General features: G+C 41.5%; 105 protein-coding genes, 1 tRNA gene and 1 other RNA gene (2 of these 107 running past the window's edge). 38 read left to right on the top strand and 69 right to left on the bottom strand.

The genetic code is table 11. From position 1 onward, the window contains the following. The 3 genes in view from HOP08_06040 to ygiD are tightly spaced (at most 27 nt apart) and all read right to left on the bottom strand, a layout consistent with a single transcriptional unit that may run on beyond the window. A protein-coding gene (locus tag HOP08_06040) for a DUF3445 domain-containing protein (GenBank protein ID NOT74471.1) crosses the window boundary here: on the bottom strand, window positions 1-913 show its 5' portion. Its footprint begins 8 nt before the window's first position; only the first 913 of its 921 coding nucleotides appear in the window; its start codon is at window positions 911-913; the stop codon falls past the left edge of the window. Window positions 914-915: 2 nt separating this feature from the next. Further along, window positions 916-1,146 (bottom strand): hypothetical protein, encoded by a 231-nt coding sequence (locus HOP08_06035; GenBank protein ID NOT74470.1) that lies wholly within the window; start codon window positions 1,144-1,146, stop codon window positions 916-918. Window positions 1,147-1,173: 27 nt separating this feature from the next. Continuing rightward, window positions 1,174-1,998, bottom strand: a complete 825-nt coding sequence (ygiD, locus tag HOP08_06030) for a 4,5-DOPA dioxygenase extradiol (protein ID NOT74469.1) — start codon at window positions 1,996-1,998, stop codon at window positions 1,174-1,176. 178 nt (window positions 1,999-2,176) lie between these two features. On the opposite strand from ygiD, the gene HOP08_06025 reads away from it, so the two are divergent. The 6 genes from HOP08_06025 (at window position 2,177) to HOP08_06000 (ending at window position 6,154) form a co-directional block, all read left to right on the top strand. Then, the gene (locus tag HOP08_06025) at window positions 2,177-2,689 is read left to right on the top strand and encodes an RNA polymerase sigma factor (GenBank protein ID NOT74468.1); all 513 of its coding nucleotides are present in this window, start codon (window positions 2,177-2,179) and stop codon (window positions 2,687-2,689) included. After that, window positions 2,679-3,191, top strand: a complete 513-nt coding sequence (locus tag HOP08_06020; protein NOT74467.1) for a hypothetical protein — start codon at window positions 2,679-2,681, stop codon at window positions 3,189-3,191. Before HOP08_06025 ends, HOP08_06020 begins: the two co-directional genes overlap by 11 nt. 29 nt (window positions 3,192-3,220) lie before the next feature. After that, window positions 3,221-3,784 carry a DUF4252 domain-containing protein gene (locus tag HOP08_06015; protein ID NOT74466.1) on the top strand — a complete coding sequence of 188 codons (564 nt, stop codon included), beginning with the start codon at window positions 3,221-3,223 and terminating at the stop codon, window positions 3,782-3,784. A gap of 122 nt (window positions 3,785-3,906) precedes the next feature. Then, entirely contained in the window at window positions 3,907-4,452 is a 546-nt protein-coding gene (locus tag HOP08_06010; protein ID NOT74465.1) for a DUF4252 domain-containing protein, read from the top strand. 6 nt (window positions 4,453-4,458) lie between these two features. Continuing rightward, on the top strand, window positions 4,459-5,373 hold the full coding sequence (locus HOP08_06005; protein ID NOT74464.1) for an ABC transporter ATP-binding protein: 915 nt from the start codon (window positions 4,459-4,461) through the stop codon (window positions 5,371-5,373). Continuing rightward, window positions 5,351-6,154: an ABC transporter permease subunit gene (locus HOP08_06000; GenBank protein ID NOT74463.1), complete on the top strand. Its 804-nt coding sequence runs from the start codon at window positions 5,351-5,353 to the stop codon at window positions 6,152-6,154. Before HOP08_06005 ends, HOP08_06000 begins: the two co-directional genes overlap by 23 nt. Window positions 6,155-6,252: 98 nt before the next feature. On the opposite strand, the gene HOP08_05995 is transcribed toward HOP08_06000, so the two are convergent. Both HOP08_05995 and HOP08_05990 read right to left on the bottom strand, forming a co-directional pair. Continuing rightward, window positions 6,253-7,164 (bottom strand): cation transporter, encoded by a 912-nt coding sequence (locus HOP08_05995; GenBank protein ID NOT74462.1) that lies wholly within the window; start codon window positions 7,162-7,164, stop codon window positions 6,253-6,255. Between the two features lie 105 nt (window positions 7,165-7,269). Beyond that, complete coding sequence (locus HOP08_05990; GenBank protein ID NOT74461.1) at window positions 7,270-7,749, bottom strand: DUF4269 domain-containing protein; 480 nt, start codon at window positions 7,747-7,749, stop codon at window positions 7,270-7,272. A gap of 214 nt (window positions 7,750-7,963) precedes the next feature. Between HOP08_05990 and HOP08_05985 the strand changes: the two genes are divergently transcribed. Then, window positions 7,964-8,299 (top strand): hypothetical protein, encoded by a 336-nt coding sequence (locus HOP08_05985; protein NOT74460.1) that lies wholly within the window; start codon window positions 7,964-7,966, stop codon window positions 8,297-8,299. 1 nt (window position 8,300) lies between these two features. On the opposite strand, the gene HOP08_05980 is transcribed toward HOP08_05985, so the two are convergent. Continuing rightward, window positions 8,301-9,557 (bottom strand): beta-lactamase family protein, encoded by a 1,257-nt coding sequence (locus HOP08_05980; GenBank protein NOT74459.1) that lies wholly within the window; start codon window positions 9,555-9,557, stop codon window positions 8,301-8,303. A gap of 62 nt (window positions 9,558-9,619) precedes the next feature. On the opposite strand from HOP08_05980, the gene HOP08_05975 reads away from it, so the two are divergent. Continuing rightward, window positions 9,620-10,999, top strand: coding sequence for a hypothetical protein (locus tag HOP08_05975; protein ID NOT74458.1), 1,380 nt, complete (start codon window positions 9,620-9,622; stop codon window positions 10,997-10,999). Here HOP08_05975 and HOP08_05970 read toward each other — a convergent pair. The 8 genes from HOP08_05970 to HOP08_05935 form a co-directional block, all read right to left on the bottom strand. Beyond that, the gene (locus HOP08_05970; protein ID NOT74457.1) at window positions 10,974-12,005 is read right to left on the bottom strand and encodes an amidohydrolase family protein; all 1,032 of its coding nucleotides are present in this window, start codon (window positions 12,003-12,005) and stop codon (window positions 10,974-10,976) included. The two genes, HOP08_05975 and HOP08_05970, sit on opposite strands and share 26 nt — an antisense overlap. Before the next feature lie 115 nt (window positions 12,006-12,120). Beyond that, window positions 12,121-12,669 (bottom strand): DUF2911 domain-containing protein, encoded by a 549-nt coding sequence (locus HOP08_05965; GenBank protein NOT74456.1) that lies wholly within the window; start codon window positions 12,667-12,669, stop codon window positions 12,121-12,123. 79 nt (window positions 12,670-12,748) lie between these two features. Further along, a complete protein-coding gene (locus HOP08_05960; GenBank protein NOT74455.1) occupies window positions 12,749-13,072 on the bottom strand; it encodes a hypothetical protein in 324 nt (107 codons plus the stop codon). A 209-nt stretch (window positions 13,073-13,281) separates the two neighbouring features. Beyond that, window positions 13,282-15,837 carry a peptidase M1 gene (locus HOP08_05955; GenBank protein ID NOT74454.1) on the bottom strand — a complete coding sequence of 852 codons (2,556 nt, stop codon included), beginning with the start codon at window positions 15,835-15,837 and terminating at the stop codon, window positions 13,282-13,284. A gap of 41 nt (window positions 15,838-15,878) precedes the next feature. Next, window positions 15,879-16,625 (bottom strand): SDR family oxidoreductase, encoded by a 747-nt coding sequence (locus HOP08_05950; GenBank protein NOT74453.1) that lies wholly within the window; start codon window positions 16,623-16,625, stop codon window positions 15,879-15,881. 35 nt (window positions 16,626-16,660) lie between these two features. After that, entirely contained in the window at window positions 16,661-18,325 is a 1,665-nt protein-coding gene (locus HOP08_05945; protein NOT74452.1) for a hypothetical protein, read from the bottom strand. Beyond that, on the bottom strand, window positions 18,322-19,101 hold the full coding sequence (locus HOP08_05940; GenBank protein NOT74451.1) for an ABC transporter ATP-binding protein: 780 nt from the start codon (window positions 19,099-19,101) through the stop codon (window positions 18,322-18,324). The genes HOP08_05945 and HOP08_05940 overlap by 4 nt, the downstream gene beginning before the upstream one ends. A 215-nt stretch (window positions 19,102-19,316) precedes the next feature. Further along, window positions 19,317-19,679 carry a hypothetical protein gene (locus tag HOP08_05935; protein NOT74450.1) on the bottom strand — a complete coding sequence of 121 codons (363 nt, stop codon included), beginning with the start codon at window positions 19,677-19,679 and terminating at the stop codon, window positions 19,317-19,319. A gap of 183 nt (window positions 19,680-19,862) precedes the next feature. Here HOP08_05935 and ssb point away from each other — a divergent pair, with 183 nt between their 5' ends. Continuing rightward, complete coding sequence (gene ssb, locus HOP08_05930) at window positions 19,863-20,204, top strand: single-stranded DNA-binding protein (protein NOT74449.1); 342 nt, start codon at window positions 19,863-19,865, stop codon at window positions 20,202-20,204. Window positions 20,205-20,244: 40 nt separating this feature from the next. Here ssb and HOP08_05925 read toward each other — a convergent pair whose 3' ends face one another. From HOP08_05925 to HOP08_05915, 3 genes are read right to left on the bottom strand one after another with little or no spacing between them, the layout of a single operon-like run. Beyond that, window positions 20,245-21,306, bottom strand: a complete 1,062-nt coding sequence (locus tag HOP08_05925; protein NOT74448.1) for a hypothetical protein — start codon at window positions 21,304-21,306, stop codon at window positions 20,245-20,247. Window positions 21,307-21,322: 16 nt separating this feature from the next. Continuing rightward, window positions 21,323-21,982, bottom strand: a complete 660-nt coding sequence (locus HOP08_05920; protein ID NOT74447.1) for a hypothetical protein — start codon at window positions 21,980-21,982, stop codon at window positions 21,323-21,325. Continuing rightward, window positions 21,972-22,514 (bottom strand): sigma-70 family RNA polymerase sigma factor, encoded by a 543-nt coding sequence (locus tag HOP08_05915; protein ID NOT74446.1) that lies wholly within the window; start codon window positions 22,512-22,514, stop codon window positions 21,972-21,974. The genes HOP08_05920 and HOP08_05915 overlap by 11 nt, the downstream gene beginning before the upstream one ends. 166 nt (window positions 22,515-22,680) lie before the next feature. Here HOP08_05915 and HOP08_05910 point away from each other — a divergent pair, with 166 nt between their 5' ends. From HOP08_05910 to HOP08_05870, 9 genes are all read left to right on the top strand, one after another. After that, on the top strand, window positions 22,681-24,654 hold the full coding sequence (locus HOP08_05910) for a hypothetical protein (protein ID NOT74445.1): 1,974 nt from the start codon (window positions 22,681-22,683) through the stop codon (window positions 24,652-24,654). Between the two features lie 20 nt (window positions 24,655-24,674). Continuing rightward, complete coding sequence (gene pyrC / locus HOP08_05905; protein NOT74444.1) at window positions 24,675-25,940, top strand: dihydroorotase; 1,266 nt, start codon at window positions 24,675-24,677, stop codon at window positions 25,938-25,940. Continuing rightward, the gene (locus HOP08_05900; GenBank protein ID NOT74443.1) at window positions 25,930-26,472 is read left to right on the top strand and encodes a DUF4199 domain-containing protein; all 543 of its coding nucleotides are present in this window, start codon (window positions 25,930-25,932) and stop codon (window positions 26,470-26,472) included. Before pyrC ends, HOP08_05900 begins: the two co-directional genes overlap by 11 nt. 2 nt (window positions 26,473-26,474) lie before the next feature. Then, window positions 26,475-27,032 carry a DUF4199 domain-containing protein gene (locus HOP08_05895; GenBank protein NOT74442.1) on the top strand — a complete coding sequence of 186 codons (558 nt, stop codon included), beginning with the start codon at window positions 26,475-26,477 and terminating at the stop codon, window positions 27,030-27,032. 2 nt (window positions 27,033-27,034) lie between these two features. Further along, complete coding sequence (locus tag HOP08_05890; protein NOT74441.1) at window positions 27,035-27,553, top strand: DUF4199 domain-containing protein; 519 nt, start codon at window positions 27,035-27,037, stop codon at window positions 27,551-27,553. A gap of 4 nt (window positions 27,554-27,557) precedes the next feature. Continuing rightward, window positions 27,558-28,580, top strand: coding sequence for a glycosyltransferase family 2 protein (locus HOP08_05885; GenBank protein ID NOT74440.1), 1,023 nt, complete (start codon window positions 27,558-27,560; stop codon window positions 28,578-28,580). A gap of 39 nt (window positions 28,581-28,619) precedes the next feature. After that, the gene (locus tag HOP08_05880) at window positions 28,620-29,318 is read left to right on the top strand and encodes a response regulator transcription factor (protein ID NOT74439.1); all 699 of its coding nucleotides are present in this window, start codon (window positions 28,620-28,622) and stop codon (window positions 29,316-29,318) included. Between the two features lie 209 nt (window positions 29,319-29,527). Next, window positions 29,528-30,844, top strand: coding sequence for a hypothetical protein (locus HOP08_05875; GenBank protein ID NOT74438.1), 1,317 nt, complete (start codon window positions 29,528-29,530; stop codon window positions 30,842-30,844). Window positions 30,845-30,877: 33 nt separating this feature from the next. Then, window positions 30,878-31,312, top strand: a complete 435-nt coding sequence (locus HOP08_05870) for a response regulator (GenBank protein ID NOT74437.1) — start codon at window positions 30,878-30,880, stop codon at window positions 31,310-31,312. A gap of 7 nt (window positions 31,313-31,319) precedes the next feature. On the opposite strand, the gene HOP08_05865 is transcribed toward HOP08_05870, so the two are convergent. Next, window positions 31,320-34,529 (bottom strand): PAS domain S-box protein, encoded by a 3,210-nt coding sequence (locus tag HOP08_05865; GenBank protein ID NOT74436.1) that lies wholly within the window; start codon window positions 34,527-34,529, stop codon window positions 31,320-31,322. Window positions 34,530-34,734: 205 nt separating this feature from the next. Here HOP08_05865 and HOP08_05860 point away from each other — a divergent pair, with 205 nt between their 5' ends. Then, window positions 34,735-35,334 carry a hypothetical protein gene (locus HOP08_05860; GenBank protein NOT74435.1) on the top strand — a complete coding sequence of 200 codons (600 nt, stop codon included), beginning with the start codon at window positions 34,735-34,737 and terminating at the stop codon, window positions 35,332-35,334. Between the two features lie 192 nt (window positions 35,335-35,526). On the opposite strand, the gene HOP08_05855 is transcribed toward HOP08_05860, so the two are convergent. From HOP08_05855 to HOP08_05820, 8 genes are all read right to left on the bottom strand, one after another. Next, window positions 35,527-37,371, bottom strand: coding sequence for a DUF262 domain-containing protein (locus tag HOP08_05855; protein ID NOT74434.1), 1,845 nt, complete (start codon window positions 37,369-37,371; stop codon window positions 35,527-35,529). 1,100 nt (window positions 37,372-38,471) lie between these two features. Next, window positions 38,472-40,640, bottom strand: coding sequence for a peptidase domain-containing ABC transporter (locus HOP08_05850; protein ID NOT74433.1), 2,169 nt, complete (start codon window positions 40,638-40,640; stop codon window positions 38,472-38,474). Next, window positions 40,637-41,797, bottom strand: a complete 1,161-nt coding sequence (locus HOP08_05845) for an HlyD family efflux transporter periplasmic adaptor subunit (GenBank protein NOT74432.1) — start codon at window positions 41,795-41,797, stop codon at window positions 40,637-40,639. Before HOP08_05845 ends, HOP08_05850 begins: the two co-directional genes overlap by 4 nt. A 200-nt stretch (window positions 41,798-41,997) precedes the next feature. Next, window positions 41,998-42,507 carry a CPBP family intramembrane metalloprotease gene (locus HOP08_05840; GenBank protein ID NOT74431.1) on the bottom strand — a complete coding sequence of 170 codons (510 nt, stop codon included), beginning with the start codon at window positions 42,505-42,507 and terminating at the stop codon, window positions 41,998-42,000. A 204-nt stretch (window positions 42,508-42,711) separates the two neighbouring features. Then, on the bottom strand, window positions 42,712-42,933 hold the full coding sequence (locus HOP08_05835; protein NOT74430.1) for a hypothetical protein: 222 nt from the start codon (window positions 42,931-42,933) through the stop codon (window positions 42,712-42,714). A gap of 56 nt (window positions 42,934-42,989) precedes the next feature. Further along, window positions 42,990-43,190, bottom strand: a complete 201-nt coding sequence (locus tag HOP08_05830) for a hypothetical protein (GenBank protein NOT74429.1) — start codon at window positions 43,188-43,190, stop codon at window positions 42,990-42,992. Between the two features lie 391 nt (window positions 43,191-43,581). Then, the gene (locus HOP08_05825; protein ID NOT74428.1) at window positions 43,582-43,986 is read right to left on the bottom strand and encodes an SAM-dependent DNA methyltransferase; all 405 of its coding nucleotides are present in this window, start codon (window positions 43,984-43,986) and stop codon (window positions 43,582-43,584) included. 121 nt (window positions 43,987-44,107) lie between these two features. Continuing rightward, window positions 44,108-44,320: a helix-turn-helix transcriptional regulator gene (locus HOP08_05820; GenBank protein ID NOT74427.1), complete on the bottom strand. Its 213-nt coding sequence runs from the start codon at window positions 44,318-44,320 to the stop codon at window positions 44,108-44,110. 183 nt (window positions 44,321-44,503) lie between these two features. On the opposite strand from HOP08_05820, the gene HOP08_05815 reads away from it, so the two are divergent. From HOP08_05815 to HOP08_05805, 3 genes are read left to right on the top strand one after another with little or no spacing between them, the layout of a single operon-like run. Then, window positions 44,504-44,845, top strand: coding sequence for a hypothetical protein (locus HOP08_05815; GenBank protein ID NOT74426.1), 342 nt, complete (start codon window positions 44,504-44,506; stop codon window positions 44,843-44,845). Between the two features lie 8 nt (window positions 44,846-44,853). Beyond that, complete coding sequence (locus HOP08_05810) at window positions 44,854-46,320, top strand: HEPN domain-containing protein (GenBank protein ID NOT74425.1); 1,467 nt, start codon at window positions 44,854-44,856, stop codon at window positions 46,318-46,320. Window positions 46,321-46,353: 33 nt separating this feature from the next. Next, window positions 46,354-46,740, top strand: a complete 387-nt coding sequence (locus HOP08_05805; protein ID NOT74424.1) for a hypothetical protein — start codon at window positions 46,354-46,356, stop codon at window positions 46,738-46,740. A gap of 121 nt (window positions 46,741-46,861) precedes the next feature. On the opposite strand, the gene HOP08_05800 is transcribed toward HOP08_05805, so the two are convergent. From HOP08_05800 to ssrA, 17 genes are all read right to left on the bottom strand, one after another. Next, window positions 46,862-47,452: a hypothetical protein gene (locus HOP08_05800; protein NOT74423.1), complete on the bottom strand. Its 591-nt coding sequence runs from the start codon at window positions 47,450-47,452 to the stop codon at window positions 46,862-46,864. 92 nt (window positions 47,453-47,544) lie between these two features. Next, a complete protein-coding gene (locus HOP08_05795; GenBank protein ID NOT74422.1) occupies window positions 47,545-48,225 on the bottom strand; it encodes a hypothetical protein in 681 nt (226 codons plus the stop codon). 279 nt (window positions 48,226-48,504) lie between these two features. After that, window positions 48,505-48,975: a JAB domain-containing protein gene (locus HOP08_05790; GenBank protein NOT74421.1), complete on the bottom strand. Its 471-nt coding sequence runs from the start codon at window positions 48,973-48,975 to the stop codon at window positions 48,505-48,507. 242 nt (window positions 48,976-49,217) lie between these two features. Then, a complete protein-coding gene (locus HOP08_05785) occupies window positions 49,218-50,249 on the bottom strand; it encodes a relaxase/mobilization nuclease domain-containing protein (protein ID NOT74420.1) in 1,032 nt (343 codons plus the stop codon). Continuing rightward, a complete protein-coding gene (gene mobC / locus HOP08_05780) occupies window positions 50,224-50,580 on the bottom strand; it encodes a plasmid mobilization relaxosome protein MobC (GenBank protein ID NOT74419.1) in 357 nt (118 codons plus the stop codon). The genes HOP08_05785 and mobC overlap by 26 nt, the downstream gene beginning before the upstream one ends. A 162-nt stretch (window positions 50,581-50,742) precedes the next feature. Beyond that, on the bottom strand, window positions 50,743-51,051 hold the full coding sequence (locus HOP08_05775; GenBank protein NOT74418.1) for a hypothetical protein: 309 nt from the start codon (window positions 51,049-51,051) through the stop codon (window positions 50,743-50,745). A gap of 29 nt (window positions 51,052-51,080) precedes the next feature. Continuing rightward, complete coding sequence (locus tag HOP08_05770; GenBank protein NOT74417.1) at window positions 51,081-51,608, bottom strand: hypothetical protein; 528 nt, start codon at window positions 51,606-51,608, stop codon at window positions 51,081-51,083. 3 nt (window positions 51,609-51,611) lie between these two features. Continuing rightward, the gene (locus tag HOP08_05765) at window positions 51,612-52,298 is read right to left on the bottom strand and encodes a hypothetical protein (GenBank protein NOT74416.1); all 687 of its coding nucleotides are present in this window, start codon (window positions 52,296-52,298) and stop codon (window positions 51,612-51,614) included. Window positions 52,299-52,368: 70 nt separating this feature from the next. Then, on the bottom strand, window positions 52,369-52,698 hold the full coding sequence (locus HOP08_05760; protein NOT74415.1) for a hypothetical protein: 330 nt from the start codon (window positions 52,696-52,698) through the stop codon (window positions 52,369-52,371). Continuing rightward, window positions 52,691-53,026, bottom strand: coding sequence for a helix-turn-helix domain-containing protein (locus HOP08_05755; GenBank protein ID NOT74414.1), 336 nt, complete (start codon window positions 53,024-53,026; stop codon window positions 52,691-52,693). Before HOP08_05755 ends, HOP08_05760 begins: the two co-directional genes overlap by 8 nt. A gap of 256 nt (window positions 53,027-53,282) precedes the next feature. Then, window positions 53,283-54,731: a hypothetical protein gene (locus tag HOP08_05750; protein NOT74413.1), complete on the bottom strand. Its 1,449-nt coding sequence runs from the start codon at window positions 54,729-54,731 to the stop codon at window positions 53,283-53,285. Window positions 54,732-54,740: 9 nt separating this feature from the next. Then, window positions 54,741-56,258 carry a hypothetical protein gene (locus HOP08_05745; GenBank protein ID NOT74412.1) on the bottom strand — a complete coding sequence of 506 codons (1,518 nt, stop codon included), beginning with the start codon at window positions 56,256-56,258 and terminating at the stop codon, window positions 54,741-54,743. Further along, complete coding sequence (locus HOP08_05740) at window positions 56,258-57,319, bottom strand: ATP-binding domain-containing protein (protein NOT74411.1); 1,062 nt, start codon at window positions 57,317-57,319, stop codon at window positions 56,258-56,260. The genes HOP08_05745 and HOP08_05740 overlap by 1 nt, the downstream gene beginning before the upstream one ends. Further along, a complete protein-coding gene (locus HOP08_05735) occupies window positions 57,319-57,942 on the bottom strand; it encodes an alpha-ketoglutarate-dependent dioxygenase AlkB (GenBank protein ID NOT74410.1) in 624 nt (207 codons plus the stop codon). The genes HOP08_05740 and HOP08_05735 overlap by 1 nt, the downstream gene beginning before the upstream one ends. Before the next feature lie 131 nt (window positions 57,943-58,073). Then, complete coding sequence (locus tag HOP08_05730) at window positions 58,074-58,379, bottom strand: hypothetical protein (protein NOT74409.1); 306 nt, start codon at window positions 58,377-58,379, stop codon at window positions 58,074-58,076. Between the two features lie 37 nt (window positions 58,380-58,416). Continuing rightward, on the bottom strand, window positions 58,417-59,661 hold the full coding sequence (locus HOP08_05725) for a site-specific integrase (protein ID NOT74408.1): 1,245 nt from the start codon (window positions 59,659-59,661) through the stop codon (window positions 58,417-58,419). A 245-nt stretch (window positions 59,662-59,906) separates the two neighbouring features. After that, window positions 59,907-60,302, bottom strand: a transfer-messenger RNA (tmRNA) gene (ssrA, locus tag HOP08_05720). Between the two features lie 195 nt (window positions 60,303-60,497). On the opposite strand from ssrA, the gene HOP08_05715 reads away from it, so the two are divergent. From HOP08_05715 to HOP08_05695, 5 genes are all read left to right on the top strand, one after another. Further along, entirely contained in the window at window positions 60,498-60,638 is a 141-nt protein-coding gene (locus tag HOP08_05715) for a hypothetical protein (protein ID NOT74407.1), read from the top strand. Window positions 60,639-60,657: 19 nt separating this feature from the next. Continuing rightward, window positions 60,658-61,281 (top strand): hypothetical protein, encoded by a 624-nt coding sequence (locus HOP08_05710; protein ID NOT74406.1) that lies wholly within the window; start codon window positions 60,658-60,660, stop codon window positions 61,279-61,281. 74 nt (window positions 61,282-61,355) lie between these two features. Beyond that, the gene (locus HOP08_05705; GenBank protein NOT74405.1) at window positions 61,356-63,332 is read left to right on the top strand and encodes a hypothetical protein; all 1,977 of its coding nucleotides are present in this window, start codon (window positions 61,356-61,358) and stop codon (window positions 63,330-63,332) included. Between the two features lie 10 nt (window positions 63,333-63,342). Then, window positions 63,343-64,233, top strand: coding sequence for a type IX secretion system membrane protein PorP/SprF (locus HOP08_05700; GenBank protein NOT74404.1), 891 nt, complete (start codon window positions 63,343-63,345; stop codon window positions 64,231-64,233). 325 nt (window positions 64,234-64,558) lie between these two features. Next, the gene (locus HOP08_05695; GenBank protein NOT74403.1) at window positions 64,559-65,659 is read left to right on the top strand and encodes a hypothetical protein; all 1,101 of its coding nucleotides are present in this window, start codon (window positions 64,559-64,561) and stop codon (window positions 65,657-65,659) included. A gap of 10 nt (window positions 65,660-65,669) precedes the next feature. On the opposite strand, the gene HOP08_05690 is transcribed toward HOP08_05695, so the two are convergent. The 5 genes from HOP08_05690 to HOP08_05670 form a co-directional block, all read right to left on the bottom strand. Beyond that, a complete protein-coding gene (locus HOP08_05690; GenBank protein ID NOT74402.1) occupies window positions 65,670-66,077 on the bottom strand; it encodes a hypothetical protein in 408 nt (135 codons plus the stop codon). A gap of 41 nt (window positions 66,078-66,118) precedes the next feature. Next, complete coding sequence (locus HOP08_05685; protein ID NOT74401.1) at window positions 66,119-67,237, bottom strand: hypothetical protein; 1,119 nt, start codon at window positions 67,235-67,237, stop codon at window positions 66,119-66,121. Window positions 67,238-67,455: 218 nt separating this feature from the next. Further along, window positions 67,456-69,192, bottom strand: a complete 1,737-nt coding sequence (locus tag HOP08_05680) for a hypothetical protein (GenBank protein ID NOT74400.1) — start codon at window positions 69,190-69,192, stop codon at window positions 67,456-67,458. Between the two features lie 462 nt (window positions 69,193-69,654). Beyond that, a complete protein-coding gene (locus tag HOP08_05675) occupies window positions 69,655-72,426 on the bottom strand; it encodes a response regulator (protein NOT74399.1) in 2,772 nt (923 codons plus the stop codon). Between the two features lie 251 nt (window positions 72,427-72,677). Continuing rightward, window positions 72,678-73,574, bottom strand: a complete 897-nt coding sequence (locus HOP08_05670) for an alpha/beta fold hydrolase (protein NOT74398.1) — start codon at window positions 73,572-73,574, stop codon at window positions 72,678-72,680. A gap of 125 nt (window positions 73,575-73,699) precedes the next feature. On the opposite strand from HOP08_05670, the gene HOP08_05665 reads away from it, so the two are divergent. From HOP08_05665 to HOP08_05655, 3 genes are read left to right on the top strand one after another with little or no spacing between them, the layout of a single operon-like run. Continuing rightward, window positions 73,700-74,548, top strand: coding sequence for a hypothetical protein (locus tag HOP08_05665; protein ID NOT74397.1), 849 nt, complete (start codon window positions 73,700-73,702; stop codon window positions 74,546-74,548). Continuing rightward, complete coding sequence (locus tag HOP08_05660; protein NOT74396.1) at window positions 74,545-78,540, top strand: hypothetical protein; 3,996 nt, start codon at window positions 74,545-74,547, stop codon at window positions 78,538-78,540. Before HOP08_05665 ends, HOP08_05660 begins: the two co-directional genes overlap by 4 nt. 27 nt (window positions 78,541-78,567) lie before the next feature. After that, window positions 78,568-79,740, top strand: a complete 1,173-nt coding sequence (locus HOP08_05655; GenBank protein ID NOT74395.1) for a caspase family protein — start codon at window positions 78,568-78,570, stop codon at window positions 79,738-79,740. A gap of 138 nt (window positions 79,741-79,878) precedes the next feature. On the opposite strand, the gene HOP08_05650 is transcribed toward HOP08_05655, so the two are convergent. Continuing rightward, entirely contained in the window at window positions 79,879-82,497 is a 2,619-nt protein-coding gene (locus tag HOP08_05650) for an FtsX-like permease family protein (GenBank protein ID NOT74394.1), read from the bottom strand. Continuing rightward, a complete protein-coding gene (locus tag HOP08_05645; GenBank protein NOT74393.1) occupies window positions 82,494-82,832 on the bottom strand; it encodes a PadR family transcriptional regulator in 339 nt (112 codons plus the stop codon). Before HOP08_05645 ends, HOP08_05650 begins: the two co-directional genes overlap by 4 nt. A 200-nt stretch (window positions 82,833-83,032) precedes the next feature. Between HOP08_05645 and HOP08_05640 the strand changes: the two genes are divergently transcribed. Continuing rightward, window positions 83,033-86,230 carry a hypothetical protein gene (locus tag HOP08_05640; GenBank protein NOT74392.1) on the top strand — a complete coding sequence of 1,066 codons (3,198 nt, stop codon included), beginning with the start codon at window positions 83,033-83,035 and terminating at the stop codon, window positions 86,228-86,230. A 117-nt stretch (window positions 86,231-86,347) separates the two neighbouring features. Continuing rightward, window positions 86,348-88,735, top strand: a complete 2,388-nt coding sequence (locus tag HOP08_05635; protein NOT74391.1) for an FtsX-like permease family protein — start codon at window positions 86,348-86,350, stop codon at window positions 88,733-88,735. Between the two features lie 42 nt (window positions 88,736-88,777). Here the strand turns inward: HOP08_05635 and HOP08_05630 are convergent, their stop codons facing one another. From HOP08_05630 to HOP08_05605, 6 genes are all read right to left on the bottom strand, one after another. Continuing rightward, window positions 88,778-89,983 carry an exo-alpha-sialidase gene (locus HOP08_05630; protein NOT74390.1) on the bottom strand — a complete coding sequence of 402 codons (1,206 nt, stop codon included), beginning with the start codon at window positions 89,981-89,983 and terminating at the stop codon, window positions 88,778-88,780. Window positions 89,984-90,064: 81 nt separating this feature from the next. Then, on the bottom strand, window positions 90,065-92,362 hold the full coding sequence (locus HOP08_05625) for a hypothetical protein (protein ID NOT74389.1): 2,298 nt from the start codon (window positions 92,360-92,362) through the stop codon (window positions 90,065-90,067). After that, entirely contained in the window at window positions 92,322-93,347 is a 1,026-nt protein-coding gene (locus HOP08_05620; protein NOT74388.1) for a hypothetical protein, read from the bottom strand. The genes HOP08_05625 and HOP08_05620 overlap by 41 nt, the downstream gene beginning before the upstream one ends. A 134-nt stretch (window positions 93,348-93,481) precedes the next feature. Next, window positions 93,482-94,138 carry a hypothetical protein gene (locus HOP08_05615; GenBank protein ID NOT74387.1) on the bottom strand — a complete coding sequence of 219 codons (657 nt, stop codon included), beginning with the start codon at window positions 94,136-94,138 and terminating at the stop codon, window positions 93,482-93,484. Between the two features lie 20 nt (window positions 94,139-94,158). Continuing rightward, window positions 94,159-96,480, bottom strand: a complete 2,322-nt coding sequence (locus HOP08_05610) for a TonB-dependent receptor (GenBank protein ID NOT74386.1) — start codon at window positions 96,478-96,480, stop codon at window positions 94,159-94,161. A gap of 505 nt (window positions 96,481-96,985) precedes the next feature. Continuing rightward, a complete protein-coding gene (locus HOP08_05605) occupies window positions 96,986-97,525 on the bottom strand; it encodes a pyridoxamine 5'-phosphate oxidase family protein (protein NOT74385.1) in 540 nt (179 codons plus the stop codon). Between the two features lie 322 nt (window positions 97,526-97,847). On the opposite strand from HOP08_05605, the gene HOP08_05600 reads away from it, so the two are divergent. Beyond that, on the top strand, window positions 97,848-98,417 hold the full coding sequence (locus tag HOP08_05600; GenBank protein ID NOT74384.1) for a DUF4142 domain-containing protein: 570 nt from the start codon (window positions 97,848-97,850) through the stop codon (window positions 98,415-98,417). 79 nt (window positions 98,418-98,496) lie between these two features. Here the strand turns inward: HOP08_05600 and HOP08_05595 are convergent, their stop codons facing one another. Together HOP08_05595 and HOP08_05590 are read right to left on the bottom strand one after the other, a co-directional pair. Next, window positions 98,497-99,030, bottom strand: coding sequence for a hypothetical protein (locus HOP08_05595; GenBank protein NOT74383.1), 534 nt, complete (start codon window positions 99,028-99,030; stop codon window positions 98,497-98,499). A gap of 64 nt (window positions 99,031-99,094) precedes the next feature. Then, a complete protein-coding gene (locus tag HOP08_05590) occupies window positions 99,095-99,826 on the bottom strand; it encodes a DNA alkylation repair protein (protein NOT74382.1) in 732 nt (243 codons plus the stop codon). Window positions 99,827-99,995: 169 nt separating this feature from the next. Between HOP08_05590 and HOP08_05585 the strand changes: the two genes are divergently transcribed. Together HOP08_05585 and HOP08_05580 are read left to right on the top strand one after the other, a co-directional pair. Next, entirely contained in the window at window positions 99,996-101,132 is a 1,137-nt protein-coding gene (locus tag HOP08_05585) for a hypothetical protein (GenBank protein NOT74381.1), read from the top strand. After that, window positions 101,122-101,586, top strand: coding sequence for a RidA family protein (locus HOP08_05580; GenBank protein NOT74380.1), 465 nt, complete (start codon window positions 101,122-101,124; stop codon window positions 101,584-101,586). Before HOP08_05585 ends, HOP08_05580 begins: the two co-directional genes overlap by 11 nt. On the opposite strand, the gene HOP08_05575 is transcribed toward HOP08_05580, so the two are convergent. Then, window positions 101,587-102,621: a hypothetical protein gene (locus HOP08_05575; GenBank protein ID NOT74379.1), complete on the bottom strand. Its 1,035-nt coding sequence runs from the start codon at window positions 102,619-102,621 to the stop codon at window positions 101,587-101,589. Window positions 102,622-103,040: 419 nt separating this feature from the next. Between HOP08_05575 and HOP08_05570 the strand changes: the two genes are divergently transcribed. Then, window positions 103,041-104,192, top strand: coding sequence for a DUF1624 domain-containing protein (locus HOP08_05570; protein NOT74378.1), 1,152 nt, complete (start codon window positions 103,041-103,043; stop codon window positions 104,190-104,192). 4 nt (window positions 104,193-104,196) lie between these two features. Here HOP08_05570 and HOP08_05565 read toward each other — a convergent pair whose 3' ends face one another. From HOP08_05565 to HOP08_05535, 7 genes are all read right to left on the bottom strand, one after another. Then, a complete protein-coding gene (locus tag HOP08_05565) occupies window positions 104,197-104,496 on the bottom strand; it encodes a hypothetical protein (protein ID NOT74377.1) in 300 nt (99 codons plus the stop codon). Window positions 104,497-105,074: 578 nt separating this feature from the next. Further along, window positions 105,075-105,440 carry a DUF4406 domain-containing protein gene (locus HOP08_05560; GenBank protein ID NOT74376.1) on the bottom strand — a complete coding sequence of 122 codons (366 nt, stop codon included), beginning with the start codon at window positions 105,438-105,440 and terminating at the stop codon, window positions 105,075-105,077. A 95-nt stretch (window positions 105,441-105,535) separates the two neighbouring features. After that, window positions 105,536-106,117 carry a Crp/Fnr family transcriptional regulator gene (locus tag HOP08_05555; GenBank protein ID NOT74375.1) on the bottom strand — a complete coding sequence of 194 codons (582 nt, stop codon included), beginning with the start codon at window positions 106,115-106,117 and terminating at the stop codon, window positions 105,536-105,538. Window positions 106,118-106,198: 81 nt separating this feature from the next. Continuing rightward, window positions 106,199-106,588 (bottom strand): DoxX family protein, encoded by a 390-nt coding sequence (locus HOP08_05550; GenBank protein ID NOT74374.1) that lies wholly within the window; start codon window positions 106,586-106,588, stop codon window positions 106,199-106,201. Window positions 106,589-107,046: 458 nt separating this feature from the next. Beyond that, the gene (locus tag HOP08_05545; protein NOT74373.1) at window positions 107,047-108,531 is read right to left on the bottom strand and encodes a M28 family peptidase; all 1,485 of its coding nucleotides are present in this window, start codon (window positions 108,529-108,531) and stop codon (window positions 107,047-107,049) included. A 113-nt stretch (window positions 108,532-108,644) separates the two neighbouring features. Then, window positions 108,645-109,139: a hypothetical protein gene (locus HOP08_05540; GenBank protein ID NOT74372.1), complete on the bottom strand. Its 495-nt coding sequence runs from the start codon at window positions 109,137-109,139 to the stop codon at window positions 108,645-108,647. A 71-nt stretch (window positions 109,140-109,210) separates the two neighbouring features. Then, a complete protein-coding gene (locus tag HOP08_05535) occupies window positions 109,211-110,023 on the bottom strand; it encodes an AraC family transcriptional regulator (GenBank protein NOT74371.1) in 813 nt (270 codons plus the stop codon). 76 nt (window positions 110,024-110,099) lie between these two features. Between HOP08_05535 and HOP08_05530 the strand changes: the two genes are divergently transcribed. Both HOP08_05530 and HOP08_05525 read left to right on the top strand, forming a co-directional pair. Then, on the top strand, window positions 110,100-110,297 hold the full coding sequence (locus tag HOP08_05530) for a hypothetical protein (protein ID NOT74370.1): 198 nt from the start codon (window positions 110,100-110,102) through the stop codon (window positions 110,295-110,297). Between the two features lie 341 nt (window positions 110,298-110,638). After that, window positions 110,639-113,080, top strand: coding sequence for a T9SS type A sorting domain-containing protein (locus HOP08_05525; protein NOT74369.1), 2,442 nt, complete (start codon window positions 110,639-110,641; stop codon window positions 113,078-113,080). 60 nt (window positions 113,081-113,140) lie between these two features. Here the strand turns inward: HOP08_05525 and HOP08_05520 are convergent, their stop codons facing one another. The 3 genes from HOP08_05520 to HOP08_05510 form a co-directional block, all read right to left on the bottom strand. Continuing rightward, entirely contained in the window at window positions 113,141-114,127 is a 987-nt protein-coding gene (locus tag HOP08_05520) for a hypothetical protein (GenBank protein NOT74368.1), read from the bottom strand. 234 nt (window positions 114,128-114,361) lie between these two features. Then, window positions 114,362-114,433, bottom strand: a tRNA-Arg gene (locus HOP08_05515). A gap of 119 nt (window positions 114,434-114,552) precedes the next feature. Further along, a protein-coding gene (locus tag HOP08_05510) for an acyl-CoA desaturase (protein NOT74367.1) crosses the window boundary here: on the bottom strand, window positions 114,553-115,343 show its 3' portion. It continues 304 nt past the right edge of the window; 791 of the gene's 1,095 nt are visible here — the last part of the coding sequence; its start codon lies beyond the right edge, outside the window; its stop codon occupies window positions 114,553-114,555.

The following is a 115,343-nucleotide window of genomic DNA, read 5'->3' as shown; positions in this document are numbered from 1 at the left end:
TCGCATGCTTTAAATAACTCATCAGGATATCCAGGAAAGGTGTCATCACCTTGTACTCAATAAGTTCAGGAGGTGCGCCTTGAAGGAATGTGAGCATCGCTTTCGCGCGATGGATATCCTGCGTTTCTTCCATTACTTTACTATTATAGGTATGAATTGTAAAGAGCACAAATCCTGATTCTGACAGACGTGATAGCGTCTGACGTTCACTTCGCACGAAAATCTTATCGCCCGTATTTTCAATAGTTAGTTTAGGTACCAGAATTTGCATCAATCTTGAATAAGATTCCTTACGTCGTGTTGAAAGATCCAATTGATCTGTTATTCTGAATCCCCAGTTCGTTCTTGCGATTGGTTTTCCAAAAGGAATTCGTTCTATTAATTTATCAGCCGCTTGCAACATTGGTTCCATCAATTTTGGCAGGGGAGCATGAAGTTCCAGAAAATGCTTTTCGAATTTAGATTGGATATCCCAACCGCTGGGGAAACACAATTGACCACTCCGAAGTATGGAAGCTGTGTCCAGCAGCAAAAGATCTTCCTGAATTTGCCTTCCTACCCAATCCATTGGCTCCATATCCAAAGTGGAGGTGTCCCCGTATGCAAAGTCAACTTTCTCTTTTAATAACTTATTTTCAAATTGAGATTTAGCAGATGACTTTGTATAGGTGAACTTATCCGGATAGCTATTGGAAAGATTGAAAAGAATTTTATCAACTACTTCCCATTGTGCTTTCTCAGTAACAGTACTCGATTGATAGTAATAGGAATGATCTGTGGATAGAAGCTTGCGTTTTAGTTTGATTTCCTTTAGATAATTCTCGTCTATCTCCACTATGGAATGATTTACCGGCAGAGCACTGGTGCCCATCTTCAAATCAAATGTTGATGAAAATGGAAAGTAGCGGAGCATGGTCAGGGATTTTCTTCTGTCAGAACTTCTCTGACACGATCTCTGTCGTTTTCAAAAATAAAAAGTCGAACGCCTGGAAAGAGGTCATTCCTGAATGGATAAAGATTGTTAAGATTCTCTTCCGTCAGAAAGCAGGGAATTCCATAAGCATCCAGTTTGGTTTTGGCAATGTTGGCCTCCATTACTGTATCGTATGCCTGATAAATGACAATCTTATCTTCAGGAATTTCCATCCGATTAAAATACAATTTTTTTTGCTCTCAGGCTATTTTCACTGAAGTCATGGAGATCGAACCCATCATTGTCTTATCGTTGAAGAAGCTAACCGAATCATTCTCTTCTTTTAATCCAAGTGTGTAGATCAATGGAAGATAATGCTCAGGTGTAGGAATAGAGAGTTTGGCTGCCTGACCAAGTGTTTCATATTTGATTAATGGAGTATGATCTCCATTGGCAATCAATTTTTTGAACGTACTATTCATTTCAATAGCCCAGTCATATCCGGAATTTGTAAGGCTCCAGTCAAGGATGCCCAGATTGTGAACCATATTTCCGCTTCCAATGATCAAAACTCCTTTTCTTCTTAATGATGAAAGTTCTTTGGCTAATTCATAATGAAATTGAGGTCCTTTGGTATAATCAATGCTCAACTGCAAGACAGGAATATTTGCCGCAGGAAACATTCTTCTCACAACAGTCCAGGTTCCATGATCAAGTCCCCATTCATGATCAAGCCCTACAGTTGCTTTATGAATCATAGCAGCCGCTTCTTTCGCAAGAGCGGGACTTCCCGGGGACGGATATTGCACATCGAAAAGTTGTCTCGGGAAACCTCCAAAGTCGTGAATGGTCCTTGGATGATCCATGGCTGTAATGAATGTTCCGCGGGTGAACCAATGTGCTGAAATACAAATCACTGCTTTGGGAGGTGTCATTTCCTGTCCAAGCTTAGTCCATGACTCGCTGAATTCATTGTCTTCAATTCCATTCATGGGAGATCCATGGCCAATAAAAAGTACAGGCGTTCTGCTTTCCTCTGTAGAAAGAGTGTCGCTTAGTTTCTTGAGATCTTGTAAGGAATTCATAGATAATAATCCGATCGTGCTGGTGAGAAATTGACTGCGGTCCATAGCTCTTGGATCAACAATATACCTTCTTAAAAAGTTGCGACTGAGGAATCAAAACATCCTATTTAAGCCGTTTGACTAATTTAGTGCCTCTTTGTAACAAACCGGCTGCTTCGGCGTCTTCCCCTTGTAATCAATGAACTTGGAAACTTTCCAGAATCAGGTATTTCCCGTCAAAAACAAGCTTTTCAGGTTTGCTTTCCGCCTTTTGGGAAGCAGTGCAGAGGCTCAGGATGTTGTTCAGGAGGTATTTATTAAAGTATGGAATGGTCGCGATCAACTTTCGGAGATCCAGAATATAGAGGCTTGGTGTATGAGAATAACCAAGAATCTATCGCTGGACAGACTTCGTCAGCAAAATCGCCGGCCGACTGATTCACTTGAAAAGGGACTTCATATTGCGAATGAAACACTTTCGCCATATGAAAAGACTGAAATGACTGAAAGTATGAAACGAATAGGGGAAATGATGGCGGATCTTCCTGAGAAGCAACGCCAGGTAATGCACCTTCGTGATATTGAAGGTTATAGTTATAGTGAGATTGGTGAAATCATGGAGATTGACATGAGTCAGGTGAAAGTGAATTTGTTCCGCGCACGGAATGCGGTGCGTGAGAAATTACAAAAAATTAATAGTTATGGACTCTAACATAGAGCAATTGCTAGAAAAATACTGGATGTGTGAAACGTCCCTTGAAGAGGAGCAGCAACTGCGTGCTTTCTTCCTGGGTAAGAATGTTCCGGAATCTATGAAGGCTACTGCTGAGATGTTTCTTTTTTTTGAAGGCGAGAAAAATAAATCATTGAATGAAAATTTTGAGCCGACTGTAACAAAAGAACTTCGTCAGCGTCGAGGAGGAAAGGTCGTAAGTATGGTAAGTTTTACAAACATCTCAAGAATAGCAGCAGGCATAGTGGTGATGGTAGCAGCGACTTACTTTATCAGACAGGAAGTAAGAAAATCGTATCCTCAGGAGCTTCAGGATACGTATTCAGATCCTCAACTGGCATTGGAAGAAACAAAGAAGGCGCTGATGATGATCTCCAATAGTTTCAATTCAGCTCAAAAGGATGCGGGAAAGATCAAGGCTTTTTCTGAAGCTGAGGAAAAGATCCAGGATAAAGCCCCAAAAGAAAAAAGTACTATCTAAAAAGATTTAAAATTTAAAAATTGTTCAATATGAAAAAGTTAATGGTTGGTGTAGTAATGATGTTGATGTCAGTGGGCGCCTTTGCTCAGAATGATGCGATTGCAAAATTCTTCACAAAGTACCAGGAAGATGAAAACTTTAGTGTCGTCAACATTAGTGGAAAGATGTTTAGCATGATGGCAAACATCACTGGAGATACTCCTGATGAAAAGGCTATCATTGCAGCGATCAGCAAGATCAAAGGATTGAAGATCCTGAAGAAAGATGAGGCGCGTAATTCACGTGAACTGTATAAAGAGGCGATGGCAATGATCCCTTCCGGTGACTTTGAAGAATTGATGACTGTCCGTGATAAGGACAAGGATATGAAATTCTACACCAAGGAATCGGGTGGTAAGATCAGCGAGCTGGTGATGGTCATGGGTGGCAACAATGAGTTCATGGTGATGACTTTATTTGGTGAGATTGATCTGAAAGAGATGGGTAAGATTGGAAAAGCAATCAATATTGATGGGTTCAATCACCTTAATAAGATGGACAAAGGTGAAAAAGTGAAGGATAACAGCAATAGCAAGGACAATAAGAAAAATTAATTATAGTTTTTAATCGATTTGATACCATGACTTAACGGTCATGGTATTATTTTTATAACCCAGGCCTCCATTCAACGTTTGATAACTAACAGGTCAACAACATATACAGGAGATTATCTCATATGAAAAAAAGCATACTGGCCATTATTGCAATGTTTGTTTTTACAGGAGCATTTGCTCAATCGAAGACAACCGAAGCTTTGCAAACCAAATTCGATAATCCTTTTACCCTTTTCTTTTATAAGAACACATTGAGGATGTTGAATCAATCCGATAACAAGGAATTTGATGAAATGATCAAGAATATTGAGAAGATGAAGTTTCTCATGCTTGATAAATCGAAGTCAAGCTTTGGTTCCGATGATTATAAAAAACTTACAAAAGACTATCAGTCTGAATCCTATGAGTCTATTATGACGGGACGCTTTGATGGAAAGAATCTCGATGTTTATTTTAAAGATAAGGAAGGATCGACTCCTGGTACCGTCATCTTAATTAATGATTCTACCAGCCTCTATGTACTGGATATGCTCGGTACGATTGATATTTCCAAAGCTGGCTCACTTTTCAACTCCATTGACAACAGCACGGATATCGGAAACCGGATCAAGAATTTTATGGGACGTGACAAGGATAAAGCTAAGGGTAAAAGTAAGGGAGAAAATTAATCTGCTTTGGAAAACGTACTCAAAATAGAAGGACTCACAAAGAATTTCGGCAGACTATGCGCTGTCAATAATCTTTCGCTTGAAGTTAAGCGTGGTCAGGTATTTGGAATGCTGGGCCCCAATGGTAGCGGTAAGACTACTACTCTTGGGATGCTGATGGGTGTAACGAATCCTACTTCCGGAAGTTTTTCGTGGTTTGGTCAACCGCCAACACATGAATTGAGAAGAAAGATTGGTGCAGTATTGGAGCATCCTATTTTTTATCCTTACCTCACCGGCCAGCAAAATCTGGAATTGATGTCAATGATCAAGCAATCGGCGGAATCCAATATTGCAAAAGTGCTTGAGACGGTTGAATTGACTTCCCGTAGAAATGATAAGTATAAAACGTATTCCCTTGGAATGAAGCAACGCCTGGCAATTGCCTCAGCGCTGTTGAACGATCCTATTGTTCTTATTCTGGATGAACCTACCAATGGACTTGATCCGCAGGGGATTGCTGAAATACGCGAGATCATCAAGAAGATCGCTAACGACGGAAAGACAATCATCCTTGCAAGTCACTTGCTTGATGAAGTGCAAAAGGTATGTTCACATTTTGCGATTTTGAGGAAGGGATCTCTGGTTCACTACGGACCAGTCGTTGATGTTGGAAAGGGAGAAGAGCTTGTGGAGGTAACAGCCCATCGTGATGACCTCATATCATTACTGGAAAGTTTCGAAGGAACAATGTCTGTAAAACGTGAGGATGAGCATTTTTTGGTGCGGATGAAGGGAGGGTTTCATAGCGAAAACCTGAACCAATATCTTTTTGATAAAGGAATTGTTGCCACCCACCTGGTAACACAGAAGAAGAGTCTTGAAAAACAATTTTTGGAAATTTTAGCGGAAGCCGACCATGCTGCACTTATTAAAAATTGATCTTAAAAAACTTTTAGACTACCGCACTTTTTGGATCATTTGCGGTCTGTACTTCTTTACCCTCATAGTAGGGGCGGCGAGTGGTATGGAATTCTTAAAGTGGCTGAGCAATCTCATTGAGGGTTTTGGTGAGTCGATCAATATCAATCGCATTCCTCTTTATCACTTCCCGGATATCTGGCAAAATCTTTTGTGGAGCTCTGGTCTTTTGAAGTTGGGAATTGGAATCATGGTGGTAATATCTATTTCCAATGAATTCACATACAGGACCATTCGTCAGAATATTATTGACGGACTGAGCCGCAAGGAGTTTCTGTATTCCAAGATGCTGACAAACTTTGTTTTGAGTTTTTCCAGCATGCTCATCGTTTTTTTGATTGCTTCCATAACAGGTCTTATATACTCTCCGTCACTTGATTTTCCATACGGCTTTACAGGAATGGATTTCTGCATTGCATATTTTCTTGAAGTCTTTGCATTCCTTTCATTTTCATTAATGCTGGGAATCATGATCCAGCGCTCGGGGCTGACGATCATCCTATTGCTGTTTGCTTTCCTTATCGAGTTTATTATCAAGGCAAACCTGGATGATTATATTCCTGACTTCATTCAGTTTTTCCCATTAGAGTCAATCTCAAACCTGGTTCCTTTTCCCTTCAAGCGATACTGGTTTTCTGAAATCCGGGATCATGTTTCACTAATCTCTTTGGCAGTAGCATCCTTCTGGACGTTCCTTTTCAACTATTTCTCTTATCTGAAGCTGAAGAATTCTGATATCTGATTACTGATCGATGATCTGCCTGTTATCGCTGCCAATGCAGTAACACTGGTTTTGTAGGCGATTCTTATAGGCTTTAGGTTTTTATTTAAGGATTAATCTCAGCAGACCTTTGTGGTGCATTTTTCATTCTCAAGCTCCGTCTCGAGTGTGATATGACGAATATTCTTGTGCTCCAACTCGTGCTTTAGATTTTTTTTGAGCTTTACTTCGTCCTCATGATTAATATCAGATCTCAGGACAAGGTGAGCAGTCATGGCATTCTCTGTTGAACTGATAGCCCACACATGGATGTGATGTATATCGACGACGCCTTCAAATTTCAAAACAGAATCTCTTATCTCATTCAAATGAATGTCTTCCGGCACACCGTCAAGGGATAGACGAAGACTTTCTTTTAGTAATTGCCATGTGCTGATGAGAATTACTCCGGCGATGATAAGACTTAGAGCACTGTCGAGCCAGAACCACTGAGTGTAGTAAATGACAATTCCACCTACGACAATCCCTGCGGATACAATGGCATCACTCAATAAGTGAAGGTAGGCGCTCTTTACATTAATATCTTTATTCTTCTCTTTGAAGAAAAGCATGGCAGATGCTCCATTTATAATAATCCCCACACCAGCCACAATAGCGATCGTTGTTCCAGGCAACGGCTCGATCTGAGGTTGAAAGAATTTATGGATCGCCTCGAACGCGATTCCTCCGATAGAGATCAAAAGCACTACAGAATTGAAAAGAGAAACAAGTATGGAGGTCTTCCTATATCCGTATGTAAAATGTTCATTGGATTTAACTTTCAACAAACGGAATGCAAGCAACGAGAGAGCGAGTGTTCCGACATCCGCGAGGTTGTGTGCTGCATCGGATAGTAATGAAAGTGAATTGATATAAAACCCAACAGACGCCTCAACAATAACAAAGACAATATTGAGTGCGATCCCAACCTTAAAGGCTGTGTTCACCGATGATAATGTCGGTGCATGGTGATGATGGTGATCGTGTCCCATGCTTCAAAGGTACAGCCATGAATCTGGAATCAATCACTATTCCTGAATAATTCGGTGTTGTTGCAACACAGCTACGTGAAATTTATTCACTGCTGCAACGATGTTTCAAATCCGATAGGATAATAATGCTGTATAAGGATCACCCTGAAGACGCAGCAGCTGAGCAAAGGCAGGCTCAGTTTTTATTCCTTTCTTCTTTAGGTCCAGTATTTTCTCTCTGAACAATGATCCCTTCTGCTGAAGAATTTCATATTCCATTTTCAGATGAAGAAAAGAATTTTGTTTTTCTGTTGGTATGCCCTGGGCAAATAATTCAAATGGAAAATTTTCAAAAGTAAAGTTTACAATAACCCCAGGGATCTCGTTGATAATATTTCGCCGGATGTTGAAGTTGCTATAATGCCTGAACTCTCTCTCACAAAACTCTTCGAAAGAACTCAAATCGTGTGCAAAGCAGATAATGTCAAGATCACTTCCTTCTATAAATAAATCGAGAGGAAGGGTGCCCGCCAGTACGGGATTAAAATCCGACAACAGCGAAATGACGTTTGATTTCTGGATGGTTCTGAAGCCTTTTTGCTGTATTTCAGATCCTGAACTGAGGTATGACAAATTGAAGAAATCCTCTATCATATAATTGTCAAATGACGTCAATTTGGCTTTGAAAACCTCTCCAACCCTGCCGGAATGGCGTATTTAATTGTAGGTACAACAATTGAAGCAGGTGGCACTGGAGGAATAGAGTATGAAGAAGACAGCATTGAATTTGCCCCAGGAATTGATTTCAAGTATTGATATTATGAATACCCTCAATGGTGGAACTAGTGAGCCGTTAGTAAGATTGCAGAAGTTTCCAACCTATCATGAGGTCAAAATTCGGGTACCTGGTATTGACGTAGAGAATATAAAGGTTGAAATTGATAATAATCAGCTGATGATCTATTACCTGATTCCAATCAAATCGAAAGTGAAATCTATCAAGTTTCCAAGGATATTATACAACAAGGAAATTCCCTATTACGTGGATGTTCATAACATTGTCGCCAACGAAGAGGAAACTTCCCTGGTTGTCCATCTGCCTTTCAACGAACTTTCCAATGGGTATCACAGAGATATTTCCCTGACAGGAGAATGATCTAATCGGTAATTGCCTGGTAGGTGAATGTTTTAAATAATTCTCCCGTGTTAACCTGTGTCCCCAGCATGTTGGTGTATATAAGGCCTACAAGTTTTTCACGGGAATCGCCCCAGTATTGCGTGTTAAATGCACCGCCCCAGCGAAAGGATCCAATGGAGGAGATCGATTGATAATCGTTCTTCTCCGTTTCTAATCCAAAACCAAGTCCATATTGTTGTGTCATCGGAGGTTGGATCTGATTCGTCATCATTAATTCAACAGTTTTGCGACTCAGTAGTCTCACGCCATTAAATTCTCCTTTATTGATAAAAAGCTGGAGAAACTTTGCATAGTCTTCAATGGATCCGCTAAGACCTGCGCCACCTGAATAATACTTCCCTGCAAGAGTAGGGTAGTTTACGTTAACACCATCGAATGCAGGTCCAAGGATTTTCTCAACAACTCCGTTCTTTACCTGATAGAGTCCAACGAGACGGGAATGTTTTTCTTTCGGCATGTAGAAGTAAGTGTCATTCATTCCAAGAGGCTTGAAAATTCTTTCACGGAAGAATTGATCCAGTGACATCTTCGAAAGAACTTCTACTAAATACCCAAGTACATCGAGACTAAGGCTATAGGTATATTGTTCTCCGGGATTGCTTTTTAAGGGGAGACCTGCCAGAATTTTCATTTTGTCACCAAGCACCATGTTGTCATTTCCTATTCCACTTGGAACACCGGCCTTTGCATAGATAGCCTTGAACTCCTGACTTCCAATGCCTGCATAATCAATGCCGGAAGTATGTGTCAGAAGTTGACGGATAGTGATCTCGCTTTTTGCAGGAGTTGTGGTATACGTTGTGTCCTTCCAGTTAAGATTCACCAGTACTTTTGGATTCCTGAACTCGGGAATGTACCTGGAGACTGGTTCATCCAACATAAATTTCCCTTCTTCATACAGCATCATCACCGCAAGACTGGTGATGGCTTTGCTTTGGGATGCCATGCGGAATATGTCATCCTTTTTCATTAAAGTTTGTTTCTCAACATCACTGTAACCATATGCTTTGTAAAGAATCACTTTTCCATTTCGTAAAATTAAAACGACAGCACCCGGAATCTGCTTTTTAGCCACCAGTTCGTTGATCCATGGATCTATGCGATTGAGGCGTTCTGCCGACATTCCGTTTTCTGCAGGTTTACCAACGGGAATAGACTGCCCCAAAAGATGGGAGATTGCAAAAGCAAAAAAGATCAGAGTGAATAGATATCTCATGGCGTGGAATTTGGATTCTAATTTAGATTATTTTTATTACACAAATTGTAAACTCTTTCAACATGCATTTCGTGAAAATCTCTGCTATAGTTCTGTTTGCACTCACGAGCACAGGGATTTTTGGACAGCAATCTGTTCCGGTTTTTGCCAATAGGAGAGACTCTGCTGAATATTCATTGGTTGTGGAAGCGATCAATAAAATATTTATTGATCGTCAGGTAAATACCGAGTATGAAAAGTCAACAAAAAAGTTTGATAGCCTTATCCGTGTCGAGCGGGGATTCCGGGATAAGATCATTGGATACCGCATTGCTTATAAACCGCGAAAAGGATTTACTTCTTTAGATGACTTAAAAAACGGAAAAGTCAAACCAGATGAGGTTATACAGCTAAGCATTATGCAGTCTGGAGTTACAACAATCCCCCGGGAAATCTATTCCTGCTCAAACCTCAAGGCACTGGAATTGATTAATACTTCCGTGAAACGTTTGCCCCCCGATTTAAGCAGGCTTAAGCAACTGCAATCCGTTTATCTGTATAATAACAAGTTATCACGAAAGTTGAAGCTTGGCAAAAACCCAAACATCCATCGATTGGTCATTCAGGGTGTAGAGGCAAAAAGTTTACCAAAGAGTTATAAGAACTTTGCTTCCCTTGATTCATTGGAGCTTTCAAGAAATATTGGAATGACTGCCTTTCCCAACATCTCCAGAAATAAAAACCTGGTGAAGTTGAATCTGATTGAAAATAACCTCACTCTTCAGGATATTAAAAAGGGAAATTCATCTCTTCAGGATCTTAATCTTCAAAAGAATAAGATCACTTCTGTATCAGCGGGTATCAGCAAATTTCCTAACCTGAAGAAGCTTGGGCTAAATTATAATAAGATAACTGAGATGCATCCTGCAGTGGGGGAACTTACACGACTTGAATCTATTGGACTTTACCAGAATCAATTGGATCATATCCCAACTGGTATTTTCAAATTAAAGAATCTTCAGATCATTGATCTTTATTACAACTCCCTTACCAAAATTGATTCTCAGATATCAAAGCTTTCCAGCCTTAAAGTATTATACTTGTCCAACAACCAACTCACAGAATTACCTGAGTCAATCGGAAAGCTTTCAAACTTAAAAGAATTATATGCTCATGATAATAAACTGGCTAGTCTGCCTCAATCCCTGAAAAGCTTAAGGGAATTGCGGGTATTGAGAGTTAATAATAATTACCTCACTGCCTTGCCTCCCTCTATTTTTGAATTATCTGAACTGGAGAATCTGGATGTCTCAAGAAACTACATGTATAATTTCCCGTCGCAGCTTGATGGTCTATCTAAACTTCAGATCCTTGGTTTGATAGGAAACCCCTGGGAGAACACGGAGGATGTAAATCGGGTAGCGGAGAATATGCGTGCTAAGGGATTGGTGTGCCTGTATTGAAAATCTCCCTGACACCGGGAATCACATTGAGCGCATTCTCATAATACACCTTCTTCAAAACGGAGTCAGGCAATTCTAATCCATACATTTTCCAGTGCGCGTGGCGCTTGCGATAGTAATCAAAGTACTCGTCACCGCTTTCAAGAACCCTGAAATAAGTATAGTATTCTTCCTTCTTGTAAGTATCCTTTCCAAACAGAACTCTGTTCTGATACCGGATCATAAATTTTCTTGCAGATTTTGGCTGACGACCTAATTCCGCAAGGACGGCCCCAAGTTCCGTGTAGACATTAGGCATCTCGTCAAATAACTTTCCAAGCCGGTCAAGATCGTTACCAAACCATCCGAGGTGAGCATCGATAAATTTTGTTTCAGGATGCCTGCGGAACACGTTGTGCTGCTCGGCCATGATGGTTTCAAACGGAGGGAATTTATCAGCAGACCGATAGCGATCAGGTTCCTGCTTAAGTTCAAGCCACCGTTCATTGTATTTGTCTTTGGGTTTCCAGAAAGATGATGGTTCTCCAGAATGGATTAAGACTGGAATACCCAACGCTCCGCACTTTGCCCAGATCGGATCCAGCCGTGGATCATCAATGGCAATTCTGTTTCCGTTGTTGTCTTTATCTGTTAAGCCAAGTCCTTTGTAAACTTTCAATCCACGTGCACCGAGCTTTACAGCATCCTCCATCATTTGAAGCTGATCGTTTGGCCAGCCTTTGTCATCAAGGTCTTCAAAGTTGATATTCATGAAGACGATGAATCGATTGGGATAATTCTTGTGAACGTTATCAAGCGACCATTCCAGGATCTTTCCACGGAAGCCGCTTAGGTTGACCATCACACCCATGTTGAGAGAATCCATCTCTACAACAAGCTTGTCAAGATTCTGAACGGGCATGATCCATTGATGATTGTGAACATCAATGAATGGAAATTTGGAATGAGTCAATGGATGCTGAGGAACAACCAATGTTGAGATCGGTTCATAATCCTCAACATCCATTACATTATTGCGGTACTGAATTTTTCCAATGAGCCAGTAGGTAGCAACAAGGAATACAAGTATACCCAGTGGAAAAAGTATCCACTTCTTTTTGGAAAAACCAGCCACAATGAAATTATTGAGCGGTGATCGGTACGCTTAACTTCGTTGTATCCCAGAGAACATTCATCATCACACCGGTAGAATCGTTGGCGAAATTGATTGTCAGTTGCTCTGTCTCAGGAGCTGTCTCCACCGGTACATCAATTTTGAGTACGTCTTTTGAATAGTCTGGTTCGTTCACACCGAAGTAAACTCCTAATTCACTATTAAGTGCAATAACAAATGCAGAACTGCCTGGGACTGCATACATACGATATGTTCCTGCGTTAATAGGTTTGCCTCCAAAATTTACATTCTTGCTGAATGTTATTTCAGTAGCAGCGTTTGCACCAAGTCTCCAGTATTTTCCATAAGGCTGTAACGCACCTTGGGATTCTTCACCGAAGATCACACGACCTTTTTTATAAGGCTGGCAATAGACCACTTTGAGGTCAAGTCCATTGCTGCTGAATTCAGTTGTCTTGATTGGACTTTTCTTGGATACGACAAGAACTCCGTAAAGGACCACCCCGATAATGAGGGCCAGTATAACGGATAGACTGATGAGGATGATTTTTTTCATAGTTGGTTAAGTTAGATTGGGTCAGGAATACCAAGGTAATAATTTTCCCGATCCCAAGGGCTAACACAATCTCCAACTATCAGGCAACCTGCTGCATTTGAGCAATCATTTCCCGTTCGCGGGCAGAGAATTCAGTTTCCTTTTTTGCCTGCTGAGCGTTAAGAAATTCTTCCAATGTGTGATAGAAACGTAAGCGATGTTTCCAGATCAGCTTACCGCCAATGGCATGTTTGAAAGAACGTAAATCTGTTCTTCCGTCCAGCCAGTATAAATCGTGTATTGTCTCAATGGAACTGCTATCGATAAATCCAGGCATGACGCGCTGGCTTGAATGTTCTAGTTTCTTCTTGACTTCTTCTCTAAAATCTGACTTCCCTACAATATAAATTGTTTTCCAACTCATTTTCACAATAATCTAATGGCCTCTCTCCTCTGTTCATATTAAAAATTCTGTTCTCCCGGTGAATGGCCATTGATTGTTCTCTTTTAATTTTTCAGGAGGAACAGATATACCTATCAACAATTAATCAGATAGATGCGTTCCATAGTATTACGCATAGAAACGGAATAGGTTGTGATAACCTCAATGAATAAATATTTTCAATAAATGGGTTACCGCGGGGTATCAACCTGATTTTTTTTGAGAATGCTCTCAGCACGAAACAGCATATCCGTTGATTGCAGCAGCTTGTTTTTAAGATCCTGCCGAAGGTCTTTATGACGCATCAGATAATCTCTTACACTTTGAGCCGCTTCCTTAGTCTGATATTCCCCCAATGTAGCATCAAGCCATCCTTTTGGAAAAAAGATATCTCCGGTTTGCTGCATCTCTTCCAGTAGCTCCAGGCTTGGTGCAACATACTTTACAGAATAATTTCCTCTTAAAGGATGGTTGAGATATCGTTGAGCTTCCAGTACCCATGGTTCGTGTGTGCGATTCTCTTTGTGCTTCAGACTTTCAAAAAAATTATCACGAACAGAAGCATCTGCCGATAGTGATGGCATGATAAATTCCATTTCTTTCTTACGATCGGGATTTGAGATCTTCTCCAGTTGCTCGGTGAGTATTGCCTGATGATCTTTTTCCTCACGAACCGCCAGCTCATAGGCAAGAAGAATGTGGTCGCGTTCCGATAGTTCAAGGCCAAGCGTGATCTCATCTTTCCATAATTTTTTGAGATTGGCAACAGCTTCCGGAGAGGTAGCCACATTCCTGTAGCAGTTGAAAAAGATTCTCTTCAGGGAGTTATCTTTTTCAATTGCGATCTGCTCAAAAAGCGTTTCGTCCAGAGTGTGATTGATCATTTCCCTTTGAGGAGAAGTAAGAAGCTGCCAAAAGATAACGCCGATCTTATCCGTCAGATAATCCAGGAGAAGGGGATCTCTTTCGCTCTTCAATGCGATCAGCAATTTCTGAAGGGTCAGCTTTGGATCAAGTTCCCCGTTCAGAACATATTCCCAGACATTCATCCATATCCCTGCTCTTGCTTCAGGATCTTTCAGTGTCTCAACATAAGACAACATATATTGAATGTCTTTCTCGGGTGCACGAAAGTAGCCGTAACCTCTTCCAAGATAGTTGGGGATAACAGTGAAGTCATCTCCATCGGCATTGGCAATCCGCGTAATACTATCGCGCTTTATTTCTACTTCTTTTACAAATCTGATCTTACTGTCTTTGTATTCGACGTTAAAGAACTGCGGCCAGGTAATTCCTGATGAATCATTCACCACTTTCATTTCAACAGTTTTATTGTATGATGATAATGCGTAGGTTATTTCGGGCATGCCTTTCGTTTTTATCCATGCCTTATTCCACACTTCAAGATCTTTGCTGGTATGTTTTTTTAAAACGTTAACAAGATCGTCCCACGTTGCATTCTGATAGGAATAGGTTTTTAAATATTCCTGAAGTCCTTTCTTAAAATCTTCTTCACCCATCAGCGATTCAAGATTCCGCATCATGATAGGTGCCTTTTGATAGATGATTGCTCCATACACACTGCCGGCATTTTTGAGATTATCCAAAGGCTGCTGAATAGGATGCGACCCCTGACTTCTGTCAATCGCATAAGCTGCAGGATAATGTGCCATGAGAAAACGAAGCTCATGATCGATCTGATAAAAGGCAGGGTTAACAATTTTAGCAGCCATGAAATTGGCAAACACTTCCTTAAGCCAGACATCATTGAACCACTTCATGGTGACGAGATTGCCGAACCACATGTGTGCTGTTTCATGCGCTATGAGACTCGCTCTTCCCAATTGCTCATTGATGGAAGCAGAAGGTTCCAGAAATAAACTTCTCTCACGGTAAAAAATACTTCCCGGATGTTCCATGCCCCCAAATTGAAACGCTGGCATCAAAGCAAAATCGAATTTCTCATAGGGATAATCAATGCCCGTGTAATCTTTCAGCCATGCAATTGCTTCACGATGCATCTCGAAGATCTGGGGCAGATTGCGGGAAACTTTAGCCGTATCAGTTTCACGATAATAGATGGTCATGTTGGCTTCGGGATCATATGCCCTGAAGAATTTGCCTGCAGTAAAGGCAAACTGATAGGTGCTCGTAGCGAGTGTATTGCTAAAACTGTATCGTTTTTTATTTGTGGATGAATCGATAGAAAGGACACTGCCGTTGGAGAGTGCATGCCATGTCATCGGAATACTTAGCTCAAGATGATAGATGGCTTTTAAATCAGGCTGATCAAATACCGGGAAGCATGAAGCTGCACGACTTGGAACGAATAAGGTGTATAAGTAATCCGGATTTCTGTTGAGGGCCTTCTCACCTGCGATAAAATCAATATTGATAGCATTCGCATTGTCTTTCAGGAATTTCTTATCGATGAGGATATGCTCGTTTTCAATATTGATCTTTATATCCTGATCATTGACTCTTATTTTCTTAATATTTTCAGGTGATGCGTTAAAGTCAAGCTGAAGAACATCAGATAGTTTGTTTAAATCAAAGCGTATGGTAACCGTTGCAGGTATGCTGTCTTTTTGATTCTCAGGAATATCAAAAAATAATGCATACTGAAGATTGCTGATCGTATTCTTCCTTTCAATGGCAAGCTCAAGGGAAGTGCCAGGGATGATCTCTTTTTTAGGCGAACAGTTGACCAGCAGCAGTACACAGAAAATGATTGAAGATATTTTCATGGATCCCATTTTCATCAGTAATTATTTCAGGTTAACTAATTCTAAAGTCCTTTCACAGACATCCCGCCGTCTACCATTATGTTTTGTCCCGTGATGTAACTAGCCTTATCCATGGCGAGGAAGCTGACGATGCCCGCAACTTCCTGTGGTTGACCAACCCTTGCCATCGGAGTGCGGGCTACAATTTTCTCCAGCCTGTCTGGTTGCGATAAAACTGCTTTAGACAAAGGGGTTTCTATATACCACGGTGATACTGAGTTGACACGAATATTGAACGGTGCCCATTCAGCAGCAAGGTGACGGGACATCTGTACCATCGCCGCCTTGGTCATTCCATAAGGAGTTCCTGATTGCAGGTCGAAGGTTGCGGCAACAGAAGCAATGTTGATGACGCTTGCATTTCCCGACGACTTCAGCAATTCAAAAGCTCCCTGTGTTAAGGCAGTCATGCTGAATAGATTGATCTCGAATATCTTTCTGTATTCATCTTCAGTGTATTCGACAAACTTCTTGCGGATGTTGGTGCCGACATTATTAACAAGTATGTCCAGCGTGCCCCAGTTCTCTTTTACTTTATCAAGAATCTGTTTTCTGAATTCTCCGTCCGTAAGATCACCATCCAGTCTGAAGAGGCGTGCGCTTCCGCGAAGCTTGTTTTCAATATTGGAGGTGTCGCGTGCGATAACAAGTACTTCTGCCCCCAGGTCAAGAAATTCCTGAGCGATTGCCAGACCAATGCCTTTGGTGCCACCCGTAACAAGGGCTTTTTTACCATTGAGATTCCACATAGGATTTGAATGTAAGGAATAAAATTATTCGCTCCCTAGTATTTTACAGCAGTCCAGGGTGTGTTTTTGTATTCCTGGTAAAGAAAGTAAATGAGGCCGATCTGCATAGGGATTGCCACCAGAAAAGTCCATGGAACTTTACTTAAAAAGTAATGTCCAATACCGGGAATACTGGTGGCGAGCAACATGAGGATACTTTTTACAAAGTTGCCGGACTGTGCACGCATGTTGGGTGCCATGGAAAGTGGTAGACGGTGTGTGCTGAATGTGACCATCAGCAGAAGGATCAGAAAATTATTGATCAATCCAAAAGCAAGATCATCGATTGCTCCCGGCCCCCAGATAATCAGCACAGGAACTGTGACGACGACAAAAATTGGAATGAAGAGTTTTACAAAAATTGCCTTTATCATTCCAAGCAGTATCTCTCCCGGCCTTTCAATAGGAGAGGAGTAGTAGATCCAGCTTGATTTAAATTCATCGGTGAACGGTATTTCATTGAATGCCGTTTGAACGATCATGAAGGGAAGATAGATCAGCAGGATGTGATAAGATGTGTTGGGAAGATTGACCCATAAACTGTGCAGGCTTTGCTTTCCGTTAAAAATGAAGATAAACGCGAAAACGAAAATGTATCCAAAGGCAGGATAGATCTTTAGCTTGATCTTGTTGTCGCGACTCAGCATCTTCTGCGTAAGTGAAAAAGCTCCCTGCTCACGTGTACTAGTGCTTATCATGCTGCCAATGGTATCCCAGAAGTTCTTCTTTGATTTTCTTTCGTCTTCAACTTTTGCAACGGGTTGGCTGTTCCCCATCGCGACGATCTTCCTGTTAAAGAAAGGTGTCAGCCAGGTGTTGGTGATATAAATGGATGCAAAGGGAAAGAGCACTGCCAGTAAAAAAAGAGCGACGCGTGGAATATCCAGCATGCCGGTGTGTAACGTTTCCATCGCTGACGACATCCAGAGAGATGGAATCAGGTAGGTCCACCAGTGGATGTCAAAACTTGCATTTTCATAATTCAGGTTCGCGTTCGAGATCATTCTTGCGCCGATCTGGTATCCTCCCATAAAGACGACCGCCATGACGATCTGAAAATAGTTGATGATCGTCTTGAGCTTTTCTTCATTGGCAAACCGCATGATCATGAGATAGATCGCATTGGTAAGAAACACGGCAATTAAAACGGAGAAGACGGTAGCAATGAAAAACGGTATAACAAGCGCAAAGCTGTACTTCAGCGCAACGGCAACAAATGAGAAAAAGGAAAGCGCCAGAGTGAGCTGACCCAGGTATAAGAAAATGTGAGTGAATCGTGCCGCATAAAATGTCCGGCTATCGACGGGCCGGGGAAGGATGATGGTATTATCGCTCGTATCCAGCAGAACGGTTGAGAAATCAGTAATCAGAGTAATGATGATCATCATCATGATGTAAGAGAAGAAGATGATCATCCCCACGATGAATGGCATTGCAGCGATGGCCATGGCGATCATTATCCCAAACAGAAAATACATGATCAACGAAAACAGAAAAGCATTATTTCTTTCCTGTTTGTTCTTGGTCATCCGAATGGTCTGTCTCCTGCCGTCGAGCTTAATCTTGATGGCAATGATCGCACGAAGCTGAGTGTAATCAATTTTAAGAAGACGATATGCGAAAGCAAACCGGTCTAGCATCCAAAGTATGAACCCGTTCATTTGCTTTCCAGTATGTTGATAAACTCACCTGCGGCCGACTCATGTTCATGATTGCCGGTCAATTCTGTAAAGAGCTTCTCAAGCGACCCCTGATTCATTTGTGAATTTAGTTCCGAGTACGTGCCGTTGGCGATCATCTCACCTTTGTTGATGATCATGATCCGGTCAGAGATCTTTTCAACAACATCCATGATGTGCGAACTGTAGAAGATCGTCTTGCCACCTTTCTTCAGCTGACTGATGATCTCTTTTACAAGTATGACGGCATTGGCATCCAGGCCTGATAATGGTTCATCTAAAAAGAGAATAGTGGGGTTATGGATCATCCCTGCGATGAGCAATACCTTCTGACGCATTCCTTTGGAAAAGGTGGTCATGCGTGACTCTTCAAAATTGCTCAGGCCGAATACATGCAGCAGCTCTTTTGATTTTCGGTTGATCAGTTCCGTCTCCAATCCATAGAGCTGTCCCACGAAATCGAGGTACTCGATGGGTGAGAGCGCTTCATACAGGGAAGCATTCTCAGGGATGTATCCGATTCTTCTTTTTATTTCAATGGGCTCCTTTCGAACGTCAAATCCCAATACACTTGCCTCTCCATCGAATTCGGGAATGAGCCCGGCGAGTATTTTAATCGTTGTGCTTTTGCCTGCGCCGTTGGGTCCGATGTATCCGATGATCTCCCCGGATTGAATGGAAAGATTAATATTCTTCAAAACGGGAGAGTCGTACGTCTTGGAGAGGTTGGTGGTGGAGATTACAATAGAAGGAGTCATGTTTCGAAGGTAAGCTTCGTTTTGACTTATTTAAAATCCTTCTTTTAATTTATGTGATTCCCTTTGTTTGCTTTGGAAAAAATGCAGGAACACCCTATAGCACTAAGGCTATATGGCATAGCGGATAGAGGGATAAGAAATAAAGCACTTTTGATTCGGAAATATTTACACGGATGCAGCAAGCTGCGCTAACCAACAGCTTTTGATTGAATTTTTCATTGAAACAAATCCTGTTTTAAAACGAGCAGGTAATAGTTTTTCTCAATGGGAAGATACCCTTGCTCGTAACAATAGTAATAGATCACGCCATCACGGGTCTTATAGGTGGAGGTGTGATAGCGGAAGTCAAAACCTTCCTCTTTCAAACGCGCGGCCGTAACCTTGATCTTCCCCCCGGGATTCAATGAATCAAGGATACGCCTGTTCCTGCGCAATGCATTGTTAACATTCCGGACGTAACTCGTCACATCGCTATTAAGTACATTATGATGGGCACTACGGCACTGATCCGAGCAGAATTTTTTATCCGCCCGACCCTTAAATGCTATGCCGCATTCAAGACATTTTTTCTCCGGCATGAGTTGAAGATAGTAAGTCGTGCAGAATCAGGTAATGATTTTGGTGAATGAAAACCTGATCATTTTATAAGTTTCATTCTATGCGTTTGCAATCGTCTACAAACGAAAATAAACGGTTAACATACGACAGTCTTTTTATGCTTTGGTCACCTTCGTTGCATGTTCAACTAAAAACAAACTATTATGAAAAGTTTACGCAACTCAGTTCATCTCATTGGCCGCCTGGGCAAGGACCCGGAAGTGAAGGTCTTTGAAAAATCAAAGAAGGCTACTTTCTCAATTGCCACCACGGATGTCTACAAAAATCTCAAAGGAGAGAAGGTGGAAGATACCCAATGGCACAATGTGGTGATCTGGGGCAAGCTCGCCGAAGCAGCAGGTAAGTATCTCAAGAAAGGTAACGAGGTATGCATCGAGGGAAAGCTCGTTCATCGTGCATATGATTCTACAAAGGGAGAGAAGAAGTATTTCACCGAGATCAGTGCTAATGATTTCCTGATGCTCGGATCCAAAACACCGGCATAAAAGTATAATAACCCACGGCCAACACCGTGGGTTACTATTATTAAAACGTATACCTCAAAGACGTTCCGAAGGTGAACTTCTTAAAGTCATCCGTCAGATAAAACTCAGGCACAATCGTAAACCTCTTTTGTTCAAGCTGATGTGAGATAAAGAACTTCATCGTATTGCCCTGAAAAATATCTCCGTTATTGCGGTCAAGAAATCCTACTCCCAATCCAGTCCAGGAAACTCCTTTTGGATTGAAATTGAATTCCACGCTGGTTGACAAAAACCTGTTAACATTGATCTGATACCCTTCCGTTTGCTTTTGAGCAAAGAACAGATAGTCTGCCATTAAGGATATCTTGATCCTTGGCCGGGTAAACCTGTCATTGAATATAAGACCCACAGATGGTGAAAGCTGGGGATAAAGCATATTATTATAAAGTCCGATGCCGGCACCTAACGTGAGGAATACTTTATCTCCCGGATATTTCTTTGCAAAACTGCTTTGATCAAGCTTGTTGTCTTTAAAGATCGCTCTGGACCGGATGCTGCGCTTTCCAAGATGTTTGAAGTCAGCTTCCGTAACGATCTTATCTGAAAGCTCCCTGAAGTCAAGACCACCAACGCTTGCCATTGATTGAAAGCTGTCGGAGTAAATTCCTACTTTATATTCCTTTGCTGAGATCGTTAATTCCCATCCCGGCGGAAGCAGCTCAATGATCTCTTTTTCTTTCACCGTGATCTTTGTCTTTGGCTGCTCTATTTTATTCACCGTGATCATCATCTTTTCTCCCACTGGCTTATAGGTATGCGACGTACCAACACTCAGTATCTCTTTTTCTCCGGCAGGAACCATCCTCACTTCAATATGATAAGGACCGGTCTCAGCAAAATTCTCCGGATTGCTTTTCCTGACATATTCAGTTATCTCTTTCAGGAATGTTGGAAAATCCTGAATGAACGTCGGGGAATTCTTCATCTCCCTCATCTCGATCACAATCACCGTCTTTTGTTCCGGCAATTCTATCCGGACAGAATCCGGGTAATAATTGATCCGGCTTTGACCGACCACTGAATAACCAGCAGCACAAATCATTAATAGAATAATATATTTCATAAATGTTTTTTAGCGTTTAATTTTTCCTTGAAAGGATTGCAATCGGTTCTGGCTTTATCGGCGCAGGTTCAAAATCCTCTTCCGTTCTGAACAACCGGATCTTTATCTTCTTATCCTGATGGGCATCCGTTGTAAAATCACCACCGCCAATGATGGGCTGTACTCCATGATGCGTCGCAACCACGTCGGTTTTAGTGATCACCTCAACTGGAATTTCTTCCTTTTGTTTTTCAGCAACCAGCACTTCCGTTGAGTCGATCTTTTTCTCTTCCTGCTTTTCCGGTTCTGCCTGTTTGATGATGGACTTTCTCACAACTGAATTCTTTGGTCTTTCAACAATCGGCTCTGCTGCTTTCTGTTGAACTACTGACTCAATACAATTTGTCATATCCGCCATCAACACCTGGTTCTTTGATTGAATTGCCTTTGTCTGCTCAATAGCCAATTCAATATTCTTCAGCTCAAGATCTAGCTGCTTCTGCTTCGTCAGTTCACTTCCGAAAAAGACAAGACAAAGTCCCAGCACAACGGAAGCAGCAGCATAATAGATCACGAACGGTTTCCGGCGCGACTTACCTGAAATCTTTGACCACACCATCTCCTGATCCCAGCTTCCCGGATTCTGATCTGCTTCATTCACTTTCTGCCGGATGATCTTTTCGAATTCATGTTCCATAATGAAACCCCTCCTGTGTTAATAGTTTTTTCAACAATGCCTTTGCTTTGAATAATTGAGATCGTGATGTGCTTTCTGTGATCTTCAAAGACTCCGCGATCTCCTGGTGACTGTAACCTTCCACTACCGACAAGTTGAAAACCGTACGATAGCCTGTTGGTAATTCGGTTATAAAACGATAGATGTCTTCTGCTTCCAGCTGACTGAACTGATCCATGGATGGTTCAGGTGTTGTTTCATCCAATGTTTCTGTCAGATGAAAATTATGTCTGCGCCGCAACCACATCAGTGATTCATTGATCATAATCCTCTTCATCCATCCATTCAGGCTGCCGGCGCCTTCATAGCGAAAGGTTGAAACATGCTGGTAGATCTTTGTGAAGCCGCTGATCATGACGTCCTCACTGTCTGCCTGACTTTTGATGTACCGGAAGCAGATCCGGAACATATAATTCCCGTAGAGAGTGAAGAGTGCCTCCTGAGCTTTTTTGTCGCCTTGCTGGCACTTTCTTACGAGGTCAATTTCCTGCAAACGTTCTTATTTACCGTGTTATGCTGTTAAAATGCAAAATGGGTGAGCTCCGTTGCCTGATCGATTGAAAAATGCCTTAAAAAGTTGTCGGAAATCAAAATAATTAGTCTGCCGTTCATAGACTTGGCTGGTTCGTCAGCCCCTTTTTATATTAGCTTTGTCGCCAATGAATTTTGCTTTTCCTCAGTTTCTGTGGGCCCTTGCTGCGCTGTCGATCCCAATCATCATTCATCTTTTTAATTTCAGAAAGACCACCCGCGTATTCTTTTCAAACACCAGATTTCTCCGCCAGGTACGTCAGGAAACAACCCATAAGCGGAAGCTCAAGCAATACCTCATCCTCGCTTCGCGCTTGTTATTTCTTTTCTTCCTCGTCATAGCTTTTGCCCAGCCTTTCCTTCCCGCCAAAGAGCAGATCACTGCCGGCCGTGAAGTGACATTATATATAGACAACTCCTACAGCATGTTGTCTTTAGTAGGAGAGAAGACCCGCGCACTGGATGCAAGCCTGCGATTCAGTCAGGAAGTGGTGTCCTTGTTTTCTCCGGATACCCGGTACAAGCTTTTGACCAACGACTTTGCTCCATTCTCAAATTCATACAAGACTAAAACAGAGATACTGGATCTGCTGGCACAGATAAGATTGTCTCCTGTATCACGCTCATTCAATGAGATCAGTCAACGCATTGGAACCCAGCGTCAGGATATTTTCTGGCTATCGGATTTTCAGAAGTCAACACTGGGAAATGTTAACGCTTCTTCCATTGATAGCCTGCAATCCTTACGACTTGTTCCTATTGCTTTGGAAGATGCCGCCAACGTTTTGGTAGACTCCGCCTATCTCGAAGATCCATTCGTGGTAGGTGGTCAGCGCAATGCATTGAATATCCGCTTGAGAAATATCGGAACAAAAGTTCGCGAAGGACTGGTGTTGAAACTTACCGTGAATGATATTCAATCGGGCACCGCTTCCGTAAATCTTGAAGCCAATGCCTCTGCGATTGCAAAGTTTGATCTCACCCAGGGACTGAAGGGCTGGAACAAAGCCGTCATCAGCTTCACGGATTTTCCTGTAAGCTTTGACAATGAATTCTACCTGACGCTGAATTTCTCAGATAAGATAAAAGTGGTGGAGGTAAGAAAGAATAATTCATTCATAGAGAAAGTCTTTGGCAACACTGCATTGTTTCACTACCGGTCTTTTGAACCAGGCAATGTTGATCTGGCCGTACTCTCACAGGCTGATCTCGTTATCCTGAATAATATAGATCAGCCTGACGGATCGTTGATCAGTGCTGTGCGTGAACATCAGATGGGTGCCGGCACTCTCCTTATTATTCCTTCTGCAAAAAGTGATCTTACGACCTATCGTTCATTGATCAACGGATTGAATCTTGTAAAAAGCGAATCAAAAGAATTAACAGAACTGGACAAGCCTGAATTCCAGGATCCGTTCTTTGAAAATGTTTTTGAAGAGAGAACTCCTGCCATGGGAATGCCAGCAGCAAAGCCTGTATTGGAATGGGGCAATGATCGTTCTTCCTTGCTGAAGTTTAAAGATGGAAAGCCTTTCCTGTCCAGAGTTAAAAATATTTTCCTGCTGGCATCTCCCCTGGATCCTGAATTCTCCGATTTCCAAAGTCATGGCTTGTTTGTTCCTGTGATGTATCGCATTGCTGCTTCCGGACATCAGGTAAGTCAGAAACCATATTACATGCTTTCCGAAAATACGATCACACTGAAAGCGGATAGCCTGACAGGTGAATCACCAGTAAAGCTGATGGGCAAACAGGAAATCGTGCCAACACAAAGAAAGAATGGTGATCAGATCGCGTTGGAGATTCCTAAATTCTCAATCGATCCGGGCTTCTATTTTGCCAAAGCAGATCAGGATACCCTGGGGCTGGTTGCCTTTAACCTTGACAAAAAGGAATCATTGCTGGAGCAATGGAATGGTGAAGAAGTAAAATCAATGCTGGGAGGAGGAAAAAACATTTCTTTATTTGATTCGGCAGGCACCAGTTCTTTCAGCAACGAAATAAAAGAGAGATATTTGGGCACTGCTTTGTGGAAACTGGCGCTGATTCTGGCACTTTTCTTCCTTTTGGCAGAAGTACTGCTCATTCGTTTTCTAAAATAACCCCTGATTAGAACCCTGGAATGAAAATACTGATCCAATCTACCACCATCCTCGATTCAAATTCCCCATTCCATAAAAAGAAAAAAAATGTTCTGATTCAGAACGGTCGTATCACAGAGATCGGCGACAAGAATTTTTCAGCCGACAAAGTCATCGATGCGAAGAACATGATCCTGTCCATCGGCTGGTTTGACCTCGGTGCATATGTTGGAGATCCCGGCTGCGAACAAAGAGAAGATATCAATTCACTGATGAAGGCCGCCGCTGCCGGTGGATTTACAGAAGTGGCGGTGCTTCCCAATACAACACCTCCCATTCAGACAAAGAATGACGTTAGCTACCTGACGAACAGTAATGACTCACGACTGGTGCAGATCCATGCTTTAGCTTCTGTCACACGTAATAACAAAGGAGAAGAGCTCACCGAAATGATCGACCTCCATGAAGCAGGAGCCATCGCATTTACTGATGGATTGAAGTCGATCTGGCATACGGATATTTTCATGAAGTCTCTTCAATACTTACAGAAGTTCAACGGATTGCTGATCGATCACCCGGAAGATATCTGGCTCAACCTGTTTGGTCAGATGCACGAAGGACTTAACAGCACACGCCTTGGATTAAAAGGAATGCCCCGCATTGCAGAGGAGCTTCCACTGAGCAGAAACATCGAGCTATTGCAATATGCAGGAGGCAGAGTTCACTTTTCAAGATTGTCTACCGCGAAGAGTATTGACCTGGTTCGTTCCGCAAAGAAGAAAGGCTTGTCGGTAAGCTGTGATATCACGTCTTATCAGCCGTTGATGGATGATGGTATGCTGGAAGATTTTGACACTTATTATAAAGTGAATCCTCCACTGCGTGAAAAAGCTGATAAAGATGCATTGATAAAAGGATTGAACGACGGAACTATCGACGTGCTTTGCTCCGGTCACCTTCCACAGGATGATGAGAGCAAGGATCTTGAATTTGATCATGCGGATTTCGGAATCACCAACCTTCAGACATTCGGTTCGAATCTTGAGTCATTGTCTGAATCGGTTGCCTGGGCAGACCTGATAGAGAAAGTAACAACAGCACCAAGAGCGTTGCTGGGAATTGAAGTTCCGGTGATTGATGTGGATCAGAAGGCCAACCTTACACTGTTTGACCCGGCATGCGAATGGACGTTGGATGCAAAAACCAATTTCTCGAAATCCAAAAACTCTCCATGGTACGGAAAGAAAGTAAAAGGCAAAGTGATTGCCGTATTCAATAACTCCAAGAACTGGTTAGATGTTCAGTAAGATCATTAGCTCTCCCATGGTGAAAGTGTCGGCACGCTACGGAGCGATTGCCGGCGTGTTGTGCATTATTTTCCTGGTGACATTCTTTTATATGGGAAGAAGTCCTTTTCTCATCAATCCCTATCTCGATTTTCGTGTTCCTTTATTTGCACTGCTGATCTTCTTCTCTTTGAAAGAAGTAAGAGACTATTATAATGGTGGTATACTTTATATGTGGCAGGGGATGGGTACAAGCATGTTGTTTGTGGCGTTTGCAGCATTGATTGCAGCGCTCGGAATTGTCATCTTCGGCACTATTCAACCCCAGTTTCTGGCGGATTATGTGACAGAATTCACAAAGCAGATCAGGGAATTACCTGCCGATCGGGTAGAACAAATCGGAAAAGAAACCCTTGATCGCAGTTTAAACGCACTTCCCAAGACAACCATCGGCGATTTAGCCAGCCTTTATGTGTGGCAAAGCTTTGTCATGGGCTTTTTTATAAGCGTAATAATCTCTGTAATTTTAAGACGTCAACCAAAACCCCAATAAGAATGGAAGAAACTACCGAACAACCCACCACCCTCCTGAAGCATGCCATTAAATGGGGTGCCATTTGTGGAGGTATCAGCATATTCCTTTCAATCATGCTTTATGTGATTGATTATACTCTCATGGTTCAGCTGAAATTTCTCTTATTATTCCTGGCAATCTATCTGGGAGTAACGATCTATGCAGGCATTGATTACAGAGGAACTCAGGGTCGTTTTCTTCCCTATGGAAAAGCTTTTCAGCATGGATTTATCCTCCTCGCTTTTTCAGGTCTGATAGCAACCATCTGGAACTTCCTGTTGTATAATGTGATCGATACAGAGCTTCCACAAAAGCTTATGGAAGCGACCATGGAAAATACACGCGCTATGATGGAGAACTTCGGTGCTCCTGCCGATAGTATTGATGCAGAGCTTGCAAAAGCAGAAGAACGTACAAAAGGACAATTCACTCCTGCGGGACAGGCATTGGGCTTTGTGTACATCACTATCTTCTCAGCAGTCATGGCATTGATCTCAGCCATCTTTGTAAAGAGAAATGAGCCTGTTGAAGAAATGTAAGAATGGAAGAACCAACACAGGTAACTGTTAGTAAAAGATCTATAGGAGCGATGTTCGGATTATATTCCGGCATCGCTTCTGTTGTTATATTTTTTGTCCTGCATTTCCTGGGAAATAACCCTTTCGGGAATGCCCGCTTCATCGGTACCGTTGTCACCATTGTATTGATGGTGCTGGCTCATAAAAAATTCAAAGACTCCGGTGATGGATTCATGTCCTTTGGTGAAGGATTTGAAATAGGATTCTGGATGGTCCTGGTTTCGACCACCATTTCAACTTTAATTCCTTACCTCTATGTGACTTATGTTGATTATGCCCCCATGACAATGTTTCTGGATGATCAGCTTTTTCAGATGCAGGAAAAAGGTACTCCCGATGAGACCATTGAAATGGCTCAGACGTGGACAAAGAAATTGTTCTGGGTGTTTGCAGGCATCGGAGGTTTGATTGGTGGGGTCGTCATCTCACTGCTGGTTTCCATCTTTACTCAGAAGAGAAGCGCAGCCAGCGAGTTTAATTGAAATTATCTTGGATATATCGGTCATCATTCCTGCTAAAGACGAAGAAGAATCAATACCTGAATTGAGTCAGTGGATAAGCCGTGTGATGGAGTCGCATGGCTTTTCTTATGAAGTCATCTTTGTAGATGATGGTAGTGAAGACGGCACCTGGGAACAGATAAAGAAAGCAAGCAGGACCAATTCCTCTTTCAAAGGGATCCGCTTCAACCGGAACTTCGGTAAATCTGCCGCACTTCACACTGCCTTCAAAGTTGCCTATGGAGATGTGGTCATCACCATGGATTCCGATCTTCAGGATAGTCCCGATGAAATACCTGCGCTCTATAAAATGATCAAGCAGGATGGCTTTCAACTGGTATCAGGATGGAAAAAGAAACGTCATGACCCGATCGGAAAAACAATCCCATCCAAGTTCTTCAATTTCATTACCCGGAAGATATCCGGCATCAACCTTCACGACTTCAACTGTGGACTCAAGGCTTACAGCAATGTCGTGGTGAAGAACATAACCGTCTACGGTGAAATGCACCGTTACATTCCGGTCCTCGCCAAGTGGGCAGGCTTTAAGAAGATCGGTGAAAAAGTTGTTGAGCATCATGAACGTAAATACGGTCACAGCAAGTTTGGACTCGAACGCTTTATGCGCGGCTTCCTCGATCTGCTATCCATAACGTTCATTGGAAGATTTGCAAAACGACCCATGCACTTCTTTGGCTTCTGGGGATCAGTATCTTTCCTCATCGGAGCTTTCTTTACTGTTAAGATCCTGTGGGATAAATTTGATTCTGTCTTTATATCAAAGATCCCCCTCAAACGTGACGTTGCCGAACAGCCGATCTTTTATCTGGCACTGGTAGCGTTGATTCTGGGTACGCAGCTGTTTTTAACAGGCTTTATTGCTGAATTGATCGCCCGTCAATCAATCTCCAAAAAGGATTATCTTGTAATAGAAAAGACTGGCATGGAACAATGGCCAACTGTATCTGGCTTCAGAGTGCCCACCAGCCAAAGCGAGACTTCTAAATAATTCTTTTTACTAAGCTGGACTTAAGGCCAGTGATAATGTATGTCAACCGGAATAATTTCCTGTGTTGTAGTCGACGACGATCAGGTTTCCCTGCATGTAGTGGAGAAGCTGATCGCTCAAACTCCATCGTTAAAGCTTGAAAGTTCTTTTACCAATCCTATCGAGGCAACCCATTACCTGCGCGAGCATCCGGTAGATGTGATCTTCCTTGATATCGAAATGCCGCAGTTGAACGGCTTCGAGATGATCTCCCTGCTCGACTATACTCCCGCCATCATCATCATGACCGCCAAGAAGGAATATGCCCTTCAGGCTTTTGATTATGAGGTCCATGATTTTTTAATGAAACCCATCACCGACTATTCAAGATTCCTCAAAGCAGTGAATGGCCTTCATAAGATCGATCAAAGAACAGGCGACAGCGATCCCTGGAATTTCTTTGTCAAGTCTGACTCATTGCTCCACAATATCCTTATCGACGATATTCTATTCATCGAGGCATTCGGTGACTATGTAAAGATCCATACCGTCCAGAAGGTATTGATGGTCCTTTCTACCCTGAAAGCGATTGAAAGCAAAGTTCCCCCCGACAGATTTGTAAGGGTTCATCGATCGTACATCATCAATGTAAAGCGCATTGAAAACATCGACCCCAATAATCTCCAGATCGGAAATAAGGTGATCCCTGTGAGTCCCAATTTCAGGGAAAACCTGCTGAAAAAGATCAACCTTCTGTAAGTCGGAATACCGCCTTCATCCACATGCCCTGTCAGGTCTGAAATCGACGATTAGGGGTATATATTGCCTTTTACCCATTTAAACCACGATCTGCCTCATCGTTCCCCACCCATTTTCCATCGGTAAAATTCCCTCAACCATCGAGTTTTCCCCGCCCGCCTGTCTGGCCGTCCTAAGTTTGAGCCATCAACAACACAAACACGCACAACATGGTCAGATTATTCGCCTTGATAGTTTTAGTGGTTGCATGCTCAGTGGGGGTCAATGCAGAAACGTCGATCAACGACATAGAAGTTACTACCTGCCAGTCGGGTAAATGCGATGTTCCGTCACATCTGACAACAGCATCAGTGTCAAACATGAGCATCGGTCTCCAGGCCAATAGCTTCTTCTCATCATTGTTTGATACAAGCCTCTGGCCCGACCGTTGGAATTGCGGTGTGTGGACTCCTCTTCATGGATGGATCTATATCCTTTCTGATCTTTTTATCTGGATGTCCTATTTCGCTATCCCTTTAATCCTTGGTTTCTTTCTCTTTAAAAAAGGTATTGCTGATATCCCTTTCAAAACTGTATTCATATTATTCATTGTCTTCATCCTTGCCTGTGGACTTACTCACCTGATGGATGCTGCCATCTTCTGGTGGCCGGCATACAAGCTCAGTGCATTGCTGAGATTTATCACGGCAGTAGTGTCTGTAGTTACAGTGGTGGCAATGGTGAAAGTTATTCCTCACGTTCTGGATCTTCAGACACCGGCATTCCTGGAACGTCAGATCAAGGAAAGAACAAAAGCTCTTGTACAGGTGAATGAGCAATTGGGAGTGGAGATGATCGAGCGTAAGAAAACATCTGATCACCTTTCAGCAACCAATGCAGAGCTGATGGCGTTCAGCTATTCTGTTTCACACGACCTGAGATCTCCTTTGAGAAGCATCCACGGATTCAGCCAGGTGCTGATGGAAGATTATGCCGACAAGCTGGACGTAGAGGGTAAGGATCACCTGAAAAGAATTTGTGCCGCAAGCTCACGCATGGGTGAACTGATCGACGACATGTTGAAATTGTCAAAGATCTCCCAGGACCAGGTAATGATCAAAAAGATCGATCTGTCAGCGATGGTGCAGGAAGTAGTGTCGGATCAGATCCTCAGAACTCCATCAATAAAAGCATCATTTGATATTGAAGAAGGAATTGAAGCGCACGCCGACAGCAAGCTTTTGAAAATTGCAATCGAAAATCTGGTCGACAATGCCATCAAGTACAGCTCTAAGGTTAGTCAGCCGATGATCCAGTTTGGAAAAATTGCCAACGAGAACATCTACTTCATCCGTGACAACGGAGCGGGATTTGATATGAAGTTTGCCGATAAATTGTTTGGAGCATTCCAGCGCCTGCACGTGGGAGAGTTTGATGGATCAGGAATTGGCCTTGCCACTGTGAAGAGAATTATCCTGAAGCACGGAGGTAATGTATGGGCTGATGCCCGTATCAATGAAGGTGCTACATTCTTCTTTTCGATTTAATAAATAAAATTATCTACTCAGAATTATAATAATATGAATAGCGGAAAAATCCTTTTAGTTGAAGACAGCGACGATGATGCAGTATTGCTGTACCGTGCCTTCAAAAAGAAAAACATGTTGAATGAGATCGTTCGTGCCAAGGACGGTATTGAAGCGCTGGAGCTTGTCTTCGGAACAGAAGAAAAACCTCCTTTGATGCCGTGTCTTATTCTGCTGGACCTCAAGCTTCCCAAGATGGATGGCCTTGAGGTGCTGCAAGCCCTTCGCGCAAATAAATTAACGCAAGGTCTGCCCATCATTATCCTCACCACTTCCGTGGAACAGCAGGACATCGTGAAAGGTTATAACCTTGGATGTAACAGCTATATCCGCAAGCCGGTTGAATTCGATAAGTTTCTTGAATCTGTCGGACAGCTTGGATTGTACTGGATGATGCTGAACGAAGGAAATCCGAATTATACCGGTTAGTAATAGATCAGGCGTTCAATGTACTGATCTGTTTCTGACAGATCGAAATGAGTGCCTTTTTGTTGGATTCTGAGAAAGAATTATCTGTCTTTTCAATAAGGTCAGATAATTCTTTGTTATTGATCAACGCCAGGGTGGTCTTTGATTTATGAATCCTGCTTTGAAAGGATTCAAGATCATCTTCTTCAATGGCCCTGATCACCTCACGGAGGTTATCGGCCATCAGCTTCTTTAAATTCCTGCTTTTAACATCATCATCCTGAATGGTATTCATTGAAAAAGAAGAGGTCTGTGGCAGCTTGCTGAAGATCTTCTCATGAAGCTCTGCCGGCTTGAAAGGTTTGGTGACCACCTCATCAAAGCCAGCCTTCTTAATATCCTCAAGATGATCCGTCATCGCGGAAGCCGTTAAGGCAATGATGGGGATTTCCTTAAAATAAGAATCATCATTTGCCCGTATCCTTCGCGTTGCCTCATAGCCATCCATCTCCGGCATCTGCAGATCCATCAGTACTAACTGATAAGTCCTGGCCGAAAGTTTTTGCAATGCTTCCTTTCCATTGTTTGCAAACTCTGCCGTCAGTCCCCATTTACTCAGATAATTATTAACCACCACCTGATTCACCGGGTTGTCTTCCACCACCAGCACTTTGATGACGTCGGTTTTCGTGGCAACAGGCACATGCGGTGTAACTCTTGATCTGGGAATTTCTGCTGAGCTCTTTAGCTCCAGACTGAAGTAGAAGACAGAGCCTTTGCCCGACTGACTTTCAACTTTCAGTTCTCCGCCCATCAGGTTCACAAGCTTTTTGCTGATGGCAAGTCCCAGTCCCGTGCCGCCGAACTTTCTTGTAATGGCTTTGTTGGCCTGTGAGAAGTTCTCAAAAATAATTTCCTGCTTGTCGGATTCAATTCCGATGCCGGTATCGCTCACGGCGAAAAGTATTTTATTAAGATCTCCTGATTTGCCTTCAAGACTGATCTGAAGCTCAACAGAACCTTCGTGAGTGAATTTTATAGCATTGCCGAGAAGATTCACCAGAACCTGGTTGATGCGGACCGGATCTCCCTTGACATATTTCGGAAGATCATAATTCATCTGCAGAAGCAGGGAGAGTTGCTTGGCACTTGCTTTCGACTGCATCATCTTGATGAGATTCTCCAGAAGCTCCACCAGGTCAAAAGGTATCTCTTCCAGGTCGATCTTGCCGGCCTCGATCTTGTTAAAGTCAAGAATGTCGTTGATGATCGACAACAGGTTTTCACCCGAGTACCTTAACAGCTTTAAGTTTTCAAGATGATGATCAGGTGGATTGTCTTCGATCATGAAGTTGGTAAGCCCGATCACGGCATTCATCGGAGTCCGTATCTCATGACTCATCATGGAGAGGAACTGTGATTTTGCGTTGCTGGCTTCCTCTGCTTTTGTGATCGCCTGTTTGAGTGCAAGCTCATAGGATTTCCTTTGCGAAACATCCCGTGAGGAAGTTTGAATGGACGTCACGATGTTGTTCTCATCAACGATCGGCTGAGTATAAGTCTCTACCCAGATATAGGTTTGATCTTTTTTCCGGATGCGATATTCAACGCCGCTCAAGCTCGTGCCTTGGAGTGCGGGCTGGTGAGCCTGTTCCCGCAACCGCTCATGATCCCCGGGATGAATGATCTCGTATGCCGATAAACCTATGAGTTCTTGTAATTCATAACCCAGCACCGATTTAAAAGAAGAAGAAACAAATGTATAGCGGCCTTCTGCATCATGGATGGCGATGAGGTCGTGGGTGTTTTCAGAAAGAAGGCGGTAGATCCGTTCGCGTTCTTCCAGCTTGAGCTCGATCTCCTTTCTTCTGGTGATCTCGCGGGCGGAAGTCTGGAAGCCGATCATCTCACCTTTGTCATTGAAGTACGGATTGGAATTGGTTTCCATCCAGATGATGGTGCCGTCTTTTCTTCTCACCCGGTACTCCATGTTGGCAGACTTCCCTTTGAGTGTCTCCACGTGTGTGGATTGCTTCATGCGTTCGGCATCTTCAGGAAGGATAATATCAAAAGGAGATTTCCCGATCAGCTCTTCCGGTTCATAGCCAAGAATATTCTTTGCGGAAGGAGAGATGAACGTGCGGGTGGCATTGTCATCATTCTTGTATAGTGTAATAAGATCTTTGGCATTGCTGGAAATGAGGCGATAGGTCTCTTCGCTCTTGGCAAGCTTCAGATAGGTCTCTTTGGTTTCGGTGATATCGGTGAGTGTGCCGATGAATCCCTGCAGGTCACCTTTGTCATCGAAGATGGGAGAGGTGGTGCTGATGACCCATACGATCCCGCGCACAGGATGAATGAATCTGAATTCAAGCGATATCTTTTTCTTCTCTTTGAAAGCTTTGCCCCAGGCCTGCATTGTCCGCTCGAGATCTTCTTTATGAATGGCATTCATTCGTTGTTCATTGGTGGAGAACTCCGGAACGCCGCTGATCTCGCTCCATTGCTTGTTCATGTAGACGACTTCCGCCTGTGCATTCATTTCGTGAATCCCCACGGACGAATTCTCTGCCATGAGCTTGAAGCGTGTTTCACTTTTCTCAAGCTTCTCCCGCGACTCATGGATCTCGCTGATATCACGGGCGACGTTGTGCACTTTTTCTACTTTACCACCGGCAAAGATCATCCGTGTGGTTTGACCTACCCATACCCTCTTTCCTGATTTGGTGCGGATGGGAAACTCATGGTACGTCTTTTCAATTTTGTTGATGATCTGGTTTTTGTAGAAGTCGGCTACGGAGTTTTTATACTCATCGGTGATGAGGTAGCTGGACTGCATCTTGAGAAGTTCGGGTTGACTGTATCCTGTAAGTTTCTCTGATCCGGGATTGACATAGATATAGAAGCCGGTGGCATCGATCTCGTAGATGGCATCGACGGCATCTTCAACGCGCTCGCGGTATTTCTTTTCATTGGCGAGTGCTTTGTTCTGGAGAGCGCTGATCCCTTCGGCGAGCGTTTTCACCTTCTCTTCCCGCTGCTGGATTTCCTTCTTGAGCATCTCCACGGGATTGATTATGGGCAGAACGATGAAGAGGAATGCGGCGAGGATGGAGAGAATTAAAAAAGTAACGAGCCAGAATTCCGGCAGGTAGTTGTCGAGGATAAAGTGAGTAACGATAATGATGCCCACCACCACAGCAGCAAAGAGGAGAGATCTGAGGCGGAGATTTGCCATAGTTAAAGATAGGGGATTGGAGGGGAATTGTTGTGTGAGTGAAAAAGGGAAGTTGACGAAAAGATTTAATTGGAGCGAGAATTAAAATACAACGAAACCCTGAATCAGAACTTCTTACAGCAACACCTCGGCACGGTATGAGCCCGTTTATTCATTCCGGAATTAATACTATCTTCAACTTCCTTTTCTAAGTCACCATTCCTCAATGAAACAGTGGATAAAGAAGAACTGGACTGATCCAGTTTGGAGTAAGGTGTTTTCGGCAATAATAGTTGCAATACTCGCAAGTGTTGGAACAACTCTATATGCTTTGTTCCAACAAATTCCGTTCCATCAACTTTATACTGTCACTGTAGACTACCTGACTAATACCAAAGTAACGCTGACAATCAGTATGCTATCGATCTTGCTTATCGCCTTTACGACATTTAGCTTGATAACGTGGTTATTTCTCTTTGGAATCGTTGAGTTTAAATTTGGAAACTTTCTCAAGTCAGATAAGTTCGATATTCACACATTTATAAATGGTGAATGGGTTTTGGAATTTGAAAAAGGCAACAAAACCCAAGTTGAATTTTGTGAGGTCAAAGAAGGAAATTTGTACTATGTCGAAGACAAACTCGTATTTTCCCTTCAAAACATCAATTTCAATTTAAATAAGAAGTTGGTTTCGTGGGACAAAGAAGGGATACCATTTGAACCTATCCATTCAAAAGAGACGCTAACTATACGAAATTACAATTTGCTTGAAGGAGTCGACTCGTTAGGATACAAACTATATTATAGTCGGCGACGAAAAAAATAAAGGCATCAAATATTTTATCGTTTGCGCGATTAGCTACAAGTTGGTAGTAAGCTTTGAAAGAAGTTCGAACTTACTCCACTTACAAATTTTGGGATTTTTACTTAATCTACCTTCTGTTGTGCCTCTTTATAATCGGTTTAGCTTGCTGTTCTTAATCATAGTTATAAATTTTTCTGACCGAAGAACTCCTTGTCAACTCCAAATTGTTTTTGAAATCTCAAATAACAGCTTTTGTCGTTGTTCTAACTCAGCCGGTCCAAAAGAGTCCATGGCTTCTAGTTCTAAACTGTGTTTCTTTTTAAGATCAGTCATGTCCAACTTAGATTTGTATGTGTCGGTCCTTAACGTTTCATTCCAATACAGAGTATTCGCGTAAGTTTTTAACTTGTCCGAATACGTCTCATTATTGCTAGAAATATTGTCTTTACCCTTTAAAAGAAGTATTCCACCAAGTCTGTTTCTCTCTTGCTCAAATATGTCTTCATCATTGTTGAATAAACTTAAATTCTCTGGATTGTAAGATAAAATGTGCTCAATATGAAATCCAGTTTTTGCCCCAGTTTTTGACACTAAGTCCTCAATTGGATGCTTCATACCAAGATTCAAATTGTCAGCAAAAAACAAATCTATACGCGCAAAGAAGTATCTCTTGAAGCGTGGTTTTAAGTTTATTCCAGTGTTTTTAAAATACGGGTATTGCAGTGTCTGCGTGGCATCTAAATTTCTACTTGAAGCCAATTCCTCTAAGAGAAATTTATCAAATATGGGACGAATTTCAATCATTTCGCAGTTTCTAATTTCGACTGCAATTTTGTACAGAACATCACTAAAGTCATTGCTGTCATAAGCATTTTGAAGTTGGAGCAAGGAAAAGAGTCGATCAAGTTCTTTGGAAACTAAGTCAATCTTTTCATTTTCTTGCGAATCATTTAGCTTGCATGAGGATAGTATTAATAGATATTGACCATCCATTTCATTGAGTTTATTGTAAAACACGCATTGAAACTGTTCTCGTTGATTATAATAAGCATCAAGTATTTTTATGTAGAGATTTGTATAGTATGTGAATGTATTCTCTAAGAAAGTCTTTACTTCTAATGGATTATGCTTAAGCTTAAGATTCTCGTTCATGTCAACAGTGAACATCTCTCGGTGATAGTCGCCATCAAATCTTGCCGCGTCTTTTCTATTTGTGGCGTATTTTGATTTTAGGTAATATCTAAAAAATGTATCGATTTCGTCTTCCCTAAATTTGTTGATTGCTTTTACCTTTTTCTCCCAAATTCCGTTGAAGTCTTTCTTGTCTAACTCAATTTTGTCTATTTGTCCCAGAAGTTTTCCTTTTAATATTTCATAAGGTTTTAGTCTTACTCCCCTGTCGTTAATAACTTCAAAGACCATTGGTACATTTGTCTGCTCAACTGAAAGATTTATTAGAACAAGTCTGTATAGGAAATAATAAACAAATGTCTCGAATTTATGCTTATCACTTAACTGTAATGATAGCCATTTTCTTATTGTTTGATAGTTATTTAGAATGTTCAATGCTGTCACACCTGTCGAGGTGTCCATGTCTTTGAATTCCTTAATATTCTCAAATAGATCTGTTAGAATTTGTTTGTGACGTTCGTGGTTCATCCAAAACGAAAATTCTACTCCTGAATAACCTGCGATCTTACCCTCAATCCATTTTTCGGTTTTAGATTTTTGCTCCTTTGAGAGATGTAATAGGTTTATTAAAATCAGAGTCAAGGTTGTTAATCTTTGTTGTCCGTCAACAACGTATACTTTGCCCTCAATTGTGTTTGTTACATATGTATTTAAATAGTACCAAGGATACTTAGCGGTAATGATTTCTCTTGAAGGGTCTAAAGGTCGGTTTATCTCATACTCTTGATTAAACTTGAAGAATATGTCATCCATAAGCCTCAACACCGGTTCATCAGTCCATTTATAATCTCTTTGATAAAAGTCAATGTAGTATGTTGTGTTAGAAAATACTCGGTCAACGTTTTGTGTGTCTGGTGCTATGTCCATTGTTGTATTTGCTTATAAATTATTAAGGGTATTGGATCAATCCTTTCGTTATAATATTTTGGTAATGCAAGAGGAAATAAATGATTTACAAAGGTTAACATTTATATTCCCCAAATCCTAAACCATCCCCCTATAGAAATCTTTAAATTTACTATAGGATCCTTTAGATGATGTTCATGTGATTCTGAGGATGATCATCCGAAACTCAACCGAAGTTACAGGCTCTCGACACCGATGTGACAGCGCAGAGACAAGCACACGACAAGGGAGAACATTCGTGGGTAATAGGGGAGAGATCGGTATCATATTCGGGAGTAATAGGTAAAAAGTCTGACTAAGGTCTGACTAAGGTCTGATGACTAAGGTCTGAGTAAGGGTAGTATAGTTACAGACCAGGAAAGGGGTAAATCGTGATTTTTATTCACGCTGTTTAATTACGGAAAAACTACCGTGGTGGTTAAATCATAGAGAAATTAAAAAAGTAACAAGCCATCACTTGAATATTCCATTGGCCTATCATCCGAAGCTCAACTGGAATTACATGCTCCTTACACCGATATGACAGTGCCGAGACAAGGACAAGACATGGGGGAACATCCGTAGTGAATAGGGGGGAAATAGGTAGGTTATCCGGGAGTTATAGGTAAAAAGTCCCGGTAAGGTCTCCATAAGGTCTCGGTAAGGTCTCCATAAGGTCTCGATAAGGGTAGGCGAGCTTTAGACCCGGGAAGTGCCAAATCCTGGTTTTTTCAAGGTTTTGACATGCTGGCTTAATACGTAAGAGTTTTAATGATAGTTCCGCCTTCGCAATGCCTGTGGCATAGCTATGGCGGGCGAAGTGGAGCTGCAGGGATTGAACTCTATTGCCTAATCAGCTAAATATCAACTTGTAATATGTACCAGTGTTAGCAGGTGCACCGAATTTCCAAATGATCAAATTGAAATAATGTTGATCAGTTTGTATAACAAAATTAAAAAGGAAATTGAGAATGGAAAATAATTAAGTTAAAAACGAAACCGGTTTGTAATATGATCCGGTTATAAGAACCTCCAAGACCTTGGAAGAAAAAATCAGTTAATGATCTCTCCTTATTAACTGTTTAATTTGTCTCGATGTCGCTCGGAAACTGTTGTTTCCACATGGTGGAATATAGGCCATTCTTCAGTATTAATTCAGAATGAGACCCTTGCTCTACCAGCAAGCCTTTATCTAATACAGCAATTTTATCCGCTTTATAAACAGTGCTTAAACGATGAGCAATAATTATAATTGTTTTGGTCTGCGATTTCAAGAGCTTAATCGCAGTCTGAATGTAAAGTTCTGAAGAAGAATCCAAAGACGACGTTGCTTCATCAAGGATGAGGATTTCTGGATCTCTATAAAGAGCTCGAGCAATAGCAATTCGTTGTCTTTGTCCGCCCGAAAGCATTGAACCGTTTTCGCCTAAATATGTATCAAAGTTGTTTGGTAATTTTTCTATGAATTCTATTATGCCCAGTGACGTGCAGATTGCAATGATCTTTTTTAAGTCAGGCTCCAGATCACCAACTGCAATATTTTCGATAACCGATCCGGAAAATAAATGGACTACTTGAGGTACAATCGCTATGAGGGATCGCATCGAGTCATTATCGATATACTTTAAGTCATAATCGCCGACCAATACATTTCCATTCAGCAGAGGATATCTGCTCTGTAAAATAGATATTAATGTTGATTTTCCTGACCCACTTTCTCCTACAATCGCTGTTACTTGGCCTTTGGTTATAATGAGATTGAATTCTTTGAAGACATTGGCTCTAGATCCGTATCGAAATTCGACGTTCTTAAAGAAAATGTCTCCTAATAATTCTTTTGTCATTTTGACTTTGCTGTCTTCTTTTTCTCTTTCAAGGTCCATGATTTCAAAAAGTCTATCGGCAGCAATCAAGGCATTTTGGGTGATTTTGTCCATTCCTATCAGGCTGCTGACGGGACCAGTGAAATACGCTATCAGTGCGTAAAATGATAATAATTCGCCTGGAGTGATTTGATTATCAAGTACAAATCCAGCACCAATCCAGAGTAAAATAATGGTGAATAGACGGGAAAAAAATTCGGTTGCATTGGAGCTGAAAATTCCATTTAGACTGGAGGAATAAATTGTTTTTAGAAGCGAAATGAATCGAATCTCTGTTTTAAGGTTCGTAAAATTTTCCAGAGCGAAACTTTTTATAGTATTAATTGAACTAATTGATTCAACTAACTGAGACTCAAGGTCAGCAGACTTTTCCATCAATTTTCTTTCAATTCGCTTGTTGACTTTATTAGTAACGAAGTAGACGACAGCATAGAATGGCACAATAATGAAAATTACGACTCCAAGTTTCCAGTAGTACGTGAACATGAGCGCGAACGCTAATAAGAAGATGAATAGATTGACGGCAAGGTTTACTAATACGTCATTGATAAATGCACGTATTTTTACTGCATCATTGATGCGAGACATTATCTCCCCAACTCTCATAGTATCAAAGAATTGTTGTGGGAGTGTTAGTAAGTGTTTGTAATAGCCAAGAATAAGTTGCACATCGATTAGTTGGCCGGTACGAAGTGTGAATATACTTTTCATAATACCGAGGAATATTTGCAGAAAAAGCATCAACACCATTCCAACACTCATGATATTCAATAGATTTCTATTGCCGTCTATTAGTACATAGTCAACAATTTTCTGAATATAAATTGAAGTCGATAATCCTATTACCGTAAAAATGAAAGCGCCGAAAAGAGCCTGAATTACACCCGACCTGTGGGGGTAAATAAGTTCCCAAAATCTTGATGCTACGGAAATCTTCGTATTTCCCTTTTCAAAACTTTGAGTTGGAAGAAGAAGAACGAGAACACCAGTCCATATTGACTTGAAATTGTCATGGGTATACCTATGCAGTTCACCATCCATTGGGTCCATCACCTCGATATACTTTGAGGTAGCATCACAGATAACAACGTAATGATTTAAAACCTTATCGATGATAACATGTGCAATTGAAGGCTTGGGAATTTTGAATAAACTCTCAAATTCAGCCTTTACACCTTTTGCTTCAAAGCGAAGTTTTTGGGCGGCTTCGATTAAACCCAAAACGTTGGTTCCTTTTTTGTCAGTAGACGATAATTGTCTGATTTTTGAAATCGGAAGCTTTAAGTCGTAAAATTCTGCAACGGACGCCAGGCACGCAGCTCCGCAATCTGAAATATCACGCTGTTTTATTTTCGGAAATCGCTTCAATTAACGAATGTATTAGGATTCAACCAATTGTCGGTCTTATCATATAATAATTGCCAAAGTGTTCGTTTTGTGACGATAAATCTTGCCTGAAGAGACATTCCTTTTTTCAAAAAGCCCTTGTAGCCATTTTTTAGCTCAAGATAATCTTGATGTAAATCGCACCTTAATTTGAACACAGGAATGTTATCGATAAAATGAATGTCATTTGACACCTCGATCACTTTTCCAGTCGCTAAACCCCATTGATTATAATTAAACGCATTAATTTGAAAATTGACAAGCATCCCTGTTCTTATAAGTCCAATGTCAGCAGGGTTAATGTATGCTTCAACAATCAAAGTAGTATCGGGAGAAATCTGTGCAAGATTTTGATTTGCAAAAACCGCGCTTCCGCTGTACGCCCCAACAATATTTTGGATTGTCCCAGACACTGGTGCCTTAACAATGAAATTTATTTTTTCTTTTTCTATTTGCGCTAATTGAGTATTGATATCATGGAGTTCCTTTTCATAATCCAAAATCTCCCCGTGCCACTGACTTATTTGATTTTGTTTTAATAACGATAATTCATCCTCTAACTTGTCCAATTCGAATTTGACATTTTCAAATTCCGCATCCGCAATGACTTTCTCCTGAAACAATTTTAAATTCCTATTGTAATCCGCTTTGACTTTTTTTAGGCGCGTCTCAGTTTCAAATTGGCGGTGTTTATAATTTATTTTTGCCTGCCTGTATACCGAATTGTTTAGATTTGTACTGCTATCAAATTTGTTTAATATTCTGAGATCTACAAGGAAGGACTCTAATAACTTTTTACGCTGAGCGATAAATTTCTCTTTTTCTTCCTGCATTTCTGGTTCGATCACATACAAGATATCTCCTTTTTTTACGATAAGATTCTCCCTAACAAATGATTCTTTAAGTCGCCCATTGACAAGAGATTGAATTTGACTTACCTCAACACACGGTCGTATAATAGCTCGTGACGTAACACTTACTGGAACTGAAATAAAGAAAATTGCTATTAACCCGATGGTAAACGAGATACAACAAACAAGGTAAATTAAAGAAGATTTTAATTCGACCTTATTTCTGTAGAGCTCCGCCGTGGATTCAAGGATGATTGATGGAAGTAAATTTTGTTTTTTGAAAGCCATACTCAGTTCATCTGAAGGTCGAAATCTATTTATGATTACGGGTTAAGAATATCTTTCTTCGAAAAATTATTATGAGGATGATAACGGTAAGGACTATCGTTGTAAGAATCCAATGTGATCCCAAGAAAAACCCAATTTTATATGAAAGGCCCTCAGTTGATAATATTAAAATCATAACAGTTGTTTACTTCTTTTCAAGATCATGAAAAATTTGTTTCCGATAAATTATATATTATTGATGTAATGAAGACGAGGAGATTTACTATGCTATGGGTCAAACTTGTAAACAAGAGTGGTTTGTAACTGTCGGGATATATTAACTTAAAACGATAGAAGCAGTATGAAAATCCTAATCCAGCCAACAAGCCATAAAACATATACCAAATCGTGTCACTGTGCAATAATCCAAAAAATATTCCGGTACTTAGAAGATAAAAAACTTTAAATGATTGGGTATCCACTTCTTTGATAAATCGTTTGAATAAGTTGAACGGAAGATATTGACAAAGCCAGCTTTCAAAAATGGGTGCGAAGATTACACCAGTTGGCAATTCAAAATACCATGGCCATGTTGAAACTTCATTTTCTAATTGGATTTCAAAAGAATTGTAGATAAAGATAACGATGCTTTCAACAATAATTATTAATAAAGATATTCTTGTAATCAACAAGAAATCACTCCTTTCAAGAAAGCTATTCTCGCTAATCATTTAAATATATTTACAGATATCATTTCTTCGTCAGAATATTTTGTCGAACCAATTCAGATTGAAAATACACAATAAAAGTTAATTGTATCGCAACTCGTTTCCGTCGTTTTATTTCAGGGCGTTTTGTACTCGCATACCCTACTGTTAAAGCAAAAAAAATAGGTGGTCTCTCAACCACCTATTTTGGTTTCGTTTCAAAATATATTACGCTGTCATCGTTGCGCCCATGTAATACACTGGATCTCTCGCGATTTCATTCCAGACCCACTTTATACCGCGACCAAGAGATCCAAGAGCATAACCAATGCCATATCCAATTCCGTACGTAATACCGCTTCCACCAACAATTGATTGTTGTTCGGTTAATGTAAGCTCCTTGTAAGTGATGTCAAGGGATGCCAAATTTTTTAATTCTGGATTTTTCATTGTTATAGTTTTTAAATTTTTGGAAAAAAGATATTAATAAAGTTATTTAATAAAGCTTAGTTAAACCCCGCCTTGATACCGTCCCAAACGCCGGAGCCGAAATCATAAATTTCCCCTGCAACAAACTGGATACCTTTGCCAAGCAGTCTAAAGGGTCCCGCGATGCTTAAATAACTAATAAATCCACCACTTATTTCTCGCATTTCAGATTCAGTGAGAGAGGAAAGGTTTAGTTGGTCAAATTGACTTGCTTTCATAATTTTTAATTTAAATGGATACAAGATTGCCTCGAACAAGGCCTATGTATCTAATATAGAACATCGATAGATGATGATCAATGGTGATCTTGTTCGAACTGTTAAACTGGCGTGTAAGGTTTTGGACGATTCTCAATAATTTTGAAGCATTTTTGGAAGATAAAGATCTGGAAAAACTAATACTGGGGCTTTTCAATGGAAAATTCCGTTAATAGCTTATTTGCCGTTGTTGTACCATTTCCCGTATTGTTTTGCAAAATCAAGATAATCTTGGCGTTCATATCCGAGCTTTTTGGCTAAGTACTTTAAAGAATTCGCGCATTGGTCACATGGAATGCTGGTCATTCGGAGTTAGGTACTCAATGAATGCTTATAGGAGTCAGTTTGAGATTTAATTTAATCTTTTGCAATATTTTACACTGGCCCGATACGAGCGCGCTTTTGTTTTGTCATCGATGAACCCTTTAGTCCAGCTCGCAAAGGAAAATGGTGGATTGGCAACAGCATAGTCGAAGGCTTCCAGAACTTCTTTGTCTCCATCTTTCTTAATGAACTTAGGGTCAGATATGGTATTGCCTTGCCGGATACCGTGAAGGTTTTGTGCTTGGTTGTGTAAAACCATGTTCATACTCGCCAGGGCAACGGTAGCGATATCCATTTCCTGTCCAAAAAGCGTAATGGATTTCTCTGCTTCTTCACCGGCTTTGATCAGCAATGACCCGGAGCTACAGGTCGGATCATAAATAGTGGTGCTCGCAGTAGAGTTTCCTTTATTGATACCAATTATTTTTGCCAATACGCGGCTTACTTCCGACGGTGTATACTAACGGTTTGCAAATTCCTAACCGCTATAACGATGGTTATTGGCAAGAACTTCACTTCAGCCTCACCTTGTAATCGCTATTGATTACACGTTCTTATTTTTTTGTTGGTACAAGCAATTCTGAAATATCAACATCTAGTGCGAAAGCCATTTCTCGTAATACAACCAGCGAAGGCTGCTGTTCATTATTACAAATTCTTGTTATCGTGTTTGGAGTCTTTTTAACCATTTCGGCAAAATCCTTATGGCTTATGTCCTTTTCAGCTAATACTGCTTTTAGCCTGTTAATCCTCACTTTATCCGCCATGAATTAATCCTTTTTGGGCATTAGATCATCCCAATTTAGGATTAATTCAAGATTTTTTCGGGCATAGCATATTGACTATCAGGTAGTTATTAATCTAAATCATCCCTAATATAGATTAAATAATCTATAATACGTATCATTACATACGATTTAAGCATTCTAAAAAACTTTATCCTTTTATATATGAATACTCAAAGGAGACATCAACTGGTCAAATTACCCCAGAAGACTGATGTAGTTCTTTTCCTTATAAAGGAAGAACTGAAAAGTCGAAAGCTTTTCTACATGTTAGAAGAACTCGGCGTGGCTGATTGTGATTTTGAGCCTCACCTGGATTCTCTGATTCTTCAGTCCATTGGAATAGATGATGATAATGACACACTATTTGAGAAGTACTGTGATATAATGCAAAGAAGGAGTAAAAAAATCGTAGGCGATAGAGACCTCATAATGAAACAGGCCGTCAAAGCATATCATGAAATAATGAATATCAAAGAAGTCAAAAGGCAAAAAAGAATTGACTAATGGAGATCATGCTTCCAGGTATAACTGAATCCCAACATGCGCTTATTCAAGAAGTGGTGAGTCGCATTGTCGAAACAGCTCATCCCGAAAAGATCATCTGTTATGGAGTCAGAGCTAAGTCTCATAACTTCTGGAGCAGTTTTATTTCAACTGACAAAACGAATGCAGTTACAACGATGGATCTTCTTATCATTCTTCATTATAAAGACAAAAGCAAGAGGGAATCCATTTCAGATGCAGTTGAAAAACTATCAAATGAATCTCTTAGCCTGATTCCGATTGTACATAGTATTGATGCCGTAAATAGTAACCTTGAAAGCGGAAATCCTTTTTTCGTAACACTATACAAAAAAGGAGTGCTTCTGTATGACAACAACGCCGTTCCGCTCATTGCTCCTCCGACAGAAGTCAATCCGGAAGTTCAAACCTCTTTTGATACGGGAACACGGAGGAAATTTGATCTTGGCCAGGCATTGTACGAATCAGCCGTTGAATGCTCAAGAGCGGGACGATATGAGGTTGCGGTCTTCATGCTTCATCAAGCTGTTGAGCTTACCAGCATCTCACTTTTGCGTAATTGCCTTGGCTATAAGCCGACTACCCATAGCATCAGACGACTCTTTCTGCTGTTGGAAAATATCACGCTTGATATCCATGAAATATTTCCTAGGTCGACCGAATCAGACCTGGAAATATTCAATATTCTGCAACGTGCGTATTCTGATGTTCGATATAAAGAGCTTTATAGTGTATCCAGTGAAAGCGTCTCTTCTCTGCTAAGTCGCGTAGCACAATTTCAGAAGTTGGCATCAAACATATGTCAGGCAAAATGGGAGGAGATCCAAAGCGTTCAGCTGGTAGAGGTAAAGCAAAGCAGGTTTATTAATACCTATAATCTCCCTCCTTTTGAAAGTATCGGACTTGACACATTCTCGGACATTATTTTTCAGAAAGGAGATGCGGAAGCCATCCAAATAGAGTCGGACGCTGATATGGCGCACATTATTGGTACAAACATTGAGGATAACAGGCTTTGGATCACAACCAAGAATGAGTCATTCGAAGTAATTCCACATTCAATTATCCGGCTGACTTATTCAACACTGAGTAGTGTCGTTGTCAATCATTCTGGAGAAGTAACATGTAAGGAGCCAATTGAAGCCAATTTTTTTGGGATCATCCAGAATGGCAAAGGGCAAGTCAATCTGAAAGTGGACGTGTCGATCCTTGATGCCACCGTAACAAAAACAGGAACGCTAAGGATTTCGGGATCTGCGCTGAAAGCCAATATCATGAACACAGGCCCAGGCTCTTTTGAGGGACTTGATCTTGAAGCTTCTGAAGCAAAGGTTACAATAAAAGACTCTGGTGGAATTTCGATCCAGGTTGAAGATGAATTAAATGCATTTCTCGAAGGCGATGGGAATCTCCAGCTTAAAGGTAAACCCCGCTTAAGGAGATTTACTATGGATTAAAAAAAGTACTACATCATTAATTGACAACCGCCTATGAGAGTCTTTTCCATACCCTTGAATTTCCGCCACGGAATACGTCTGGTCCGGTCGCCGAAAATCAACATTCCAAAGGAAATTGAAGTACCGGTATTCCTCATCCGCCATGAACTTCAAAGCAGGATGCTCTTCAAACACTTTGCAATGATCGGATTTCAGGAATGCGATTTCGAAACTTTTCTTGATCGCCTTATTCTGGCAAGCTTACGAATGTGGGACGGTACGGATGAAACGTTTAAGATCTATTTTGATCTTATGAAGAAATGGAGTAACAACATCAATGCTGACGAGGATGTGATAACGAGGAGGGCGCTTAAAATCTACTATGCCTTGATCAAGGCAAGAGATAGAAAAAATTCGGCGCATAGAAAGGTGACGAAATAAACGGAGAATGGATAATCAGTCAAACCATGGTAGGAATTTTTCAATCAATTGGAATTGAATTGTTCGTCGTTAATAGGTAATTATGCTCCCTTTTACATTATGACTATCCACCTATTTTTTGTCAGTACTGAAACAAGTTGTGAAAGGTCGTGATGAAATTTGTGTATTTAGTAGTCGTACTATCTTCTCTCAGTTCCTTTATGTAATTATCGAAGTAGCCTTTCTCAGCAGCGAGAAAATTCCAAGGATTAATCAAAAGGCCGCTATTTACAGGACTATCATAAAACACTTTTGATTTTTCCATATGTATACTATCTATCAAAAGCCCGGATTTGATTGTCAGATCATGAAATATTCCGCATCTGGAAATCTTATAAAAATTTGTAGCCTTTAATTTATTTACAATTGGGAGGTCGATAAGATTCTGTCGTTGTAGGTAAATCAAAAACGGATCAAGTCCGAACCTAAAGCATTCTCCACTTTTGCCAATTGTGTCTCCTGAAAGATATTTCCCATGTGGCTCAAAAAACAAAAGTTCAAGTCCCAGCATGGCATAACCATTTTCGAAACTGCTCTTGTCAGTAGCGAGCTGCTCAATCGGTCTGAAGAGCCAACTATTCATTTGCTCCTCGTAAACGTCGATCGGCGTTTTTTGGCCGGAACGTAAATCGCTAAAGGTGATATTCTTAGTTATCCTGATTAGATTGTCCATAGATTTCTCACTGATTTATCTTAAATTGAATTGTCAGCGCTGGAGAATGGTTTTCTCGTTTTCATCAGCAAATTAATCCAAGAAGTTTTTCATCATTGTAACACTGCGCTCCTTAAATGTGGCACCTCATTTTCAATAACTTGCGCCCAATGTTCGTAATCAAAGCCATAACTTCCTGTCGGATGATTTATAAAAATTATTTTTAGATTATATTCGAAATTTTGGAGATTAATAGAACAGGGCCTCTTACTGAAATCATCTTTATTCCACTTCCAGTCAGTGTCATTATTGTTAAGGTAATAGCCCAGTCGACCAATTCCGTCGATTGCCAATTTTATGCAAACAGTTGGTCGAATAATTTCCGACACTGACAGAATTGTTTTCCAACCAATATCGAAGTCATCATCCGTCGGTCTGTTTTTTGGTTCTCTTGACGGTAATAGTCTCTGAACTAAATTCACATATGAAACCCGCTTCCAGAATTTAGCTCTTTCTTCGTAGGTTGTTGATGGTTGGTGCAAAATCGTTTTTTCGATGTTCCTTAGCAGTGGAGACTTTGAAAAAGCTAGTATAGAAGAGTTGAGTCCTTGATTAGTTATCATATTTCTTGTAGCATTTGGGTCATCAAGCCATTCATCACCATCTTCATAATGACTGTCCCCCAAAATTAAAACCCTCGCTTGTGAATAATTCAGTCCAATCCAAGGTTTCCAGTTCAATGTGGAAATTTGGAGCAACTTTTCGTCAAAATCTTTGTCGGATGAATTTTCCATTCTAGTTTTTCAACTTCTCACTATTGTGATCTTCTAATTTTGACCCTTATGAATTCTCAACCCAAATTCTACCTTATAAAGGTTCCATTAATCTAATATTGATGGATTATGAATTCATACGTTTAAGAAAACAACATTAATCCAACTCTCATCTCCTTTAATTGCTCACGGAAAACTAAGAAGATTAAGCGTAACATTTTCAGATGGATTAATGGAAGTCTAAAAATAAAGTTTTTTTCAGACATAAAGCTCGAAAAAATAAAATCCTTATCAGTGGATCTATATTAATCCCTCATCGGCAAATGAGAAGTATCCTTCTTTCGTCACTATGATGTGATCTAGAATCTGAATCTCCAAGAACTTTCCGCCTTGTGTCATCTTTTTTGTCAAATCAATATCCGCCTGGCTTGGCTTAAGATTTCCTGAAGGATGATTATGAGAAAGGATTATTCCACATGCATTAGCCTTAATAGCTGCTGTGAAGATGAGCTTTGGATCAGCGACAGTTCCTGTGAGGCATCCCGATGATACTGCGAAAATTCCGAGAACCTTATTGGCTCGATTAAGAAGTAAAACTTTGAACTGCTCAATAAATTCAAGCTTGTTTTGATCCCAGGAATTGAGAAGAATATCATAGGCGCTTTTTGATCTTTCGATCTGCGGCATCTGGGAAGGCAGGAGATTTGTTTTGTAAGACAGTTGAATTTCTGCTACCTGATAGTTGATGGTTTGATGAGTTGTGCTTTCCATAATCATACGGTTTAATTATGGTGTGCTCATTTGCTCGCGGTGCAGGACTACCAAAAGGAAACGGAATAATTGGGGGTTCCTGGAAGCGCTAGCTGCAAGGGGGAACCGTTTATGCCGTAAGCTTTTGGTAGTCCTAAAGCACAGGGAGCAACCTTTCACCAGAATTAAATCCGTTGATTAGGAAAGCCTTGATCAATCTATCAATGAAGGTTACGGATCAATTCGCATTCGAGTCGAAAAAACTAAATGCTTCTCCCTCTTCTTTTCCTCTTTTTTTTTCTTCTGGTCAAGTCATCAGAAACCAAATCAGGGTAATTGTCAGGATTACTACGATCCACATGAAATAGATCATTCAGTAACGATGTCAGATCAGGATTTTGTGATTCTTCCAGTGACGATGAACGTTCATAAGACGAGTTTCTATCACGGAGATTGTTGATAGGATTTGTACCGGATTCAGTCCTGGCTGACTTTGCCCTATTATTTGCTTCATGAATCACCAGTCGATCTCTTTCTTGTTCAAAGTCGATACTATTCTTTATCGTGGGCCACTTAAAGTCATGTCCAAGTGCTGCTCCCTTGATTATGAAACCTTGAAATTCATAGGAGATCCCGCTAACATATCCAGTAGTCGCCTGATTGAACTGTGGCTTGACGCCTTTGTGTTCGAGTGCTGTTATGAATTGTTCAGTGGTTAAACTTTTGCCCTTTGAAAGGACATCTTTGATAATTGTCTGGAGTTTCATTTTCGCTGAAGGGGTATTCGTCCGCTTCATCATCTCCAGTTCGTCCTTGGTCATGGCTCGCTCTTTCGCCTCCCGGCTCGACACCACTTTTGTGAGGCTGTACTTTATCTCAAGCTCCCGGAGTACCTGCTCGCTGCGCTTATAGTCGTTACTGTCGCTGAGGACTTTGCCATCGTATCCAATCCGGTTCACAAGAATATGGAGGTGAGGGTGGTCAGCGTCGAAATGCCGGAACATGATAAACTGATGCTGGGTGAATCCATTGGCCTGAAGATAATCGTGGCCGATCCGTTTCATCACTTCATTGGAAAGGTTCTCTTCTGGTGGAAAGTTAATCGAGGTATGATAGAAGTATTTCAGGAGGTTAGGCTTTTGAACGCGAATCAGTTGTACTTCTTTTAAAATAGAATTCTCAGACTTTCCTGCAAAGGAAGAATACAGCAACTCAGCCACTCCTTTGTCGACTTTTTCGAGATTATACCTGAGCGCACCGCGAAATCCTTTACCCTTGATCTGGTTGCCGGTCATCGGTCATGAGTTTGAGGATCTTATCGATCATCGACGTGAGGGTTAATAAATGGGACAAGTATTCCTTCGGGAAATCTCCCTGATTGATCCTGTGAGTCACCTGGTTGAGATTGACGCCGATCTTTTTAAGCTCCATGTAGAGAGACGCATCAATTGGTGAGAGTTTGACCGGAGGAAACTTCCCTGTAAATACCTTCTTCCGTATCCAGTTTGCCGGACTTACTCCACTAGCAGTGGCATACTGATTAGCCTTTTCATTTTCATCGTCGGTGAGCCTGATATTCACCTGATGAATTCTTTTTTCGCTAGTGTTTACCGGTGGTCTGGCCATAACTTTTAAGGTCGAACGAAGTGGTTGTTACTCGGCAAGCCGTTGGAGCGTAGCGGAAACATGGCTTGCTCCTCCGAACTTGACAGTGATCAGGTGTTGCCGGTGTCTGCCGGTACTTGACTTAAGTTGCCTTTGATTTACGTTTCCTGAATTCATTGACTGTTATTGCCCCAATTTGAACTTGCCTGCCGCTAATTGATCCACTTGTTCATAACTATCTTTAAAATTCCATTTAGCCTTTGCGACAGGTGATGAGGATGTCTTCTTTTTAAACTTTGTGATCGCGTGGGCCAGACTGAAATAATTGAGTTCGACCCTTGCATTCGCTACCCTTTCAAGATCTTCACGAATGACATCGAGTGCAAGTGTTGCAGCCATTGAAGTAACTATCTCAGAATATTCTTCTACGATCAGGGTGTAAACTCCTCTTTTTCTCTCTTTCAGGAATTGTATGATATATCGCTTCTCCATTGCAGGTTCTGTTTGTGCTTAATTAAGAATCACTGTGATTTCTTACCGAGATATACCCGGATCGTTTTTGCATTCAGCTTCTCAAATTCCCTGAAGTGTATTACTGAATCCTTCCGTGCCGCTGTGAAATCAATGAAGTAATGCCCTTTCTCGTCCACCTTAGCACGCTTGAACAGCTCGCCGACATTGTCAGAGGCTTGAATAATTGCCCTCGCGTTATCGAGATCATAAATCATTGACCGATACCAGACGCCAATCCATATTAGTATCAAAATTGGAAGACTAATTATGATCCATTTTACGGCAGCTCCCAGTTGAAATCTGAATGCTTCTCCAGGAGAAACAAAATGGAATACGGTCGGGTTTATTTTCGTTGACGCCTCCTTGATTAATTCTCCAATGGCTTTATTGTTTTGATTATTCAGTTGCATCTCCTTATGAATGATGTACAAAGCGGGAATAATTGGATCGCTTGGCGAAATGTCAAATCCATGCTTTTCAAGAATAAAAGCGCAATAAGAGCGGACTTCTTTTTGTTCCTGATCGGTCATTGCCATGACTTAAAGACTTAGTTCTTCAATCGGTTTCTTGAAATAGATCGAGGTAAACGGGCTTAAGCCGGTTATTCCTTTTCCATTCTTTAACACATTCTCCACCGTCCTCATGGCTATTTCACCTTTATCCTTTACCAGATCGAATTGAATCAGTGAGAGTTTATTGGCCTCTACATATTCCATAAGAGAAGCTTTCTGTTCTTCCGAGCATGGATAGAATCCATTATGCGCGACGATTACTTCCAGTCGTCCTTTGGTTGATTCAACCAACTCCGCTAAATATTCCATTGTCGCCTTGAAAATATTCCCACCACCAACAATGCAAACAATTTGCAGGTGGATGTCATTTTGCTCAAGCAATTCTATGACCATCTCCACGCCATTGATTGAGAAGTATTTTGGTAATTGTTCGGCCACACTTGCTCCCAAATCAGCGATAAATAATTCCTTCTTTGCTTCGATAATACTTTGAAACAAGCCGTTGAAAGCGCCTCGATCAATTCGTTTTGTCGTAGCATCAAGAAAGGAAACTTTGACCGGCTGGCGATAAGCAAGCTGCTTAAGGGTGGTGGTAGTAGCATCGTCGAGGTCCAGTATGACCGCTTCGCGGTGTTTTTCAGCGAGCATGAATGCCAATACTGATTTTCCCGCGCCTCCTTTGGCTTGTGTGATAAAATGGATTTTCGTTTTCATGATTTTTATTTTTTGATGAATTGATAATTTTATGCCTTGTGGAAATGATGTGATTGATATTTCCTTTGCTTCACTGTCTTAAATTCTGTTTAACTGGATTTTCCATCGGCTTAGCGTCTATTAGAATCGTTATCTGGCTGCCTTTCAGAGGATGATAAGACGGAGAGTACTTCAGGTATCCCAATTGCTGAAGTTCTTTGATAGCCTTATGATAAGTAGCTTTGGAACGGATGTGAGACGCTATCATGAGGCGTTTTCGTGAAACACGGTAACGACGTTCAAATTGACTTTCTATCCACGAGTGACACAGCGCCATTGAAAGGGATAGATGAACTGGCTTCAGTCTTTCGTCTGTTACCATCTTATGGATATAAAGGGTAAGTTGCTGAAAACTATCCATTGGTTACTGATCTACCGATGCGATTGCTTTCTAACAGACAGACAATGTCTTCATATTTGTAAAATACAATGCCTCCCACTTTTGTATATGGAAGACTGCCGTTGATTCTCAGATTTTGCAGGGTGCCAGGAGAAACTCCAAGCATCTTGCGAACCTCAAATGAGCGGAGCCATTGCTTTGTTATTTGTCCTTTAGATTCTTTCAGGACATTTCTGATTTCGATAAGGAGATCATTTTTGAATAACTCCAAATCACCAATCGTTAATAATTGATCACGGCTAGTCACCGACCTACCTGGGCTATTATCTTTTGAATTTGCATTGCTCATTTCCTTCCGGTTCAAAAATATTACCGGTCTCCGGGCGCAATGTGAGAAATGACTTTCAGAAAATTTCCCATCTTCCTACCTACTTGGGATAGAAAAAGTCACCTCATTTTAAAAAGTAAACAACGACTATGAAGCGAGGGCGTAAGTTTTAATTTTTTTTGCTTCTGTTTGTGCTGATTTGGAATACTCACATTCTTAATCAAGAAGGCTTCTAAATAAATTGGCCTGGAATTACCGAAGTCTTTAGGGTAATTGATTAGATCTTTACTTTGAAAACTCGGACATATCTTGACCAAGAGTTAATCCAACTTCCTGCTTCATTTTTAAAATCGCCCAAGTGTTCATATGATTGATTTTCTGAAAAATAGTTTTCAAATGCATCAATTCGCCCGTTTCGCTCATCGTTAATACATGGACTTACACAAATAAAATAATTCACGCCTGGAAAATTGGACTCTACGATTGTTATAAGGTGTTGGAGAGAAAAGTGCTGAACATCCAGAATATTGGAAAATAAATGCAATTTGGCAACTCGCTTATCCCTGATAAAGTCAGCCTCAGTAATACCATCGAATCCTTTGTTAATAGTTGTGATCTGAGTAGAATTACTGAAAGTTTTTATATTAAGCGCTCCTCTCATGACAGCAAGAGCGGAAGGATCAACTAAAACTGCTTCTTCAATATTAATGGAGTAGCCGTTACGTACTAGGTAATCACAATAAGACATCGTAGCCAGCGCCTGCCCGCATCCCCAATCAATAATATTAATATTTTCGCTAAAAATGCGTTTAGGAAGCAATGGAAATGCAGTCTGAAGTTTCTTATTGTGCATTTTTCCATAACTGTACATATAAGCGAAAAGCTGATTCTCATTTTCAAGAACAGTTACACCCTTTCCCAGTGAATAAAATGTGGAATTACTGGGAGAATATAGGTTGACCGACACCTGTCTGATGGTCTCGAATCTTCTATCAATATCAGTAAGCATAACTGCATATTCGGTGTTCGACTCAATAAGAAAGCCATCTCTTGGAATATGCTTTGGTTTTTCCCTCCCTAAATATTTATCAATAAGATCCTGAATTTCCTCAGAGGCACGATCGGAATCCAGAAAATTAACCGTAAGCACTGAGCCAATAATATCCAATGTCAGCAAATAATAACTGGCATCGCGCCTCCCATTCCTTATCAGTTCCAGGAATTGATTCAGAAAGCGTTCGGGCAATCTGTTCCGTATGAAGAATGCGATGTAATTCAAAAGTGTTAATACAACGTTCTCCTCGTCATCTTCTTCATTCTCTAGTGAAAACTGAAGCTTGTTCAGAATAACAGGAAACCTGTCAACAAGATCTCTGTTCTGGCGTATGTTTAACAGATATTGCTTAGCTGCTTCGAGTCGTTCACCGAGTATAAGGTTATGCTCTTTAACAACGCTTTCAAGCCGTTCAATTCCCTGCAAGCCAAACCGGGCTGCTATGTCATAAAGAATAACAAGAAACGAACGATTGTGCGAGAAGGAAAAATCTAAATCTGCTAGTATATCACCCTTATTAACGATGAAATCCTCGACAAGCTGTCTGGAGTTAACAGTTTCAGCGAAATGCTTCTCATGGTAATCATAAATGGAAATGATATTATCTTCAACGAATTGATTGAGATTTTTGGCAGTATCAGCGATGTCAATTAACCTTTGAAATAGATGCATTCAACGGCGTTATTGTTTTGAGAAGAGATCTGGCGATTCATCAGAACCTTTCTTTCGGTGATTATCAATCAACGATTTTATATTCTTGGCACTTTTCTCCTTATATAGCTTGCTGACTAGATCCTCAAGTTCGATGTTTCGCTTTTTCAGCTCCTCGTTTTCATCACCCCGCCCCTTATTTTCACTGAGAGATACTGGGGCCTCCACTGAAGTAGTAATCCGAGGTTTAACACTATTTTGTTCAGTGACATCGGATAAAATTTTCTTTACTAGGGCTTCAATAAAGGGAGTAAAATATTGAATACTACTTTTTTGAAAGAACGACTGAAGCAAGGATTGAATATACTCTTGTGAACCAATTTGTGGAATTTTTTTTCCAGATACGACCTGGTCTAAAACAGTATAGGATCCCGGTGGTTTAGGCAGATTCAGTTCCGGTATCCATTCATCGAGATAAGGAAACGAATTGCTTTGCACTCCTTTATTAAAGGCAAACTGGTAGGCTGACTCAATAGTGTAATAGTCTAATTTACTTTTTAACTCAAATTTCACGGTGCTTTCGTTGTCACCAACCCTATATCTATTGCTAAAAACTGAATATCCCCTGTTTAGTCCATAGCAAAGAGCAACCGTTTCTGACCTACCTGGCTTGATGCCATTTCTGAAATTGGCTGCAATAAGGCTATCAATCTTTTTCGCCTTGGGTTCTTCCCCAACTCCATATGAGAAAAGGACGCCAAGTATATAGGCGATTTTTTCTAAAGAGTCTATATTAAGAAGGCCTGTCAGTTTATTTCTGTCCAACCTTTGGTTTTCATCTTTGGCAGCTTTCTCAACGTCCTTTTCGTTGACCTCGTTAGTTAAGTAAGGAAGGAAGGCTCTGAATTTATCTTTACCCACAAAAGCATCATGGAATATGGAATTAATTGTTTTTCCACTCCTTCTTAGATCGTCTTCAACAACCTTATTAAATAGGGCAAGTGTTGAGTAATAATTCTCAGGATAATTCAAATTATCCTCCCCAGAAAGTCTGAGTAGAGCTAGTCCACCAAGTATTTTATTGTATTGACTAACTTCTCTGGAAAAATCATTTGTAACGGTCTCAGATTTGTATTTCACATAGGAAAGATCAAAAGCCTCATCAGTAGGCAGTATCCTAGGGAGATCCTTTGGAATAAATGCTGAACTCAGATTTGTCACGGCAATTATCCGGTCTTTGAGATCTTTGTCATTGAAGACTATAGATTTGATCCTCGAAATAGGCAGTGGTGTTCCAAGGAGAAATATAGTGCTGTCCGTAGAGACATCGCTCAATCGCATTATTTCATTTTCGCTAAGAACAATTTCTAACGAACAATCATTATCGGTCGTCCATGGTTTTTTTGTCACCAAAAGATTGCCACTGAAGCGATCTTGAAGATCAGGACTTTTGCTTGTTATATATTGTTTGGAAGCTACGATAGCATGGCCAAAGTAAACCGGAACATTTTTAGAATCTATTGGAAGAAAAAAACTACTGCTGCCCATTATAAGATTACTTTATCAATTAAATTATTTTGTATATCTGTAAGATCCGTGTTACTCATAAGGATCAACGTACTCTTGGCTCGTGTTACGCCAACAAAAAAGTCACTGTAACTGACGACTCTGAAAGTCTCCTTTGCAGATTGAAAGTTAGGAATGATCACAACATCAAATTCCAGACCTTTGGCTGATTTAAAGGTTGTCACATGAATGTTTCTAATGTCACCTATATATCCCATTTCGTTTGTATACATCGAACAATCAAAGTTGGCATTTTGAAGCAAAGAGTAGTAGTATCTTACATTATAATTTGCCGAAGAGAAATTTTCAAATGGCAACAGCACCGCCGTATTAACGTCAGCTGAAGTGCTGAATTGTCGGACAATATCGATAATAGCCCTATTTTGCTTTTGAATGTCTCCATTCGAAATAAGAAGTCTTGGTTTTGTACCTACACGGGTGCTTAGGCTATTTATGATATCCTGATGGACGAATGCCTCATCAAAAAATTGTTTTGCAAACATCATAATCCGCTGTGTGCTGCGGAAATTGCGTGTTAGTCGATGGGGATCATTTCTGAATTCTCTGGCAAGACTTGCTTCAGAAGAACATTTATCAAGATTAAATGTTCGGTCAGGCAGCCTCGCATTACTCTGGAGTATCTGCTGATCGTCAGCACCGTATGATACTCGCTGGGAAAAGTTCTTAAACCTCAGATTCGTCTGCAGAGGTAAATCCTGGGCTTCATCAATGATTATTTCTGGACGTTGTGCCGCATAACTGGTTAACCATCGCAACGAAGATTCAACAAACTCGGCCGCGTCGGCATTTTGTGTCTTACAGCAAGACTTTAGATAAAAAGCGAGTGTTTTAGTAAAGGTAAGCAGTTGGCTTTTTAATGGCTTTGCCTTTGTATGATTTAAAATATGCCTCCAAAGCGAAACAACGCTTTTGCCGGTTCCAGGTCCACCTGACAAAGCGATAGCTCCGGGCGCAAGAACAGCCGTGCGTTGAGCATCGGTTAGAGTTTCAAAAGTTGGCAAATTGAAATAATATTGAGGCATTACTTAATAACCCTGAAAGTAAGATTAATGCGCTCTTCTACTGGCTTGTTTGTTTTCGGTATTTGATGCTGCCAGAAGTGCTGCAATTCCCCGCGCATAATGAGAAGGCTTCCATGCGTGAGCTCAATGTCAAGCTTTTGTTTCGTTTTTATGTGACGTAACTGAAAAGTTCTCGTTGCGCCAAAATTTACTGAACCAATTACTGGATTCTGCCCTAATTCTTTCTCTGCATCGGTATGCCAAGAAATAGAGTCATGACCATTCCTGTATAAGTTCAAAAGTACGCTATTAAAGGAAACATTCGCTTCCGGCTCGATCCGGCCTTTTATAGCAAGGAGTTCGGTGTTCCATTTGAGGGGATTAAGTGTAATACCGGAAAATGAATATGGCTTGTTGTTATCCCCGTACCATGAAGTTAATCTAGGAAAATCAATTTTCTTACCATACATATTCATAGACTCTTGCTTCCAGTCGACATTCTGCCTTAACATCTGAAAATAGAAATCGCTATCCTTGCGACTGAAGAAATTCGCATGAAATATGTATTCACCATTATCAAGGACTCTGAGTCCTTCCTTGAAGGACTCATCAATCATGGGACTGAAAAAATCTAACTGTGCCATATTCTGAATATTTTAAGCGGCTACTCTTTACTTGTACTTTGTTAAATTTCGGTCTTTCGAATCATAAATCCAATTGAAGCTAGATTGGCGTAATCCATTTCAAAAACCTGTTTTGTAATCAGTTTCGCATCTCAAGTGTGCAGGACTTGCGACCACCGTCCCTTGCGTATAGGAACCAAATTGCTCAGAAGAGTATATTCTCCATTAGCTGAATTGAAGTTTACCAGGTCCTCAGATCCATCTGGATTAGCACGAATGAATTGCGTTGAAGCATCGGTTCGATTATCGTTGTAAAACATCGGGATGCCTTTACTAAATGCATTGATATGTAATTTATCAATGATTTTTTGTGCCTCCTCTTCTGTCTCGGTTACTGTTCGACCACTTGAAAGTAATGTTTTCTTTTTAAGAGCAGCTAGCTTCAATGCGGTAACCATTTTTGATTTACAAATTTAACCTTTTTGAGTAAGAGATCTATATGGCATTTTTGGTTTGTGCTGAAGCCTCAGTCTTAGATTCAAGTTTGCTTCTCAATATCATCATATCATCACTTACTTTCTTATCCAGGATTTTTGCATAATGCTGAGTAGTTCTTAGATTTTTATGACCGAGCATCTTACTTACTGTTTCAATTGGAACACCATTATTTAATGTCACTGTCGTTGCAAAAGTGTGTCTAGCCATGTGTGTTGTTAACTTTTTGGTTATACCACAGAGGTCAGCAACTTCTTTTAAATAGGCATTCATTCTTTGATTACTGAAAACCGGAAGAAGGTGTTCTTCGCATAGCGGATGGTTTTTGTATTGCTCAATGATCGCACATGCTGGAGGAAGCAATGGAACTCGGGAAGGTGTTTCTGTTTTTTCACGGTGCGTAAATATCCATTTACCGCCATCTATGCCAGTCACTATTTCTGAACGTTTAAGTTGCTTGACGTCAATATAAGCTAGTCCAGTATAGCAGCAAAAAAGAAATGTGTCTCTGACCATGCTTATCCGATCAATTACAAATTTCTTTTCTGCCATTACGCTTAGTTCCTCTTCGTTCAGAACTTCTCTTTCAACCTCACGTTTAATCATTTTATATCCAACGAACGGGTCTCTATCAAGCCATGAATTCTTCAGGCAGATATAAATTATCTTTTTGAAGTTCGTCAGATACTTTACGGTGCTATTCTGATTGCAATTCCGTTTTGTTTTTAACCAAAACTCATAATCGGTAATGAACTTATACTTGATCTGACTAATGTCTATGTCTGATATTTTATAGGTGTCCTGCATGAAGTGCTTGGTATGCTCATAAGAAGTTTCATACCGTTTCCATGTTGCATGGGAGTATTGCCGTCCAATTAATTCTTTGACTTGTTGATTGTGAAATTTAAACACCTCCATCAACATGCGTGCTGTCTCTTTGACTCCGCGCCACTTTCTTGAAAACTCTTCGACTGTTACTGCCTTCTCAAGTGTAATTAGTTTTTTCTGGATAGTAAAAGCTTTGTTCCGAAGTACTGCCAGGTATTCGTTTGTCTCCTGGTTTTCCTTGAGTTTACAATCCATTTTTTCACCGATTGTCGACCATTTGCCGGGCTCCACGTAGCGCGATGTAGCGGCTTCAAATCGCCCGCCATTGATTGTGACTCTCATATAGACCGGAACGAGGCCTTTTCGATTCATTTTGTTAGTTCTCACATAGAAAAGAACTTTGATCATGTCTCCCATAAAGTGCACCAAATTTTAGTTGAAAATTCATTTTTTGCCGTCCGAAAATCAAGATGTTCAGGTATTGAACTACTTGACAATCAGAATCTTGAAATGAATTCGGTGCACCACTTTATTTTTTTCAACCGGTGCACCGAATTCGGCAAAACAAACCCTCAAAACATGATTCAATTTGGTGAGCTCTTAAATGCAAAAAGCCCGAATTCATTTGAAATTCGAGCTTTTGCCTGTTGGTGATTTTTAAGTTGTGGAGCTGCAGGGAATCGAACCCTGGTCCAGAGAAGATAAACGCGTACGTTCTACATGCTTAGTTGACTTTGATTGTCGGGAGACGCAAGGCAGGCAACAGCCTAAACTTCTCCGTAGTTGCTGTTGTCTCGACAATCGTGCGCAACACACGACGGCCCAGTTCTGCTGATCGACGCCGCATATCTGATACTCACAGAACAGAAGTATCAGGCGACGATGGCCTGGCGGATCTTATCCGTCCATAAGCTAATCCAACGTTAAGTCAGATTAAGCAGCCATGGCGTAAGTATTTTCGCCACGTAAATTGTTGAGAGCAGTGATCAAAGCTCTACCCTCATGAGCTTGCATGCTGGTGCACGGATTCACACATCCTGTCAAAACCGGTCAGCCCCATTTATTTATAAATGAGAAGTCAAAGGTACGAAAAATGGAGGTCTTCGAAAAACTGAAATGTCGCAATTCTTCAGAAACAGATTACTGAACTCCTCATCTTGTAGAACTCTATGGGATATAATATTTACTATCTACATTTAACCAATATAATTCTACCCGGAATTCGTAAATTGATAATAACTGATCCTAGCCCCATGAAATTATTCAGTGCTCCATCATCTTCTATTTCAGTTCGCTTATATTTCATTGCATTCGTTTGCCTCAACTTAACAACACCTGGCTCGGCGCAGGTGATACACCTGAAGGGCATCAAACCTGAAGACATTAGCTATTAATATTTTTACCTGACTTATCATGAGAAGATACTTCTATCTTGTCATTCTTGTTTTTCTATCCGCTCCTAGCTTTGCACAGGATTCTGTCAGCAATAATATTTTGATGACAGATCATAAAAAAGAAGGAGTCTATATGACCTTTCCGGAATTCCGCAAAAATAATCCATCCATCACCAAACCTTTCGAAATTAAAAAACATAGCATCATGCTGATCGATGAGCGGGGAAAGAGAAGACCCTTCAGAAATTACTTTTGGGGCATATGTCAGGGTGATTCGGTTTTTGTATATCTCAATAATCTTACCTTAACAGATGAACCTGAATTATTTCCCATTAAAAGTTTAGGAAGATTCTGCTACTTCTCAAAAACCGTAAAGCGATTTAAGCCCGGAAGTTTGGAGCAGGTGAGTTATCGCACTACAATTATAAATCGCGGAGTTGCTTATATGGACTTGATGGAAGGGATAGTTGATATCAACACCGGCGAGTCGTATATTCTTGATGAGACCGTAATGAAGGATCTGCTCAGGAATGATCCTGACTTATTGCAGCGTTATCTGCAGGAGCGTGACAAGGTTGGCGTATTTAAGAAATACATTATTCAGTACAATGAGCTGCATCGTCAGGACATCAAGCAGCCGTAGATCCCATCCCCCTCACATCAATATGTGATACCACCCCACCTTAAACTTCTGAATCTTTGGGTAAACTTATCCGAATGATTAAAAAGTATTTCGGCATCACCCTAAGCCTCGTCCTCACCGCTTCCATAGCGTCCTCCCAGAACGCAACGTTCGTCTGGGCCAAAAGCCAGGGGACCTCCGTCAGCGACTATCCCGCAGAACCCATCACCGATCCCACCGGCAACATCTACACTGTCGGTACTTTTAACGGCACAAGCGACTTCGATCCGGGACCCGCTGTCGTGTCACCAACACCCTATGGACAATCCGACGCTTACATTTCCAAGCTGGATCGCGATGGTAATTTTTTATGGGTGCGATCCGTCGGCGGAACAAATCTGGAAGTCGGAAAATCTATTGCAAGAGATAATTCAGGCAACCTGATTATCATCGGTACTTATGCTGGTACCGCCGACTTTGATCCGGGTCCTGGTAGTTTTCCCATTACTTCATCAGCTTCGTCAGACTTCTTTATTCTTAAGCTTGACCAGAACGGAAATTTTATATGGGCAAAGTCAGTCGGCGGAGCATTAGGTGAAATACCCGGATCCGTCAGCGTTGACGCCTCCGGTAATGTTTACGCAACAGGCTACTTCCGCTCAGCCACCGCCGACTTCGACCCGGGACCCGGAGTAGTTAACATACAATACTATAATCATTATGATGCTTTCGTCCTGAAGCTTGATCCCAACGGGAACTACATCTGGGCTAAAGGTTTTGGGAGCAACAACCCTGAAATAGCTGCACAACTTGCGTTAGACAATTCGGGAGCTGTATACGTGACGGGACTTTTCAGCGGTACGGCCGACTTTGATCCCAGTGCTGCTGTATTCAACATTACCGGAGCAGGAACCAATGACGCATATGTAGTAAAGCTCGCATCCGATGGAGCATTTGTCTGGGCCAAATCGTTCGGCGGTGCTTCTTCCGACACCCGAGGCGTGTCTATTGAAGTAAATAGTTCCGGCGATATCGTTACAGCCGGAGTATTCACCGGTACAGCTGATTTTGATCCCGGTCCGTCAGTCTTCAATCTTCCATCTTTGGGCAGTGACATTTATTTCGTCAAGCTTAGTTCAGGTGGAAATTTTATCTGGGCGAAAGCCATGGGAGGTGGTGTGGTCAATGGTATTCAATCGATGAAGACTGATGCTGCTGGAAATATTTACTCAGCGGGCCTTTTTCAAAGCACCGCTGATTTTGATCCGGGTCCTGCCGAATACAACCTCACTTCCCCCTTCGCGTATGGTACCTTTCTATCGAAGATTGATAACTCCGGCAATTTTGTATGGGCCTATGCGCTTGGTGGAGCATCCGGTGGTAATCTTAAATCAACCATCACCATCGACAACGTAGGTGATGTGGTGTCAGTAGGAAGTTATTCAGGAACGCGCGACTTCGATCCGGGCGCCTGTGTATTCAATCTGCCAACGCAAAATATCTATTCATTAAAGCTTCGTCAGAGCGTTGCTTCAACTGACCCAACGATCAGTTCGTTCTCTCCAACCATTAGTCCCGTTGGAACAACTATTACCATCACAGGAACCAATTTCAGCACTACACCTGCCGACAACGTTGTTACGTTCAGCAATATACCGGCGACTGTCTCCGCCAGCACAGCAACAACGATTACCACGTCTGTTCCCGTCGGTGCAACAACAGGAAGAATAATGGTCACCGTCGGGTGCGTGACAACCACCAGCGCCACTGACTTCACGATAGGAGATCTTCCTAATGAACTGACGATCTATAATGCCGTGTCACCCGGTGGTGCCAATCCAAAATTTGTTATCCAATCCATCGAACTGATACCGGAGACCATAAGCAATACCGTAACCATCTTTGATCGCTGGCAGAATGAAGTGTGGAAGGGAACTAATTATGATAATACTTCTGTGGTGTTCACGGGTACATCGTCTTCCGGTGATCTCCCTACTGGTACCTATTATTATAAAGTAGAGTTTACCAGCGGCAGGAAAGCTCTCACAGGATTTATCTCACTGAAACGATAAGTAATTTCTTATGAAAATACTTTTACCGGTTATTATCATTTGTCTGTTCATCACAGAATCGTTTGCGCAACAGGATCCATTGTATGCGCAGTACTTCAACAATCCCATGCTGATCAATCCGGCCGTTGCAGGAAGCAATGAAAGATTGTTTGTCGGGTTGGGTTATCGAAAGCAATGGAGCGGACTCGATGGCAGTCCGACGACATTTAATTTCAACAGTCATATGGCATTGGCCAATGATAAGTTAGGAGCGGGGTTGATTGTCGTTCAGGATAAGTTCGGCGAATTCAAAACAACTCAGTATGGAGCAGCCTTGTCGTACAAGATCAAGCTCACTCATTCTACCTTCTCGTTTGGAATGCAGGCGGGAGTCGTTCAGTATTCAACCAACCTGGAAGGATTGAATGTCCTCAATCCGGATAAATTGTTTGCGCCATTTTCTGAAATGAAGTTCAATACCGGCGTCGGATTGTTATTAAAGAATGAACGCTACACAGTAGGGTTATCTGTTCCGCAATTGCTGAAGAATTCTGTCAGCCAGGGAGGAACGGATATTAAAGTACAGGGACAGAATTTTTACCTGTATGGCGATTATCTTTTTTTCCTGAGTGAGGATATTGAATTCAAGCCATCAACATTATTGAGAATGACGGATGGATCGCCGTTGTCAGTAGACCTGAATCTCAACCTGACCTTCAACCGGCTTTATACAGCAGGCGTCTTCACGCGAAATGCCAACACCTATGGCGTGCTGGTGCAGATGATCATGAAGAATGTGAGGTTGGGATATGTGTTTGAACTTCCGGGCAAGAGCTCGGCGTTGAATTTTAATACACATGAAGTTAGTCTGGCGTTGTCGCTGGGGGTTTTGAAGTCGCATGGGGCGGTGGTGAAGTTTTAGTGGGGGTGGAATAAAAGAAAAGCCTAGACGGGAACAGGGACTACGGATGCACGTAAGGGCCGGGATTTATAGCGGCATGCTAAGCGTATTTTCTAAAGCAAACGCTGTTGGTTATGCGCAGCTTGCTGCAATCCGTGTCAATCTATTAGCTGAAGCAGAAGTTGCATTAGTTCTTATCCGTGCATCCGCTATGCCATATAGCCTTAGTGCTATAGGGTGATCCTGCATTACCTCTGAAAGCAAAAGCCATTTTATTCTATTAACTTCCCAACTCTCCACCTCCCTTTCCAGTTAAAGCACCTAAAGAAACCTCATACTCTCCACCGTGAGCTCCAAAAAATCCAAAATCCTACCCTTCCTTATCATCATAGCCCTCAGCGCAGTGATGGGCTTTTTTATAGGAAAGTTTGGCAAGAGCATCGCTGCGTTCGATCTGCCTGATAACATCGGCTGGTTCCTGATGGCGCTCATCATCCCATCATTCTTCATCGTCATCGGTTTTCATGAAGGAGGTCATGCCATCGCAGGGATACTCGTAAAGTTTGATCTGAGGATGTATGTCATCGGACCATTCCTATGGGAAAAAGAATCCCGCGGATGGAAGTTCAAGTGGAACAAAAATGTAAATACCAGCGGCGGACTTGTTGTCTGCCTTCCTACAGGTGAGAAGAATCTTAAAAACCGTTTTGCGGTCTATGCTGCCGGCGGACCCATCGCCAGCTTGTTGTTATTTATTATCGGAGGTGCCGCATACTTTATCTTTAAAAATACCAGCATGCCCATGATTGGCTATGCTTCTCTTCTCATCAGCTTGTTCTCCCTTATAATTTTTATCGTCACTATCATTCCTTCCCACATGGGTGGATTCGCATCGGATGGTGCACGGGTAAAAAAATTACTGCAGGGCGGTGACATTGCAGAGTTTGAGATCCTCCTGGTGAAGATCATGACCCGTGGTACTGTCGGCATACGACCACGCGATATGAGCATGACCGAACTCGAAGACGCCCTTGAGCTGGCAAGGAAGTTAAAGTCGCCACACGAAGTATATGTTCACAGCATGCTTCACCAGATTGCTTTCGACAAAGGCTATTACGACAAGGCTGAACTTTATTTAAAACAGTATATGGCCCTGGCGGATAATATTCCGGAAGGTATACGCAACATGGTCTGGCTCGATGCGGCGTTCTTCTTTGCGTATGCAAGAAAGAATGTATCTCAGGCAACAGAACACATGAACAGTTTCAAGCCGGCAGCACTCATTCCGAAAGCACAGATTCACGCTACCGAGGCGGCCATCAGCTTTCTCAATAATGAAAAAGACAAAGGTGAGTCGATGAAAGAAGCTGCGATCAAGGAACTACCTAATATGATCGATCGGGGAGGAGCGGTTGCGTTGAGAGACCGGCTTGAAACGTTGTCATAGAAATGTTGAATTAGAGTCTGAACGTCCAGTTGTTTAGCTCTGCCTTCCGGATCTCTTCTTTGAGATTTCGTCCCACCAGATCAAAGGTGGCCAGTGTATTGAATTGAATCTCTGCATTCTTCTGTTTCATTTCAATGATCCCATCCCGCAGGTTGGTAAGATCCTTGCGGAGTAAATAGTGGATCGTCAACTTTTCGATAGGGACTTCTTCCCAGAACCAGATATCTTTTACAGAACGATAGAACACTTTGGAGTTGCAATAGTCGTCCGAGATGACCTTCGCCTGTGTCAATGTGAGGCTTAAACCGTAAATAGACGCTCTCCATTTTATAAAGAGAACCGGCAGCAAGATTAAAATTGATATGGCAGCTACAATGATTGCCAGTATGGACAATACGATAATGAATGTTAAGACCATTGATTTATTATGAGAGGTGTTTTAAAATTGAAAGGATAATCCTAATGACAAACGGCATGGATATCGCCATTGTCGTTGACTTCCCACTCAAAGAGATTCTGAATAATTCCCAGTTGAGTATTCAGAGCTATAAAGCTGTCGACCGCGAACAAAGTGGCCGGCTTCTGTTGTAAGGGAAATGAAACTTCAATTCTTCCGGCTCCATTAATGATGACGTACTGTGTCTGCGATAGCTGATCACCATCTATGTTCCAGTAGGTCATGTCCACATATCCGAAAGCAGGATTGCCGTCCTGCAGCTGTATCTCCAGTTGATAGAATTTTTCAGGATGGACAGAACGGAATACCTGGATCCCTCTGAACTGGTTAAAATAGAAATTCGCCCAGCTTGAATGACTGAGCTCCGGCAATTTTATGACACTACCGTTAAATGTTAAGTCACCTTTAAAGCGATATACTTTCGGATAACAATCTTCTGATTGCATCCAGACAAGTATCCGGGTCTTCCAGGTTTTGCCCAGAAGATTCAATTCTTTCAGATCGATCAAAGAATTACCCGGAATGATTTCATAGTTGATGACCTGATCTCCATTGGAAAACTCAAGATTGATCTCGGTAATGGGGGCCACGTCGCTGAACGGAATGCGGATGGCAGCGGTCTTCACTATGTTAAATTCAAAGGATGTGTAACCAAAGTCTTCGGGCGTATGTCCGTCAAGCTCCAGTACATCCGGAACTACATGTGTGACTTCGTCAACAGAAATATTGATGGTGATCGGCAATGGATCACTGACCAGATTTGCCAGCACCGAACCTTCCATTGGTGAGGCATAGATGGTGTGCCTGTCGCTGTCAAGGATCAGAAACTGTTCAAGGGTGTATTGTCCCGATGGAAGCGGTTCAGGTTGTGTGATATAGTCGCCATTGAATTCATGGATCGCGATCTCTTTAATGATCGTTGAGCCATCAGCTTTTTTTAAAGTAAAGCTTGCAAAGGAAGGAGTGATCTGGGTTGTTCGTCCTGCGATAATTCCATTGTCCGCTTCTTTATAGGAAAAGGAAACTTTACCTGAGCGGACAATTGCATCATCGTTGTTATTGCAGCCAGAGATCATCAACAGAATGATAACCGTTGCGATCTTTAATAGATAATAATTCATGTAAGGGTGATAATTTTTTTTCGGAAAGTTATTGTGTTAATAAATCGTCAAATAATACTTTGGTTGCAAGACAGGGTAATCATGCAGGGCAGCCCAAACCGTGGTAGGAAGTGTTGTTGCAATGAGTGATACAAATGAGAAAAAAAGCCCGGCCAATGATCGGCCAGGCTTTAGCAAACCCCCTAGTGAAAATCTTTTAGCGGATGCTTATTGAATTTTTATTTCGGTCTCACCTGAATAGCATACGCTGTGGAATTTCTATTCGGCAATTCATGGTGAACGCCATCGATCCAGTACGTTCCTGGAATATTGCTTACTCCATTTTCCGGTGGAGCTAAATACTGACCAGCGAGATAGACAGATCCATTGAGTGCATCGATCCCATATAATTCCACTCTTGTCAATTCGGGCGACAACACGATCTCCTGTTGATTCTTCCAGTATCGTTTACCTCCGACACTTCCGATAAGGAATACATCGTCACCGTCCAGTGCCATCAATCCATAGCCAGTGAGATAAGCGGTAGGAGGAGTCATCGTTCCAAGACTTGAATGCTGACCATCTCTCCAATAACCAATGTTTGCGCCGTCTCCAAGTCCCATGACATACCTGTGATGGTTGTGGATCTTTATGCCGGTTGCATTCACCCAGGCTTTTCCGTCAACAGCGAGTCGTTCGATGACATTATTTTTCCAGAGTGCGCCGGTATGCGGGTGATAGAGAATGCCCGATACATACACATCACTGCCGTCAACGGTGATTCCGGTGGTAGAACCTTCACCTGCTTCATTCATGTCCGTTAGCTGTATGAGTACACCATTTTTCCAGTAAACAGGATACCGGTGTGTGATGCCGTTTGCTCCGGGATCGGTTACCGACAACGATCCGGTGACGTAGACATCATTTCCTGAAATGTATAATCCGGTGGCGCTACCTTTTAATGGATGATCGAGCAGGATCCTTTCGGTGTTTTTCCAATAGAAAGCTCTTTCTGTTGATTCATCTCTTCCGGTAGCATAGACATCGTTTCCGGCGATAAACAATTGATAGATGGATGAACGTGCTGTGCTCACGTGTACGGGAACTTCATTTTTCCAGTAGGTAGCTACTAATACATTGTTGAACATTTCATTTCCGCCGATATAAATGTCGACCGGGTTTGTGCTTACAGAAGCAAATTCAATCCTTACTTCCTGCTGGGTACTGAGTGTAGTAGCCTTTCTCCAGGTATGGTATCCTGATTTCGTTGCCGTGATTCTGTAAAGACTGGCTTCGCGGATCTTTATAGCATGCGTTCTCGCCTGCAGTGTGGTATCATAAGTCCATAGCACGGTGGTATCAGTTCCCGTGATAGCACCTAGCCCTTCAATCTTCAGATGTGAAGTGGTGATCTCTGAATTATTCGCACCTTTTATAAAGCTTGTAAAAAGAGGAGTGATGGTTTTTATGATCTTAAATCCAAACTCACCATAACCAAATTCTTCAGGAACGGAGTTTTCATCGATTTCCAGAACTTCGGGAGTAACGGTGGTGACCACATCTTTTGTTACAGCGAAATCAATGTCCAAAGGATCGCTTACCAGGTGAGCATGAGTGCTTCCTTCAATGGGAGTGATGTAGCGGATAGTGTTATCGGCATCCACGACAAAAAATTCTGAAAGCCTGTAATGGGAACTGCCGGAGCTTTTCAGCATAACAGGAATCGAAAGGAAGCCGTCTCCAAATTTATAGAGGGCAAGTTCCTTGCGATCGAACACGACATTTCCCTGGCTATCTTTAATGGTAACCAATACACTCTTCGGTTCTGCTGTTGACGTACGACCGCCTGAAGTTCCTTTTGAAGCGGGAGCCTGCATGGAGAACCTGATCTCCTGCTCGGTGAGCAACCGCTCTTCGGTCTTACAACCTGATAAGATGAGGCATGTAAGTAATACTGATAACAATGTTCTTTGCATAAAATGTATTTTAGTCTTGAGCATTTTTATTCCTTGCAATGTGGATCAGGTAACAATCTTTCATGTACGACAATAGTTGCAATCACTGGTATTGTCGTTGCGGGAAGAGCGGTATGAATTTTCCTTAAGCTGAGGGTATCCTGATGGGGACTTTTTACGAATGGGTGTTAGGTAAGAAACTGCCTGGACGTGTTACCAATGATAGAAGTCATTGTTGTTGAGGCGCAACACCTGAGAGAACAAGTCCAGAGAATCAGCGATCGGTGCTGAGAGTCTTTTGAAGAATTGATGGATCATAACATTTTAATTTCATCAAAGTTGGGAAACGGATGATAGAGACAGGTACACTACGGGATCATTTGCTGGTAATATGGTTTCATTGCTTTTTTAGTCCCGCAAAATTCGTTAGGAGCATGCTATCAGGAAAAAACTGAGCAAAAGTGTTTTATTTTCTACCTGTGGTCACCCATTAACATACTCCGAAGGCGACACACCAAACTTCTTTCTGAATCTCTTCGCGAAGTATGACTGCTCATTAAACCCAACCTTATAACTGATCTGTGAGATCGTGTCGGTCTTCGATCGTATCAGCTCAGCAGCCCTTAGCAAACGGATATCACTGATAAAATCTGTCGGAGAAGAGTCGACCAGTACTTTCAACTTTCTGAATAACTGCGCACGACTCAGGTTCATCTCTTCCGCAAACTTCTCTACTCCGAAAGATGAGTCGGTAATGTTTCTTTCCACTACTTCACGTGCTCGTGCAATAAACTTCTCATCCAGCGTCGGCTCTGCAATCTCCTTTGGCAATGGCTCTGAAAAAGGAACAAGCCCATCCCTGAATTTGATGATCAGTTTTTTCCTCAGCTCTATTAAATTATTTACCCTGATCTTAAGCTCTTCCGCAGAGAATGGTTTCGATAAATAATCATCTGCGCCGATCTTAAAACCCTGCATGCGTGATTCGTCGTCAGCCTTGGCGGTTAATAGAATAACCGGTATGTGACTGGTGCGCTCATCCAGCTTTATTTTTTCTGTCAGTTCCAGTCCGCTCATCTTTGGCATCATCACATCTGAGATAATCAGATCTGGAATATGTTCTAGTGCCAGCGCTATACCTTGTTCGCCGTGTTCGGCCATCAATACTGTGAACCTGTTCTTGAAGATGCGTGCTATAAAATTTCTTAATTCCGCATTATCCTCAACGATGAGGATTGTGTTATCAGACAACTGATTTTCAAAGATGGTCTCCAGCTCCGGAGCATCTTCATACCGACTTATCCTGTCTCCGATATTATTAAATGCAATCTCGGATGATTCATCAGCTTCCGCTCCGTTCCAGTCAATGATCAGATTGATATTTATTTCAGTTCCTTCATTGACACGACTCTTCAGGTTGATGGTTCCATTGTGAAGCTTGACAAGTTCATTCACCAGTGAAAGTCCCAATCCGGTGCCAGGCTGCCCGTCATCCTGGGTATTCTTTATCTGGTAGAAAGGAGTGAATACATACGGGATCTCGTCTTCCGGAATTCCACGCCCCGTATCACTGATCAGAATGTTAAGCTTGTTCTGATCTGAAGATTGAATTGTAAGCTCTACTCTTCCTTCAGCAGGGGTAAACTTGAATGCATTGAACAGTACATTGCCTATGATCTTCTCCAGCTTGTCACTGTCGAACCGTGCAGGCTTATCTGCGATGTTAATATTCCTGATGAAGGTTATCTTTTTATGCTCCGCCAGTGAATCAAAAGAAGTGACCAGCAGCTGAATGAATTCATGAAGGTTGTCTGACTTTAATTGCAACTCCATTTTGCCGGCTTCAAGCTTTGAAAGATCCAGCAGTTGATTCACCAGATCCAATAACCGGTTGGTGTTGCGTCGAACAACAGAAAAGATCTCCCGATCGGAACCACTCAGTCTCGGGGAGTTGAGCTTTTCTTCAATCGGACCTTTGATCAGTGTAAGCGGAGTTCTGAACTCATGTGAGATGTTGGCAAAGAAGCGAGACTTTAATACATCCGTTTCTTTCAGCTTGGCGTTAAGTTTCTTTTGTGTTTCGAGAAGCTCTTTGGTTTTTCTTGTACGCAATTTCTGAAGCCTGTAAATGATCAGACCCACACCGATGGAAAGAATAATACCAACGACAAATACATTTGCCCAGATAGACTGAATGCGTTTCTCCTGTTCCAGTAATTTAATCGTGGCCTCTCTTTTCTCTGTCTCATGGAGCATCTCAAGCTCAACAACTCTCCGTGTTTTCTTTTCGTTGAGAAGTGTATCTTTTAGTGAATAGTAATGACTCATGTATTCATGGGCTCCCCAGAAATCCTTTTGCTTCATCTTGAGCCCGATGAAATTCATATAGATGATAAGCTTGTGGCTTTTGAAACCGATCCTCTCGGATAAAGCCAGCGCCTCTGTCAGATATTCCTGTGATTCTTTGAACTGTCCGTGTGCCATGGTAGTGCTTCCCATGTGATTGAGCGCGACGACTTCTGCATAATGATTCTGTTCTTGCCGGGCAAGAATTAATGATGTCTTATAAAATTTGGCTGCAACCTCACTGGCATCAGAGGTAGAGAGCTTGGCGTGAACCTGGCCCAGGTTACCATAAATGATAGGAATGTAAAATGACTTATGATTCTTGACCGCTAATCTCAGTGCTTCATTAAGAATGAGTATGGAGCTGTCATTGTTCTTCTTGAATGATAGAATAAGGCCCGAGGCGTTGTAGACCTTCATTAGAAGTTCTTCATTCCCGATCTGAAGACATTTTTTTTCTGCCTCGTTAATATAATATTCGGCTTTATCGAACTCTCGCCTTCCAGTGTAGGTTGCACCTAATAATCTGTAAGCATCTGCCTGCAGAGAGATCAATTTGTTTTCTTCAGCGATCGAGGCCGCGGAAAGAGCATATTCAATGGCCAGTTCATTATCACCGAGGATCCAGTAGCAGTTGGCCATCCGGTTCTTGGCCATGGCGATTCCTTCTTTGAAATTTATTTGTTCCGACAGCCGGAGTGCTTCTCTTCCATATTGTAATGCCTGTCTGTAATCATACCCCTGATTCATGAAACTCAGGTTATTTAATAGAGTGATCCGTGTACGATCATCCGTTATGCTCACTTTGTTGAATTGCTCTTTCAGGCTATCCAGTTCATGGGATCTTTGTGAAAAAAGCGGTGAGATTGACAGCCAGCCAAGAAGTAGAATGATGATATACTTATGCATTGTTAAGGTTCGATATTTTTTAAGCCGTGACCGGATTAATGCCACTTCTGACTTTAGGTAACTGTACCCACCAGAAACTTGTTAAGATCTAATGGCGGGTTATGAACGCATTTTTATAGCGTTAGATGCACCGTTGCAACGAAAAAACCCGTGAACGCAACAAAATTACTCCTTGCAGGGCTTAATCCCGCAAAGAAACACGAGTCAATTGTAATATTGAATCAATCTAAAATCCTGTTTCTCAGACGGGGTCACCCATAATTGGCGACTAACCTGGTTTCGACCGGGTGATCCATCGACTTGTTTTCAATTTCTTCCACCAGCAAAGGCCAGAGTGTGTATTCGAATTTCTTTCTGAAAATATCTACGTGCCCCGCCTTCTCAACAGTGTAGTCTGAGACCTTTATTTTCTTGATCTCCCGGGCGGCATTTGGAAAGAATTCCATCATCAGAGGAACGGTAATGTCATTGGCGATATAGTCATCATCCATGTAGAGAGCTGTAATGGGAACTTCGAATTTATCGAAGCGATCTGTTTTCAGCTTTTCCCGGATGCATGGCATGAAGTAATCTTTATTGATACACCATTCTCTCCATTCCAGAATAGAGTTCTTTGTCAGATCCTCACCCCATCCGATCTTTTTCATCATCCCATATCCATGGATTTTTATCATCAAAGGACCGATGACATACCACATCATCCAGATGCCAATGTTCTTAGGGAAGGGAAAATACTTCCAGTAGCCTACTGCAGCGTTCAGGGAAATTGCTTTTTGTATCACCTTGCTGTTTTCAATGAATCCCATCAGCTGTGAGCCAATGCTATGACCGAACCAGGTGATCTGACACGTCCCGAATACGCTGGTAACATAATTCAGAACAGCATTCATATCCTTGGTTCCCCATTCGTGTATATAGATGTCTGAATTTTTAAGATCAGCAGGTGCTGATTCACCTATACCACGGTAGTCATAAAGTAATACGACATAACCTTTTTCGACGAGGTACTCTGCGAAGTTTATATAGAACTCTTTTTTAATGCATGTAGCCGAACTTAAGATAACAGTTCCTTTGCTGTTGGTCAGCGGAACTCCCTGCAGCGCACTCAACACATAGCCATCAGACGAAGTGATATTAATTTTTTGCATAACTCTTCTGTTTTTTATTGCTCTCATTTCTCCTCACATTTTTTATTACTGCATCATAACGGTAAGACAGTGGTTTTGAGTTATATGGGAGTAAATGATTTTTAGGTAGTTACGTTGCGTTTAGAATGTCGCAACCAGATTACCCTGTGATGCAACGACAGTATTCGCACAGAGATTCCGGAAGAGAGTCATTTGCGAATATTTTCAGAACTGAGAAGATTGATATGCGGTCACTAGTCATCACTTTGAATGCGGTATGCGCATTACTCTTTTGTTTTTTCCTATCAACGAATACTCACGCGCAGTCAATTGAAATAAGGAACATTGAATTCTTTCAGAACAAGCTGGTGATTCACTATGACCTCCTGGATTCGATTGAAGGAAGATTTTATACCATCAAAGTTTATTCGTCTGCCGATGGCTACCTGAATCCTTTGGAAAAACTCAAGGGAGATGCCGGATTAGAAGTCAAGTCGGGAAAGAATAAAACAATCACCTGGGCTTTTGGTGAGGATCTGTCGACAGGTTATTCAGGGAAGGTCGCGCTGGAATTAAGGGGTAGACATTTTATTCCCTTCATCCAGACGGATGAGATCAATAAATACAAAGTTTTTAAACGCAAGCAGATCTATAATCTGACGTGGACTGGCGGCACACCTCAGAATGTCCTGAACTTTGATCTTTACAAAAAGGACAAGAAGATCACGTCATTCTCAGACATTGCCAATGTCGGGCATTATACTTTCCAGTTCCCTTCTCACATCCGGCCAGGAAAGGACTATCAGTTTGTCATCAGCGATACCAAGAACAAAGATGAAGTTGTAAGAAGCAATTCATTCAGGATAAAGCGCAAAATACCGTTGCTAGTGAAGGCAATCCCTACACTGGCAGCCGGAACTCTAATTTATCTTCTAGCGCGACCTGCAAGTGATGAGACCATACCCGCCTTTCCAAAAGACATAGTTCCTAAATGAGTAACGGAAAAAATTCAATTGTAAAATCAATGGCAAGAAGTGTATTAGTTTTTATTTTCTCTATTTCGGTTTCCGGAGTCTGGGCGCAATGCATGATCAGCTTTACGCGACTGAATTCAGTTACGCCCGCTCAGAATGGTACGCAGGTTACGCTGTCGTTTAATCTTGCAGTCCCTCAGGCCACTAACAGTAGCTTTCACGTCAACTACGGAACAGGTTATGAGTATAGCAGATCAGGATCAGGCGCATGGACTGCCGTTGAAGTGAATACAACGAGCGTTATCGTTTCCAACCTGACGACCGGCGCGAATTATGATTTCAGAACGTACACAAATTCAGATTGCTATAGAAAAAGAGCCGGAACAGGAGAGCCCTATGATGAAGCAATACAAAATGACGTGTCTGCAAGTCTTGGCACTCTTACTTACCCAGCTGCTCCGACACTGACAGGTGGTTCATCCAGCAATTCAACTTCTGTAACATTTTCATGGAATGCAGTAAGCGGTGCTGTCAATGGCTACTTCCTGGATCTGTCAACCAGCAGCACATTCGATAGTTATGTTTTTCAGAATACACCCGTAGGCACTTCTCCGACAACTTTCACAACGGCCAATACATTAAACCCGGGTACCAACTATTATTATCAGGTAAGAGCACATAACAACTCGGGAGTTTCATTGTATTCAGTGAGATCGACGGCTGTTATTACGCGTCCGGTTGCTCCGGTTGCAATTGCTGCATCAGCCATTACTACTAATTCATTCAGAGCGAACTGGCAAACAGTAGCGTCCGCAACAGGATACAGGCTGGATGTTTCTACTTCAAATGATTTTACTCAAATCGTAACGGGTTATAATGATCGTACTGTCAGCGGACTCTTTCACGATGTTGCGGGGTTATCTCCTGGTGTACCATATTTCTACCGCGTCCGTGCAGTCAATGCGAATGGAGCTTCTGTCAACTCAGCCGCAACGATTAGCCTGATCACAATTCCGGCTGCCCCCGTACTCAATGCTCCAGACCTGGCGATCAATTCTTTTATTGCAAAATGGCAGACGGTTACAGGTGCATTGGACTATCGACTGGATGTATCAACGGCAAGTGATTTTTCAAGCTTCGTTACAGGATTTAATGATCTGACTGTATCCGGTACATCGCGTGATGTGGCGGGCCTCAATCCCGGTACACAATATTATTACAGGGTACGTGCTGTTAATAATAATGGGGGAACTTCTGTAAGCACATCTTCCTCGCTTACAACACTGGTAGATTCCCCTACAGCAAATGCAGCATCTTCAATTTCCGTCAACTCTTTCAGGGCAAACTGGTCTGCCATTGGAGCAGCAACAGGCTATCGACTTGATGTATCAACATCAGACACTTTCGCTTCTTTCCTGCCAGGGTTCAATGATGTGACAGTGGCCGCTCTCTTTGCCGATGTTCCGGGTCTGGCGGCAGGAACCATATATTATTATAGAGTACGGGCGGTAACGGCGGGAGGTCCTTCTTCCAATTCGAACAGGATTTCCGTGATAACAATTCCAGCAGCTCCTGTAGCCACCAATGCTTCTCAGATGACTCTTACATCATTCAAAGCAAATTGGGCATCGTCCACAGGAGCTTCCAGCTATCGTCTTGATGTCTCAGCAGATAATTTTGCCAACATGCTGGCCGGTTACAATAATCGCGTTGTCGATGGAACATCAGAAGATGTTGCTGGACTGACTTCCGGTACGGTTTACTCTTATCGTGTTCGCGCTATCAATGCAAGCGGTACTTCTGTGAATTCAAATGTGATCAGTCAGATTACGTTGTCTGATACTCCTGCGCTTCAGCCATCCACGGAAGTGACAATATCTTCCTTTGTTGGTAACTGGTCATCGGTAACAGGTGCCGGTCACTATGAGTTGGATGTTTCCGAGGAATCATCGTTCAATAGCTTTATCAATGGATTCGATAAGCGTGTTGTCAATGGAATCACTCAGCAGGTTTTTGGTCTTGTTGCGGGAAAGAAATACTATTATCGTGTCCGATCGATCAACCAGGCGGGTGCATCTGTAAGTTCATTAACAGGAGAGCGATTCACGTTACCTGCTATACCCGCTGATTTGGTGCCTTCCGATAAGGAAACTACACGCATTAAAGTGCAATGGCAACCTGTTGTAAGTGCAATTGAATATCAACTTGAAGTCTCTACACGGCTGGACTTTCAATCTTTTGTAACCAACTACGGTCCAAAGATCATTCCATCCATTATCACAGAAGAGGTGGTGACAGGACTTGTTCCGTCCACTGTTTATTATTTCAGAGTAAGAGCCCGCAATGCATCTGGGTTATCAGATTATTCTATTGTTAAAATAAGCAATACACTTTCCGGCACAGGTGGAGATGACAATGCGCTGAAATTAACGGAAGCAACTACGTATCCGGAGGTTCATAGCACCAACCAGGCTCAGGAGATGTCAGTAGCGGTGACGGGTGGAAACGGTACGATCTCTGTCTATGTGCATCACAGAAAGAGTGCAGGCGCTAGTTATGTTCGTGAGTCTGCAGTGAAATCAGGAAGTAATTACAAGATTGCTGTGAACGATTCATGGTTCGATGATTTCGGAACTGAATTTTACTTTGAAGCGGTGGATGAAGGTGCCGAGGTCAGAACGTCCCCGCATCATTCCATTCTTACTGCAAAAGTAGTGACAGTTCCTTTGTCAAGCTTTGGTAAAGACATTAAGAACTATCAGCTCATCTCGGTTCCTTACTCCATTATGGAAGGCAACCAGATCAATGATGTCTTTGAAAAAATCATGGGTGCGTATGACACTAAGAAATGGAGATTGTCCCAATACAGGAATGGTACGATCGTCGACTATACAGAAGGTCTTGCCGCAAGCCAGCTGGTACAGGGACAAAGTTATTTTTTCGTTTCCAGATCTCCGGTAAGTCTGGCATTAGGCGAAGGCAAGAGCTTTGGGAATTCTGTTGCCAAGCCATTCAAAATGAATCTTAAGAAAGGTTGGAATCAGATCGGAAATCCTTTCCCTATAACAATTAACTGGAATCAGGTCCTCATTTTTAATGATAATCCTTCCGGTGTTGATGGACTGCTCACATTCAATCAGCAGACTGTCTCCTTTGTTGAAGACAATGAGCTCAAAGCTTTTGGAGGAGGTTTTGTTTTTGCTGAAAACGATATTGAGCTAAGCATTCCTGTTACGGTAAACAATCCGGGTGGCCGTACCGCTACAATTGAAGAATCATTTAAAGAAAGCAATGATGACTGGAAGGTTTCAATAACACTTGTTCAGGGTGAAGCGATGAACACACGGAGTGGAATTGGAATGAGAGTGGGTTCTGATGAAAGCAAGGACAAATGGGACCGCATAGCCGCACCACGGTTCCTTCGATATCTTGAATTCAGTACCCTTCAATCCGGGTTTGAATATGATCTTTCACAAAGCATTGTAAATCCACAAGATTCTTACACATGGAATTATTCGGTGCACAGCGACGAGACAGGACCTGTTGTGATCAGATGGGATAGCATTGAAATGTCAAATCTGAAAGGACAGCTCATTATGCGCGATCTCAAGAGCGACGTGCTGCTGGACATGGCCAAAGTGAGCAGCTACACAACGAATCAGTCAGGGAAGTTTTCCATCTATTACAATAAAATCAGATCAGTGGGTGTAGAACAATTAAGTCTTGGTGCTCCGTATCCTAATCCATTCAGATCGCAACTGACTATTCCGTTTGATTTTGTGACTAACGAAAGTAAAGCTGAAGCCGTGCTGATCGTCAGCGATCTTCAGGGAAAAGTAGTAGCCCGGCTCGGTCGTTCAAGCGTTGTTGATGACCAGGGTATTCAATCTATCCAATGGGATGGAGTGAGTGATGATGGGAATGTTGTTCCGTCGGGAATGTATATCTATCAACTGATAATGATCAGAGATAATGCCACAAAGACATACCGGGGGAGGTTTACTAAATTCTAATTTGTATTAAACGTGGTTGAGAGAAATATGAGAAGTCTGTTTATTCTGGTTGCATTATTTTATTCTGTATCGGTCTGTTCACAAGGACTCATTACAAGAACTAATGAGTTTTTGATCAATACGAAGACGGGGATGCCCGACAGCGGACCTTTGCCAAGAATATCGTGGATCCATCCAAAAATGGAATTTACCAATAGCGCTCAAAACAAGATTGAAATCAAAGCGTCCATAGATTCACCAACTTTGTTGAAAGAAATTACCCTTGTGGTCAGCAGTTCTCTGGATGGAAGGGTTATTTCCAAAAAGAGCTTTGCGGTCAAGCCGGAGCAACAACAGTATTCTATTGCACTGACGGTTAACTTGCCGGATGGCGGAAATTCTCTTTCATTGGAGGCTGTTACCGAAAGCGGAATTCTTGTTGCTGAAAAGCGTCAGATTGTAACAGGTAAGAATGCATCCGATGCAATGGTCTCGCTTGACAGAAAGGATTACATATTATTGTTCGCCACCAATAAGTATGATCACTGGGATGATCTGGTGAATCCGATTGATGATGCTCACGCGATCGCGAGAGAGCTAAAGGAAAAGTATGGATTTATTGTTGACATCGTTGAGAATCCAACGGTTGAGAAAATGCTGGAGAAAATCCGTGAGTATAATGAACGTAAATTTGGTCCGCAGGATCAGTTGATGGTTTTCTTTGCCGGCCACGGTCATTATGATGAATCTTTTGGGGAAGGATTTGTGGTAGGGAAAAATTCACTTAGCAATGATGTCTCCCGAACTACTTACTTATCTCACAACCGCTTGCGAGGTGTCATTAATAATATACCCTGCAATCACATACTCCTCACGATGGATGTATGTTTTGGTGGGACTCTCGATCCTGTTCTTGCCCGTTCACGTGGCGCAAAGCCTGATGAGATTTCAAGTGATAAACTTTTAGTTCGGAAATGGAGTCATCGAACGCGAAAGTATCTTACTTCAGGCGGCAAAGAGTATGTATCAGACGGAACAATTGGAAAGCATTCTCCTTTTGCCGGTAAGCTTATCGAATCACTCAGGGCCAGAGGAGGTGATGATGGTATCTTAACATTGTCTGAAATTCAATCGAATCTCGAGAAACTAAGTCAACTCCCAAGGTTTGGTTCCTTTGGAGATGACGAAGCGTTGAGTGACTTTGTTTTCGTGACGAGGTAGGTTGGCTGAAAAAAGACCACGGATGTCGCGGATCAGCAAAACAAATGCTCTTGCATCCGAAATGGATTTACACGGATGCAGCAAAGCTGCTGAAGCATAACGAAAGCATTTACTGCAGATGTAAGTAGCCAATGTTACTTATTGAGACCTGAGTGTTTTTGATGGGTTGACTCGTGCAGCTTCAAAGGCGTGGTAGATCACAGTGCCCATTGCCAGCAGGATGGTTGTCAGACCCGCCCCCAGAACAATCCACCAGTTGAATGTGGTATGGTATGCAAAGGTGCTGAGCCATTGATTCATAAGATACCAGTTGAAAGGAATGGCCAGTATGAATGCTATGACGACCAGCCGGATGAAACGTTTTGACACCAGTCCGATCAATCCTGTGATCGATGCACCAAGAACTTTTCGGATTCCCAGTTCTTTTGTCCTCTGAAGAATAGAGTAGGAGGCAAGTCCGAATAAGCCCAGTATTGAAATAAGTATCGCCAATACAGAGAATGCGTTTATGATGTTTCGTAGTTGCGTCTCTTTTTTATACATCGATTCATATTGCTCGTCCAGAAATCTGAGTTCGAAAGGAGATTCACTGTTGACTTTCTTCCAATGAGTTTCGAGTATGTTCTTTATTTCTGTTGGTGATCCAGAGATATTTACAATCAGGTAGCTATAGCGTTGTGCCTGGTTTCCGGAAAACACAACCAGCGGGCTGATGGGATCGTGAAGAGAGGAGAAGTGAAAATCTTTCAACACACCTTTTATTACTCCGTCAGTTTGCCAGACCTTTAATTCTTTCCCGATGGCCTCTTCCTCTGACCAGCCAAAAAAATCTGCGGCTGATTGGTTGATAAGGATTTCCCAGGTAGGCGATGTCTCATCAACATTATGTGTGAGATCTCTTCCGGCTGCAACTTCAAGCCCGACTGTCTTTACAAAATCAGAATCCACACACACGGCGGTCAGAAGTTTGCGGTCGTTCTCAGTCTCGTTCTTAAGACTCATGGCAGTCTGATGACTGATCCGGGTTGGGAACTGGTAAGTAGCAGTGGTGTGGGTGATAATGGATTCTTCCGCAAGTGAATTCTTAAGAACATTTATTCTTGTGCGGGAGAGGCTATCCAATGAAAGACCTACAAGCTTCTTCCTTTCAAATCCAAGGCTTTTATTCTGAATAAATCGGATCTGGTCAGACACCATCAAGGTTGAGATGATCAGTAAAATGGAAATGAAGAATTGGCCAAGGACTAACGATTCTCTGAGGCGAATCCCCTGACTTGAGTCTTTAAGTTTTCCTTTCAGAACCTTGGAAGGAGAATAACCTGAAACGAATACTGCCGGGTAAATGCCGGAAAGCAAGCTGATTAACAGACCTCCTCCGATGAATAAAAGGATGTTCAAAGGAGTACCTAACGGCTCGAGACTTAAGCTTTTGCCCGTTAGAATGTTAAACGCTGGAAGAAGTAATGATGCAAGCATAATGGCCATTAGTAAGGAAAAGATCGTTACGATGAGAGATTCGCTGAGGAATTGATTGAATAGTTGAGATCTTTCAGCACCCATTACCTTTCTGACACCTACTTCGAGTGCGCGTTCCATGGAACGAGCTGTAGCCATATTGATATAGTTGATCGTTGCAATGAGAATAATCAGTGTTGCCACAAAGGAAAAGATCCGGATGTAGATGATGTTGCTGGTGTTAGGCACATTATAGCCGGAGCTTTGGAGATAAACTTCACGAAGCGGGATAAGATCAAGATCAATGGTCGATCTTCCATCTTTGCCGAACTTCTCTTCCATTCTCACGGGGATCTTGCTTTTAATATCATCTACATCGGCATGATCGCTCAGCAAAACATAGGTGTAGAATTCACTATTGTCCCAGGTTGGTGTAGCTCTTGAAATCTTCAATGATGAAAAGGATACAACAAAATTGAATTGCAGCTCGGAATTGGATGGAACATTTTCTATGATGCCTGTGATAGCATATGCTTTTCCATTGGTGCCTACGATCTGTTTTCCAAGAGTGTTTTGATTAGCCCAGTCGGCACCGAAGTATTTTTCCGCTGACTTTCTGGTAATAACGATTGAGTTTGGTTTTGTAAGTGCAGAGGAAGAATCTCCTTGCAGAAATGGGAAGGTGAAAATTGAGAAGAAGGTAGAGTCCGCAAAGAATACATCCTTTTCATTGATGCCTTCTCCATTTTTGGAGAACGAAAGTGCTGACATAGAGATTCTGACACTTTTAACTACTTCCGGGAAAGCATCTTCCATGAAGGGGCCACCAACGCTGCAGTTGGCACCAGTCGGCATGACCGTTTCATTGAAGTGCCAGGTCATGGGCAGCAAGTAAATGTTCTTGCCGTTCTTGTGAAAACTATCATAACTCAGTTCATGGGCAACATAGAGAAAGATCAGCAAGCTGAATGTGAAGCCGATTGACAGGCCGACAATGTTAATTCCGGTGTGAAGCTTTTGACGCATCAGATTGCGACTCGCAACTTTAAAGTAATTGAATAGAAGTCCCATGTTATTGCTTGATGTGTGAAAAGTTTTCTTTTTCCGGAGAGGTTGGTGAATAAGGATAGAAATGAAGTCTACCCAATAGTATAGTCTTGCTTTTGCAAAGCCATTCTCTTGCAGTCGTCTTGAATAAAGTTCATGCAGGTCGCCGAGGAGATTGGAGGCCTCTTTGGAATTACCGAACAACTCCATGAGCCAGGTTCCAAATGCGGGGGGATCATTGCGGTTAGCTTTCATGATTTTTTCCAGTCGATAATGAGAGAAGGAATGGCATTCCACATGCTATTTCTTAGTTCCCTTGATTTTTCCAGCGCCCGCACCCCAGACTTAGTGATACAGTAGTATAATTTTCTTCTTCCGCCGCGTTCGGGTGCTGTTTCACCTTCTCTGGAATCGATAAATCCTTTTTCCTCAAGCCTGCTGAATGCAGAGTGAAGTGCCCCGATGCTCGGTTCGCGTTTCAATCTTTTCTTTATTTCATCCTTAATGGAAATGCCATAAGCATCATTGCCCAGTATAGCGATGGAGAGAAGCACTACTTCTTCAAATTCTCCCAGATACGTTCCTTTCATAACAGCAAGTTTCCTAAATGTATAAAATGACATTCTATTTTCAAGAGGGTTGCATTGGAGACAGGAAATTTTTCTCAACACCCATAACCCATGCGGGGGAAAATCAGGTTTAAAAATTAGATTTGTGGCAGAATAATTGTGATTTCAGTATTCTATACCCCTATTATTAATAAATGCGAGCAGGTCTGAAAAAGTGGGTTTTGAAGCCACTTCTCATTTTAATCACTTCAATTATTGTGCTGGCAGGGGTTGGATACATCCTTATCAACGCCGAGCATCAGCGTCTGGTAAACTATGCTGTCAGTAAAGTAAATCAGAAGATCAAAGGAGAGATTACAATCCAGGAAAGTGACTTCTCTCTTTTTAAGCACTTTCCATACGTCTCCATAGTCCTGGAGCAGACAAAACTATTTCAGGATAAATCAAAGGGAACTCCGATCGTTGGTATTGACCGCCTGTATCTGGGGTTCAGCATATCCGATATTCTAAAAAAGAATTATCACATCAGGAGTTTTTCAATTCATGGCGGTGATCTGAATATGGTGCTGGATGTTAATGGAAAATTCAACATCCTTTCGGCAATTGAAACTCAACATGATAGCCTGCAGGCAACAGACGCGGATACAACGCAGTTCCGACTAAACCTCGACAAAGCAGTGTTCAATGATTTCAGAGTGGCACTGCTCGATCATACAAACGGAACATCGACGCGTTCACATATTACAGAACTCACTGCTTCTTTTGCTTTGGAAGGAAAGCACCTTGCCACCGAATTGCAAAGTGAGATGGAAGTGGATTTCAAAAGTCCGGGCGACACAACGTTTTTCAGACATAAGAAGATCACACTGGATATGAATGCCGGTTATAAAATGGATGAACAGAAGATCATCATATCCAAGGGTAATTTTAAGCTTCAGGATGCATCATTCATCGTACAAGGCTCTGCACAACTGGGCCAACCCGCAAGCATCGACTTCCTTGTCAATGGTGATAAGCCTGATATGAATCTTCTTGCAGCCTTTCTTCCGGGTGATGCAAAGAAGATCCTTAAACCGTTTCGTTACGACGGCCGGATTTATTTCAATGGGATTGTATCCGGTGAATTATCAAATGGCAAACTTCCATTGATAGAAGTATCTTTTGGTTGTGAGGATGCGTGGTTTATTAATACATCGGCAGATCGGAAAGTAGACAAGCTTGGCTTCAAGGGATACTATACCAACGGCGCTGAGCACTCACTTCGTACTTCCGAACTGCATCTTACGAATGTGAGCGCACGTCCTGAGAAGGGAATCTTTGAAGGGAATTTCATCATGCATGATTTTACTGATCCCAAAACGTTGGTTCAGATAAGATCAGAGCTTGAGCTAAAGTTTTTGGGTGAGTTCCTGGGGATTCCTGATCTGAAGCAGACTACAGGAAAGATCAAGCTCGATATGGACTTCAAGGATCTCTCCAACATCCAGTTGCCGGAACAATCTCTTAATAAGCTTAAAGAAGGTATTCAGAGTAAGCTTGTAGTGGAGAATCTTTCTTTTCGAATACCGGGTTATCCACTTCCGGTCCGCAACATGAATGTTCATGCAGAAATGAAAGATGGAAAAGTAACGTTGGATTCTGCAACCCTTCGTATCGGTGAATCGGATCTGCGCCTGAGTGGAACACTTAGTGATATACAGGCCTTCGTAAAAAATACAAAGAAGGCAGTAACGGTTACGGTGAATGTGAGCAGCAAAAAGATCATGTTTAAGGAGTTGCTGGCGAGTGATACCGCACTTGCCCGGAAGGCAGATGAAGAGATCAGGAATTTTAATGTCAGACTTTCCATGGAAACATCGGTTGAGCAGTTGTTGCATCCTGCTCCGCTACCCAAGGGAAAGCTGGAAATAAAAGATCTGCGGGCTTCCTTTAAAACATATCCGCACGTCTTCAAGGATCTGGGGGCAACCCTTACTATCAACGAGGATACATTACGACTAAGAAATTTTACCGGTATGATCGACCAGTCTGACTTTAAATTCAGCGGACGCATCAGAAATTATCAGCTATGGTTTCAGAAGATAAAAAAAGGCAAGACCGAGATCGCTTTTGATTTCAAGTCAAATCGATTTTCATTGGCAGATGTGCTGGGCCCCGTTAGTCGCAAGTATATTCCGAAAGGATATCGCAGGGAAGAAGCGAACAATGTATGGCTCCGTGCCAAATCTGAACTTCGTTATGATACTGTTTTTAAATTCTCTAAAACACATATTGCGAATATCACGGGGGATTTAAAGAATCACAACTTCAAGCTCAAGGATATTCATGGTAACATAAAGTATGGAAACAGGGTTGTGATCATTGATACGCTGGTGGGCACGATCGGTAAGAGCGATTTCGATGTCAATCTTTATTTTTTCACAGGAGCAGATAAAAAATTCAAGAGGCGGGACAACTATTTCAGATTGGCCTCTAAGTTCCTTGATGTGGATGAATTGAATGAGTATACAGCATCTGCTACACGATTACCACAAAGAAAAGCAGATTCCTTAGCAAAGTTGAAGCCGGTGGTAAAGAAGGATTCATCTGTTCATGCCAAGGCCTTCAATATTTTTGCTATACCCTTTGCTGATCTTAATGTTGAGGTGAATGTCGAAAAGCTAAAGTTTAATAAGCTGTGGCTTAAAGATGTTTCCATGCGCTCGCGAATGCAGGAGGATCATCAGATCTACATTGACACTCTTTCCATGCAGGTAGCGGGAGGCGGTCTAAGAATGAATGGACAGCTGAATGGTACGGATACTGCGAAAATATATTTCAGAAGCACTATCAAAATGGACAATATAGATCTTGAAAAGATGATGGTGAAGCTGGATCACTATGGTCAGGATCTCACTATCAACAAAAACATCAAAGGAATTCTAAGTGGACAAATTAAAAGTTATTTCCAGGTTCATCCGAACTTTGTTCCGATTATAAGCAAAGCAAAAGCTGAATTGGATATACGCATTTACCAGGGAAGCCTTGTTGATTTCGCGCCGATGCAGGCTATGTCGAACTATTTCAAGGACAAGAATCTTCGCAATATCAGATTTGACACGCTTCAGAATAAGCTTTCATTCTCTAATGAGACTTTGAGCATTCCATCCATGAACATCAATTCATCATTGGGGTATATTGAGATGTCGGGTAAGCAATCGCTGGATCTTAGCATGGAGTATTACATCCGTGTTCCGTTGAAGCTTGTTACGAAAGTAGGAATGAATGCTTTGTTCGGCGGCAAATCTGAAGAAGTGGATGTGAATCAGATTGATGAGATCGAACATATTGACAAGGAGAAGAAGATCAGTTTTATGAATCTTAAAGTATCGGGAAAGCCGGAGAACTTTAAGGTGGTGCTTGCAAAGAACAAGAAGTAGGTGAATCTCAAATTGGTCGGTTCCGGTCACCATCGACCGTTCCTGAACGAGAATCTCTCTAATGTAGGCTAATTTCGATGGTATTACCTCTGGCACATATTTGGCCAATACAGGTTCATGATCCGAAACTACTTCCTGATAACCTTCCGCAGCATGATGAAGAACAAGGTGTTCATCATCATCAATGTGTTGGGTATGGGCGTTGCTATCGCCTGTTGTATCATTGGTTATTTTGCCTACGAGTATGATGCAACTTTTGACGCTTCACACCAAAATAGCAAAGAGCTTTACAGGGTTAGTTCCGTTAGGGAATTTGACAAGTCTTTGACGCGATTTGGTTACGCTCCATTGCCATTACGTGAAGTAATCGCGAAGAATTTCCCTGATGTTGAAAATTCAACCCGATATGTCTCTTCAGGATCAAACTTTAAGCTCAAGGAGGATCTTTTTGCTTCCAATCTCTCCTATGTTGATCAGGCATTCTTTAAGATGTTCACTTTTAAGTTTATCGTTGGTAATCCAAATGATTTGAATGACAAGAGCAGCGTATTTCTGAGCGAGACCATGGCAGTTCGCTTGTTCAATTCACCAAAGGAAGCCTTGGGAAAAACAATTACACAGGTTTACGGAAAAGAGTTAAAGGAAGTAAGGATTGCAGGTGTATTTGAGGAACAACCAATGAATTCAAGCTTTCGAAAGAGAGATGGATCATCGTTTATGCAGTTTGATAATTATAAGGAAGAATATGCTGGGATAAGGGAAGAAGATTGGAGGAGGGATGTTTCTTTATTTGTTCAGATCAATGATGCAACGCGTGTCGGAGTAGTTCACAAGCAACTCCAGCAGTATATCGTTAATAACAATAAAGTGCGTGAGGATTTTCAGGTAAAAGAGTTTACACTGGACCCATTGACCACCATGGCACATCGTGACCGGGATGAAAGTGTTAAATCAGTTACAGCCGATGCACCTCCTTTGTCTGCCATTATCGGATCCATTATAATGAGTGTGCTGGTATTATTAATATCATGCTTTAACCTGACCAATACTGCCATTGCCATTTCTTCAAGAAGAATAAAGGAAATAGGCATTCGCAAAGTGATGGGTTCACAACGCATCCAGTTGATCGTTCAGTTTTTAAGCGAGACCACAACCATCTGTTTCCTGGCATTAATACTGGGATTGGGCATGGCCGATTTGCTGGCAGAGGGATGGAATCTGATGACCGCGAATAACATTCAGATCACTCCTCATTATCTCGATGCTCCGCGGTTCATAATATTTTTGATACTTGTCTTGCTGTTTACAGGAATTGTGGCCGGAAGCTATCCTGCTTTTTATATCAGCAAGTTTAAACCGGTAAGCATTCTCAAAGGCAAGCTGCAGTTGGGAGGAACCAATTATTTTACACGATCACTTCTTGGATTGCAATTCACAATTTCACTGATAGCAATTGTAAGTGCTTTTGGATTCCTGCATAACGCCCACTACCAGCAACAGTATGATCTTGGTTTCGATGTGCGTGGCTCTGTTGTCACCTATGTCAATGGTGAAACTGAATTTAATGCCTATAGAAATGCATTGCAGCAAAATCCTGTGATTACCTCAATAGCCGGGGCAAGAAGTGGCATCTTCTCTAATCGTTCGCACGAGCCAGTAAAGTACCAATCCTCACAATCGGAAGTTGACATTATTCAGGTGGGAGATAATTATTTAAACACCATGGATCTCAAACTTGTTGAGGGTCGTGATTTTACCAAGAACTCTGAGACGGATCGCAATGAATCGATCATTGTAACTCAGAATATGGTGGAACTCTTTGGTTGGGATAAGCCTCTTGGAAAGGAAATTATCTGGAAGGATTCAGTAAAGTTATATGTAGTAGGAGTGGTTAAGGATGTTTATACAAGAGGGCTCTGGTATGAAATGGAACCGATGATGATCCGCTATGTGTTACCAGATCAGTACACACAGTTGGTTGTCAGCGCCGATGAGGATAAGCTATCCTCTATGAATATTTTCATGAATGATCAATGGAATAAAATATTCCCAAATAGGTTATACAATGGATACTTATTGTCTTCTGTAACACAGCAGGCAAACACACTGAACATGAGCATCGTTTATGGATATACTTTTCTAGGAGTTATTGCGATGTTATTATCTGCAACAGGACTCTATACTTTAGTGTCTCTCAATATGATTCGCCGGATGAAGGAAATTGGAATTCGTAAAATTGTCGGAGCTTCAGTCTCAAGTATCATGACAACTATAAACAAAGAGTTTGTTATCATCCTTGCTGTTGCATCATTACTGGGAGCATGGGCAGGCTATGCATGGTGCAATGCTATTATGAGTACTATCTGGAAATATTATCAGAGTGTGAACACCATGACATTCGTTGTGTCGGTCATCCTCATGTTTGCAGTATCATTTGCTACAATAGGCTATAAAGTATTCAGTATTGCTACTATGAATCCGGTGGATAGCCTTCGGGATGAATAGTCAATTTAATGAAGCTTAGAACCACAAAGGCTTCATATGTGACTATATTTTTATCCGCATTAGTTTGATATTATTTGATGCTTCGTCTGTCCAGGCAAAAATCAGATGATCTCCTGATTTTGTCATTTGAGGGAATCCACTGGACCGTGCAGAAGATGAGGATGCAATGATAATCGTTGCTTCTTTGGTTCCATCAGCATGAACTTTTGCCGCCTTAATCTTTTCGTCCTCCATCCAGCAGATCATTATTAACTCTTTACTGAGCATTTCAATATCAACGCGCCCGATGGCTTGCTTCTCATTTATTAAAATTGCCTTTCCGAAGGTTGCGCCACCGTCGGCAGAAAAGGATATTTTCACTTGAGTGGAATCCTGAGCGCCGGTGTACCACGCTACCACTACATCATCTCCTGAAGCAACCACGCGAGGTCCATTTACAGGACATCCATTGATCTTCCAGTTGTCCTGTGAGACAGGTTTTGGAACAGTCCATTTGCCATCAATAAGTCTGACGATAGAGATGTCACGAATTTCCTGATGGGATCGGTCGCGGTAGACGACGATGGGCCCGGCATTTGTCATCGCACTACTCGTCTGACAACAGTCGCACGTTTTGTTATCAAGCTCCCATTCACTTACTTTTTTGTTATTCTTATCAATGATTGCAGCGCGAATACTCATTGATCCATGGTGGCCTTCGTGACCTTCCATGTTTTCCATTCCCTCCATGACCGTGTTCCTGCCATCAAGCCAGGTAACGAAGAAGTTCTCTTTGTAAGGAATGATGGATACAAATCCGTGTTCGGCCTCTTTCCTGTCGTCATTAATTGGAGTGGAGACAGTCCAATGTTCCCCTTTATCAACGGAAGTAGAGACGACAGCATCATAAGCATAAGCGCTTTGGCCGTTCCGCACCAGAAAATTCGCAGCGAAATTTTGATCATTGACTGCTATTGTTGGATAGTCTGCCCAATTAACAAACCAGTTGGTGCCCGAGCCTATTATCTGAGGACTGCTCCACTGATCTCCTGAGAGAGAGGAAAACTTCAAATACGCAGTATCATTCTTTTGATGCGTCCAGGAAAGAAATACTTCTCCGTTTTTGCCTGTCACCAGCGATGGTTCAGCGCTTCCCACCTCAGTCGGTGAGTTGAGTATTTCCATTGAATGAACAGAGACTTCTTTATTTTGAATAGGAGAGCATTGAAAAATGATGATGCTTAAAAACGGGAGCAGGCTTTTTCTCATAGGAATGCCAAAAGTAATTCCTGAATTTTTCAGAACAATAGCATATTAAATAGCAATCAGGGTTCCTTGGCAGATATCTGATCAATTCACTTCTCTCAGTTCCTTGTAATTCCTTACATAGGAACACTCCTGAATAACCTCTGCATAGAATTTTGTCTTACCGTATTCGCTGTAAAGTTTTCCATAATAGGTATGGCTTCCAAGTGCAGTTCCGGGAAGTGCTCTTTTTAAATAGCGTTCGTTCTCTTCACATTTGGCAAGCATGAATGTGCACTTCGCTTTAAACTCGATGTCTTTTGAGGCTTTCATTGCTTTCCTATAATATTCTGACGCTTTAGTACAGTCATAAAAATATCCTGGTAATTTTTCTGGTGTATCGTTATAGGTGTATGTCTGATTATCCATGATAGCAATAGCAATTCCTGCTGTGTCCAATTTGCCATCTTTCCAGAAGCCTTCAAAAAAATCTTCTGTCGAACCAAATGCTCCGATGGGTCGGGTGTAGGCCAGATGCTGCCATGTTGGTCCATATAGTGTGCAGTTATACCAGGCATTGCCTAATAGAAAATAGTAATCGGTGGCTTTGCCAGGTTCATTGGTAGCCCGTTTCTCATAATCAAGCATTTTCATTGCAAGATCCTTTGATGTGACATACTCATGATCTTCTTCGCAGGTGACGCAATCATTGATGTGTGTTCCAAAAGGATCGCCACTGGCTCCATGTGCGAGACCACTCTGATCAAAGAATGAAATTGCTTCTTTAAGATTTCCCATTCTGAAAAGAAGTTTGCCTTGCAATTCCAGAAGATCAGGCTTCTTGTAAGGCAATTTGGCTAACAGAAACTTTTCAAAATTGCTGAGATCAGGGCGATCAATGAATCGGATCAATCCCATTACCGAAGCGGTATCTGGATGAAGAAATATACTCTTCGGTACTGAACTGTATGGATCAAAGAAATGAGGGGCTACCAATTCAGCCTTCACAACATCTCCTTGTTTCATATAAGCAGAATAGAGCAGTTGGTAGGTGTACTGAGAAATCCGTGATGATGTTTCATAAAGTTCACTTCCTTCCTGAACTGCTGCCATAGCAGCCAGATATCGATGAAGGGATTCTTCAAAAGGTTCGTTGATACTTTTGACTTCAGCAGCTTTTAATAAAACCTCCAGCAAGGTGACGTACTGTTTGAGAAAGGTAACATTCGTGCCGGGTGTTGCCTTTACCAGAGAGTAATGCTCACGGGCTTTGTCAAATGATTTGTTCAGAAAAGCGAGGTATCCTGCTGAGAGATGCCATATGTAGGGACGATACATCTGATCATTGGCAATTGCTTTTTCTGTAAAGGTCAAAAGCCATTTGATATTATTTGACGAATCACTGGTCTCAGACCAATGGTCGCCCATTTCTTCTTTATAAATTTCTCTGTATAACAAGACTTCAAGTTCGGGTGAACGTGGATCAAGCTCATAGATTGATTGGAGATTTTGAATACTGTTGGAGCCATTCTCAAGGTTATTCAGAGCATAGAGAGATATTTTGTCAGCTGGATCTTTGCATAAAGTCAATGCTGAGTCTATGTCATCATAATACAAACTGTGGAAAGTACTGATCCGCTTGCTTGAGCAATGCCTGTACACTTGTGCGTAATGAAATTGAGACTCAGGAAAACGACCTTCCGCTTTCAATGCTGCTGCATAGTGAGCCATTGCCCAGTAGTAAATGATACTTTGGGGTGTTAGAGGTGAGACATATTTATTATAATACCCTGAACAGCGACCGAACTCATTCATGTAATGAGCCAGGCGACAAAGCTGATAACCAATCCTCACTTTCATGAAATCAGTGGTTGCGTGCTCGGCAATGGCTTCACCTTCCTGAAAAAGAGTGTTGAATACGTCACCCTTCTCAAAGCATCCAGCCCAGTCGTCAAATTCGTTTACATAAGGCTGACACTTGCGAACAAAGATCAGATAGGAGAGAACGTTCTGCCAGTCTACCGTTGACAATGCTTTGGTTATCTCATCAGGATAATTCTTATCTGATAAATTTTTATGAAGTGCTGCTAATTCCTGGGAACTGGCATCGTAAACAAGTCTTCTGGCAGTCTCTTCAGAAACTCCGGGAAGGAAACTCTGCCATTCTATTACATTCTTCTGATGATCGTCCTTTGCATTTTCATCGAAGTTGAAAAGAACGTCACTGAAGAGTTCAAACTTTTTGGGTTGCTTGGGCGCAAAGAAATTTCTTCCAAAGACGATGGTGTACGGTTCGGTTTCTTCGTCACCACCCCAGCACGCGTCAGAAATCTGAGGTGGCAGGAGTGCCAGTGCGAGGCTGCTAAAAACGAGTAAAGATCTTTTCAATCGACTGAGTTTCATATTTGGAAAGATTTTTATAATCGAAGTCAAACAGTGTTACGGTGATGGAGTCCTTGGCAAGGTAAGGTTTGATAAGTCCAGCGGCAGATAATGCTTCTTCGGTACCAGACCTTTCGACCTTTACATGATCGCCATTGATAAGCGTCATGTCGTGATAGCGGATAGTTTTATCGACCTTATAAAGATTCTCTTTCACCATCGTCAGTGCTCCGTTGTTAGTGAGATCGTCTCCAAAGTCATTTATAATTCCAAGAATTTTTCCTTCCCGGTAAACGATGGCCCAGGAAAATACGGGTAATGCAATGTCCAGGGGTAAAGGATACTGATCAAAATTGACAAGATAGCGCGACGCATCTTTCACATTAAAAATTGAACTTTCACCGTTCATATCGTCAATGTCTCCCATATTATAGAACATGAGTGTTCCTCTTTTTACAGGAGGAACTCCGGTAGCATGAAAGTATTTTACCTGATGCAGACGGATGGTGGCGGTGACCATAATCGGTTCAGTGAATTCGCCCTGGATTTTATTCAAAAGGGAAAAATAATTGTCCTTTGTTTCCTCTGACCAATCACAATCGAATTGGATCTCTTTAATCGGAGTGATAGATGTAAAGCAATTCTGAATTCCTTTGATCTTCCTTACGATCTTCACAGCAAGATCCTTCAGGGCATAGTCACTTGTTCCTTTCAATGTTGCATTCGTAAGGAACACTACCGGAACGATCTCTATTCCTGCTGGGATAGTATCCAAAACATGCAGTGTTGATCTGGGATAAGCATCCTCCTCATAGATGTCGACGTCAAAAAACTTGACATAAAGCTTCTTTACTCCGAGTTCATTGAGCAGGCGGTTACCATCTGTACCAAGGGAAAATCCACTTTTCCAATAATAAAAAGAGCGTGTTATGGTTTCGTTCTTTTTTCCACAAGAGGAGATAAAAAGAGCCAGAATAAAGAGAGGTGTGAAGATTTTTCGACGCATTTGAAGAGGCAAGGCATGAAGTTAATAATTTATTTTCGGTGAATCTGCCTTTCCTTCAAGATTGTGGAGTGAGCCAAAAGTCCAATGATGAACGTGTAGAATAGCCCTGAATAGATCAAGGCTATTCTATTTTTTTATTGTATTGTAACAGTGAAACCTACATCCAGATCTGTTTCTCCGGGAGCATAGGATCCGTCTTTTCCATTAGGTTGGTGGCGAAGGACAATCCGTAACCATCCTGTACTGGCCGTGCCTGTTACAAATTTTGAATCAAGCCCCAAAGGTAGTTGTGGCACATTGGTGTCATGATCCGTTATTGTTATCGAAAGATTGAGATTATTCCCAGCTGGTATTGGTGTTGGAATAGGCTCAGGATAAATATCATCCGGGTCATTTGGATCATTAGGAATTATCAACGACTGACTTGTTCTTAAGGGTTGATAAAAAACAAGATGATAATTCTCTCTTTCCTTTACTTCGTCAGATACGATAAATGCAGGGCTTTGCGTCTTGTCAAGTAATGTCAATGTTGCATTGTAAGTTGAATTAGGCTTGAGAATAATATTCGCCTGACTTATGTCGACAGGTTGCGGGTTTCCATTGTTATCAAATAACTGTTCCCATTGTGCGGTCGGCTTATCACTTGCGTCGTTAACATTTACAAGTTCCACGATAACAGTTGTGAGTGCCTCATTGTCAATTACAGGAACGACATTCTGCTCATCATGATTACATGAAAATGTTATTATGATCAGGATAATGATGAAATATTTATTTTTAAAATTGCTCATATTAGTTTCTTTTTTTTTCGTTAAATAGTTTTTCCAAAAGGGATACGAACTTTGATTGTATAGTTTGATCCCGGCTCATTTGTAAAATACCGGAATCTATCCATGTAATCCCGATAGGCGAGATTAAGTAGATTGTTTACCGAAAAGCTTACGCTCATCAATTGTCTGCCAACAGGAATTGAAAACCCTGCATTTGCATTTATCAGCATGTAATCCGGTGGTGGCAACAGATAATCACTATTGGCCGGCACTCTTTCCTGCCGCATGACATAGACATTAGTAACGCTTGCATACAGTTGCCTGAAGCTTCCATGATTCCCAAAACCATATCGCAAGGTGTTTTCAAAACGGTTGGCCGGAATCAATTGCAAATAATCGTTGATCGTACGGTTCCATGCGTATAGTAATGAAGCTTTTGACGTAATGCTCAATGAGTCCGTCAGATGATATGTTGCAGAGAGATCAATACCACTGAACCTTGCGTCTACCTGAGTATAGTTGAAAGTAGGATAGGATCCCCTCACGGTATGAATGAATTGCAGATTTGGCTTTAAATAAATATAACCATCAATGATGTTGTTATAAACTCCGAGCTCTGCATGCCACCGGGCACTTTCGTAATGTAGGGAGGTAGATAAATTATACGCCCTTTCAGAACGAAGGTTGGCATTTCCAATCTCATAAGAGATCGCACTTTGATGCACGCCCCTTGACATCAATTCATTGATCGTAGGCGCCCGCCATGCCGTTCCGACATTTGCAGTCCAGGAAAGATTGGGTCGGATATAGTATTGAGACCCGATTGTTCCTGTAACATTGTGAAATTCCCATGTCGGTGTAACTACTTGTGCGGTGTTATTGTCTATGGTGTAAGCTCGCAGCCATCGGTAATCATATCGGGCTCCTGCCTCCAGTGTCAATCGATCGGAGGTCCACTTGCCAATGTAGAATAGCCCACCACCGTAGTTACGGAAGTTGGGAATCAGCATTTCATACTGACGTACATTTCCCTGTGTCAGTCCATTAAATCCTACTGTTCCTGAATATCTGTTAAAAGCTTTGTGCTTGTAAATAAGATCCAGGGTATGGGAAACTAATTTCAGATAGAGTTCAGGATTCAACCTTCCGGTCAACGGAACGTAATCATATTCTGATCGCACATCCTCCTGCCGCGCAAATACTGCATCAATCCTGCTTTCATTTTTGAATATTCTGAAGATGCTTCCCTTAAACAAATCGTGCTGAACTTGCTGATAGGGTCGATCAATCTGATAACTGAAATAGGATGGAGTAAGGGGCTGTGGTCGTTCGATGGCAGCCTTCAAATCAGAAATCGACTCAGCATGTGTCCCTGAAAAGATACCCAGCCGGGTATTGAATTGGCTATAGTAAATCTCTCCTCCATAATTGCTTTTTCTATAAGCAAGTGCAGATGAAAAATTCGCCTCTTCAAAACCTGAGTTCTCAATGTAGTATCCGGGAGTTTTTGAATTTCCTGCCCTGCGATAGGTTCCCTGGAGTCTCCAGCTAAGTCCACTCAGTTTTTTATCAAATGCGCCCTGAACAATTCCCGATACAACACCCATTCCATTATTCGTTGACCCAACAACATTGACTTCGCCACTGATGCCCGGGCTGTCAGGAAGTTCTGATGGTTCTACCAGAATCACTCCGCCGATTGCATCAGAACCATAGCGTATGCTTGCGGCACCTTTGATAACAGATAGCTTTGTTGCTACAAATGGATCTATTTCAGGAGCATGCTCAGATCCCCATTGCTGACCCTCTTGTCGCACGCCATTATTAAAAATGAGAATGCGATTACTGTGCATTCCGTGGATTACAGGTTTGAAAATGGTCGGACCTGATTGCAACGCGTACACACCTGTTACACTTTTGAGTGCTTCACCCAATGATTCTCCTCTTACTTTTACGAGATCTTCGCCTTTTATTTCTGACTTTGGCTGTGAGATCAAGGGTTTGTTATCATCCTTTTCACCTTTCACTACAATCGCATTCATCGTTTTTGTTTCTGCTGACAGTATAAAATTGTGATCTGTGTTGATACTCAGATCAACACGGTATGTAACGGTTTCATATCCAATGAAAGAACATTCGACAGTGTAGGTGCCTGTACAAAGGGACTCAATTGTGAATTTTCCCAGATCGGATGCAACGGATCCTCTGGAAATCTCCTTAATAAGAATATTGGCAAATGGTAGGGGCTGCTTGCTTTCGCCATCCAGAACCTGGCCGCTGAATTTTAAATTGCAGTTCGATTGTGCATTCAGACCGAATGAAACAATCATGAACAATGAAAGTATTCTTATAAAAGAGTTCATCACAAAGCTTACAAAATGTAAAGGATGCAGGTTTGCCGAAAGGCAAGTGCATATTGATCTGGATCAGGTCCGAAAAAATCGGTGTTAGATGACGGGAGGTGCCCGGTCTCTGCTATGTGAGAGTGTTAGTGTAATCTCTTCGCAAGAAGTATTTGCGAGAAGGGTTTGCTGAAAGTTTGAAAAATGGAATTCTTCAGCAGGTGGTAACGATAAATTAAAAAGAGTTTCTAAGGAGCAAACCTTACAATGATTGTTGTGCTTGTGAAGTTCAGCTGAAGCACTTTGCTTAATCTGATTTTCATGAGCGTCGTGACGATCGTGAATAAAATTTAAGCCAACCTGATTGAATAATAGAAGTCCCGCCAGGACAACATGGAAAATTATATAGTAAAGCGGGTTTTTCATGGCTTATGTACAAAGATAAGGAGGGTCATGATTTATGCAACTATGTTGCACGATGTTCTATAACCGGAATCATAATGAAATAAGCGGTTTTTAACAGCAATTATTTCATGCTAATATTTCCTTCAATAGAATCGTCAAGAGTTTTTCCAATGATTGCTCCGGCCATTCTTTTAACAAGCCCCACAATCATGTTGTGCTTTGTATCCCAATAATAGCCATCAATAGGTTTTACTTTGATCACAGTGATGCGTGGATCATCGATGCCTTCTGTAAACCATGTCTTCAGGATCGGTTGCCATAATTCCTTGATCTTTGATTTATCTGTACTGATAGAAGCTTTTCCATAAAGAGAGAGGAAATCGGAATAAGAGGATCCCTGAAAGAGAAGCTGTACTGTATGGTCTTCTTTTATTTCAGCGTTCTTATGACTGTCTTTTGCACTCAGGAACCATAAATTGGCATGCTCATCAATTTTCTGAACCGACATTGGCCGGGTGGAAAATGATTTTTTCGTAGTGATTTTACTACAAAAAAGGCATGAGCCTGCTTTGTTAACTAATTCCTGAATTTTTTCTGTGGCCTCTTTTCCATGAAGGTCTTTGAAGTTATCTTCTTCCTGTTCTTTATTGATGCTATCCATAATCTTTAGATTTTAAATCTTTAATTCAGGATAGCCAATCATATGCCATGTAAATTCGGAATTCGTTAATGACCCCTTAAAGTTATTTGTGTTTAATGATACTCTTAACAATGTCATAGAGTGGATGGATCTCCTAAACAAAAATCTGCTTTAGATATATACTTTCATTAATAATTATATTTTATTATAGATTCTGCGGGGAATTTTCTCCACGGAATCATTCATTTTAAACTTAAAACAAGGTTATACGAATTATGATTTGACTCTGGCTACAGCGGTATAATTTTTTGATCCTTTTGAAAAATCATAAACCAGACAAACCATGAAAACCTTATTAGTAAAATTTGCAATACTTGGCTTTATACTAAGTCTCGCTGCCTGCGGTCCAAAGAAGGACGACAGCAAAGAAGCAGCAGAAGATCAGAATGAGAAGAAATTCGACGATACAAAAATTGAAGGAGACACAGAATTTGCGGTAAGCGCTGCTGATGCGGGAATGTTCGAAGTGAAAGCAGGTGAACTTGCTCAAACCAATGGATATTCAAGTGAAGTAAAATCATTCGCTAAAATGATGATTGAAGAGCATTCAAAGGCTAATGCTGAGCTGACGGACGCAGCTGCTTCAAAGAATATTACGTTGCCAGCTTACTTGAGCAATAATGCTCAGGGTAATTATGATGCCCTTGCTAAGAAGACGGGTAAAGATTTTGATGACGCTTATACCGATTTGATGGTAAAGGGTCATAAAGATGTTTTAGATCTTTTTAAGAAGGAAGCCGCTGATGGAAAGGATGCAGACCTGAAAGCCTGGGCTACAGGAAAAGTTGCCATCATTGAGCATCATCTTGAAATGGCCAAGCAGACAGAAGAAATCGTAGATAAGATGAAATAGTATTTTGGCATACTGTTGCCAAAAGAAAAAGGGCGGCGTCGTAAGATGCCACCCTTATTTTTTATTGAATATTTGAATCCTAAAGACCCGTCAGGAAGAATGCTTTATCGGGTTTTCCATTTACGAAAAACTGAATATTCTGATACCCGTCACGTTTTTCGATAGCAAATACAAAAGCAGGCTTCGTTGTTGATTGTAGCTTTTCTCCATGTTCAATGTTGATATAAACATTGATATCGGCGGCCACCTCTACCTTGTCAATTGTAATGGTTGTGGCTAGTTGTGTTGGTTGACAAACAACCCCAATATTGAAGTTGATAACGAAATCAGGCTTGTCTAGTTCGCTGGCATTCGTCTGATCGAGTGTAAACTTGCTGTCAACGTCTTCCTGATTCATCAATAAAAAGAAATTGACAGAATCAGCTAAGGCAACTGTATTTTTTGCGCTATAGCCGGGCAACGTTCCAAAAGCCAGTGTGGAGATAGCTGGCTCCGTTGCTCTTGCAAGGCTATCCATCCGAATACTATCGGCAATGCGTTTTGCTTCTTGCTTTTTTCCATTGCAGCCAATCATTGCTCCGGCAATGCAACATAGAACAATTAATTTTTTCATGTTTTTTAAATCTATTCTCTTAAAGATACTGATATTATTGCTTGTGAAAGTTTATGTTTAACTCTTAGCTCATTCTTAATTTCTTTGTCTTCCTTCCTGTCTCCAGCTTTGCTATTGTTTCCCGAACCGCAATCTTTGGTAAGGTCTCCTTATTAAACAATAAATATTCTCTGATTTCCTCCGAATGTTTGGTCACTGCACTTCTCAACAGCCACGAAATGGCTTTTGTGATCAGAATTTCTTTTTCAGCTTTAAGCTTGTCAATATTTTTGAGTGCTATCCGCAGAAGCTCGGCATTCTTTTCTATTCTGATAGGAGAGCATAGAAATACAAGCGATGCTCTGCGTTTCTGAATGTTCTTGCTCTTAGAAAATTGTGTAAGAAGTTTCTTCCAGTGCTTCCAGTCCCGTGGGATTTCCGTTTTCGTATAAGCGCCAGTGCAAACTGAATCAACTTCTGCCCAACCTTCCAGGTGATCTAAAAATTGATCAAACACTTCCGGATTGAATCTTCTTTGCTCCAGCGTTGAGTCATCCAGCAATGCGCCTACCATCACTTTCTCTGTCGATGATTTGCCCTTAACAAGACTCAGAAGAAGCTTTTGAAAATTTTCAGTTGACAGATCGCGATGAGCCTTCATCCAGTCCTTTGATATTTTTCTTAATGTCGGCGCATTGATAGGATAACGTGGATGAGAGTTGCCCAGATAGCTATCCAGAAAGGTGTGTTGTGTCGGCTTACCTGAATTTTTCCTGATCAGTTTTAATATCTCATCATGGAGGAGGTGTTGTTTCATAAGGACTATTTGTAATAAAGTTATGAATCCATTCCCAGGAATGCTCAAAACCCATTTCAAAGTGCGTAAGGAATTTTCAGGGGTATTAAAAGAGGTCATTTGGACAAAAAACATTTCGCTTTTCGTTTTCAAATATTTATTTTGTGCCTCCTACTTTAAACCCCACATCATGTTTACTGAAAAGCAAGTTCATATCCTTATTGGCTGCGCTGACGCCCGTGACCTGAGTCAGGTACAGCTCGATGCTGTCGAAACCATTACCAACGAATTCGAAGGAAGAGGAATCGATATAGAGTATCATGTTGTTCGTGCTGCTGGTTCTTTTGTTACCCCAGACGTAGTAATGGATATCAAGAGAACGGTTGAGCAGGCTCAGCGAACTATATCCGGTGAGATGCCCATAAATTATTTTGTGCACATTCAAACCCATGCTCACCTTACGGAAGATTCTAATGATGACTACGTTAGTCACGTCCATGATCTTCACGTGGTTCAGGGATCGCCTCTTAACTGTGGTATGTTAGGGGCCTCTGCAGTGGGTATTGAAATCGAAAAAATGATTGTGGAGGAGAAACCGGAAATCGAACTGGAGGGTGTAAATGTTGTCATCGACAATGACACAAAGATCAAGCTGCTGCTAAAGGAGCACTATGCCTATGACGGATATCTTGCCGGTGACTGGATATTCAGTATCGATCTTTTAAGGACACATCCACGCCATCAGCGGACATTGCTGGAAAAAGCAATCGACAATGATTCTGAATTAAAAGTACTGGACATAAAAATTACCTGTGGTATCATGGATTACTCTATCCACTCTCTTATCAGGGTTGATGACGGTGATCCGGCAGTTCCGTTCTGGGATTCAGTCCAGTTATATATCCGCAATCACTCACTCAACGAGCGTACCAAAAGAGAGTTGCTGATCAATCAATCTCAAAAGCAAAAGCCGATGGCGGGATTATTGTGCATGACCGATCCAAGACAATCTTCAAGAAATCTTGCTGCTGAATTTTATTTAAAGAAGAAGGGAATTGATAATAAGGGAGATTATATGCCTAATACTGTTTTCAATATGACCGGCAGTTCATTTGATATTCCATACACTCCATTCGGTCCATATGTGATTGCAGGATTTTTCTATGCGGTGAAGCATCTGGGACTTACCGATCAGATGGTTATGGGATATGATGCTCAGCAAACGTCCCGCATTCTCTTAAAGATCAAGAATGATCCCATTATGAACATGATTGTTAAGAAATTTAATGTCAATCTTATTCCTGTCAACCACGTTGATGTCGACTAAATTCATTCGGGCTTTTATTGTTATCGGACTTTGTTCGTTTGCTGCTTTTTCACAAGGAAAGGAGAAAAGGTTTATCAATCCTGAAGGAGTTAATAAGCCCAATGGCTTCAGTCATGTCGTGGTTTCAGGAGGCACTGTTTATATCTCGGGACAGGTATCAGTGAATACAAAAGGTGAAGTCATTGGAAAAGGGGATTTAAGGACACAATTAATCCAGGTTTTTGAAAATCTGAAAACTTGTCTTGCTTCAGCAGGCTTAACATTTGAAGATGTTATCAAGACAAATTATTATGTTGTGAACTGCAAGCCTGAAGATGTAGTGATCCTGCGTGAGGTCCGGAAGAATTATATTAATGTTGATAGTAATCCTCCCGCCAGTACTCTGGTGGGAGTTTATTCTCTTGTAAATCCTGATTTTCTTGTTGAAATAGAAATGATTGCGAGATTAAAATAATCATTCTCCTTCGTTGCCCGTTTTCAATTTTTGAATCTTCAATTTCCTGTTTCCCAGGTATTTAATTGCATTAGAAAGCTTAATAGTATTTGAAGTGATGCCAATGGTGCAATTCATCAATTGCTTTTCATAATAGATATTGTAATAATCCTGGCCTTTATAAAATCTCACAAAGAAGGCCACTTCATCAAACCATGGTGGATAGTATTTATAACTAACGTCGAGAATAAATCTTTTATCGATGTCAACAGGGTCATATCCCCGGTATTGTCCAAAGATCCAACCACCCTTCAACTCGATGCTTGAATTCTGAAGCCAGCGATTCAGCCAGTCTTTCTTCTCTTTGCGAAATGGTCCTGCAAATCCCAGTGACCCAAACAGTCTGTAGAACCCATAATTCTTATTGAGATTGGTGTCAGCCCAGCTCGAAGGGTATATTTCAGTATAGACTTTAACTTCCTTTAAAGAAAAATAATCTGTACTAAGTGGATTAAGTGTGAAAGTCGAAGTTCCAAGTTGGATAAAGTTGACAGAAAAATTACCAGAGATCAGGTCAATAGTTTTAGTAGTGTCGTTGGAGTAAAAGCTTCCACTTTGGCCGTTTGAGTGATGCGATATTGAAGCAAACCAGATCGCGTCCTCGTATAAGATTTTGGATAAAAATGAATTCTTCCAGAATTTAATGCTATGGTAGTAAGTGAGATAGAACCGATAACTGGGTACCTGGATCGGAACAGACTTCTCATCAAGCATTCTGATCTGCACTTGAGGATTCATCACCATCGCCCAATTCTTCTGTCGGCTTGATACGAAATAAGAAGGAGAAAGCTTTCCTTCAAAGATTAAAGGGCGCTGATTACCGAGCCCACTGCCAAAACTCACATAGCTTTGATCTCTGTTGAAATTGACCATAGTGAGAAATTTTCCGTGCGTCAGGGAATCGGAATTTTGTGCCCGGGCACCTCCTGCAATAAGCAATAGAATAAAAACAACTTTCTGTCCTGACATAAATGCTGTAAGATACACTTGACCCAACCATTAAAGAAAAGTTAATCTTGAGATTCATCGTGATAGATGTTAATTGTATATATTCGGTGATCATCAAAATCCGTGTCTATTATAATCATGATCCGGATATGTATGTGCCAGATGCGGAGGTGTGGATAGACAATTCCAGTAATACTGCAAATGCTAATGGTTTGGGTTATTACCAGATTATTGTTGACCCTGGTACCTATAAGCTAAGATGCCAGACCTACAAAAATCCATGTCCCAGTTAGTAGAGGAAGTGCAGGTAAACCCTGCAAAAAAATCAAAAGCTTCTTGTAAATTTTTACCTCGGAACGACTGTAGAATAGGTTTCAGGAGAAATTCTAATTTCCGCTGACGGAATTTAGCCTTGATTAGTGCGTACTAATTTTTATTTTACAGGAATGTGCCCTGAAGAATAAAATATGAACAGGATCAGCAGCATCGATTTCGTCCGGGGGTTTGTCATGATCATCATGGCACTCGATCATACCCGCGATCTTATTCATGTTGATTCCTTGACCCAGAATCCAACCGATCTATCCAGTACCTCCATCATTATGTTTTTAACGCGGTGGATTACCCACCTATGCGCTCCAACTTTTGTTTTTCTTTCAGGTGCTTCTGTATTTCTGTATCTGCAAAAAAGTGGATTGGAAGAGACCCGCTCATTTTTACTTAAAAGAGGAGTGTGGCTTATCATTGTAGAGCTCACGATCGTAACATTCGGATTATGGTTTGATATTCGTTTCCATATTTTTTCATTTCTGGTAATTGGGGCAATTGGCTTCGGACTTCTGGCTCTGGCAATGTTATTAAAAGCTTCTCCCAGGATGGTAGGCGCGATTGGATTGATCATTGTCTTTGGTCACAATCTTTTATCGCTGGCTCCGGATTTTCCATTGAGAAATATTATTTCTCCCTTGTTCGGACCTGCGGCTTTCCCGATCACACAACAAACACTCCTTATAATAGGTTATCCGCCAATCCCCTGGCTGGGAATTATGCTGATAGGTTTTTCGTGTGGAAACTTTTTTGATTCACCTTTCCTGATCAGGAGAGGATTGTTCTTAAAAGTTGGGCTCTCTTTCCTTATGGTTTTTATAATTCTTAGAATCATAAATGTTTATGGAGATAATCCATGGACTTCTCAGAAGGATTTCTGGTTTACGTTTCTTTCGTTTATCAATGTTACCAAGTATCCGCCTTCACTGTTATTTGTCTTGCTGATGCTTGGCATCATGTTCATGCTTTTTGCCTTTACCGATGATGTCAATAATGGATTGACGCGAGCTGTCACAGTTTTTGGAAAGGTTCCACTGTTTTATTTCATCGTGCATTTCTATTTGATTCACATCATTTTATTAGGAGTGCTTTTCATTCAGGGATTTGCCTGGACAGACTTTGATTTCAGTGCATCTACTTTCGGGCGACCAAAAGATGTCGCCAGTGGTGTGGGTCTGGGAATGATTTACTTAATATGGATGTGTGTTGTTATTTTCTTATACCCTGTATGCAAATGGTATGGAGAGTATAAGGCGAAGAATAAAGATGTTACGTGGGTCAAATATCTATAGGTAATTAAGGCTTTGTTGGCTTTCCACTGGCGTCAAAGTAATAGGTGGATGTCTGGCCATTTTCATTCTTGATCTTTACAAAATATTTGTCAGAGGATGCATTTCTGTAAAGAGTAGAATTTTCCCATCCACTATATACTGCCTTGGATAACTCCTGACGCAATGCTGCAGGTACTTCCGAAGATTTTACTTTTGTCCACCCTGCAAGTGTCTCATTTTGCTTTATGCGAGTTGTGTCTTGAGCTTTTAGAGTGGAGGCGCTGATCAAAAGACCGAAGATTGCAACGATTAAGATCTTTTTCATAATGGGATTGTTTTAATTTATTGACAGAAAAATTGTGCCATTGAAAGCATTTGGTCTGTTTTTAATCAGAATGGATTAAATGAGAACTAAAACCGGGAGTGCAGTTTTGATCTTAGAACCAAGGCAATTAGCAATTCTATCCACAAAATTTATTCACAATTAAACAATGTAGAAAAATTTCCGCGCCGATTTGATTGGGATATGGGTCCGTTGACTCTAATCCGTGTTCCTCAAAGATTAACTAAACATGAATATTTTCTATTCCCAACTTCATAGCTTTCTATAAAAATTAGAGGGGATTGTGAAATTTGCTTGTTTTGGAATGTAATTTGAGTGTTTTGAAAGTGGATCTGAATTGAAATTGCCAGAAATCAGCTCTTTCTGAACCTAGTTTCAACATAGTCGGAACATAGTTAGAACCTAGTAAGAACATAGTCGGAACCTAGTTGGAACATAGTTAGAACATAGTCGGAACATAGTACTGCTTAGGTAACCCTCCCAAATGTATCCCTGAACTGAGTATCGTAACCCGTGGGTTTATGACATCAGGCATCTATCTCAGAACTGGATCAAAGCCCTCACAGAGATTTGTTTTCTCTAAGGATATCCTCCAGCTTATAAAAGACTTTTAAGCCTCTCTCTTTTGCAATTCTGACATCCTCATCAGCACCCTTTGATTCACCTTCAAGGCGGAGAACGGCATCACACTTTGTAAGTAATCTTTCAGCAACTGGATAGGCAACTTCATTATAAACATCATCACCGATTCTCTTCATTCCTCCAACGCGCATGAGTGGTAACGCAACCCATTCACCGATCATTGGAATATGCCCCGCGCGAAATAGAGGCAGGGCAACTTCTTCCAGTTGCCTTAAATTTTTCTCCATTAATTCCGGTTGATCATTTGTTCCACTTCGATATGGCCCTGCAATAAGGATAAGCATGATGTGCGAGTTTGTTTACATGACAAAAGTAATTGAGACGCTGGTGGCAAGAGTTAATGTAGATTAATAAAACTTACGGCTTGTAAAATGCAATTTTATTTCCTCTTGCGCGCCCGTATCACACTCAGGAACTGAGGTGTTACTCCCAGGTACGAAGCGATCTGTTTTAGGGGAGCGCGCTGTACCACCTGAGGATATTTGGCAATAAAGTTAATGTATCTCTCTTCAGCCGGAATCGTTAGGTTTTGAATCACCCGCATTTGTTCGCGGATGTAGGAATTTTGCATAAGCACTCTGAAAAACCTTTCAAACTTGGGAACACCCTTGTATAATTTTTCCAGATCAGACTTTCGTAATTGAAGAATGGTGCTATCCTCCATGGCTTGTATGTTCAGCATTGAAGGCTTTTCATTAACAAAGGCATGCATGTCGGTGACCCACCAGTCATTGAGAGCAAACATCACTATCCTCTCATTAGCATTTTGATCAAGAGCATATGCACGAAATGCACCGCTATGGACATAGTGAAGATAATTGCAATCCTTTCCTTCCTCGAGGATCATTTCCTTTTTGAGAACTTCTCTTCCTGAGAGGAGAGAGGTGAAAAATTCAAGCTCTTTTTTATCAAGCTCTATGTGCTTACGGATATTTTTTAGGATCAGGGAGTGATCAGTCATGTCACAATTTAGTAAACTAATGTATGAGATATAAAAAAAGCCGGAGGTAAGTCCGGCTTCTCAGTTTCTGTTCCTGCACGATCAGCTTTTGGAAGAAAATACTCCCCGAAGCTTCGTATTAATAAGACCTAGTCCGACCCAGGTAAGTATTCCGAAGATCAATGGAAAATAGTAGGGCTCAGATACTCTGACCATGATGGAGATTGCACCACCCAGGTACCCTGTCAATAGTATTGCTCCAATAATCGCTGTTCTGGGAATTGCATAAAGTATAGTGCTGATTAATAAAACGATTCCAATGGGTTGAATGGCTTGCTCCGGCCAGCCAAGATTTAATGATCCTTTAACAGCTTCAGGATGCATTATGATTTTCATGATAGAATCAAGCAGGAGAAAAAGAATAAGTAATCCACAGATGATGCGGCCTGTCCAGAGTGCCTTTCCAGAGATAGGTTGAGATGAGTTTTCCATAGGTTAGTATTGGTTATTGTTTGTTTTCTGATTAACAATACAAATCTACCTGTAACACAGGATATCCTGATACAATAAAGCGACAATGTATGGTGCTGATTCCGACAAAGTATTTACACAATACCCGCCCTTGACGCAATCACCCCCTCACATTGTCGCGATCCAACCAACTGCACAAACCCAACCTCTAACTACCCAAACTAACTAAATCATCCAGGTCCAATGGTTCCACCTTCATAACCACATTGAAACAAGTATCAGAAGAATGATTGTAGGCGCGCCTGTTCCCCACAAAGGAAAGCGACGTTTGATTTTGACAATGGTTTTCATTTTGGTTCGATTTGGTTCTGGAATCTTTTGCAAGTATATAAGCCCTTAACGCGACCTTTTTGCAAAAAATTGCCAGCACGAACCTCTTGTCGATGCTTTACGAAAATGTGTAGATAGAAGTGTTGCTCTTAACGCTCCAACTTGAAATTCGGATCTGCAGCAGGACGCTTATCTGTGTTTGAAACCTTCCAGGCAGTACGATAGATCCAGTCTGTCATCTTCTTCAACTTTGAATAATTGATATTCTGAGCATTATCCTGAGGAGTATGGTATTCTTTATGAAGGAGTGTAGAGTACATAAGTGAAGGAATTCCCAATCTGGCATAGGGAAGGTGATCACTTCTGAAATACCAGACTTCAGGATGTGTAGGCTTGTCCCACAACGTGTCGAGCTTGAATTTCGGCCCCTCCTGATTTGCATCCAGTGCCATCTTTGCAAGCTCTGATGAATTTTTGTGTGGTGACTGAACGCCCATTACGGCAGCACTGTCAGGATGGTTCCGACCGATCATATCTCCATTCAATACTGCAACGATCGATTCTTTTGGAACTGTAGGATGAGCTGAATACCATCTTGATCCCAATAAGCCGCGTTCTTCAGCGCCATGAATGACAATCAATGCAGAACGTTTTCCAGGGACTTTTTTCAAAGCACGCATGACCGCAAGCATGGCAACATTCACACTTGCATTGTCGTCCGCTCCGTAATAAATAGAATCATTGCCAATGATATTCCGTATACCATGAGCGTCAGGGTGTCCGCTCAGCAAAACGTATTCTTTAGAAAGAACGGGATCTTTACCCATAGTCTTTCCAACAATATTCACAGAAGGATATGTGAAGCTATCCAGCATAATATTTGTTTTTAATGTCAGCCCTTCCTGTTTGATCCAGGTAAGCGCGCTGGAATGCAACCAGAATACAGGAGGCTTGGACTTAATGATGGCATTGGGTCCTCCTTCAAGATCATATGTACCATTGTTGAAATTATGCATCGCGTATTCCCAACTGTGTTCACCGAATTCATCAGCTATAAAAATCACCGCTGCAGCACCACGGGTAAATAAGTCGTTACCATACTTTACCATCATTTCGCGACTGTATCGCCATTCCGGTAGTGATCTGAACACAATGCCATCTCTTGAGGCTTCGATCACCACCGCCTTGCCTTTTACATCAATAGATGCATTAGGTTGCCCTGCTTTTCCAAGAAAGACCACTGGCGCGGTAACATTCGCCGGAGCTGTCTGGGCCACAAGTACATCTTTCCAAAGCTTTAATGAATGATCACCAATGCTAACGGTTGAAGAGGATGAGATTTTATTTCGCCAAAGGGAAAAAAACTGAAGATAGGTGCCGTCGTCGCCTGCAGGCTCCAGCCCCGCTTCTTGCATTTTTTTTGCAAACCAGACTGCTGATTTAATTTCATCGATTGTGCCACCCGCACGTCCCTTGAAATGTGGATCAGCCATTTCGTAAAGATCTTTTTTGAGATCGGTTTCAAGAATTGCGCTCAATGCTGGTGGATCAATTGAGGTTTTTGCTTTTTGAGCAAGCATGCTAACAGAGCTTGACAAAATAAGCAACAGAGCAGGCGCGAAGTATTTTATCATAATTTTCAGGTCTCTACGAATGTAGAAAATTATGATTGCAATGCTTTACGACTTATGACCAGTGGTCATTGAAATTTTTGCTTTTCCTTAGGGAATCCCCTGAATGCGTTTTTCTAGTTTCTTACTCTCCCAAGTGGGAATTTCTCAGAACGTGCTTCTCCTTTAATCATTCCTGATATCTCCGCCATCAGCGAATCGGCCGAAATTTTTGAGTAAGATATTTTCTGTGGAAAATCGTGCTCTGGATTTTCGAAAACGAGCTGATCATTCGCTGAAGAGGTTAGCTTGAATTTTATTCCTTTTCCATCATTCTGACCTTTTACTAAAGGGATATAAAATACGTCAGAGCCGATTTGAGCAAGGCTTATTGTTTCTGAAGAAACTGTATCGCTACCCACCACGGCGTAACTCGCACCTGAGAATGTTGAATCATTCCGGGTCTTCCATGTTTCAGTGATCACTGCGCCCCCGGCATTGTTACCCCATTTTCCCAGCAGCCAGTTTGCTTTTTCAAGATTTGCATACGATTTAACCTGTGATTCGTTTGCTTTCCTGGAACAGGCATTGAAGCAAAGGATAATAATAGCCAGGGACAGTAGTGTTTTCATTTGATTGTTTTTGCGTGATGAAGCAAAGATGGGAAAGTCACCTGAAAGAAAATTGTAAAATTGCGACAACACTATTCTGCACTGGAAAATAGTGATGACATTTTAAGATTATTTGCATAGAAATTACCTGGATTCATTCCGGTGAACTCTTTAAAATCTTTGATAAAATGTGACTGATCGTAGAAATTACTTTCCAGTGCTACCTCACCAAGATTAACCGAGTCTTTATTCGCCAGCATTTTAAGACTTGATTGCAACCTTACAATCTTGGAAAGCTGCTTTGGACTCAATCCAATGACCGAGTGAAATTTCCTCTCCAGCTGGCGACGGTTAATATTCAATTGATCCGATAGTTCACCCACAGAAAGATTTCCATTGAGATCTATGATCGTTTCAATGCTGGACTTGACGAGCCGATCAATCGCATCAGGTGTCACCAGTTTCTTTAAAAAGAAATTTTCCAGGATTTGTATTCTCTCCTCATTTGACAATAGACTCATCATTTCTTGCTCAAGAATAACTCCTTCTTCACCATACAACTCAGACAAGGCTACAGGCCGGTTTTCCATTTTTATTAAGGGCATAGTTGCGAACGGAGTAAACCCATCAGGAAAAAATCGAACCGCAAAAATGGAAGTTGCTCCAGTAGGTTCGATGTCGAGAGGACTTGTGATCTGCCCAAAAACGAAGCATCGTGGTTGTATAAAATTTTCAGAACCGTTGTACTGCCTGAAGAGATTTCCGTAGTGAAAGATCATTTCCATGCATCCATCAGGAACGATTCGTTGCTTCTCAGGTTCAACTTCCTGAGGAGCCTCCAATGTCCAGAAACATTTGATGAATGCTGTTAATTCGTCAGAGGGGTCGAAAGTTTTATAGTCCACAAGTGAAGTTAGTGAAAGGGTGATATAATTTTAAAATTAAAAAATAGGGTTACCACGTGATTTCACAAAGATTGTAGTGGTCTCAATCCTGGCAGCGCTGCCGATCAGTTTTTTTATTACCGGTTCGTGGCTAAATGAATTTGCATTCCGCACAGATCTTTCATGGTGGAATTTTATTGGTGCCGGAGCAGGGGCATTGGTATGGATCACAGTAGGTGTTCAGACATTGAAGGCTGCAAGAGTAAACCCAACAAAGTCCCTGAAAATAGAATGAGTAGGAGACAAATATCATTGAATGACAAATCACTGAAACAATTGATCGGTTACCTCATAGACTTTCCAATCATTAACATCTATTTCTCTTTTATGAAATCCGTTTCATAAAAGAGAATATGCCCTTCAGTAATTATTTAGATCGGAGAAAAATTACTGATCTCAATACTTTCATTTTTTCATCAAAAACCTCAATCTCAAATTGATTGAGTGGATTCTTAACCATTATTACTGTAACGTAAAAAGGGTGGTTTAATATTCATGGGGATACCAAATACATCTTTTGTGTATACATGCCAGGTATAGAAACTGAACCCCCAGTTAAACCTAAACATCTTACCTATGCGAAAATTATTTACGCTCGTGGTGATTGTTTTATCTTATTTCTCCACGATCGCCCAAACTCTTCCATCAGGATTTGAGCGCGTCATTGTTGGTGGAAATCCTGCCACGATGCCCTTTCCAACTGTAATGGCGTTCGCTCCCGATGGCAGAATCTTTGTTGCTCAACAGGCTGGCGCCTTACGTGTTTTTAAAAATGATGCATTGCTCACAACGCCATTCATAACACTCACTGTCAATTCGAGCGGAGAAAGAGGTCTTATTGGTATTGCTCTCGATCCTGACTTTGCTACCAACAATTATATCTACCTATATTATACCACGGACATTGGCGGAACACACAATCGCATCAGTCGCTTTACTGCTGATGGAGATGTGGCTCTGGCAGGAAGTGAACAAATCCTTCTTGAATTAGATCCTTTAAGTATTGCAACGAATCACAATGGAGGAGCACTTGCCTTCGGTCCCGACGGAAAATTATACGTTGCCATCGGTGAAAATGGACGTGGAGCCAATGCTCAGGATCTTACCACCTATCATGGTAAGATGCTGCGTATCAATAAGGACGGATCTGCGCCTTCTGACAACCCTTTCTTTGCGACAGGAACAGAAAGAAGCAGACGCTTCTGGGCGTACGGTCTAAGGAATCCCTATACTTTTACGTTCCATCCCATTTCAGGAAGATTGCTGGTGAATGATGTTGGACAGGATACATGGGAAGAAGTTAATGATGCAACAATTGGAGGTAAAAATTATGGATGGCCTGGTTCGGAAGGAGTTACCGTAAATCCAGCCTTCACATCTCCGATCTTTGCATATGGCCATGTTGGAGCAGGTATGACCGGCTGCGCATTGACTGGTGGTGCATTTCTAAGTTCAACGACTACAAATTATCCTTCTATCTATTCTGAAAAGTACTTCATTCAGGATCATTGTTCTAATTGGATATATTATTTTGATCCGACGGAAGTAAATCCGACGGCAACATTATTTGGTTCCAACATGGGTGGTCAGGGCTTAAGTCTCTCTCTTGGTCCCGATGGAAATCTTTATTATTTGAGTCGACAGACATCACGATTGTACAGGATCGCTTATACTCCGCCGTCAACTCCACCAACGATTACATCTCAACCTCAGCCCGTGACAATTATACAGGGACAGACCGCGACATTTAACGTTTTGGCGAGCGGCTCAGTACCGTTCACGTATCAATGGCAGAAAAACGGAGTTAATATTAGTGGAGCAACAGCCCGGATTTTTACGATTAACAATGCGCAAGCAAGTGATGCAGGTCAGTATCGGGCAGTGGTGACTAATTCAGTTACCAGCGTTAGTAGTAATGAGGCTTTATTGACCGTAAACCCTCCACCGGCAATTCCCGTCATTACATTGCAGCCTGTACCAAGAACAGTTACAGCTGGACAGCCCGCAACCTTCACGGTAGAAGCAAATGGTGCAGGAGCACTAACATATCAGTGGTATAGAAATGGTTCTGCTTTGGGGGGAAGAACTCAGTCTACATTGAACATTGCTTCAACAACTGCAGGAGATGCAGGCAATTATCATGTAGATGTAATGAATGCTAATGGAAATGTCCTTAGTAATACTGTCAGTCTTACGGTGAATGTTGTTAATCAATCTCCAGCCGCACACATTGTGACACCGATATCAACTGATTTTTATAGAGCAGGCGCATTAGTACCGTTTGAGGGAACTGGTACAGACCCGGAAGACGGAACGCTACCAGCTTCGGCGTTCATGTGGGACATCCATTTTCATCATAATACACATAATCATGATCAGCCTCCTCTTCATGGAATACGATCGGGAAACTTCGATGTGCCGAATCGGGGAGAGACGTCTTCAAATGTTTGGTTCAGATTTATACTTACGGTAACGGATAGTGGCGGAAAGGAATCAAAGGATTCAGTAGATGTGTATCCGGCTTTATCAACATTGACTTTTAATACTGTACCTTCTGGATTGACGGTATTGATTGATGGTCAGCCAATGACTACGCCTTTAAGTTTTACCAGCGTTGAGGGATTGTTGCGTGATATAGGTGTTGTCGATAATCCAATCATTGGAAATGATGCGTATATTTTCAGTTCGTGGTCGGTGGGAGGATCAGCATCACAAACCATCGCTACTCCACAAAATGATGTTACTTATACTGCTAACTTCTCAATCGTTACAGGTCTTGAAGAAGAATTGTACGCACTGACAGTTTATCCCAATCCTGCAAGTGACGTAATTCATATTGCTAATGGAGATATAAGATCCATCAGTATGGTGAATTCCATTGGCAAAACAATTGAGATGGATCCTGTATATTCTGGTGATCAGACTTCAATATATGTAAGTCATCTTCCGCCAGGTGTTTATGTGCTATTTTATTCAGGTAATTCTCTTAAAGGTAAAAAGAGAGTGTTAATAAGATAAGGCATATGCTGATGAGGGCAGATCATTGATTTGTCCTCATCAGCATTAACTATACTCCGATCAACGGACTTTGTATTCCCTTAACCATTCGATTGCTCTGATGATCTTGGTGTCCTCTACGAGGTTGTCGAATTTATCTCCACCTTCTACCAGAATATCCGGTTGAATTTTGTCTTTATAAACATTGCCTTTAACATCTTTCATGTAATCTACGGATAAGTTGATTCCTGAGTTTCCATCAATCTTGAATCCATTTACTGAAGAAACCCATCCTGCTGTAGGCTCGCCTATCAGGATTGTGTTAGGACGATTTTTAAGGATGATGGCCAAGCCTTCTGCGGAACTTCCTGTCAAAGGCCCGGTGATCACGGCAACGGGAATATTAAGATGGTTCCTTGGGCAGGTTTCTTTGAAGGGAAATATGTTCTCTGATTTTCGATAGAATCCGTCCGCCCTGATCTCTTCATCGGAAGAAGTCAATCCATATTCCAGAATATTGCTGATGCCCATGAGCATTGAGAAAACGTGACCACCGCCATTGAGTCTAAGGTCAATGATCATGCCTTTTGGATTTGTTGAAAGAACCTTGCACAAGCTATCACGAAGAGCTTTCGATCTTTCTTTGGCGATCTCCTGATCAGTTGTTGGAATTCGCAGGTAGCCAATGTTATCAAAAAGCTTTGTAAAAAATCTATTGTCTTTTCTTTTAAGGGCAGCTCTGTATTCAAGCTGCCCCGGAATTTTATTCCAATCGAATTTTTCTTTCTCCCACTGGAACAGGCTGTCCTTATGTCTTACTCTTCCATGAAAATCTCCAAGCGATTTCATGAGAAATCTCATGGAGTTTCCAAGATCTTCAGGGCTCCGGGCATTCTCAGCAAGCTTGTATGCTTGTTCTGTAAGTGCGGGCCAGTCAACATTTTTTGAATTAACGGAATTCTCCTTCATGATCTCGATGGTTTTATCGATGAAGGCTTTTATTTTTTGTGATTGAGCATTAACGATAAAAGGAATGAAGAAAATTAACAGTACTATTTTTAGTTTCATAGCATGATGGTTAGAATCGGCCGTGTTACTGGTCGCTCTGCAATAGGTTACAATCCTATTCTAAAATTTTATAGAGCTGTGACGTAAAATAGGTTAGGGAATTTTTCTCCATATTGGAATTTGGAGAAAGCAGGATGATTTTAATTTATCTAGATAAAGGAATTTATCTTACTCAGAGAGTATTTCCTGATGATGAAAATAATGATTGGCAGAGGTAATTTTAGATCAACTAAGTGGTCCCGGTAGGAATCGAACCTACATCCTCAGAATCGGAATCTGAGATTCTATCCATTGAAATACGGAACCGGATTAGAATTACGAAGGCAAAGATAAATGACCTTTCCGTCATTCCAATTGGATAATTTCAATGAGGAAATATGTGAGAATTCTGACGTAAGGGATTCCCCAAATCTGCTGAAATCGCCTTACACTGGTCTGGCACCCAGTTGCTTCAATAATCGCGCATGTCCAGCCAATGCTCCCATGAAAGTTCTGGCGCTCTTGTAAGGCAAGCCAAATTCAAGAGCCGTCTCTTTTACAATGGAAGATATTTTTCTGTAATGCACGTGGCAGATATGTGGAAACAAATGATGTTCAATCTGGAAATTCAATCCTCCAACATACCATGAGAACCAACGGCTTCTGTTTCCGAAATTGGTGGTTGTCAGGAGCTGATGGATAGCCCAGTTATTTTCAAGGGAATTGTTTTCATCTGGTAGAGGAAATTCGGTTCCCTCAATTACGTGTGCGGGCTGAAAGATAATGGCAAGAATGAAGCCTGCGATGTAATGCATCATCACTACACCTGAAATTATTTGCCACCAGGCAAGGGAAGTGAATACAATAGGAATTATAAAAATGTAGCTTATATAACCAATCTTCGATCCGATTAAGATAATCCACTCTCTTACAATATTGATCTTATGCTTCTTGGCCATTCCGTTCGTCTGGTAATTATAGATGCGAACAAAATCTTTGAAGAACAACCATACGATCGTCATGAGTCCATACAGAAACCAGGCATAAATGTGCTGGTATTTGTGAATCCGTTTCCAATCTGAGTGAGGTGTCAATCGCAGTACGCCGCGTGGACTGATATCCTCATCTTCTTCATGAACATTTGTATAGGTATGGTGCAAAACATTGTGTTGCATTTTCCAATTGAATGCGTTGGCACCAATCAGATTCATGGAATAACCTAAAAGTGAATTTACCC

The organism is Cyclobacteriaceae bacterium, from assembly GCA_013141055.1.
Classification (GTDB): Bacteria; Bacteroidota; Bacteroidia; order Cytophagales; family Cyclobacteriaceae; genus ELB16-189.
The sequence above is the reverse complement of the archived record's forward strand: the minus strand, read 5'-3'. Positions and strand labels throughout refer to the sequence as shown.

What these genes read in the sequence shown, in the direction of transcription:
- HOP08_06035 (NOT74470.1), bottom strand. Translation starts at nt 1,146, where the DNA reads ATGGAAATTCCTGAAGATAAGATTGTCATTTATCAGGCATACGATACA.
- ygiD (NOT74469.1), bottom strand. Translation starts at nt 1,998, where the DNA reads ATGAATTCCTTACAAGATCTCAAGAAACTAAGCGACACTCTTTCTACA.
- HOP08_06025 (NOT74468.1), top strand. Translation starts at nt 2,177, where the DNA reads ATGAACTTGGAAACTTTCCAGAATCAGGTATTTCCCGTCAAAAACAAG.
- HOP08_06020 (NOT74467.1), top strand. Translation starts at nt 2,679, where the DNA reads ATGGACTCTAACATAGAGCAATTGCTAGAAAAATACTGGATGTGTGAA.
- HOP08_06015 (NOT74466.1), top strand. Translation starts at nt 3,221, where the DNA reads ATGAAAAAGTTAATGGTTGGTGTAGTAATGATGTTGATGTCAGTGGGC.
- HOP08_06010 (NOT74465.1), top strand. Translation starts at nt 3,907, where the DNA reads ATGAAAAAAAGCATACTGGCCATTATTGCAATGTTTGTTTTTACAGGA.
- HOP08_06000 (NOT74463.1), top strand. Translation starts at nt 5,351, where the DNA reads ATGCTGCACTTATTAAAAATTGATCTTAAAAAACTTTTAGACTACCGC.
- HOP08_05995 (NOT74462.1), bottom strand. Translation starts at nt 7,164, where the DNA reads ATGGGACACGATCACCATCATCACCATGCACCGACATTATCATCGGTG.
- HOP08_05985 (NOT74460.1), top strand. Translation starts at nt 7,964, where the DNA reads ATGAATACCCTCAATGGTGGAACTAGTGAGCCGTTAGTAAGATTGCAG.
- HOP08_05980 (NOT74459.1), bottom strand. Translation starts at nt 9,557, where the DNA reads ATGAGATATCTATTCACTCTGATCTTTTTTGCTTTTGCAATCTCCCAT.
- HOP08_05975 (NOT74458.1), top strand. Translation starts at nt 9,620, where the DNA reads ATGCATTTCGTGAAAATCTCTGCTATAGTTCTGTTTGCACTCACGAGC.
- HOP08_05970 (NOT74457.1), bottom strand. Translation starts at nt 12,005, where the DNA reads ATGGATGTTGAGGATTATGAACCGATCTCAACATTGGTTGTTCCTCAG.
- HOP08_05965 (NOT74456.1), bottom strand. Translation starts at nt 12,669, where the DNA reads ATGAAAAAAATCATCCTCATCAGTCTATCCGTTATACTGGCCCTCATT.
- HOP08_05960 (NOT74455.1), bottom strand. Translation starts at nt 13,072, where the DNA reads ATGAGTTGGAAAACAATTTATATTGTAGGGAAGTCAGATTTTAGAGAA.
- HOP08_05955 (NOT74454.1), bottom strand. Translation starts at nt 15,837, where the DNA reads ATGAAAATATCTTCAATCATTTTCTGTGTACTGCTGCTGGTCAACTGT.
- HOP08_05950 (NOT74453.1), bottom strand. Translation starts at nt 16,625, where the DNA reads ATGTGGAATCTCAATGGTAAAAAAGCCCTTGTTACGGGTGGCACCAAA.
- HOP08_05945 (NOT74452.1), bottom strand. Translation starts at nt 18,325, where the DNA reads ATGAACGGGTTCATACTTTGGATGCTAGACCGGTTTGCTTTCGCATAT.
- HOP08_05940 (NOT74451.1), bottom strand. Translation starts at nt 19,101, where the DNA reads ATGACTCCTTCTATTGTAATCTCCACCACCAACCTCTCCAAGACGTAC.
- HOP08_05935 (NOT74450.1), bottom strand. Translation starts at nt 19,679, where the DNA reads ATGCCGGAGAAAAAATGTCTTGAATGCGGCATAGCATTTAAGGGTCGG.
- ssb (NOT74449.1), top strand. Translation starts at nt 19,863, where the DNA reads ATGAAAAGTTTACGCAACTCAGTTCATCTCATTGGCCGCCTGGGCAAG.
- HOP08_05925 (NOT74448.1), bottom strand. Translation starts at nt 21,306, where the DNA reads ATGAAATATATTATTCTATTAATGATTTGTGCTGCTGGTTATTCAGTG.
- HOP08_05920 (NOT74447.1), bottom strand. Translation starts at nt 21,982, where the DNA reads ATGGAACATGAATTCGAAAAGATCATCCGGCAGAAAGTGAATGAAGCA.
- HOP08_05910 (NOT74445.1), top strand. Translation starts at nt 22,681, where the DNA reads ATGAATTTTGCTTTTCCTCAGTTTCTGTGGGCCCTTGCTGCGCTGTCG.
- pyrC (NOT74444.1), top strand. Translation starts at nt 24,675, where the DNA reads ATGAAAATACTGATCCAATCTACCACCATCCTCGATTCAAATTCCCCA.
- HOP08_05900 (NOT74443.1), top strand. Translation starts at nt 25,930, where the DNA reads ATGTTCAGTAAGATCATTAGCTCTCCCATGGTGAAAGTGTCGGCACGC.
- HOP08_05895 (NOT74442.1), top strand. Translation starts at nt 26,475, where the DNA reads ATGGAAGAAACTACCGAACAACCCACCACCCTCCTGAAGCATGCCATT.
- HOP08_05890 (NOT74441.1), top strand. Translation starts at nt 27,035, where the DNA reads ATGGAAGAACCAACACAGGTAACTGTTAGTAAAAGATCTATAGGAGCG.
- HOP08_05880 (NOT74439.1), top strand. Translation starts at nt 28,620, where the DNA reads ATGTCAACCGGAATAATTTCCTGTGTTGTAGTCGACGACGATCAGGTT.
- HOP08_05875 (NOT74438.1), top strand. Translation starts at nt 29,528, where the DNA reads ATGGTCAGATTATTCGCCTTGATAGTTTTAGTGGTTGCATGCTCAGTG.
- HOP08_05870 (NOT74437.1), top strand. Translation starts at nt 30,878, where the DNA reads ATGAATAGCGGAAAAATCCTTTTAGTTGAAGACAGCGACGATGATGCA.
- HOP08_05865 (NOT74436.1), bottom strand. Translation starts at nt 34,529, where the DNA reads ATGGCAAATCTCCGCCTCAGATCTCTCCTCTTTGCTGCTGTGGTGGTG.
- HOP08_05860 (NOT74435.1), top strand. Translation starts at nt 34,735, where the DNA reads ATGAAACAGTGGATAAAGAAGAACTGGACTGATCCAGTTTGGAGTAAG.
- HOP08_05855 (NOT74434.1), bottom strand. Translation starts at nt 37,371, where the DNA reads ATGGACATAGCACCAGACACACAAAACGTTGACCGAGTATTTTCTAAC.
- HOP08_05845 (NOT74432.1), bottom strand. Translation starts at nt 41,797, where the DNA reads ATGGCTTTCAAAAAACAAAATTTACTTCCATCAATCATCCTTGAATCC.
- HOP08_05840 (NOT74431.1), bottom strand. Translation starts at nt 42,507, where the DNA reads ATGATTAGCGAGAATAGCTTTCTTGAAAGGAGTGATTTCTTGTTGATT.
- HOP08_05835 (NOT74430.1), bottom strand. Translation starts at nt 42,933, where the DNA reads ATGAAAAATCCAGAATTAAAAAATTTGGCATCCCTTGACATCACTTAC.
- HOP08_05830 (NOT74429.1), bottom strand. Translation starts at nt 43,190, where the DNA reads ATGAAAGCAAGTCAATTTGACCAACTAAACCTTTCCTCTCTCACTGAA.
- HOP08_05820 (NOT74427.1), bottom strand. Translation starts at nt 44,320, where the DNA reads ATGGCGGATAAAGTGAGGATTAACAGGCTAAAAGCAGTATTAGCTGAA.
- HOP08_05815 (NOT74426.1), top strand. Translation starts at nt 44,504, where the DNA reads ATGAATACTCAAAGGAGACATCAACTGGTCAAATTACCCCAGAAGACT.
- HOP08_05810 (NOT74425.1), top strand. Translation starts at nt 44,854, where the DNA reads ATGCTTCCAGGTATAACTGAATCCCAACATGCGCTTATTCAAGAAGTG.
- HOP08_05805 (NOT74424.1), top strand. Translation starts at nt 46,354, where the DNA reads ATGAGAGTCTTTTCCATACCCTTGAATTTCCGCCACGGAATACGTCTG.
- HOP08_05800 (NOT74423.1), bottom strand. Translation starts at nt 47,452, where the DNA reads ATGGACAATCTAATCAGGATAACTAAGAATATCACCTTTAGCGATTTA.
- HOP08_05795 (NOT74422.1), bottom strand. Translation starts at nt 48,225, where the DNA reads ATGGAAAATTCATCCGACAAAGATTTTGACGAAAAGTTGCTCCAAATT.
- HOP08_05790 (NOT74421.1), bottom strand. Translation starts at nt 48,975, where the DNA reads ATGGAAAGCACAACTCATCAAACCATCAACTATCAGGTAGCAGAAATT.
- HOP08_05785 (NOT74420.1), bottom strand. Translation starts at nt 50,249, where the DNA reads ATGACCGGCAACCAGATCAAGGGTAAAGGATTTCGCGGTGCGCTCAGG.
- mobC (NOT74419.1), bottom strand. Translation starts at nt 50,580, where the DNA reads ATGGCCAGACCACCGGTAAACACTAGCGAAAAAAGAATTCATCAGGTG.
- HOP08_05775 (NOT74418.1), bottom strand. Translation starts at nt 51,051, where the DNA reads ATGGAGAAGCGATATATCATACAATTCCTGAAAGAGAGAAAAAGAGGA.
- HOP08_05770 (NOT74417.1), bottom strand. Translation starts at nt 51,608, where the DNA reads ATGGCAATGACCGATCAGGAACAAAAAGAAGTCCGCTCTTATTGCGCT.
- HOP08_05765 (NOT74416.1), bottom strand. Translation starts at nt 52,298, where the DNA reads ATGAAAACGAAAATCCATTTTATCACACAAGCCAAAGGAGGCGCGGGA.
- HOP08_05760 (NOT74415.1), bottom strand. Translation starts at nt 52,698, where the DNA reads ATGGATAGTTTTCAGCAACTTACCCTTTATATCCATAAGATGGTAACA.
- HOP08_05755 (NOT74414.1), bottom strand. Translation starts at nt 53,026, where the DNA reads ATGAGCAATGCAAATTCAAAAGATAATAGCCCAGGTAGGTCGGTGACT.
- HOP08_05750 (NOT74413.1), bottom strand. Translation starts at nt 54,731, where the DNA reads ATGCATCTATTTCAAAGGTTAATTGACATCGCTGATACTGCCAAAAAT.
- HOP08_05745 (NOT74412.1), bottom strand. Translation starts at nt 56,258, where the DNA reads ATGGGCAGCAGTAGTTTTTTTCTTCCAATAGATTCTAAAAATGTTCCG.
- HOP08_05740 (NOT74411.1), bottom strand. Translation starts at nt 57,319, where the DNA reads ATGCCTCAATATTATTTCAATTTGCCAACTTTTGAAACTCTAACCGAT.
- HOP08_05735 (NOT74410.1), bottom strand. Translation starts at nt 57,942, where the DNA reads ATGGCACAGTTAGATTTTTTCAGTCCCATGATTGATGAGTCCTTCAAG.
- HOP08_05730 (NOT74409.1), bottom strand. Translation starts at nt 58,379, where the DNA reads ATGGTTACCGCATTGAAGCTAGCTGCTCTTAAAAAGAAAACATTACTT.
- HOP08_05725 (NOT74408.1), bottom strand. Translation starts at nt 59,661, where the DNA reads ATGGGAGACATGATCAAAGTTCTTTTCTATGTGAGAACTAACAAAATG.
- HOP08_05715 (NOT74407.1), top strand. Translation starts at nt 60,498, where the DNA reads ATGAAATTATTCAGTGCTCCATCATCTTCTATTTCAGTTCGCTTATAT.
- HOP08_05710 (NOT74406.1), top strand. Translation starts at nt 60,658, where the DNA reads ATGAGAAGATACTTCTATCTTGTCATTCTTGTTTTTCTATCCGCTCCT.
- HOP08_05705 (NOT74405.1), top strand. Translation starts at nt 61,356, where the DNA reads ATGATTAAAAAGTATTTCGGCATCACCCTAAGCCTCGTCCTCACCGCT.
- HOP08_05700 (NOT74404.1), top strand. Translation starts at nt 63,343, where the DNA reads ATGAAAATACTTTTACCGGTTATTATCATTTGTCTGTTCATCACAGAA.
- HOP08_05690 (NOT74402.1), bottom strand. Translation starts at nt 66,077, where the DNA reads ATGGTCTTAACATTCATTATCGTATTGTCCATACTGGCAATCATTGTA.
- HOP08_05685 (NOT74401.1), bottom strand. Translation starts at nt 67,237, where the DNA reads ATGAATTATTATCTATTAAAGATCGCAACGGTTATCATTCTGTTGATG.
- HOP08_05680 (NOT74400.1), bottom strand. Translation starts at nt 69,192, where the DNA reads ATGCAAAGAACATTGTTATCAGTATTACTTACATGCCTCATCTTATCA.
- HOP08_05675 (NOT74399.1), bottom strand. Translation starts at nt 72,426, where the DNA reads ATGCATAAGTATATCATCATTCTACTTCTTGGCTGGCTGTCAATCTCA.
- HOP08_05670 (NOT74398.1), bottom strand. Translation starts at nt 73,574, where the DNA reads ATGCAAAAAATTAATATCACTTCGTCTGATGGCTATGTGTTGAGTGCG.
- HOP08_05665 (NOT74397.1), top strand. Translation starts at nt 73,700, where the DNA reads ATGTCGCAACCAGATTACCCTGTGATGCAACGACAGTATTCGCACAGA.
- HOP08_05660 (NOT74396.1), top strand. Translation starts at nt 74,545, where the DNA reads ATGAGTAACGGAAAAAATTCAATTGTAAAATCAATGGCAAGAAGTGTA.
- HOP08_05655 (NOT74395.1), top strand. Translation starts at nt 78,568, where the DNA reads ATGAGAAGTCTGTTTATTCTGGTTGCATTATTTTATTCTGTATCGGTC.
- HOP08_05650 (NOT74394.1), bottom strand. Translation starts at nt 82,497, where the DNA reads ATGAAAGCTAACCGCAATGATCCCCCCGCATTTGGAACCTGGCTCATG.
- HOP08_05645 (NOT74393.1), bottom strand. Translation starts at nt 82,832, where the DNA reads ATGAAAGGAACGTATCTGGGAGAATTTGAAGAAGTAGTGCTTCTCTCC.
- HOP08_05635 (NOT74391.1), top strand. Translation starts at nt 86,348, where the DNA reads ATGATCCGAAACTACTTCCTGATAACCTTCCGCAGCATGATGAAGAAC.
- HOP08_05630 (NOT74390.1), bottom strand. Translation starts at nt 89,983, where the DNA reads ATGAGAAAAAGCCTGCTCCCGTTTTTAAGCATCATCATTTTTCAATGC.
- HOP08_05625 (NOT74389.1), bottom strand. Translation starts at nt 92,362, where the DNA reads ATGAAACTCAGTCGATTGAAAAGATCTTTACTCGTTTTTAGCAGCCTC.
- HOP08_05620 (NOT74388.1), bottom strand. Translation starts at nt 93,347, where the DNA reads ATGCGTCGAAAAATCTTCACACCTCTCTTTATTCTGGCTCTTTTTATC.
- HOP08_05615 (NOT74387.1), bottom strand. Translation starts at nt 94,138, where the DNA reads ATGAGCAATTTTAAAAATAAATATTTCATCATTATCCTGATCATAATA.
- HOP08_05610 (NOT74386.1), bottom strand. Translation starts at nt 96,480, where the DNA reads ATGAACTCTTTTATAAGAATACTTTCATTGTTCATGATTGTTTCATTC.
- HOP08_05605 (NOT74385.1), bottom strand. Translation starts at nt 97,525, where the DNA reads ATGGATAGCATCAATAAAGAACAGGAAGAAGATAACTTCAAAGACCTT.
- HOP08_05600 (NOT74384.1), top strand. Translation starts at nt 97,848, where the DNA reads ATGAAAACCTTATTAGTAAAATTTGCAATACTTGGCTTTATACTAAGT.
- HOP08_05595 (NOT74383.1), bottom strand. Translation starts at nt 99,030, where the DNA reads ATGAAAAAATTAATTGTTCTATGTTGCATTGCCGGAGCAATGATTGGC.
- HOP08_05590 (NOT74382.1), bottom strand. Translation starts at nt 99,826, where the DNA reads ATGAAACAACACCTCCTCCATGATGAGATATTAAAACTGATCAGGAAA.
- HOP08_05585 (NOT74381.1), top strand. Translation starts at nt 99,996, where the DNA reads ATGTTTACTGAAAAGCAAGTTCATATCCTTATTGGCTGCGCTGACGCC.
- HOP08_05580 (NOT74380.1), top strand. Translation starts at nt 101,122, where the DNA reads ATGTCGACTAAATTCATTCGGGCTTTTATTGTTATCGGACTTTGTTCG.
- HOP08_05570 (NOT74378.1), top strand. Translation starts at nt 103,041, where the DNA reads ATGAACAGGATCAGCAGCATCGATTTCGTCCGGGGGTTTGTCATGATC.
- HOP08_05565 (NOT74377.1), bottom strand. Translation starts at nt 104,496, where the DNA reads ATGAAAAAGATCTTAATCGTTGCAATCTTCGGTCTTTTGATCAGCGCC.
- HOP08_05560 (NOT74376.1), bottom strand. Translation starts at nt 105,440, where the DNA reads ATGCTTATCCTTATTGCAGGGCCATATCGAAGTGGAACAAATGATCAA.
- HOP08_05555 (NOT74375.1), bottom strand. Translation starts at nt 106,117, where the DNA reads ATGACTGATCACTCCCTGATCCTAAAAAATATCCGTAAGCACATAGAG.
- HOP08_05550 (NOT74374.1), bottom strand. Translation starts at nt 106,588, where the DNA reads ATGGAAAACTCATCTCAACCTATCTCTGGAAAGGCACTCTGGACAGGC.
- HOP08_05545 (NOT74373.1), bottom strand. Translation starts at nt 108,531, where the DNA reads ATGATAAAATACTTCGCGCCTGCTCTGTTGCTTATTTTGTCAAGCTCT.
- HOP08_05540 (NOT74372.1), bottom strand. Translation starts at nt 109,139, where the DNA reads ATGAAAACACTACTGTCCCTGGCTATTATTATCCTTTGCTTCAATGCC.
- HOP08_05525 (NOT74369.1), top strand. Translation starts at nt 110,639, where the DNA reads ATGCGAAAATTATTTACGCTCGTGGTGATTGTTTTATCTTATTTCTCC.
- HOP08_05520 (NOT74368.1), bottom strand. Translation starts at nt 114,127, where the DNA reads ATGAAACTAAAAATAGTACTGTTAATTTTCTTCATTCCTTTTATCGTT.